Annotated in this window: 93 protein-coding genes and 2 tRNA genes (1 of these 95 only partly in view); 43 read left to right on the forward strand and 52 right to left on the reverse strand. The window is 67.4% G+C overall.

Annotated features, from left to right (window positions below; genetic code table 11):
- Nucleotides 1-119, forward strand: the end of a protein-coding gene (locus tag A5756_RS09250; protein ID WP_066951015.1) for a PH domain-containing protein. Its footprint begins 307 nt before the window's first position; the window shows 119 of its 426 coding nt (coding positions 308-426); its start codon lies beyond the left edge, outside the window; it ends in the stop codon at nt 117-119.
- A gap of 23 nt (nt 120-142) precedes the next feature.
- Here A5756_RS09250 and A5756_RS09255 read toward each other — a convergent pair whose 3' ends face one another.
- Nucleotides 143-691, reverse strand: a complete 549-nt coding sequence (locus tag A5756_RS09255) for a peptidylprolyl isomerase (protein WP_066951018.1) — start codon at nt 689-691, stop codon at nt 143-145.
- 129 nt (nt 692-820) lie between these two features.
- Here A5756_RS09255 and cwsA point away from each other — a divergent pair, with 129 nt between their 5' ends.
- A complete protein-coding gene (cwsA, locus tag A5756_RS09260) occupies nt 821-1,255 on the forward strand; it encodes a cell wall synthesis protein CwsA (protein WP_066951022.1) in 435 nt (144 codons plus the stop codon).
- Nucleotides 1,256-1,267: 12 nt separating this feature from the next.
- Here the strand turns inward: cwsA and A5756_RS09265 are convergent, their stop codons facing one another.
- Together A5756_RS09265 and A5756_RS09270 are read right to left on the reverse strand one after the other, a co-directional pair.
- Nucleotides 1,268-4,441, reverse strand: coding sequence for an adenylate/guanylate cyclase domain-containing protein (locus A5756_RS09265; RefSeq protein ID WP_066951025.1), 3,174 nt, complete (start codon nt 4,439-4,441; stop codon nt 1,268-1,270).
- 122 nt (nt 4,442-4,563) lie between these two features.
- On the reverse strand, nt 4,564-5,364 hold the full coding sequence (locus A5756_RS09270; RefSeq protein WP_231989299.1) for a phthiotriol/phenolphthiotriol dimycocerosates methyltransferase: 801 nt from the start codon (nt 5,362-5,364) through the stop codon (nt 4,564-4,566).
- A gap of 85 nt (nt 5,365-5,449) precedes the next feature.
- Between A5756_RS09270 and A5756_RS09275 the strand changes: the two genes are divergently transcribed.
- Together A5756_RS09275 and A5756_RS09280 are read left to right on the forward strand one after the other, a co-directional pair.
- Complete coding sequence (locus tag A5756_RS09275; RefSeq protein ID WP_066951028.1) at nt 5,450-7,168, forward strand: AMP-binding protein; 1,719 nt, start codon at nt 5,450-5,452, stop codon at nt 7,166-7,168.
- Nucleotides 7,169-7,226: 58 nt separating this feature from the next.
- Complete coding sequence (locus A5756_RS09280) at nt 7,227-8,276, forward strand: rhamnan synthesis F family protein (protein WP_066951032.1); 1,050 nt, start codon at nt 7,227-7,229, stop codon at nt 8,274-8,276.
- 14 nt (nt 8,277-8,290) lie between these two features.
- On the opposite strand, the gene A5756_RS09285 is transcribed toward A5756_RS09280, so the two are convergent.
- The 13 genes from A5756_RS09285 to dnaA form a co-directional block, all read right to left on the reverse strand.
- Nucleotides 8,291-8,992 carry a GAP family protein gene (locus tag A5756_RS09285; protein ID WP_082948197.1) on the reverse strand — a complete coding sequence of 234 codons (702 nt, stop codon included), beginning with the start codon at nt 8,990-8,992 and terminating at the stop codon, nt 8,291-8,293.
- Complete coding sequence (locus A5756_RS09290; RefSeq protein WP_066951040.1) at nt 8,989-10,245, reverse strand: glycosyltransferase; 1,257 nt, start codon at nt 10,243-10,245, stop codon at nt 8,989-8,991. The genes A5756_RS09285 and A5756_RS09290 overlap by 4 nt, the downstream gene beginning before the upstream one ends.
- Before the next feature lie 17 nt (nt 10,246-10,262).
- Nucleotides 10,263-11,729, reverse strand: a complete 1,467-nt coding sequence (locus tag A5756_RS09295; RefSeq protein ID WP_066951044.1) for an acyltransferase — start codon at nt 11,727-11,729, stop codon at nt 10,263-10,265.
- Entirely contained in the window at nt 11,720-18,094 is a 6,375-nt protein-coding gene (gene pks2, locus A5756_RS09300) for a sulfolipid-1 biosynthesis phthioceranic/hydroxyphthioceranic acid synthase (protein ID WP_304441117.1), read from the reverse strand. Before pks2 ends, A5756_RS09295 begins: the two co-directional genes overlap by 10 nt.
- 359 nt (nt 18,095-18,453) lie before the next feature.
- Nucleotides 18,454-18,526 (reverse strand) — tRNA-Ala (locus A5756_RS09305).
- 154 nt (nt 18,527-18,680) lie between these two features.
- A tRNA-Ile gene (locus A5756_RS09310) sits at nt 18,681-18,754 on the reverse strand.
- A 58-nt stretch (nt 18,755-18,812) separates the two neighbouring features.
- Nucleotides 18,813-19,718 carry a DUF3566 domain-containing protein gene (locus tag A5756_RS09315; protein WP_066951053.1) on the reverse strand — a complete coding sequence of 302 codons (906 nt, stop codon included), beginning with the start codon at nt 19,716-19,718 and terminating at the stop codon, nt 18,813-18,815.
- A 114-nt stretch (nt 19,719-19,832) separates the two neighbouring features.
- Complete coding sequence (gene gyrA / locus A5756_RS09320) at nt 19,833-22,352, reverse strand: DNA gyrase subunit A (RefSeq protein WP_066951057.1); 2,520 nt, start codon at nt 22,350-22,352, stop codon at nt 19,833-19,835.
- 47 nt (nt 22,353-22,399) lie between these two features.
- Nucleotides 22,400-24,433: a DNA topoisomerase (ATP-hydrolyzing) subunit B gene (gene gyrB, locus A5756_RS09325; RefSeq protein ID WP_066951060.1), complete on the reverse strand. Its 2,034-nt coding sequence runs from the start codon at nt 24,431-24,433 to the stop codon at nt 22,400-22,402.
- Nucleotides 24,434-24,688: 255 nt separating this feature from the next.
- On the reverse strand, nt 24,689-25,246 hold the full coding sequence (locus A5756_RS09330) for a DUF721 family protein (protein ID WP_066951065.1): 558 nt from the start codon (nt 25,244-25,246) through the stop codon (nt 24,689-24,691).
- Complete coding sequence (recF, locus tag A5756_RS09335; RefSeq protein ID WP_066951069.1) at nt 25,243-26,400, reverse strand: DNA replication/repair protein RecF; 1,158 nt, start codon at nt 26,398-26,400, stop codon at nt 25,243-25,245. The genes A5756_RS09330 and recF overlap by 4 nt, the downstream gene beginning before the upstream one ends.
- A complete protein-coding gene (gene dnaN / locus A5756_RS09340; RefSeq protein WP_066951072.1) occupies nt 26,401-27,600 on the reverse strand; it encodes a DNA polymerase III subunit beta in 1,200 nt (399 codons plus the stop codon). It lies immediately after the preceding gene.
- A 539-nt stretch (nt 27,601-28,139) separates the two neighbouring features.
- Nucleotides 28,140-29,672 carry a chromosomal replication initiator protein DnaA gene (gene dnaA, locus A5756_RS09345; protein ID WP_066951372.1) on the reverse strand — a complete coding sequence of 511 codons (1,533 nt, stop codon included), beginning with the start codon at nt 29,670-29,672 and terminating at the stop codon, nt 28,140-28,142.
- 551 nt (nt 29,673-30,223) lie between these two features.
- Between dnaA and rpmH the strand changes: the two genes are divergently transcribed.
- From rpmH to A5756_RS09380, 9 genes are all read left to right on the forward strand, one after another.
- A complete protein-coding gene (gene rpmH, locus A5756_RS25395; protein ID WP_073880743.1) occupies nt 30,224-30,367 on the forward strand; it encodes a 50S ribosomal protein L34 in 144 nt (47 codons plus the stop codon).
- A gap of 23 nt (nt 30,368-30,390) precedes the next feature.
- Complete coding sequence (gene rnpA, locus A5756_RS09350; RefSeq protein WP_066951077.1) at nt 30,391-30,753, forward strand: ribonuclease P protein component; 363 nt, start codon at nt 30,391-30,393, stop codon at nt 30,751-30,753.
- Nucleotides 30,750-31,091 carry a membrane protein insertion efficiency factor YidD gene (gene yidD / locus A5756_RS25400; RefSeq protein WP_082948194.1) on the forward strand — a complete coding sequence of 114 codons (342 nt, stop codon included), beginning with the start codon at nt 30,750-30,752 and terminating at the stop codon, nt 31,089-31,091. Before rnpA ends, yidD begins: the two co-directional genes overlap by 4 nt.
- Nucleotides 31,075-32,184 carry a membrane protein insertase YidC gene (gene yidC, locus A5756_RS09355; protein WP_156659367.1) on the forward strand — a complete coding sequence of 370 codons (1,110 nt, stop codon included), beginning with the start codon at nt 31,075-31,077 and terminating at the stop codon, nt 32,182-32,184. Before yidD ends, yidC begins: the two co-directional genes overlap by 17 nt.
- Before the next feature lie 79 nt (nt 32,185-32,263).
- Entirely contained in the window at nt 32,264-32,824 is a 561-nt protein-coding gene (locus A5756_RS09360; protein WP_066951085.1) for a R3H domain-containing nucleic acid-binding protein, read from the forward strand.
- Nucleotides 32,825-32,885: 61 nt separating this feature from the next.
- The gene (gene rsmG, locus A5756_RS09365) at nt 32,886-33,611 is read left to right on the forward strand and encodes a 16S rRNA (guanine(527)-N(7))-methyltransferase RsmG (protein WP_066951092.1); all 726 of its coding nucleotides are present in this window, start codon (nt 32,886-32,888) and stop codon (nt 33,609-33,611) included.
- A complete protein-coding gene (locus tag A5756_RS09370) occupies nt 33,608-34,576 on the forward strand; it encodes a ParA family protein (RefSeq protein WP_082948193.1) in 969 nt (322 codons plus the stop codon). The genes rsmG and A5756_RS09370 overlap by 4 nt, the downstream gene beginning before the upstream one ends.
- Before the next feature lie 23 nt (nt 34,577-34,599).
- On the forward strand, nt 34,600-35,583 hold the full coding sequence (locus A5756_RS09375; protein ID WP_066951100.1) for a ParB/RepB/Spo0J family partition protein: 984 nt from the start codon (nt 34,600-34,602) through the stop codon (nt 35,581-35,583).
- Nucleotides 35,584-35,838: 255 nt separating this feature from the next.
- Nucleotides 35,839-36,591, forward strand: a complete 753-nt coding sequence (locus tag A5756_RS09380) for an acetyltransferase (RefSeq protein WP_066951104.1) — start codon at nt 35,839-35,841, stop codon at nt 36,589-36,591.
- Here A5756_RS09380 and A5756_RS09385 read toward each other — a convergent pair.
- From A5756_RS09385 to A5756_RS09430, 10 genes are all read right to left on the reverse strand, one after another.
- Entirely contained in the window at nt 36,588-37,808 is a 1,221-nt protein-coding gene (locus tag A5756_RS09385) for an N-acetylmuramoyl-L-alanine amidase (protein WP_066951108.1), read from the reverse strand. The genes A5756_RS09380 and A5756_RS09385 overlap by 4 nt on opposite strands.
- Before the next feature lie 135 nt (nt 37,809-37,943).
- On the reverse strand, nt 37,944-38,294 hold the full coding sequence (gene trxA / locus A5756_RS09390) for a thioredoxin (protein WP_066951113.1): 351 nt from the start codon (nt 38,292-38,294) through the stop codon (nt 37,944-37,946).
- Entirely contained in the window at nt 38,291-39,298 is a 1,008-nt protein-coding gene (gene trxB, locus A5756_RS09395) for a thioredoxin-disulfide reductase (RefSeq protein WP_066951117.1), read from the reverse strand. Before trxB ends, trxA begins: the two co-directional genes overlap by 4 nt.
- Nucleotides 39,299-39,388: 90 nt before the next feature.
- A complete protein-coding gene (locus A5756_RS09400; RefSeq protein WP_066951123.1) occupies nt 39,389-40,117 on the reverse strand; it encodes a hypothetical protein in 729 nt (242 codons plus the stop codon).
- Nucleotides 40,110-40,721 (reverse strand): RNA polymerase sigma factor SigM, encoded by a 612-nt coding sequence (gene sigM / locus A5756_RS09405; RefSeq protein ID WP_066951126.1) that lies wholly within the window; start codon nt 40,719-40,721, stop codon nt 40,110-40,112. The genes A5756_RS09400 and sigM overlap by 8 nt, the downstream gene beginning before the upstream one ends.
- A 65-nt stretch (nt 40,722-40,786) precedes the next feature.
- Nucleotides 40,787-44,416: a murein biosynthesis integral membrane protein MurJ gene (locus A5756_RS09410; protein WP_066951129.1), complete on the reverse strand. Its 3,630-nt coding sequence runs from the start codon at nt 44,414-44,416 to the stop codon at nt 40,787-40,789.
- Nucleotides 44,413-46,806, reverse strand: a complete 2,394-nt coding sequence (locus tag A5756_RS09415) for a hypothetical protein (RefSeq protein ID WP_066951133.1) — start codon at nt 46,804-46,806, stop codon at nt 44,413-44,415. The genes A5756_RS09410 and A5756_RS09415 overlap by 4 nt, the downstream gene beginning before the upstream one ends.
- Complete coding sequence (locus tag A5756_RS09420; RefSeq protein ID WP_066951137.1) at nt 46,803-47,537, reverse strand: NUDIX hydrolase; 735 nt, start codon at nt 47,535-47,537, stop codon at nt 46,803-46,805. Before A5756_RS09420 ends, A5756_RS09415 begins: the two co-directional genes overlap by 4 nt.
- A gap of 89 nt (nt 47,538-47,626) precedes the next feature.
- Nucleotides 47,627-47,818, reverse strand: a complete 192-nt coding sequence (locus A5756_RS25405; RefSeq protein ID WP_082960014.1) for a hypothetical protein — start codon at nt 47,816-47,818, stop codon at nt 47,627-47,629.
- 115 nt (nt 47,819-47,933) lie between these two features.
- Nucleotides 47,934-48,176, reverse strand: a complete 243-nt coding sequence (locus A5756_RS09430) for a hypothetical protein (protein ID WP_066951375.1) — start codon at nt 48,174-48,176, stop codon at nt 47,934-47,936.
- Nucleotides 48,177-48,421: 245 nt separating this feature from the next.
- On the opposite strand from A5756_RS09430, the gene A5756_RS09435 reads away from it, so the two are divergent.
- From A5756_RS09435 to eccCa, 10 genes are all read left to right on the forward strand, one after another.
- Nucleotides 48,422-49,858 (forward strand): CCA tRNA nucleotidyltransferase, encoded by a 1,437-nt coding sequence (locus A5756_RS09435; RefSeq protein WP_066951146.1) that lies wholly within the window; start codon nt 48,422-48,424, stop codon nt 49,856-49,858.
- Between the two features lie 24 nt (nt 49,859-49,882).
- Nucleotides 49,883-50,392 (forward strand): pullulanase, encoded by a 510-nt coding sequence (locus tag A5756_RS09440; protein ID WP_066951150.1) that lies wholly within the window; start codon nt 49,883-49,885, stop codon nt 50,390-50,392.
- 100 nt (nt 50,393-50,492) lie between these two features.
- Nucleotides 50,493-50,822 (forward strand): DUF2563 family protein, encoded by a 330-nt coding sequence (locus A5756_RS09445; RefSeq protein WP_066951153.1) that lies wholly within the window; start codon nt 50,493-50,495, stop codon nt 50,820-50,822.
- A 151-nt stretch (nt 50,823-50,973) separates the two neighbouring features.
- On the forward strand, nt 50,974-51,534 hold the full coding sequence (locus tag A5756_RS25410; protein WP_082959199.1) for a hypothetical protein: 561 nt from the start codon (nt 50,974-50,976) through the stop codon (nt 51,532-51,534).
- A gap of 645 nt (nt 51,535-52,179) precedes the next feature.
- Nucleotides 52,180-52,374, forward strand: a complete 195-nt coding sequence (locus A5756_RS26440) for a hypothetical protein (RefSeq protein WP_231989297.1) — start codon at nt 52,180-52,182, stop codon at nt 52,372-52,374.
- 2,259 nt (nt 52,375-54,633) lie between these two features.
- Entirely contained in the window at nt 54,634-55,392 is a 759-nt protein-coding gene (locus A5756_RS26700) for a DUF5631 domain-containing protein (protein WP_369828603.1), read from the forward strand.
- 261 nt (nt 55,393-55,653) lie between these two features.
- Nucleotides 55,654-56,460 carry a hypothetical protein gene (locus tag A5756_RS09460; protein WP_066951381.1) on the forward strand — a complete coding sequence of 269 codons (807 nt, stop codon included), beginning with the start codon at nt 55,654-55,656 and terminating at the stop codon, nt 56,458-56,460.
- Between the two features lie 185 nt (nt 56,461-56,645).
- Nucleotides 56,646-57,473, forward strand: a complete 828-nt coding sequence (locus tag A5756_RS09465; RefSeq protein WP_066951160.1) for a transglycosylase — start codon at nt 56,646-56,648, stop codon at nt 57,471-57,473.
- A gap of 2 nt (nt 57,474-57,475) precedes the next feature.
- Nucleotides 57,476-58,963 carry a type VII secretion protein EccB gene (eccB, locus tag A5756_RS09470; RefSeq protein WP_066951165.1) on the forward strand — a complete coding sequence of 496 codons (1,488 nt, stop codon included), beginning with the start codon at nt 57,476-57,478 and terminating at the stop codon, nt 58,961-58,963.
- Nucleotides 58,964-58,966: 3 nt separating this feature from the next.
- A complete protein-coding gene (gene eccCa, locus A5756_RS09475; RefSeq protein ID WP_066951169.1) occupies nt 58,967-63,169 on the forward strand; it encodes a type VII secretion protein EccCa in 4,203 nt (1,400 codons plus the stop codon).
- Here the strand turns inward: eccCa and A5756_RS09480 are convergent.
- Together A5756_RS09480 and A5756_RS09485 are read right to left on the reverse strand one after the other, a co-directional pair.
- Nucleotides 63,153-66,008, reverse strand: coding sequence for an RND family transporter (locus tag A5756_RS09480; protein ID WP_066951173.1), 2,856 nt, complete (start codon nt 66,006-66,008; stop codon nt 63,153-63,155). The two genes, eccCa and A5756_RS09480, sit on opposite strands and share 17 nt — an antisense overlap.
- Nucleotides 66,001-66,381 (reverse strand): hypothetical protein, encoded by a 381-nt coding sequence (locus A5756_RS09485; RefSeq protein WP_066951178.1) that lies wholly within the window; start codon nt 66,379-66,381, stop codon nt 66,001-66,003. The genes A5756_RS09480 and A5756_RS09485 overlap by 8 nt, the downstream gene beginning before the upstream one ends.
- 134 nt (nt 66,382-66,515) lie before the next feature.
- Between A5756_RS09485 and A5756_RS09490 the strand changes: the two genes are divergently transcribed.
- Nucleotides 66,516-67,733, forward strand: coding sequence for a sensor histidine kinase (locus A5756_RS09490; RefSeq protein WP_066951183.1), 1,218 nt, complete (start codon nt 66,516-66,518; stop codon nt 67,731-67,733).
- A complete protein-coding gene (locus A5756_RS09495; RefSeq protein WP_197505755.1) occupies nt 67,715-68,395 on the forward strand; it encodes a response regulator transcription factor in 681 nt (226 codons plus the stop codon). The genes A5756_RS09490 and A5756_RS09495 overlap by 19 nt, the downstream gene beginning before the upstream one ends.
- A 5-nt stretch (nt 68,396-68,400) precedes the next feature.
- On the opposite strand, the gene A5756_RS09500 is transcribed toward A5756_RS09495, so the two are convergent.
- From A5756_RS09500 to A5756_RS09530, 7 genes are all read right to left on the reverse strand, one after another.
- On the reverse strand, nt 68,401-68,682 hold the full coding sequence (locus A5756_RS09500) for a hypothetical protein (protein WP_156659372.1): 282 nt from the start codon (nt 68,680-68,682) through the stop codon (nt 68,401-68,403).
- A 149-nt stretch (nt 68,683-68,831) separates the two neighbouring features.
- Nucleotides 68,832-70,175, reverse strand: a complete 1,344-nt coding sequence (locus A5756_RS09505; RefSeq protein ID WP_066951188.1) for an SRPBCC family protein — start codon at nt 70,173-70,175, stop codon at nt 68,832-68,834.
- A gap of 10 nt (nt 70,176-70,185) precedes the next feature.
- Nucleotides 70,186-71,946 carry an amidohydrolase family protein gene (locus A5756_RS09510; protein ID WP_066951191.1) on the reverse strand — a complete coding sequence of 587 codons (1,761 nt, stop codon included), beginning with the start codon at nt 71,944-71,946 and terminating at the stop codon, nt 70,186-70,188.
- A gap of 116 nt (nt 71,947-72,062) precedes the next feature.
- Complete coding sequence (locus A5756_RS09515; RefSeq protein WP_066951196.1) at nt 72,063-73,199, reverse strand: phosphotransferase; 1,137 nt, start codon at nt 73,197-73,199, stop codon at nt 72,063-72,065.
- 110 nt (nt 73,200-73,309) lie between these two features.
- A complete protein-coding gene (locus A5756_RS09520) occupies nt 73,310-73,930 on the reverse strand; it encodes a TetR/AcrR family transcriptional regulator (protein ID WP_066951199.1) in 621 nt (206 codons plus the stop codon).
- Between the two features lie 86 nt (nt 73,931-74,016).
- Nucleotides 74,017-74,457, reverse strand: a complete 441-nt coding sequence (locus A5756_RS09525; protein WP_082948202.1) for an ATP-binding protein — start codon at nt 74,455-74,457, stop codon at nt 74,017-74,019.
- 59 nt (nt 74,458-74,516) lie between these two features.
- Nucleotides 74,517-74,894: an STAS domain-containing protein gene (locus A5756_RS09530; RefSeq protein ID WP_066951202.1), complete on the reverse strand. Its 378-nt coding sequence runs from the start codon at nt 74,892-74,894 to the stop codon at nt 74,517-74,519.
- A 356-nt stretch (nt 74,895-75,250) separates the two neighbouring features.
- Here A5756_RS09530 and A5756_RS09535 point away from each other — a divergent pair, with 356 nt between their 5' ends.
- The 3 genes from A5756_RS09535 to A5756_RS09545 all read left to right on the forward strand — a co-directional run bounded on the left by A5756_RS09535 (nt 75,251) and on the right by A5756_RS09545 (nt 77,962).
- The gene (locus tag A5756_RS09535; RefSeq protein ID WP_369828604.1) at nt 75,251-76,378 is read left to right on the forward strand and encodes a catalase family peroxidase; all 1,128 of its coding nucleotides are present in this window, start codon (nt 75,251-75,253) and stop codon (nt 76,376-76,378) included.
- Nucleotides 76,375-76,953, forward strand: a complete 579-nt coding sequence (locus A5756_RS09540; RefSeq protein ID WP_082948190.1) for a cytochrome b — start codon at nt 76,375-76,377, stop codon at nt 76,951-76,953. Before A5756_RS09535 ends, A5756_RS09540 begins: the two co-directional genes overlap by 4 nt.
- Nucleotides 76,954-77,068: 115 nt before the next feature.
- Nucleotides 77,069-77,962, forward strand: a complete 894-nt coding sequence (locus A5756_RS09545; protein WP_066951205.1) for a fructose bisphosphate aldolase — start codon at nt 77,069-77,071, stop codon at nt 77,960-77,962.
- Nucleotides 77,963-78,043: 81 nt separating this feature from the next.
- On the opposite strand, the gene A5756_RS09550 is transcribed toward A5756_RS09545, so the two are convergent.
- The 3 genes from A5756_RS09550 to A5756_RS09560 all read right to left on the reverse strand — a co-directional run bounded on the left by A5756_RS09550 (nt 78,044) and on the right by A5756_RS09560 (nt 81,477).
- Entirely contained in the window at nt 78,044-79,132 is a 1,089-nt protein-coding gene (locus tag A5756_RS09550; protein ID WP_066951208.1) for a DUF190 domain-containing protein, read from the reverse strand.
- Nucleotides 79,133-79,210: 78 nt separating this feature from the next.
- Complete coding sequence (locus tag A5756_RS09555; RefSeq protein WP_066951213.1) at nt 79,211-80,383, reverse strand: sulfotransferase; 1,173 nt, start codon at nt 80,381-80,383, stop codon at nt 79,211-79,213.
- Complete coding sequence (locus tag A5756_RS09560) at nt 80,380-81,477, reverse strand: DUF1214 domain-containing protein (protein ID WP_066951217.1); 1,098 nt, start codon at nt 81,475-81,477, stop codon at nt 80,380-80,382. The genes A5756_RS09555 and A5756_RS09560 overlap by 4 nt, the downstream gene beginning before the upstream one ends.
- 60 nt (nt 81,478-81,537) lie before the next feature.
- Here A5756_RS09560 and A5756_RS09565 point away from each other — a divergent pair, with 60 nt between their 5' ends.
- Nucleotides 81,538-82,122, forward strand: coding sequence for a TetR family transcriptional regulator (locus A5756_RS09565; protein WP_066951222.1), 585 nt, complete (start codon nt 81,538-81,540; stop codon nt 82,120-82,122).
- On the opposite strand, the gene A5756_RS09570 is transcribed toward A5756_RS09565, so the two are convergent.
- Nucleotides 82,123-82,704, reverse strand: a complete 582-nt coding sequence (locus A5756_RS09570; protein ID WP_066951225.1) for a TetR/AcrR family transcriptional regulator — start codon at nt 82,702-82,704, stop codon at nt 82,123-82,125.
- Nucleotides 82,705-82,849: 145 nt separating this feature from the next.
- Here A5756_RS09570 and A5756_RS09575 point away from each other — a divergent pair, with 145 nt between their 5' ends.
- From A5756_RS09575 to A5756_RS09615, 9 genes are all read left to right on the forward strand, one after another.
- Complete coding sequence (locus tag A5756_RS09575) at nt 82,850-85,075, forward strand: acyl-CoA dehydrogenase (RefSeq protein ID WP_066951229.1); 2,226 nt, start codon at nt 82,850-82,852, stop codon at nt 85,073-85,075.
- Nucleotides 85,076-85,083: 8 nt separating this feature from the next.
- On the forward strand, nt 85,084-86,292 hold the full coding sequence (locus A5756_RS09580) for a thiolase family protein (RefSeq protein WP_066951233.1): 1,209 nt from the start codon (nt 85,084-85,086) through the stop codon (nt 86,290-86,292).
- 6 nt (nt 86,293-86,298) lie between these two features.
- The gene (locus A5756_RS09585; RefSeq protein ID WP_066951239.1) at nt 86,299-86,712 is read left to right on the forward strand and encodes a Zn-ribbon domain-containing OB-fold protein; all 414 of its coding nucleotides are present in this window, start codon (nt 86,299-86,301) and stop codon (nt 86,710-86,712) included.
- 241 nt (nt 86,713-86,953) lie between these two features.
- Entirely contained in the window at nt 86,954-88,291 is a 1,338-nt protein-coding gene (locus A5756_RS09590) for an amidohydrolase family protein (protein ID WP_066951242.1), read from the forward strand.
- Between the two features lie 2 nt (nt 88,292-88,293).
- Entirely contained in the window at nt 88,294-90,627 is a 2,334-nt protein-coding gene (locus tag A5756_RS09595; RefSeq protein ID WP_066951247.1) for a CoA transferase, read from the forward strand.
- A gap of 1 nt (nt 90,628) precedes the next feature.
- Nucleotides 90,629-90,958: a hypothetical protein gene (locus tag A5756_RS09600; protein ID WP_066951250.1), complete on the forward strand. Its 330-nt coding sequence runs from the start codon at nt 90,629-90,631 to the stop codon at nt 90,956-90,958.
- An 18-nt stretch (nt 90,959-90,976) separates the two neighbouring features.
- Nucleotides 90,977-92,137 (forward strand): thiolase family protein, encoded by a 1,161-nt coding sequence (locus A5756_RS09605; RefSeq protein WP_066951255.1) that lies wholly within the window; start codon nt 90,977-90,979, stop codon nt 92,135-92,137.
- The gene (locus A5756_RS09610; RefSeq protein ID WP_066951259.1) at nt 92,134-92,556 is read left to right on the forward strand and encodes a Zn-ribbon domain-containing OB-fold protein; all 423 of its coding nucleotides are present in this window, start codon (nt 92,134-92,136) and stop codon (nt 92,554-92,556) included. Before A5756_RS09605 ends, A5756_RS09610 begins: the two co-directional genes overlap by 4 nt.
- 7 nt (nt 92,557-92,563) lie before the next feature.
- On the forward strand, nt 92,564-93,217 hold the full coding sequence (locus tag A5756_RS09615) for a PadR family transcriptional regulator (RefSeq protein WP_066951263.1): 654 nt from the start codon (nt 92,564-92,566) through the stop codon (nt 93,215-93,217).
- Here the strand turns inward: A5756_RS09615 and fadD1 are convergent.
- From fadD1 to A5756_RS09630, 3 genes are all read right to left on the reverse strand, one after another.
- Complete coding sequence (gene fadD1 / locus A5756_RS09620; protein ID WP_066951268.1) at nt 93,156-94,799, reverse strand: fatty-acid--CoA ligase FadD1; 1,644 nt, start codon at nt 94,797-94,799, stop codon at nt 93,156-93,158. The genes A5756_RS09615 and fadD1 overlap by 62 nt on opposite strands.
- An 84-nt stretch (nt 94,800-94,883) precedes the next feature.
- Entirely contained in the window at nt 94,884-95,654 is a 771-nt protein-coding gene (locus A5756_RS09625) for an SDR family NAD(P)-dependent oxidoreductase (RefSeq protein ID WP_066951272.1), read from the reverse strand.
- Nucleotides 95,655-95,686: 32 nt separating this feature from the next.
- The gene (locus A5756_RS09630; protein ID WP_066951275.1) at nt 95,687-96,517 is read right to left on the reverse strand and encodes an alpha/beta fold hydrolase; all 831 of its coding nucleotides are present in this window, start codon (nt 96,515-96,517) and stop codon (nt 95,687-95,689) included.
- Between the two features lie 66 nt (nt 96,518-96,583).
- Between A5756_RS09630 and A5756_RS09635 the strand changes: the two genes are divergently transcribed.
- A complete protein-coding gene (locus A5756_RS09635) occupies nt 96,584-97,192 on the forward strand; it encodes a TetR/AcrR family transcriptional regulator (protein WP_066951279.1) in 609 nt (202 codons plus the stop codon).
- On the opposite strand, the gene A5756_RS09640 is transcribed toward A5756_RS09635, so the two are convergent.
- Nucleotides 97,187-100,201 carry an RND family transporter gene (locus A5756_RS09640; RefSeq protein ID WP_082960015.1) on the reverse strand — a complete coding sequence of 1,005 codons (3,015 nt, stop codon included), beginning with the start codon at nt 100,199-100,201 and terminating at the stop codon, nt 97,187-97,189. The two genes, A5756_RS09635 and A5756_RS09640, sit on opposite strands and share 6 nt — an antisense overlap.
- Before the next feature lie 148 nt (nt 100,202-100,349).
- Here A5756_RS09640 and A5756_RS09645 point away from each other — a divergent pair, with 148 nt between their 5' ends.
- On the forward strand, nt 100,350-100,991 hold the full coding sequence (locus A5756_RS09645) for a TetR/AcrR family transcriptional regulator (RefSeq protein WP_066951283.1): 642 nt from the start codon (nt 100,350-100,352) through the stop codon (nt 100,989-100,991).
- On the opposite strand, the gene A5756_RS09650 is transcribed toward A5756_RS09645, so the two are convergent.
- From A5756_RS09650 to A5756_RS09660, 3 genes are all read right to left on the reverse strand, one after another.
- Nucleotides 100,988-101,548, reverse strand: a complete 561-nt coding sequence (locus A5756_RS09650; protein WP_066951286.1) for a TetR/AcrR family transcriptional regulator — start codon at nt 101,546-101,548, stop codon at nt 100,988-100,990. The two genes, A5756_RS09645 and A5756_RS09650, sit on opposite strands and share 4 nt — an antisense overlap.
- Nucleotides 101,549-101,623: 75 nt before the next feature.
- Nucleotides 101,624-102,922, reverse strand: a complete 1,299-nt coding sequence (locus A5756_RS09655; RefSeq protein WP_066951405.1) for a lipase family protein — start codon at nt 102,920-102,922, stop codon at nt 101,624-101,626.
- 70 nt (nt 102,923-102,992) lie between these two features.
- A complete protein-coding gene (locus A5756_RS09660; protein ID WP_066951290.1) occupies nt 102,993-103,937 on the reverse strand; it encodes a PHB depolymerase family esterase in 945 nt (314 codons plus the stop codon).
- Nucleotides 103,938-104,011: 74 nt separating this feature from the next.
- Here A5756_RS09660 and A5756_RS09665 point away from each other — a divergent pair, with 74 nt between their 5' ends.
- Both A5756_RS09665 and A5756_RS09670 read left to right on the forward strand, forming a co-directional pair.
- Nucleotides 104,012-104,470 carry a MarR family winged helix-turn-helix transcriptional regulator gene (locus A5756_RS09665; protein ID WP_066951294.1) on the forward strand — a complete coding sequence of 153 codons (459 nt, stop codon included), beginning with the start codon at nt 104,012-104,014 and terminating at the stop codon, nt 104,468-104,470.
- A gap of 75 nt (nt 104,471-104,545) precedes the next feature.
- Nucleotides 104,546-104,815 carry a DUF4242 domain-containing protein gene (locus A5756_RS09670; protein ID WP_066951298.1) on the forward strand — a complete coding sequence of 90 codons (270 nt, stop codon included), beginning with the start codon at nt 104,546-104,548 and terminating at the stop codon, nt 104,813-104,815.
- Between the two features lie 5 nt (nt 104,816-104,820).
- Here the strand turns inward: A5756_RS09670 and A5756_RS26635 are convergent, their stop codons facing one another.
- Nucleotides 104,821-107,730, reverse strand: a complete 2,910-nt coding sequence (locus A5756_RS26635) for a helix-turn-helix transcriptional regulator (RefSeq protein ID WP_066951301.1) — start codon at nt 107,728-107,730, stop codon at nt 104,821-104,823.
- Nucleotides 107,731-107,886: 156 nt separating this feature from the next.
- On the opposite strand from A5756_RS26635, the gene A5756_RS09680 reads away from it, so the two are divergent.
- Nucleotides 107,887-109,263 carry an FAD-binding oxidoreductase gene (locus tag A5756_RS09680; RefSeq protein ID WP_066951304.1) on the forward strand — a complete coding sequence of 459 codons (1,377 nt, stop codon included), beginning with the start codon at nt 107,887-107,889 and terminating at the stop codon, nt 109,261-109,263.
- A 5-nt stretch (nt 109,264-109,268) separates the two neighbouring features.
- Here the strand turns inward: A5756_RS09680 and A5756_RS09685 are convergent, their stop codons facing one another.
- The 5 genes from A5756_RS09685 to A5756_RS09705 all read right to left on the reverse strand — a co-directional run bounded on the left by A5756_RS09685 (nt 109,269) and on the right by A5756_RS09705 (nt 115,270).
- A complete protein-coding gene (locus tag A5756_RS09685; RefSeq protein WP_066951307.1) occupies nt 109,269-110,081 on the reverse strand; it encodes a polysaccharide deacetylase family protein in 813 nt (270 codons plus the stop codon).
- 206 nt (nt 110,082-110,287) lie between these two features.
- A complete protein-coding gene (locus A5756_RS09690) occupies nt 110,288-111,679 on the reverse strand; it encodes an alpha/beta hydrolase family protein (RefSeq protein WP_066951311.1) in 1,392 nt (463 codons plus the stop codon).
- Between the two features lie 134 nt (nt 111,680-111,813).
- A complete protein-coding gene (locus A5756_RS09695; RefSeq protein WP_066951315.1) occupies nt 111,814-114,051 on the reverse strand; it encodes a cation-translocating P-type ATPase in 2,238 nt (745 codons plus the stop codon).
- On the reverse strand, nt 114,048-114,260 hold the full coding sequence (locus tag A5756_RS09700; RefSeq protein WP_066951320.1) for a heavy-metal-associated domain-containing protein: 213 nt from the start codon (nt 114,258-114,260) through the stop codon (nt 114,048-114,050). Before A5756_RS09700 ends, A5756_RS09695 begins: the two co-directional genes overlap by 4 nt.
- 188 nt (nt 114,261-114,448) lie before the next feature.
- Nucleotides 114,449-115,270 (reverse strand): mycofactocin-coupled SDR family oxidoreductase, encoded by an 822-nt coding sequence (locus A5756_RS09705; protein WP_066951326.1) that lies wholly within the window; start codon nt 115,268-115,270, stop codon nt 114,449-114,451.
- Nucleotides 115,271-115,343 lie beyond the last annotated feature (73 nt).

Here is a 115,343-nt window from a genome sequence, read left to right on the forward strand (position 1 = left end):
AGGTCGAGACCGCCGACGGCGGGCTGGTTCTGTTCTCTCGCTGGGACCTCGGGACGGACCCGCTCGAGGTGCTCGACGCGCTGACCGCCGCCGGTTACGCGGGCCGTCACCCGCACTGATCGAAAGCGGCCGGTGGCCCGGCTTACGTGATGGTGATCGACTCGATGACCACCGGCTCGGTCGGGCGGTCGTTGGCGTCGGTGGACGTCGTCGCGATCGCCTCGACCACTCGCTGCGATTCCGGGTCCGTCACTTCGCCGAAGATGGTGTGCCGCCGGTTCAGGTGGGGTGTCTTGCCGACCGTGATGAAGAATTGCGAGCCGTTGGTGCCCGGGCCCGCATTCGCCATCGCCAGCAGGTACGGCTTGTCGAATTGAAGTTCGGGGTGGAACTCGTCGGCGAACTTGTAGCCGGGGCCGCCGCGACCGGTGCCGGTCGGGTCGCCGCCCTGGATCATGAAGCCCTGGATCACCCGGTGGAAGACCGCGCCATCGTAGAACGGACCGGAGGACCCGCCCGATGCGTTCTGGGTCGAGTACTCCTTGGTGCCCTGCGCCAGGCCAACGAAGTTGGCGACGGTCTTGGGCGCGTGGTTGCCGAACAGGGCGACTTTGATGTCGCCGCGGTTGGTGTGGAGCGTGGCGGTAGCGGTCTGATGGGGGCTGTTGGTCACGGCATGAGAGTCTGCCATTACGCGCGGGGCATGCCCACACCCGGTGTCGCTCAAGCCGAGCCGCCGCCGAAACTGCGTCGCGCGCACAACGGTTCCGCCGACGTCCCTATGCTGGCAGTCTGTTCAGCACGCACAGAAAGGCGGCAGATGAGCGCAAAGGCGGAATCCCGGCTGAGCCCGCGTGAGCGACTGGCTCGCGGGCTGACTTACTCGACAGTGGGACCAGTGGACGTCACCAGGGGAGTCGTCGGCCTGAGCGTCCAGTCTGCTCAGTCGACCGCAGCGCAGCTCCGTCGCAAATACCAAGAGGGGCGCCTGGCCAAGGAACTCGCCGCGGCCCAAGAGACGCTCGCCCAAGAGTTGGCCGCCGCGCAGGAGGTGGTTTCGAACCTGCCTCAGGCGCTGCAGGACGCGCGGCGGGCGCAGCGCCGGAGCAGGCGTCCGTTGGTGTTCGCGGGCGCGGCCGTCGTGATCCTCGCCGGCGGCGCGGTCGCGTTCAGCCTGGTGCGGCGATCGGTTCGTGCGAAACCCCAGGAGCCGCAGTCACGGCCGCCGAGTGTCGAGGTGCAGCCGCGCCCCTGACGACGGCCGGCCCTATGGCATCGCCTCGGCCCAGTCGGTGTGTCCTTCGAAGCCAAGCGTTCTCGCCATGTCGCGGTAGCGATCTCTGAGCCGCGAGTAGGCCTCCATATCGCCCCGCGCCCGCGCCAGAAGGGCGCGCAGCCGCTGCAGCCAAATTTCACGTATCGCCAGGCCCTCATCGGCCGGTGCGTCCGCCAACCGCTCGATTGCGGCCCCGGCTTCGGCAACGTCACATTCGGTCCCGCGGTCTAGCAAGGTCTCCACCAGAACCGACGTCGCCGGAATTCCCCAAGACAGGAGTTGGCCGCCACGGGCGAGATGGTCGACCGCGGCGCGCATCTGCGGTATCGCTTGATCGCGATCCCCTCGGCGGGCCGTCTCACGGGCCACATACGCGTCGAGCAGCTGTAGATCGCACAGGAAGTGGCCCCCGCGCAGGAAAACCTCGTGGACCTCCGCCAGCAACTTCTGCCCGCGATCACGCTCGGCATCCGTGTGGCGGTGCACCAGCGCAAGGCCCAGGGTCAACCAGGCGAAACCCAACTGGAGGTTGTCGCCGGATCGTTCGGCGATGGTTAACGCATCCTCGATCTCCCGCACCGTGGATTCGTCGGGCCGCAGCGCGCCGGCCGGTATCCCCGCGGAGTACACATAGCTCACGAGGGTGACGTAGGACAGGGAGTCGGCGCCCTGCGCCACGGTCAGCCCGCGCCGCAGGTCCTCTCGCCATCCCGGGCGACCCAGTGCGTAACGGGCGATGGCCCGTTGCGCGTAGGCGAGGGCCAGGGGAGACCCGAAAAGCAGGTTGCCCTTGGCGGGGTCACCGGCGGCCAGGTCGATGACCCGCTGGGACAGCCGGAGCATCTCCGACCACTCGCCGCTTGCCATCTTGGCGCGGATCGGCGTGAAGGACAGCGCTACCGTCAGCGTGGGATCGCCGATGGACTCGACCAGGGTCACGGCCTCCGAAGCTAGCTGCGAAGCCTCGACAACGCGGTCCTGGTGCGTGTGATCAGCCACCAGCGCTGCCATAGCGATCGCCAGTGACGCCTTGTCCCCAGCGGCGGTGCACAACCTCCGCAGTTCATCAAAACGCTCACCGGCCACGCTCATCCGGACGCGCCAGGCGGTCGCGCACAGCATGGTGCGCGGGGCGATCCGCATGGCTGCTCGGTGCGGGTCCTCGGCGGGCAATGCGTCGGCGATCCTTCTTGCAGATTCCCAACCCAGACGTGCCGCGGCGATATCGCGGTAAGTCGCCCACGTTGCGGCGCGCATATGCCACCCGTAAGCATCCTGAAGGTCACCTGCGGCTTCGAGATGTTCGGCGATCAGCGCCGCGTTCTGGTCGGCGGATTCCGGCCCGCGGGCCTCGATAGCAGCTGCCAGGCGCCGGTGCATCTGGGCGCGGTCGGATTTCAGTTGCGATTCATAGGCGACCGCCCGGATCAGCGGGTGGCGGAACGCGAACTCGGCCCCCGGTGTGAAACGGACCTGATCGATCAGCGCGGCGCTGAGAAGCCCGTCCAGGGCAGGGGCGTTGCCCACCGCGGCGAGCAACTCGGGCGTGAAGCGCGAGCCAATTACCGCGGCGGCGTTCAACGTCTGCTTGGCATCGGGATCCAGGCGGTCGATGCGCGCGGAGATGGTGGCCTGCAGGCTCGCCGGAACGGTGACGTCGGCCAGGTCTGTCGTGCAGGTGAAACCGCCACGGTCGCCCTCGAGCACACCGCGCTCGGCGAGCTCACGCGCCATCTCCTGTGCGAAAAACGGGTTACCGCCCGCCCGTTCGGCAACAAGCGACTTGATCCCGGCGACCGACGGATCGGTGCCCAACAACTCGTCAAGCAGCGTCGCGGTTTCCGACTCACTCAGCGGCGTCAACGAGATCGCCTGTGCACCAAGGACATTAGACAGTACGCCGCGGTATTCGGGCCGGTATGTGATCAGCACCATCGACGGCGTTCGGGGGATGATGGTGAGTAATTCGGCCAGCAGCGACTCACTGACCTCGTCGATCCAATGCACGTCCTCGACGACGTAGAGAACCGGTTGGGTGCGCGTCAACGAGATTGAGTTGATCAGTGCGGTCAACCGCCGGCGCCGCGCATCGGGACGGATCGTGGGGGGTAGGGTCTCGGGTTCTCTAATGCCCATCAAGTCATACAGCAGCAGCAAATCCTCATCGGACGCATCGGGGACGCTGGCGCGCACCTGTGTGCGCGCCGCCTCGTCGTCGAGCTCGGTTATTCGGGCGGCTTCGCGAAGTAGCCGTGCCGCCACGACAAAGGGGACGTCGCTGGTGTGCGACTCACAGAAGACTGCTGACACCTCGAAACCGCGCCCCCGCGCCATCGCGATGGCCTCATCAGCGAGGCGCGTCTTGCCGATGCCCGGTGGTCCAGCAACGCAGATAACGCAACCCCGCCCGCTCAAGGACCGATCCAGGAGGCCCGCGACCGTCGCAACTTCGAGTTCTCGTCCTACCAGGGCGCCCTGCAGGGACCGGCTTCGTTGCCAACCACCGGTCATGCCGAGCAGGCGACGGGACAGCACCGGGGCATCGCTGCCCTTGATGTGCACCTCCTCGGCGGCGCCCAACACGGCGGCTTCCTGAACGAGACGTGCGGTGGATTCGCTCAACATCACCTCACCCGGGGGCGCCACAGATTCCATCCGTTGGGCCATCCCGACTTGCTCACCGATCGCGGTGTAGCGGAACGGCCCGGAACCGATTTCGCCCGCTATTACCTGGCCGGAGTTCAGGCCTACCCGCAACTGCAGGTCCACACGGTCGCGCTGTCGGACGTCGCTCGCGAGCCGCTTGATCTCCTCCTGAACTCCCAAGGCCGTCAGGCAGGCGCGAACCGCGTGGTCCTCCATTGCTACGGGCGCGCCGAACACCGCCATGATCCCGTCGCCGGTGAACTTGTCCACCGTGCCCCCGTAGCGGTGCACCACGTCGGTGCAGCGGTCGACCAGTTCGGCCATGATTTCGCGCAGCCGCTCCGCGCCGACGGCCGCGGCTATGTCCATGGAATGCACAACGTCGGCGAACAGCACCGACACCTGCTTGTACTCCGCGTGGGCCGTGGGTTGGGCAACTGGTGAGCCGCATCCGTGACAGAACCGCGCATTCTCGAAAAGCTCGGTGCCGCATGCCTGGCACGTTGCTACGGCCGCCATCCGACCTCCGCCAATCCCGGCCCCCGCGTTTGCTGTTCAAAGAATAGGCCGTTGTGCACCGGGCGAGGGAGTATTGGCTTCACACGGCGTGACGCCGGCATGAAGTCTCGAGACGAGGCGGATCAATTCTTGGCGAAGCTGAACAACCGGTAGGAAGCCTCGCCGTTTTCCAGGCGCCGGTAGATCAACGAACCGCGCCCCCCTGCATAGTCCTCGGCGATGCCACGTAGGAATCCGATGTTGGGCAGACGCCGAGTGATTTGGTCGAACAGGCGATTTTGCTCCAACCCGCGCATGACCTGTGCGTTGATCGCCGTCTCTGAGATCCGGCGCAGGGAGATGCCGGCCAGGTCCGCTTCCCAGGTGGCGATTTCGTCGGCATAGCGGATATCCGCGTACAGGAAATGCCCGCCCGGCCGCAGCACGCGTTCCACTTCAGCGAAGAACCGGCGGACGTTGCGGTAATTAATCGCGGCTTCGACGTTGATCACCGCGTCGAAGGACGCGTCGGGGAAGGGCAGGCTTTCCGCGTTACCCTGCACGAACTGCAGGCCGGGCAGATCGTGCCTCTTTCGGCAGAAGTCTATTCCGACCGTATTGAGATCCAACCCCGTGTAAGAGGCGGGGTGCAGCGTTCGCACCAGATACGAGGCACCACCGCCGTGGCCGCAACTGACTTCCAGCACATCCTTGCCGGCGAGATCCACCTGGGTCGCCGTGCGGTGATAGAGCTGGATGGGAAACCGATCGCGCTCGTCGTCCGCCGCCAGCGACAGGGCCAGCGGCGGATCCTCCTCATATCCGTAATTGAGGAATAAGACGTCGTCCCTCGTGAGGAGGCGGCTGAGAAACCGATAGCCGTATTTGAAGCGCAAATCCAATAGCGCCACCAAGATTGGCGCGGAGTTCAGCCGGCTGATCACGTTCTCTATCGGCGTACGTTGCAGCCGCCCATCGTGTCCGGCGCAAAACCGACGCGGTGATAATGGCCGGGGTAGCCTGACGCCCATGCTTAAGTGTCCCATTCCGACACTGCTGCGCGAACGCGCCAGCCTGCAGCCCAACCGGACGGCGTTCACGTTCATGGATTACGAGCTGGATCGCAACGGAATCGCCGAAAGCGTGACATGGTCGCAGCTGTACCGGCGAGTGCTTAACCTCGCACCGCAGTTGGGGATTCACGGGCGGCCGGGGGAGCGCGCAGTGATACTGGCGCCGCACGGGCTGGACTACATCGCCGCCTTCCTTGCCGCATTACAGGCTGGGCTGATTGCGGTTCCACTCGGTGGGGCCAGCGACGAACGTGTCGGTGCGGTACTGAAAGACACCTCGCCCTCCGTCCTCCTCACGACATCGTCGATCGCGGACGACGTCGCCCGGTATGTCGAGGCGGGGGCCGGGGACTCCGTTCCGTCGATCGTCGCGGTTGATTCGCCGGCCCCGGGCTCGACGAACGCGCCGCGCGCGCGGGTCGACAGCTCAATCGACACCATCTATTTGCAATACACGTCCGGGTCGACGCGCACCCCCGCCGGAGTGATGGTCTCCGACAGGAACATCATGGCCAATTTCGGGCAGATCAATGCCGCCTTCTTCGGCGACCACGGCGGCGTGGCCCCACCGGACACCACTGTGGTGTCGTGGCTGCCCTTCTACCACGACATGGGGTTGCATCTCGGAATCATCTTTCCGGTGCTGACGGGGTTCCACACCGTGCTCACGACTCCGGTGGCGTTCCTGCAGCGGCCGGCCCGGTGGATGCAGTTGCTGGCCTGCAACAGTCACGCACTATCGGCGGGGCCTAATTTCGCCTTCGAATTGGCCGCAAGAAAGACCTCGGACGACGACCTGGCCGGCCTCGATCTGGGAAACGTGCTCAGCATCCTCAACGGCAGCGAGCGAGTCCAGCCCGCGACGCTGCGACGCTTCACCGAGCGCTTCGCCTCCTTCAACCTCCCGGAGCGGGTGTTGCGGCCCTCGTATGGAATGGCGGAGGCAACGCTGTACGTCGCGACCCGCGAAGCGGGTCAACCACCACAAGTCGTGCACTTCGACTCCGAAGAATTGACCGCTGGCCTCGCGAAGCGGTGTGCGAGCGGGGGCGGTACCGCACTGGTCAGTTACGGCGCGCCACGCTCACCGATGGTGCGCATCGTCAATCCGGAGACACGTATCGAATGTCCGGCGGGAACGACCGGTGAAATCTGGGTGCATGGGCACAACGTCGCGTCCGGCTACTGGCAGAAACGACCAGAGTCTGAAGAGAAATTCGGCGCAACGCTTGTCGATGCGACGGCCGGCACTCCCGAGGGGCCCTGGCTGCGGACCGGAGATATGGGGTTCATCGCCGACGGCGAACTGTTCATCATCGGCCGTATCAAGGATCTATTGATCGTCTACGGCCGCAACCACTCTCCCGACGACCTCGAGGCAACGATCCAGAGCATCGCGCCGGGGCGGTGCGCAGCAATCTCGGTTCCGGCCGAGGGCACCGAAAAAGTCGTCGCGATCATCGAGTTCAAGAATCGCGCCGACGCCAGCGAAGCGGGTTTCGATGCCGTCAAGCGCAAAGTCACTTCCGCGATATCCACCGTGCACGGACTGAGCATTGCCGATCTCGTTGTGGTAGCGCCCGGTTCGATCCCCATCACCACCAGCGGCAAGGTCCGAAGAGCGGCCTGCGTCGAGCGCTATCAACAGAATCAGTTCGCGCGGTTGGATGCCTAGCGCTGGCGGCTGGCCGCTTCACGTCGACTGAGCACTCACCGGAGGCCACGGGGTCGCGATGAAGATTTCGGATTCGCTTCGCACCGAAGCAGAGCGCGCGTCAGCCGCGGCGCGTTATCGGCTGGGCGGCAACGCCTTCCGATTCCTGTGCGAAACCCACCTAGAGCTTCCGCCGCATCCGCCGCCCGGCCGCCGTACGCTTGCGTTGTTTGCCCACTTCGATCCCCAGGGCGTCGTCGACCCGTACGTCGCCTATTACCTGAAGGCGTTGCGGGAGCAGGGCGCGACCATTGTCTTCGTCTCCGGCTCGCCCACTCTCACACCGGAGTCCGTGGCTTCCATCCGCTCTCTGTGTGCCGGCATCTACACCCGCCGCACACTCTCTTACGATTTCGGATCGTGGCACCTCGCGTGGTGCGTTCTCACGCACCGCGGGTGGTCGCTCGATCAGTTCGACCGGTTTCTGGTCGCCAATGACAGCGTGTTCGGTCCGCTCTTTTCCCTCGAAAACATGTTGAGCTCGTTTCACGGTGCCGACATGTACGGCGCGGTCGAGAACACCCAGTTGGTTCCCCATCTCCAATCTTTCTTTCTGGCTTGGGATCTCAATCCGCGCACACGTCCGTTTCTCGAGGATTTCTGGAACGGCTTCCAGTACGTGGTCCACAAACAGACGGTCATCTGGCGCTACGAGATCGGCATATCTGCGCGGGCTCGCAAGGCGGGCCTCAGCCTCAACCCGTTCGTCTCCGCCGCCGCCATCGAACTCGCCTATGGCCGCTCATCAGCCCATCCGTGGGCGAATAAACGCTCCGGCCGCAATAACGGGACCCTGCACTTTTGGGACGGACTCATCAAGGACTTCCGGTTCCCTTTCCTCAAGACCAACCTGGCGCGATACGACATGCCGTGGCACGCGTCCATGGCGAACGTGCGCGATGTCATCGAGCGACACACCGACTACCCGTTCGAGCTCATCCAGGCGCACGTGGACCGGCTGGGCCGGAGAGCGCCCTCCTTGGTTAGCGGCTACGCCCGGCCGACGGCTGGGTGGACCTACGCTGGGCGCACCGAAGCTCCCCGCCGGAGGCTGCCCCGTTCGAAATGAACGACGCTGGCGGTTCAGAGGCTGCTGACACCCGCGGCCAACAGCATGATCCCAGCGAGAGCGGGTGCCGCGATCAGAAGCCGTCGACGGTGAGTGGCGAACCACCTTTGCAGCTGGACCATCGCCTGCTGCGTCTGCGCCGGTGCGACAAGATAACTGACGAGGGGGACCTCGACGAGAGCGAGCACCACGACGATGAATATCACGACTGCGCCGAGTTGAGCGCCGATGGCTGCTCTCGAGGAGGCGATGATGATGAGGACCACGAGATAATCGGCGAGTGGCACGGTCGTCATCAGTCCGATCCCGAACGCCACCCACGGATTTCCGCCCTGCAACGCGCGCCGGATGCGCGCCGTGAGCCGGGCGGCCGCGGTCGGTCGGGGCAATTGCTGGCCTGAGGACGACGGGGCGCCGCGGTACGCCCACACTCCTGTCGCGATCGCCAGCGCAAGCACGCCGACCGCGATCTGGAAGTAGGCGCCCGTGAAGCGCATGACCGTAGTCTTCGCATCTTCCATAACCGTCGGTGGGGAATTCCGCAGAAGTACGAAGGCGCCGACGGCCGGGCCCAGGCCCGCTGTCATGCCGCCCCACCAGTAGGCAAGGAGGTTGTGTCGGGGCCGGGGGCGTGACATCAAGATTCCGCCGACGACCAGACGCGTCGGGTCGAGCGACAGCCAAAGAGCGATCGGCAGCACCGTTCCCCACATCATCGAACACGCTCCCCGCGGGCGACCGCCTCCACGAGATCGGCTGCCGCGCTGATGCTTTCGGCAGGCTTGGTCATGCGACCGGCGAAATCGCGAGCCCGGGCCGTGTATTGCGGCGCAAGGATTTCACGGAGGTGTCTCACGAGCGATTCCACGGTGGTGCTCACCAGGCGCTGGGATCGGCCAACTCGCATCCGGGTGACCTGCGCGGCCCACAGCGGCTGCTCGGCCACGTCCCAGAGGATCAGCATGGGAATTCCGGCTCGCAGACCGGCGGCCGTGGTGCCCCCGCCACCGTGGTGAACAATCGCGCGGCAGAGCGGAAGGGTGACGGTGTAATTCAGCGGGCCCACCAGTCGTATTCGGTCGGAATGCGGCGTGCAGTGTGGGCTGGTCGCGCCCGAATACACCAAGGCCCGTTCGCCGAGGTCCGCGCAGGCCGCGGCGATCATGGCGATCGCGTCGGCGGGCGACCGGACCGGTGTGCTGCCAAACCCGAAGTAGATGGGGGGCGTTCCCGCGGTAGCCCACGAAGCCACCTCACCGTCGTCATGCGTCGGTAATTCCATCGTGAGCGCGCCGACGAACGGCCGGCGGCCGTTCCATTCCTTCGACAGGCCCGGAAAACACGCTCCGTCGTAGGCCTGGATTTCGAGCGATCCGCGTTGCGCCATCCGTTTCGCCGCGGGGGCCGTTGCCCGCGGTAGGCCCAGTTGACGGCGTTGCGCGTCATCGACCTCCTGGGTGATAAGCCAGTACAGCCACCACGCCGTCCTCAACGTAGCGCGGACCAGGGGAGCCGGCGATGGTATCGACGGAAGAGCCAGCTGGCCATTGACGCAGATCGGCATGTGGTGAAGCGCAGCCACTGGAATGTCGTAGTACTCCGCCACATTGGCGACGACCCCGTGGTACGTCTGGCCGGTTACCAGTACGTCGGCCCCGTCCGCCACCGAAGTCAGCGTCGAACTCATCTGCGCCCAACCCTCGATGAAAAGCTCCTTGCCCGCGCGGACCAAGTTGATCGGGTTTTGCGGCTTGAAGGCGTGGTGGTGGAAATCCGCGAGCGCCTTGACCTGCTCCTGCGAATCCGGCCCGTACCCGACCGCAACAAGCCCGGCCGACTCCACAAAGCCAATCAGGTCGGGCGGCGCCGCCACGCGTACTTCGTGCCCTCGCCGCATCAGCTCAAGGCCGACAGCGGCGCAGGGCTCGACATCGCCGCGCGTTCCGTGGGCCGCCAAGACAACTTTCATCGACGCAACCGGCCCCGTCAATCGTCGTCCGCGTAGGCAAGATCCGTGACCTCGGTCCTTGCCGCACTCGAACCGTCGTCCGCCAAGACGCGCTTGAATACCGCTGTCAGCGCGTTCAGAAATCGGGTCACGGAGTCCCTCGCCACCGGATTGTTCGGGAAATTCACCCAAATCGACACCTCGTCGAAGAGCCGGATCACCGAAATATACAAGTGAGCCGGATCCCTTGGGTCGCAATAGATTTTGACGTTCGCGTTCTTCATCTGGGAAGCGACGGTGGCGGAAAAGGGCGGCAGGCCGGCATCCATGTAATTGACCATGGTGCAATTCGGTCCCCACTCCCTGAGCCAGGGCGCCAACTTCAGCACGTCGTTGAACGACACATTCGCGAGATCCAGATTCGAGTCGAAGGACGCCTGCGCGGCGCGCGCGGTCTCTGCAAAAGATGCCGGGTCGACGGGGACGGTGAACGGAACCACGCCGGTGAACCATCCCATGGTCGAGAATTCCGCGAGGGTCCTGCGTTTGTCGATCGGCGCGAGCCCGTAATACGTCGTCGCGCCGGTCAACTCGTACTGCGCGAGAGCCACACAGGCGAACAGGCCCCCGCTGATGCGCGCGGCCGCTCGGATGCAGAGTGATTCGAATGCGGCGGTCTGTTCCTGACCCATCAGGCGCTGGACGACGAGGTCGCCACCGGAAGGCACGGACAAGTCGCCGAGCGGCAGGGGGAAGTCCGGTAGCGTTCCGCCGTTCCGTTCGGCGAATTCGATCCACCTCCGCACCTCGGGGGAAGACGCCGCCAGGCTGGCCAGGTGTTGCTTCTCTCGCATGCAGAAATCGTCGTGACTGGCGGGCGATGGTGACGAACCGAGCGCGCCCCCGGTGATCAGGCTGCGGTAGTTCATCAAGATTTCCGTGTACAACCCCGAGATGATCGTCGGGTCACAGTGCACGTGATCGACGATCGCGAAGAAGGTGAAGTGGTCCGCGCGCTGGATGATGCCGAACCTGAAGCAGTCCCATTGCACCGGGTCGGGGGTGGACAGCACGAACTGACGCCACTCGGTCGGTGTCATCGTGTCACGCCGGGTCGGAACGAACTCGATATCGGCGGGATCATCGATGGTATGCCGCACAATGCATTCCGCGTCTTGGTATGCGAACCAACTGTGATACGTCTTGTGTCGGCGCAGGTGTGCATTGATGACGTAGCTCATGGCACGGACGTCGCACCGGCCGGGTTCGTCGCCGCACCCGATGACCAGCCGGGCATAGTCGAGCCCGCGGGCCGCGTAGCGGGAAAAGCCGCGCAGGTGGGCTTCCTGCATGGCGCTCAGCGGCACATCGCTTATCGGCGCCTGCCGGGCCTTCTCGAGGGAGGACGGTGAGGCTTCCCAGGACACGATCCTGCCCGACTCGGGCACCCAGTCATGAACCGTTCCCACGAACAACCCGCGCGCCGGCCCCGCACCTACGAACACTCTTCCTCCTTCTGTCCGCTTGCGCCGGAACCGCGGTCGGCAGTTGCAGAAAGGGTTTCACACAGTAGCCCGGCCAGACCCCGAATGGTGGTGATGTCGTTGGTGGTGACGCGCACCCCTGTTTCCGCCTCGATACGGGTGCGCAGCTCAAGGTTGCCCATCGAGTCGAGGCCATACTCGGAGAGCGGGTGATCCGGGTCGATGGTGCGCCGCAGAATCAGGCTCACGGCGTCGGAGACCATGCGGCGGAGCCGAACGGGCCGGTCTTCCGGCGACAGGGCCTTCAACTCGCCCAGCAATTCGCTTGCGTCCGTCGAGCTTTGGCCCCTGGAGCGGAACAATTCAGCGAACCTGCTGCGTTGCGCGTAGGCGGCGAACCACGGGGTGCCCGTCAGCTTTGCATACCCGGCGTACGCGCGGTCGTGGCGCAGGAGTGCTTGAAACGCGTAGGCGCCCTCGTCGGCGGTGAAAGCCGTGTCGCGCCAGTGCGCGATCGCGGTGCCTTCGCCGTCCTGCCCGGGGGCCACGTCTTCGCCGGTCGCGGACCTGAGCTCGGCGGCGCGGCCGACCTCGGCCCATAGCGCCCACCCGATCGCGGTGGCGGGAAGGCCGCGGGCTCGGCGCCACCGCGCGAACGCGTCCAGCCAGCTGTTCGCGGCGGCGTACGCCGATTGTCCGGGCGAGCCCACCAGACCTACCGCCGAGGAGAACAAGCAGAACCAGTCCAGGGCGAGAGCGGCCGTCGCCCGGTGTAAGTTCCACGCCCCGAATACCTTCGGAGCCCAGTTGCGGTCGATCAGCTCGTCGCTCGTGGTGGCGAGCATCGCGTTCTCGAATACCGCGGCGGCGTGCAACACCCCCCGCAACGGCAGGCCGGTGGCAGTCGCCGTCGCCACCAAGCGCGTCGCCGTGCCGGCTTCGGCGATGTCGCCGCAGTCCACCTCGATGTCGGTGCCCATCGCGCGGATGAGTTCGATCGTCTCCAACGCCCTGGCATTCGGTTGCGATCGCGAGCTCAACACGATGCGGCCACAGCCGGCCGCGGCCATCTTTTCGGCAAGGAAGAGCCCGATCCCGCCCAGGCCGCCGGTGATGATGTATGAGCCGTCGTTGCGGAAAGTCGGGCTCTGACCGGGCGGTACCACGACGTTGGTGTGACCGGTCTTGGGCATATCGAGTAGAACCCTGCCCGTGTGCTCCGCCTCGCTTTTCACGCGTAGAGCCGCGGTGGCATCTCCGAGCGCGTAGTGAGTGATGTCCGGCAACGGCAGCTCATGCTCTGCGACAAGGCGATACACCGTGCTAAGCAATCCGCCCACCCGCTCCGGGTGGCTCTGCGACATCAACGTCAGATCGACGTAGTGGAAGGTGAGGTTGCGATGGAATGGGAAAAGCTCCAGTCGGGTGTTCGCACAAACGTCCTGCTTGCCGATTTCCACAAATCGGCCACCGGCGGCCAACGCCTCGAGGCCCGCGCGTTGCGCGGCCCCCGACAGCGAGTTGAGCACGATGTCGACACCATATCCGCCGGTGTCGCGGCGGATCTGCTCCGTGAACTCGATGCGACGGGAGTCATAGACATGCTGGATCCCCATGTTGCGCAACAGCTCACGCCGCTGCTCACTGCCGGCCGTGGCGAAGACTTCGGCTCCCGCGGCGTGGGCGATCGCGATCGCCGCGCGTCCCACGCTGCCGGCTGCGGAATGGATCAACACCCGGTCACCGGTGGCGATCCTGGCCTGATCGTGTAACGCGTGCCAGGCCACGGCGTGCGGAGTGGTCACCGCAGCCGCCTGGTCAGCGGTGAGACCCGGTGGCAGCGTCGCGGCCAGCCGGGCGTCACAGGTGACAAACGTTGCCCAGCAACCGGTTGCAGAGAAACCGCCGACAAGATCACCCACCCGATGGGTGGAGACTTCGGGACCAACCGCGGTGACGACTCCGGCGAAGTCCCTGCCCAACTGTCGTGCATCCCCATCGTCACCAGGGTGCTGGCCGGCGGCGATCAGGATGTCGGAGAAGTTGACGCTCGATGCGGTGACCGCAACCTCGATCTCCCCCCGACCCGGCGGAACTCGTTGAAAAGCGGCCAGTTCCAGCGTTTCCAGATCGCCAGGCGTCCGGATCTGCATGCGCATCCCGTCGTGGGGGTGATCCGCCACGGCGGTTCTCCGGTCCTCAGGCCGCAGCGGCCCAGGAGTCACGCGCGCGGTGTGCCACTGGCCGTTCCGCCAAGCCGTCTCGTCCTCGTCCGAAGGCCCCAACAGTTGTCTGGCCAGTTGCTCGGCGTCCGTGTCTTCGTCCATGTCGATCTGGCTCGCGCGCAGGTGTGGATATTCAGTGTTGATGGCTCGCACCAGGCCACGGAGCCCGGCCTGCTCCAGGTTGTTCACGTCCCCAGGCACGACGGCCTGGGCGTTGCGCGTTACGACGTACAGACGCGGCGGCTCGCGGTCGATCTCCGTGATCTGCCGGGCAATTCGCACCAGATGCCGCACATAGTCCCCGCCACGGCCAGCGCACTCCTCCTCGGGGTTGCCGTTTTTCGGGCCGGTGAGGATGACCACCCCGCCGACCCCGCGGGCACCAAGATGCGCACCCAGCGATTCCGAGTTGGCCCGGTGATCGCAGTGCTGCGGCCAGGTCATGGTGATGCAGTCGGTTCCCCCGGATTTCAACGCATCGGCCAGGCTGGTCGCCGTCACGTCCGCGGTGGCGGAAGTGCTGATCAGCAAGCATGATTCCCGGCTGACGTGCTCCACGTCGGGCAGCGCTCGCGGTGTCCACTCGATGGTCAGGAGTCGCTCGTTCAGCACGCGATCGCGATGGGCGCCCTCGGCGGCCCCTGTGCTGACTTGCAGTCCGCTCACGGCCAGCAGCACTGTCCCGTGTTCGTCAAGCACGTCGAGGTCGGCCTCGAGGCCGGCCCCGTCGGCCGTGGAGACCTTCGTGTAGCAGTAGCGCGCGCCGCGGGTAGGGGCGTAGAGCCGAACACCGCGTACGCCAAGCGGCAGCAGCAGACCGGCGCTACCCGCAACCCGGGCCGCGGGGTGCGCCGCAACCGATTGAAAGCAGGCATCAAGTAAGGCGGGGTGGATGCCGTAGGCGCTGTGTTGCGAGCGGATGGCGCCGGGCAGCGCGACCTCCGCCAGCACCGTCCCGCCGCCCTCGCCCGCGGTGTAGGCCGTGGCCAGTCCGGCGAAGGCCGCGCCATACTGCAAACCATGGTCGTCGAACTGCTGCCGTAATACGGCGCCATCCAGCCGGCACGAGTGGGTCGCGAGCAGGGCCGCAATGTCGTAGGCGGCTGGACGGTCCTCCCGTCCTCGCGCCCGCAGCACCCCCGTCGCCCGCCGGACCGGCTTGCGCTCCTGAAAGCTCTGCACCACGAAATCGGCGATGCCGGGCGCGTTCACCGACGCGTCCGCGGAGACCGGAGTCTCGGCGTCCAAGAGCAGCGTCGCCTCGAAAGTGATATCGCGGACCTCCGACTTTTCGCCGAAGATCGTGCGCGCCGCGGCCAATGCCATCTCGCAGTACGCCGCCCCCGGGAGAACCGCGACGTTGTGTATGCGGTGGTCGCCCAGCCACGGCTGCGTCGCGGTTCCGACCTCGCCTTGCCAGACGTGGCGCTCGGGTTCCTCGGGTAATCGCACGTGCGGCCCCATTAGTGGATGCACCGGAACGGTCCAGGCGCCTCGTGCCCGCGAATCCTGACCGCCGCGATTCAGCAGCAGTGGGCGGCGGCTCCAGGACGGGAGCGGAACGTCCACCAGCCGCCCCTCGGGGTAGAGGACCGAGAAGTCGACGGCCGCGCCCGCACTGTGCAGATCCGCCAGCAAGCCGCGCAGCCCGTGCCGAGGCTCCTGCTCGCGGCGCATGGCAGCGAGGGCGGCCAGCGGCATACCGAGGCTGCCCGCAGTCTGTTCGACCGCATGGGTGAGTAGCGGATGTGGGGCCAACTCCGCGAATACCCGGTAGCCGTCCTCCAACGCCGCCTGCACAGCGGCGGCGAAACGCACCATGTGGCGCAGATTGTCCGACCAGTACCAGGCGTCACACACTGGCTGCTCGCGCGGGTCGAAGGCGGTCGAGGAGTAGAAGGGCACGTCGGGTGTCCTGGGGTCGAGCCCTGCCAGGACGTCGGACAGTTCGTCGAGGATCGGATCAACCTGGGGGGAGTGCGAGGCCACGTCGACGGCGATTTCGCGCGCCGCCACGTCGCGCTGCTCCCACCCGGCGACCAGATCTCGCACGGCCTGCGCGGCGCCGCCGACCACCGTGGACTGCGGCGAGGCCACCACTGCCAGCACGACGTCGTCGACGCCGCGAGCCATGAGTTCCAGGAGCACCTGCTCGGCCGGCAGTTCCACCGACGCCATCGCACCGGAGCCGGCGATCGTCGCCATCAGCCGCGAGCGGCGGCAGATCACGCGTACGCCGTCCTCCAGCACCAACGCCCCCGCCACAACCGCGGCCGCGACCTCACCCATCGAGTGGCCGATCACGGCCCCCGGCCGCACGCCGTAGGCCCTCATCGTGGCCGCCAGCGCGACCTGCATCGTGAACAGCGCGGGCTGGATGCGATCGATCCCGGTAACCGTTGCGGGCACCGAAATCGCTTGGGTGACGGAGAATCCCGATTCCCGGGCGATCAGCGGCTCCACCGTGGCGACCGTCGCCGCGAACACCGGCTCGGTCGCGAGCAGCTCGGCGCCCATCGACGCCCACTGCGAGCCCTGGCCGGAGAACAGCCAGACCGGACCCCGGTCGTCCTGCCCGACCGCCGGCTGATACGGGAACTCGCCGGCGGCGACCCCGCGCAGACCTTCGGTCAGCTCGCCGAGGGTGCCGGCGATGACCGCCGTGCGCACCGTCCGATGCGCCCTCCGCCGCGCGAGCGTGTACGCCACGTCCGATGCCGCAAGCTCCGGCGCGTGTTTGTCGACCCAGTCCGCGAGCCTCCTCGCGGTTTGCCGCAGCCCGTCGGGCGATGTGGCGGACAGCGGGAAAAGCAGCGCGCCGTCGATCACGGGGATGGGCGGGGCATCGCCCGGTGCGGGCGTCAGGGGCGCCTGCTCGACGATGGCGTGCACATTGGTTCCCGAGAACCCGTACGACGAGACCGCCGCTCGACGTGGTCCGCGCTGACCGTTGCTGGGCCACGGTGTATTAGCCTGCGGCACAAAAAGGTTGGTCTTGATCTCGGCCATCTGGTCGGGCAGGCGCGTGAAGTGCAGGTTGCGCGGGATCACGCCGTGCTGCAGCGCCAGCACGGCCTTCATCAGCCCGAGCGCTCCGGCCGCCGATTGGGTGTGCCCGAAGTTCGTCTTGACCGACGCGAGGGCGCACGGCCCGTCGACGCCGTACACCTCCGCCAAGCTGGCGTATTCGACGGGATCCCCCACGGGGGTGCCGGGACCGTGTGCTTCCACCAGTCCGACGGTGCGGGCGTCCACATCCGCCGCCGACAACGCCGCCCGATAGGCCTCGACCTGCGCGGCCCGTGACGGCGTCACGATGTTCACCGTGTGGCCGTCCTGGTTGGCGGCGGTGCCGCGGAGTACCGCCAAGATTCGGTCACCGGCGCGCAAGGCGTCCGGCAGCCGCTTGAGCAACAGCACGACGCAGCCCTCGCCGGCCACGAACCCGTCGGCGGCGATATCGAACGCCCGGCAGTGCCCCGTCGCAGAAAGCATTCCGATGGCAGAACCCGAGCATGATTTGCGCGGCTCGAACGACACCGAGGCGCCGCCCGCGAGTGCCATGTCGCTTTCGCCGTCGTGCAAGCTGCGACACGCGATATGCACCGCTGCAAGGCCGGACGAGCAGGCGGTATCCACTGTCATCGCGGGACCGCGCAGCCCCATCGTGTACGCAACGCGCCCGGAACCCATGGCGAAGCTATTGCCCATGTAGCCGTACGGGCCCTCCAGGGCGTCGGCCTCGGCGTGCACGAATTGGTAGTCGTCGTGCATCAGTCCCATGAAGACGCCGGTGCGCGAGCCGGCCAGCGTCTTGCGGGTCAGACCGCCGTGCTCCATGGCCTCCCACGAGGTTTCCAGCAGCAGTCGGTGCTGCGGGTCCATCGCGGTCGCCTCGTTGTCGGTGATGCCGAAGAACTCCGGGTCGAAGCCGGCCACGTCATCGAGGAACGCGCCCCATTTGCAGACGGACCGACCGGGCACACCGGGTTGGGGATCGTAGAACTCGTCGGCGTCCCACCGGTCCGGTGGGATTTCGGTGACAAGGTCGTCGCCGCGCAGCAACGCCTCCCAAAACTGTTCTGGAGATTCGATGCCTCCGGGCAGGCGGCACGCCATCCCGATGACCGCGACAGGCGTGGCTATCGGGTGGGAAGACACAGCCCGCCCCGCGCACGCACCCTTGATATTGACCCGAACAAAGCCGTTTCCTCCTCACAGCAAAGGCGGAGTCGCGCTGTCGGCTGCCTTATCGCTGGATAGCGACCTGTTGGGTTGTCGGGCTGCCTACTGCGGCGTCGATATTCAGGGTGTGGGGTTTGACGGGGTTTCCTCGCAGGTCAACCGCCTTTCGGCGGATGCGACTTTATTAGGCACACGATCAGTGCTTACACATTAGCGGGATCGCTATCGATCCGGGACGCAAAACCCCGCCTGAATTGAACTGGCCCGCGAGTTACGTCAACGGTTTCCGTTGGCCTTTCCTGGCGGCGGACGCATGTCGGTCCGCCCACGATCTGTGGAGCCTAGGGGAATCGAACCCCTGACACCCGCCTTGCAAAGGCGGTGCTCTACCAACTGAGCTAAGGCCCCTCGACGGGATCGGGTGGCTGACCTGTTGCGTCGTCCACCGCCACGTGCCAGACCTCGACCCCGCGTCGGGAGCGCACCACCACCGCCGCCACCACAGCGATCAGTGTGATTGGCAGGGCGAGTCTTACGCAACGTCTTGACGGGCACATGGTTGTGGGCCTAGGAGGACTCGAACCTCCGACCTCTTCGTTATCAGCGAAGCGCTCTAACCGCCTGAGCTATAGGCCCGTACACGGGTACGGCCGAGCGACGAGATTACCGCAATCGTCGCCCCACCCCCAAAACGCTAGTCGCGGTCCGCCAGCGTCACTTCGATACCGCCGATCAGATCGGTGGTCAGGTTGTAGACGAAGGCGGCGATGGTGGCCATCGCGGTCAACAACACGATGTTCACCAAGCCGATCAACACGGCGCCGCCGAAGATGGTGCCGCTGGAGACGAGCTCGCCGGTGCTGCCGCTGGTGTTGTTCAGCAGGTCGCCGACGTTGCTGTTCAGCTTCGACCACACCCCCATGCCGCCGAGCACCAGGTAGAGGAACGCGACGGCGATCATCCAGACGAAGAAGAGTGCAACCGAGAGCAGCAGGGAGACCTTGAGCGTGCTCCACGGATCGATCCGGCGGATCTGCATGCTGGCCCGTACCGGGCCGCGCGGTCGCCGGGTCACCTGGGTGTGGCTTTCACGGCCTTCGCGGCCCTCCCGGCTTTCGGCGGCCGACGAACGGCCCGACCCGGAGGGGCTCGCCGCCTCCGGCGTGCGGTCGGGCGGCGTCTTGCGCTGCGGGCCGCGCGGCGTCGGGCCGGACAGGTCCGGCAATTCGCTGGCGTATGCCTCCGCCGGCGGCCCGTCGCCGCGGCCCGACGGGGCGTCGGCCTCGTGCGGCGGGTTCTTCGGCGGCGGGGGCGCGCCGGCGCCCGGCGCCGCGGTGCCGGAGATGAACCGGTTCAGTCGGGCCTCGACGCCGGTGGGCGGGCCCGACGGCCGCGCCTCGGTCGGGGGCTCACCTTGGCGCTGCGGCGCTTGCGGGGGCCTGGGCCCACCACGCTGCCACGGTGGCGACTCCCCGGCGTCCGGAGCGCGGCCGGGCTGGGCGGGCGGCGTCGCGCGGTGTACGCCGGCGCGCTCGGCCGAGCCGTCCCCATTGAGGCCATCGCCCTTTTTGGGGGCGCCCGGCTCGTTCGGTGAGCTCACCCCGACTCCTTTGATCTCCTGCCACGCCCCCGGGGGCGATGGCAGTCACATTTTGTCTGGTCGGGCCGAGTCTAATTGCCCGGCCGTTCCTCGGACCCCCGGGATTGGCACCGACTAGCCGTCGGACTCCGCGGCGCCTTCCGCTTCCTCGACGACTTCGTCCGCGTTTTCCTCGGCGTTGCGCGCGATCGCCAGCAGCGTGTTGTCCTCGCCCAGGTTCATCAGGCGCACGCCCTTGGTCTGTCGTCCCGCCTTGCGGACCTGGCGTGCGTCGGTGCGGATCACGCCGCCCCCGGAGGTGATCGCGTACAGCTCGCTGTCGTCGTCGACGATCAGCGCACCCACCAGCTTGCCGCGCCGCCGGTCGAACATCACCGTAAGCACGCCCTTGCCGCCGCGGCCCTGCACCGGATACTCCTCGATCGCGGTGCGCTTGGCGTAGCCGCCGGACGTCGCCACCAGCAGGTAAGTGCCCTCGCGAACCACGTTGAGCGACAACAGGTAATCGTCCGTATTGAACCGCATGCCCTGCACGCCGGAGGTGGCGCGTCCCATCGGCCGCAGCGCCTCGTCGGTCGCCGAGAACCGGATGGACTGGCCGTTGGCCGAAACCAGCAGCAGGTCGTCCTCCGACGAGCACAGCACCGCGCCGACCAACTCGTCGTTGTCGCGCAGGTTGATCGCCACGATTCCACCGGACCGGTTGGAGTCGAAGTCGGTCAGCTTGGTCTTCTTCACCAGGCCGTTGCGGGTGGCCAGCACCAGGTATGGGGCGTCCTCGTAGCCACGGATCTGAATGACCTGGGCGATGCGCTCCTCGGGCTGGAAGGCCAGCAGGTTGGCGACGTGCTGGCCGCGGGCAATTCGGGACGCCTCGGGCAGTTCGTAGGCCTTGGCGCGATAGACCCGGCCCTGCGTGGTGAAGAACAGGATCCAGTCGTGCGTCGAGCTGACGAAGAAGTGCTTGACGATGTCGTCTTGCTTGAGGCCGGCGCCCTGGACGCCCTTGCCGCCGCGTTTCTGGCTGCGGTACAGGTCGGTCTTGGTGCGTTTGGCGTAACCGGTCTCGGTGATGGTGACGACGACGTCCTCGCGGGCGATCAGGTCCTCGTCGCTGACCTCGCCGTCGGCCGCGACGATCCGGGTGCGGCGGTCGTCGCCGTGCTTCTCGACGATCTCGGCGAGCTCGTCGCGCACGATGCCGCGCTGGCGCTCCGGCTTGGCCAAAATGTCTTCCAGGTCGGCGATCTCGGCCTCGATCTTGGCCAGGTCGTCGACGATGCGCTGGCGCTCCAGGGCGGCCAGGCGACGCAGCTGCATGTCCAGGATCGCCTGGGCCTGGATCTCGTCGATGTCCAGCAACTCGATCAGCCCGGCCCGGGCGATGTCGACCGTCTCCGACGCCCGGATTAGGGCGATGACCTCGTCCAGCGCGTCGAGTGCCTTGACCAGACCGCGCAGGATGTGGGCGCGTTCGTTGGCTTTGCGCAGCCGATAGGTGGTGCGGCGGACGATGACGTCGAGCTGGTGCGCGACGTAATGGCGGATCATCTGGTCGAGCCGCAGGGTGCGCGGAACCCCGTCGACGATGGACAACATGTTGGCGCCGAAGCTGGTCTGCAGCTGGGTGTGCTTGTAGAGGTTGTTCAGCACCACCTTGGCCACCGCGTCGCGCTTGATCTCGACGACGATGCGCAGCCCCACCCGATCGCTGCTCTGGTCTTCGATGTTGGCGATGCCCGCGAGTCGGCCGTCGCGCACCTGCTCGGCGATCGAGGTGATGAAGTTGTCGTGGTTGACCTGATACGGCAACTCGGTGATCACCAGCGAAGTTCGGCCGCGCGAATCTTCTTCCACTTCCACGACTCCGCGCATCCTGATGGAGCCGCGGCCGGTCTTGTAGGCGTCGGAGATCCCCTGGTTGCCCACGATCAATCCGTAGGTGGGGAAGTCGGGGCCCTTGACCCGCTCCATCACCGCGGCCAGCGTGGCTTCCTCGTCGGCCTCGTGATTCTCCAGGCACCAGAACACGGCCTCGGCGAGTTCGCGCAGGTTGTGCGGTGGGATGTTGGTCGCCATGCCGACCGCGATGCCGCCGGAGCCGTTGGCCAGCAGGTTGGGGAACCGGCTGGGCAGCACCGTCGGTTCCTGCACCCGGCCGTCATAGTTTGGGATGAAATCGACTGTCTCCTCGTCGATTTCGCGCAGCATCTCCATGGCCAGCGGGGTCAACCGCGCCTCGGTGTACCGCATCGCCGCCGGCGGGTCGTTGCCCGGTGAGCCGAAGTTGCCCTGGCCGTCGACGAGTGGGTACCGCAGCGACCATGGCTGCGCCATCCGGACCAGAGTGTCGTAGATCGACGCGTCGCCGTGGGGGTGGTAGTTCCCCATCGTCTCGGCGACCGACCGGGCCGACTTGGCGTGGCTGCGGTCCGGGCGGAATCCGGAGTCGTACATCGCGTACAGCACGCGGCGGTGAACCGGCTTGAGACCGTCGCGTACCTCCGGCAGGGCGCGCCCCACGATCACGCTCATCGCGTAATCGATGTAGCTGCGCTGCATCTCCTGCTGAATGTCGACCGGTTCGATGCGGTCGCCCGCCTCGTCGCCGGGTGGCAGCGTGGTGTCAGTCATCTATTCCCCTTTGTGGGTTGGCGTGCCTGACTCGGCAGCTAGGAAGGTCAGACATCCAGGAAGCGAACGTCTTTGGCGTTGCGGGTGATAAAGCTGCGGCGCGCGTCGACGTCTTCGCCCATCAGGATCGAGAACAGCTCGTCGGCCGCCGCGGCGTCGTCGAGGGTGACTTGGCGCAACACCCGCACCGACGGGTCCATTGTGGTTTCCCACAACTCCTTCGCGTCCATTTCACCGAGACCCTTGTACCGCTGGATGCCGTCCTCTTTGTTGATCTTCTTGCCGGACTTCAGTCCCGCCTCCAGCAGGCCATCGCGCTCACGGTCGGAGTAGGCGAACTCGGGATCGGTGCGCTGCCACTTCAACTTGTAGAGCGGCGGCTGCGCCAGGAACACGTGCCCGTTCTCGATGAGCGGCCGCATGAACCGGAACAGCAGCGTCAGCAGCAGGGTCGAGATGTGCTGGCCGTCCACGTCGGCGTCGGCCATCAGCACGATCTTGTGGTAGCGCAGCTTGGTGAGGTCGAACTCGTCGTGAATCCCGGTACCCAGCGCGGTGATGATCGCCTGGACTTCGGTGTTCTTCAGCACCCGGTCGATGCGTGCCTTTTCGACGTTGATGATCTTGCCGCGCAACGGAAGGATCGCCTGGAACATCGAGTCGCGACCGCTCTTCGCCGAGCCGCCGGCCGAATCACCCTCCACCACATAAAGTTCCGACTTGCGCGGATCGGTGGAGCGGCAGTCGGCGAGCTTGCCGGGCAGTCCGCCGAGGTCGGTGGCGCTCTTGCGGCGCACCAGCTCTCGTGCCTTACGTGCCGCGATACGCGCCTGCGCCGACGACACCGCCTTGTTCACAACGGTTTTGGCCTCCGAGGGGTTGGCCTCGAACCAGTGCGTCAGCTGCTCGTTGCACACCCTCTGCACGAACGACTTGACCTCGGTGTTGCCCAGTTTCGTCTTGGTCTGGCCCTCGAACTGGGGCTCGGCCACCTTGACCGAGATGACCGCCGCTAAGCCTTCCCGGATGTCGTCGCCGGTGAGGTTGGGGTCCTTTTCCTTGAGCAGCTTCTTGTCTTTCGCGTATTTGTTCACCACCGAGGTCAAGGCGCTCCGGAATCCTTCTTCGTGGGTTCCGCCCTCGTGGGTGTTGATGGTGTTGGCGAAGGTGTGCACCGACTCCGAGTAGCCGCCGTTCCACTGCATGGCGATTTCGACTTCGTGGCCGGGGCCTTTTCCGTCGAAGTCGATCACGCTCTGCTGGATCGGGCTTTTGGTGCGGTTGATGTGCTTGACGAAGTCGACCAGCCCACCCGGGTAGTGGAACGTGCGGTGCTTGACCTTGTGCGGCGCAGTCGATTCCGCCGCCTTCTCCTCCGCGGACTTGGGCGCCTCGGCGGTGTCGCTGACCACTTCGTCGACGACCTCGTCCTGCTCTACTCGTTCGTCGGTGAGATTGATCGTGAGACCCTTGTTGAGGAAGGCCATCTCCTGGAGGCGCCGCGCCACGGTCTCGAAGTCGTACTGCGTGGTCTCGAAGATCTCGGGATCGGCCCAGAACCTGATGGTGGTGCCGGTCTTCTTGGTGGCCTCGCCTTGCTTGAGGGTGCCTGGCACGGCCCGGTCGTAGTACTGGAACCACTCGTGCCCGTCGCGTTTGATGCTGACTTCCAGGCGGGTGGACAGCGCGTTGACCACCGAGACGCCGACGCCGTGCAGCCCACCGCTGACGGTGTAGCCACTGTTCTCGCCACCGAACTTGCCGCCGGCGTGCAGCTGGGTCATCACCACGTCAACAGTGGGGGCCCCGGTGGCGTGCATGGCCACCGGAATGCCGCGCCCGTCGTCGACCACCTCCACGCTGCCGTCGTCGAGCAGCCGCACGTCGACCTTGCTCGCGTAACCGGCCATCGCCTCGTCGACCGAGTTGTCGACCACCTCCCAGATGAGGTGGTGCAGCCCGCGCTCACCGGTGGACCCGATGTACATGCCGGGGCGTTTGCGGACGGCCTCCAGCCCTTCGAGCACGGTGATCGCTGAAGCGCCGTATTCGTCTTGCGCCTTCTTCTTCTGGGCAGCCACGGTCGGAATGCTCTCCTTGGGGTTTCATGCGGGCGGTTCCAGTCACCGCATCAGTCGCATGCCGCCAGTCTACCGTGATGGGCCGTCCGCACCGATTCTCTGGGCGCGTTTCTACCCAGCTAACCGCGCCGTGCGGACGATTTCTCTATTCCCGCCGCGTCCCGACGTGCGTCAAGGCAGTTAACGTCGTCCTAGCGGCTTTGAGCGCCCTGTTGATAAAGCGGTGTGTGGGGATCGTCGGCGCCGGTCGAGGCGCTACCCGTAGGTGTCGCGCGGACCTCTCCCGGCGATGTGGCGGGGCCCCTTGCGCCACGACGGCGCGGCGGGGCCGGTGATCTTCAGTGACGTCACGACCCCGTTGCCGACCGCCGCGGCGATCTTGGCCAACAGCTGCGACTGAATCATCCGCAGCTGGGTGGCCCACGCCGTGGATTCGGCGGTCACGCTGAGCACGCCGTCATTCAACGCCGTCGGCGTGGCATGGTCGGCGATCTGGTGGCCCACCACCGACGACCAGTTGCCCAGCACAGTGCCCTCGGCGACCTGCGTCGACCAACCGCGCTTCTTAGCCAAGTCGCGCGCCACCCTGCCCAGCGGTTGGGGATCCCGAACATCGGGTCCGGGGCCAGACCAGCTTCGTCGCTGCCCCGCGACCCGTCGGTTCACCGGCGGTGTCGACCGTCCCCGCCCGGCGTCCTTGCCTTGCGCGCGCGCCGCGGCGCGGGCTTCTTCGAGGGTGCGCCTGACCAAGTCGATACCCCGCAGCGGGCCGGGTGGTGCGTCGCCGGAATTTGGTTCGTCGCTGTCGGTCATGACCGCACCGCCGAAACCCGACCGAGGTCGTCGTCGCGCAAGTCGATGTACACCTGCGTGGCGTCCCAGTCCGCCGGAATGTCTTCCAGCACCGCGGCGGTCACCAGTACCTGCTCCGCCGATTCCGCCACCGTCGCCAATGCTCGGCGGCGGGCCGCGTCGAGTTCGGCGAACACGTCGTCGAGCAGCAACACCGGTTCACTCCCGTCGGCTCGCAGCAATTCGTATGACGCCAACCGCAGCGCCACCGCGAAAGACCACGATTCCCCATGACTGGCAAAGCCTTTCGCCGGTTGATCACCCAGCCAGAGCTCCAGATCGTCGCGATGCGGCCCCACCAGACACATCCCGCGATCCAACTCCGCATCACGGCGTTCGGCCAACGCGGCCAACAGGGCCGCCTCCAGAAACTCGCGGTCGCTACCGCCGCCGCCCGCCGCCGCGTGTGCGCCGAGGCTGGTGCGATACGCGATCGCCGCCGGCCGCGACGCCGGGGCCAGCAACTGATAAGCCTTCTCCACCTCCGGCGCCAACTGGTTGACCAGGTCGATGCGCGCTGCCATCAACTCCGCGCCGTGCTCCGCCAACCGGCTGTCCCACACGTCGAGGGTGTCCAGGGCGCCGCGGTCACCCCGGTGCCGGATTCCGCCAGCGGACTTCAGCAATGCGGTGCGCTGGCGCAGCGCCTTCTCGTAATCCGCGCGCACCGCCGCCACCGCCGGCCGTCGCACCGTCGCCAGGTCATCCAGGTAGCGGCGCCGCTCCGCGGGATCCCCACGCACCAAAGCCAAGTCTTCGGGAGCAAAAAGCACAGCGCGCAAAACTCCGATCACCTCGCGCGTGCTGCGCACCGGTGACCGATTCAACCGCGCCTTGTTGGCCCGCCCTGCCGCGATCTCCAGGTCGATCGCGCATTCCCTGCCCTCGTTGACCACGATTGTCGACACCACCGCTCGGTCGGCACCCGCCCGGATCAGCGGTGTATCGGTGCCCACGCGATGTGAACCCAATGTTGTCGAAAACCAAAGTGCCTCAATGAGATTCGTCTTACCGAAGCCATTGGACCCGATGAACACCGTCCGGCCCGGCTCCAGTTCGAGGTCGGCGTGCGCCCAGGACCGGAAATCACGCAGTCCCAAATGCCGGACGTACACCTATCCGGGCAACCGAACTGGCATCAACAGGTAGACATAATCCGTCGGGAACGCCCCGAAGGGCCCGTTGCCGGCGGGCGGACTGTCGTCGGCCGAAGCCGGCCGCAGCAACGCCGGCTTACCCGGCGTCGTGAAACCGAACGAGACCCGCTCCGAATGAACGGCCGCGAGACCATCGGTGAGATACGTCGGGTTGAACGCAATCGTCAACGGCTCGCCGACGAAATCGACCGCAAGATCCTCCTCGGCCCGGCCGACATCGTCGGCGCCCGCGGACAGCCGCAGCGAGCCTTCCGAGAATTCCATCCGCACCTGGGCGCCCCGATCGGCCACCAACGCAACCAGCTTGATCGCCTCGGTCAACTCGGCCACGTTGATGGTGGCCACCGCCGTGTGCTCGGCCGGCAACAGCTGGCGGAACTTCGGGAACTCCGCATCGAGCAGCCGCGTAGTACTGCGCTTGCCGTTCCCGCTGATGCCCAGCAGACCGTCTTTGCCGACCCCGCTGCCTGCGCCCAGCGACAAACGCACCTCGGAACCGTCCGCGCCGGCCCTTGCCGCCTCGGCCAACGTTTTCGCCGGTACCAGGACGGCGGCTTCGATGTCGGGCGACGACGCGGACCAGGTCAGCTCGCGCACCGCCAGCCGGAACCGATCGGTGGCCGCCAAAACCACCGTGTTACCTGAAATCTCGACCCGGATCCCGGTCAGCATCGGCAGCGTGTCGTCGCGGCCGGCCGCAATGGCCACCTGACTGATCGCCTCCGCGAAGAGCTCAGCGGGCAGCGTCCCGGTCTCTTCCGGCAAGCCCGGCAGCGTCGGGTAATCCTCGACCGCCATGGTCGGCAGCGAGAATCGCGCGCTGCCGCAGTTCAGCGCGACGCGATTACCGTCGACGTAAAAGTCGACAGGCTTGTTCGGCAACGCCCGAGTGATGTCTGACAACAATCGGCCGGACACCAAAACGCTTCCGGGAGAAGCGATTTCCGCTGCAACCTGCGCTTCTGCGGAAACTTCGTAGTCGAATCCGGAGATGGTCAAGCCCTCATCGGAGCCCGATAACAACACTCCCGACAGCACCGGCACCGCCGGCCGGGTCGGCAGGTTCTTCGCCACCCACGACACCGCGTCGGCGAAGGACTCCCGCACCAAACGAAACTTCAAGTCGCTGAGGCCAGCTCTTGTCGTCGCCGCGTCCATAGCGTCCCTTCACCTGCCGAGCGTTTAAAAGTCAGTGGCTAGCCTCTCCCCGCTAGCTTGGGGCTCCGCGACGGACGCCACCGACATGTCATGCCACCGGCGACCGCAACGGCAGTCGAAGAACAACCGTAGATCGTCCGCGGCCATCTTGAAAGCTAATCGCGAAGCCCGACAAGCCGGGTTACCGACGGATCCTCGACAGGGATTCGATCGCTCGTCCCCAACGCTGTATTTCAAAGAAGAAACGACGAAGAGATCTCAGTACTAGTAATAAGGCCTGTGCAGATTGGGGACAGCGGCGGCTTGATGCAGCTAGGGCGGCGGATCGGGCTGTGGATCACCGCGTGGACGACTGTGTGTCGAGTGTTGGGCCGCTGGGGAGGAAGGACGCCTGTGCACGCGGCGCCTCTTAGTACACGGGTGTTTGATTGCGTTGTGCACAGTCCTGCGCACAACTTCCGCGTGTGGCGGGTGTGACAGACGTGCGAGAAGTTTTTTGGAATTAATTCCGCGGTCTCAGGGCGCAGAGCGGCCCGGCGTCAGCGCTTGGAGCGTTGCCGGATGCGAGTGGTGAGCTCTTTGACGTGATCGAAGACCTCACGCCGCTCGGCCATCTCGGACAAGATCTTGCGCTGCGCGTACATCACCGTGGTGTGGTCACGACCGAATGCCTGGCCGATCTTGGGCAGCGACAGGTCGGTCAGCTCGCGGCACAGGTACATCGCGATCTGGCGTGACTGCGCCAGCGCGCGGGTCTTGCCTGGGCCGCGTAGTTCTTCCACGGTGGTGTCGAAGTATTCGGCCGTGGCCGCCATGATCGTCGCCGCGCTGATCTGCATCGTGCTGGCATCGGCGATGAGGTCGCGCAGCACGATCTCGGCCAGTGCCTTATCGATCGGCGTCTTGTTCAACGACGCGAACGCGGTAACGCGGATGAGGGCGCCCTCGAGTTCGCGGATGTTGCGTTCGATGCTGCTGGCGATGAGCTCAAGGACGTCGTCGGGGACCGCGAGCCGCTCCATCTGTGCCTTCTTACGCAAGATCGCGATGCGGGTCTCGAGTTCGGGCGGCTGGACGTCGGTGATCAAGCCCCACTCGAACCGGGTGCGTAAGCGGTCTTCGAGGGTGGCGAGTTGTTTGGGTGGGCGGTCCGAGGAGATGACGATCTGCTTGTTGGCGTTGTGCAGGGTGTTGAAGGTATGGAAGAACTCTTCCTGGATACCTTCCTTGCCCTCGATGAACTGGATGTCATCGACGAGCAGCACGTCGACGTCGCGGTAGCTGCGCTTGAATGCCACCTTGCGGTCGTCGCGCAGCGAGTTGATGAAGTCGTTGGTGAATTCCTCGGTGGACACGTACTTGACCCGCATCCCGGGAAACAGCCGTTGGGCGTAGTTGCCGGCGGCGTGCAGCAGGTGCGTCTTACCCAGACCGGATTCGCCCCAAATGAAGAGCGGGTTGTAAGCGCGCGCCGGTGCCTCGGCGATCGCCAGAGCCGCGGCGTGCGCGAAGCGATTGGAGGCTCCGATGACGAAGGTGTCGAAGGTGTAGCGGCGGTTCAGGCTCGTACCGCCGGCTACCGCCGGATCGGCGTGGTGCGGACGCTCGGTGAAGTAGTTCGGCCAACTCTGCGGCGCACCCTCGGCCCCGTCGCCGTTCTCGTCTGCCTCGTCGGCGTCGATCGCGTCCTCTTCCGCGAACGGCGCTTCGGTTTGGGGAAATGATTCACCCTGCGGAATCACAACATCGTCGGCGTCGTCATCGGGCGGCGCGATGCGCACCCCGAGCTGGATCTGCTGTCCGAGCCGGCGGCTGAGGGCGTCGGTGATGGGGGCGCGCAGATGACGTTCGATCTCGTTCTGGACGAAACTGCTCGGCACCGACAGCAGCGCGAATCCCTCGACGATGGTCAACGGCTGCACCAGGTTCAGCCAGGCCCGTTGCTGTGGTGTCAGGGGAGTGATGAGCGTGGTGCGGTTAGCGACTACCCCGTCGGGGGTGGATTCGCCGTTGAGTTCGGAAACAACCGCGTTCCACACGGTCGTGAACCCTGAACCGGGGTCATCGGTCAACGACGCATCCCCCTGGTTCTCGAGCATCCCGGGTCAAGCTACAACCACGCTTGGTGAACAAAGCGACTGTCCACATAGTTATACACAGGTGTGGACAGGATGAGCGTATGCGAACCCGCACCTACCGGCGACGGCTCGCGATCTCCGTGCTGGAAGAAAACCGTTGACGGCTGTCTAGGCAGCTAGTCGACCCACCATCCTCGCTTCGTTGTGGAGCGCCGTTGCAGTCTAAAACGACACTGGCAGAAGCTAACAGTTTTCCGTGCGGCTGCCAACCGTTCTGCTGCATTCCAATCGGGTTGTTTAGGGTTCCTTGGGCCCGGTGCGACTCGCGACCGGGGGCTGCGTTGGGGCAGGCCAGGTTTGACCAGGCGAAGCGTGGTCAGTACCCTCAAACAGTCGCCCGAAAGTCGGCGATGCGGCTGCGACCCAGGTCTGCCTGGGGACCGCGCCGGCCAGCAGCAAGATTACCTCCGACCGACCCGCAGACGAACCTGAGCGAGACGTCTGGCCGGCCGGCTGGAAATGCGAGACACAACGAGGAGAACGTCGTGGCCAAGGGCAAGCGGACCTTCCAGCCGAACAACCGGCGCCGAGCCCGCGTGCATGGCTTCCGGTTGCGCATGCGAACCCGCGCCGGACGCTCGATTGTGTCGAGCCGGCGCCGTAAGGGGCGCCGCGCGCTATCTGCCTGATCGCAACGTCGGGTTTTTCGGCGGTGCTTTCCGCACGCAACCGCATGAGGCGGTCAACGGAGTTTGACGCGACGGTGAAGCAGGGCGTCCGCGCCTGGCAACCCGACATCGTGGTCCACATCCGGCGGGCGAGCGATCACGATGTCGCGACGGCTCCGCGGGTCGGATTGATTGTCGGCAAGTCGGTGGGCTCGGCCGTGGAACGCCATCGGGTGTCGCGGCGGCTGCGACATGTGGCGCGATCCATCTTGGGGCAGCTCGAAGATTCCGATCAGTTGGTGATCCGGGCGTTGCCCGGCAGTCGGACCGCGTCGTCGGAGCGATTGGCACAGGAGTTGCGCCGAGGTTTGCGGCGGGCGCTCGAGTCGGCGGGACGGCAAGAGTGACCGCGCCGGCACGCGGCGCCATCCATCCGTTGGGCGCGGCGACCGTGCGGGGCCTGATTTCTCTGATCCAGCTGTACCGGCACATGGTTTCGCCGCTGCGGCCGGCGACATGTCGCTTCGTGCCGACGTGCAGCCAGTATGCGGTCGACGCGCTGACCGAGTACGGCTTGATGCGGGGGAGTTGGTTGGCTGTGGTCAGGCTTGCCAAGTGCGGACCATGGCATCGGGGCGGATGGGATCCGATCCCGGAGCGCTCGGGATGTCACGTGAACTTCGAAGATGCCAGCGACGCTTGGGCCCGCCCGGCGGCGCGAGGGGAGAGTGGAACTCTTGTTTGATTTCTTTAGCCTCGACTTCGTCTACTACCCGGTGTCGTGGATCATGTGGGCTTGGTACAAGCTGTTCGCCTCGATGCTGGGACCGTCGAACTTCTTCGCGTGGGCGCTGTCGGTGATGTTCCTGGTGTTCACCCTGAGAGCGCTGCTGTACAAGCCCTTCGTGCGGCAGATCCGCACCACCCGTCAGATGCAGGAACTGCAACCGCAGATCAAGGCGCTGCAGAAGAAGTACGGGAAAGACCGCCAGCGGATGGCGCTGGAGATGCAGAAGCTGCAACGCGAGCACGGGTTCAACCCCATCCTCGGGTGCTTGCCGATGCTCGCGCAGATCCCGGTGTTCATTGGCCTGTATCACGTGTTGCGGTCGTTCAACCGGACCACCGGGGGCTTCGGTCAGCCGCACCTGTCGGTGGTGCAGAACCGCCTCACCGGAAACTATGTCTTCACTCCGACGGATGTCGGGCACTTCCTGGATGCCAACTTGTTCGGCGCACCGATCGGCGCGTTCATGACGCAGCGGACGGGGCTGGACGCGTTCACCTTCTTCAGCCGGCCGGCGGTCATCGCGGTCGGCGCCCCGGTGATGATCCTGGCCGGCATCGCGACCTACTTCAACAGCCGGGCATCGGTGGCGCGGCAGAGCGCAGAAGCCGCAGCCAATCCGCAGACGGCGATGATGAACAAGCTTGCGCTGTATGTGTTTCCGCTCGGCGTGGTCGTCGGCGGTCCGTTCCTGCCGCTCGCGATCATCCTGTACTGGTTCGCGAACAACATCTGGACATTCGGTCAGCAGCACTACGTGTTCAGCATGATCGAAAAAGAGGACGAGGCCAAGAAGCAAGAAGCGCTGGAGCGCCGGGCGGCCAACGCGCCGGCGCCCGGGGTGAAACCGAAGCGCAACCCGAAGCCGGGACAGCCGGTGGGCAACGGGTCGTCGACGGCCGCCGAGGGGGAGGCGGACTCCGAGGCCGCCGCCGGCGAAGTCCCATCGGCGAAGCCCGAGGCGGACAATCCGAATCCGAGTGGACAAAACGGTGGCACGCCCAACCGCACTCCGCGACCGGGCGCACGACCCAAGAAACGCAAACGCTGACAAGGGAGACATCGCCATACCGGGCTGCCCTGGCAGGGCGACCCATTGGCAGGGACCCGTGGATGAGGGAGAGAAAGACATGACCGACGCAGACACCACCACCGACGAACGGGACGTGGATACCGAACTCGAAGCCGAGCGGCCGGCCGAGGAGGGCGCCGAGGACTTCGACGACCAGGAGGAGCGATTGGTCGCCGAGGGCGAGATAGCCGGCGACTACTTGGAAGAGTTGTTGGACCTGTTGGACTTCGACGGGGACATCGATCTGGACGTCGAAGGCAACCGGGCGATCGTGAGCATCGACGGTAGTGACGACTTGAACAAGTTGGTGGGCCGCGGCGGCGAGGTGCTCGACGCGCTGCAGGAGCTCACCCGGCTGGCCGTGCACCAGAAGACGGGCGTCCGTAGCCGGTTGATGCTCGACATCGCCAGTTGGCGCCGGCGGCGCCGCGAGGAGTTGGCGGCCCTGGGCGACAAGGTGGCGCGGCGCGTGCTGGAATCCGGCGAACGTGAAGAGCTCGCGCCCATGACGCCGTTCGAGCGCAAGATCGTCCACGATGCCGTCGCGGCGGTGCCGGGCGTGCACAGCGAGAGCGAGGGCGTGGAGCCCGCACGGAGAGTTGTCGTCCTGCACGACTAGCCGAGTTACAGCCGTGTAGTTCCGGCGGTGCGCCCCGATTCCGCGCCAGGCAAAGCAGAGGATGTTTCACGTGAAACATGTCGGCCCGGTCGAACCCGACGGGGACCAACTCGCCCCGCCGGAGCCGGACGTCGCGGCGTCGATCTTCGGTGCGCGGCTCGATTTGGCGCGGCGGTACGCGGAGGTGCTGGCCGGCGCCGGAGTGGAACGGGGGCTGCTCGGCCCGCGCGAAGTGGAGCGCATCTGGGAACGCCATGTCCTCAACAGCGCCGCGGTCGCGGAGTTGCTCGAGCCGGGGGAGCGGGTCATCGACATCGGCAGCGGCGCGGGATTGCCCGGAATCCCGCTGGCGCTCGCACGTCCGGATCTGGACGTGGTGCTGCTCGAGCCGCTGTTGCGCCGTAGCGAATTTCTCAGCGAGGTCGTCGACCAACTAGGGTTAGCCGTCGAAGTGGTCCGCGGCCGTGCCGAGGAACTGTGGGTACGCCACCAGTTCGGGGAAAGGGATGCGGCGGTGTCACGAGCGGTTGCGTCGTTGGACAAGCTGGCGAAGTGGAGCATGCCGTTGCTGCGGCCGGGCGGTCGGATGCTCGCGATCAAGGGCGAGCGCGGACGCGACGAAGTTGAACAGTACCGGCGTGTGATGGCAGCATCGGGCGCTCTTGATGCCAGGGTGGTGACATGTGGCGCGACCTATTTGCGTCCCCCCGCAACCGTAGTGATAGCCCGACGCGGAACGCAGCCGCGCCATCAGCCGGCACGGACGGGGGAGGCCGGAAACCGATGAATAATCCGGGAGAATCGCCAAGCGCCGCGCACGTCCAGGCACCCGAGGCGGCCGTAGCGCCGGAGGCTGTCGGGGATCCCGCGGCGAATGTTTCACGTGAAACAGCGGACGAATTCGATACGCCGATAGGCGCCGCCGCCGAGCGGGCGATGCGGGTCCTGCACACAACGTATCCGCCGCTGCGCCGGCCGGGTCACCGCCGCGTCCTGACCGTTGCCAACCAGAAAGGTGGTGTCGGCAAGACCACCACGGCGGTGAACCTCGCTGCGGCGCTCGCGCTGCAGGGGCTCAAGACGTTGGTCATCGACCTCGACCCACAGGGCAACGCAAGCACCGCGCTCGGTATCACCGACCGGCAATCGGGCACGCCCTCGTCGTACGAGGTGCTCATCGGTGAGGTCGACGTCAAGGACGCGCTGCGACGCAGCCCGCATAACGATCGACTCTTCTGCGTCCCCGCCACCATCGACTTGGCGGGCGCCGAGATCGAATTGGTCAGCATGGTGGCGCGCGAGAACCGGCTGCGGACTGCCCTGGCGCAACTGGACGACCTCGACTTCGACTACGTCTTCATCGACTGCCCGCCATCATTGGGACTGCTGACCATCAACGCGCTCGTCGCAGCGCCGGAGGTGATGATCCCGATCCAGTGCGAGTACTACGCGCTCGAGGGTGTGTCGCAGCTGATGCGCAACATCGAGATGGTGAAGGCCCACCTCAACCCGCGGCTCGACGTGAGCACCGTGGTGCTCACCATGTACGACGGGCGCACCAAGCTCGCCGACCAGGTCGCCGAAGAGGTGCGCCGGTACTTCGGCACCAAGGTGCTGCGCACGGTGATCCCGCGCAGCGTCAAAGTCTCGGAGGCGCCCGGTTACAGCATGACCATCATCGACTACGACCCCGGTTCGCGCGGGGCGATGAGCTATCTCGACGCGAGCCGTGAACTCGCCGAACGCGATTGACCACCATCCGTGAAGGGACGACCATGACGCAGCCGTTACGCAAGAAGGGCGGCCTCGGCCGCGGCCTGGCTTCGCTGATCCCGACCGGTCCCGCCGAAGGTGACTCCGGCCCCGCGACCCTCGGTCCGCGGATGGGGGACGCGGCGGCGGACGTGCTGATCGGCGGTCCGGGCCCGGAGCTGGCGCCAGCGGGCGCGGTGTATCGCGAAATCGCACCCGCCGACATCGAACCCAATCCACGTCAGCCGCGGCAGGTGTTCGACGACGAGGCGCTCTCCGAGCTGGTGCACTCCATCCGCGAGTTCGGTCTGCTGCAGCCCATCGTGGTGCGGGCGGTGCCCGGAGCCAAGACGGGCCCGCGGTATCAGATCGTGATGGGGGAGCGGCGCTGGCGGGCCGCGCAAGAGGCCGGGCTCGCCACCATCCCCACCATCGTGCGCGAGACGGGCGATGACAATCTGCTCCGCGACGCCCTTCTGGAGAACATCCACCGGGTGCAGCTAAACCCCTTGGAAGAGGCGGCGGCATACCAGCAGCTGCTCGACGAATTCGGCGTCACCCACGATGAACTCGCCTCGCGCATCGGCCGTTCGCGGCCACTGATCACCAACATGATCCGGTTGCTCAAGCTGCCGATTCCGGTGCAACGGCGGGTGGCCGCGGGCGTGCTGTCGGCCGGCCACGCCCGCGCTCTGCTATCGCTGGAGGCCGGGCCCGAGGCGCAGGAGGAACTGGCCAGCCGGATCGTCGCGGAGGGGTTGTCGGTGCGGGCGACCGAGGAGGCGGTGACGCTCGCAAATCGGAGCGGCGCGAGCGCGCCGTCTCCCCAGCGGCGGAAGCCGATCCAGATGCCGGGCCTCCAGGAAGTCGCCGATCGGCTGTCGAACGCCTTCGATACCCGGGTGACGGTCAGCCTGGGCAAACGCAAAGGGAAGATCGTCGTGGAATTCGGCTCCGTGGACGATCTGCAACGAATCATCGACATGATGACCACCGCCAAGGCCTGACCCGCCATACCCTGTAATTACGTCACTGTGACACCGGAGCGGTTACGGATAGGCAACAGCCCCCGCCGTGTTACGAAACCGCATGGGTTTCAACGATTTTCGATAACGAACCGGTCTGGACGGTAACGCATCGAGCGTTCCGGCGCCGTGATCGGCGCCTCGACGACAAAGCTGGCCGGATTGCGACCTCCTCTCTTATCCTGGAGGGGTTGCCGGTGCCATTGGCTGCAGTACCGCACAGGAGCCAGGAGGCTAGTGTCCGCTCGAATCACCCCGCTGCGCCTCGAGGCCTTCGAACAGCTTCCCAAGCATGCGCGTCGCTGCGTGTATTGGGAGGTCGACCCGGCGACCCTCGGTAATCAGGACCACCTCGCCGATCCGGAATTCGAGAAGGAAGCCTGGCTGTCGATGGTCATGCTGGAGTGGGGGTCGTGCGGTCAGGTCGCGACGGCCGCCGTCGACGACCGGAGCCAAAGCGAACCGCCGTGCCTGGGCTACGTGTTCTACGCGCCGCCGCGGGCGGTGCCGCGGGCACAGCGGTTTCCCACCGCGCCGGTCTCAGCGGACGCGGTGCTGCTGACTTCGATGGGTACCGAGCCCGGGCAGGCCGCCGACGATGTGCTGCACGGGCTGCTTGCCCGGGTGATCGACGAACTGGTTCGACGCGGAGTGCGGGCGCTGGAAGCCTTCGGCCGCACGCCGGCGGCGTCGGAGCTGCAGGACCCGCTGGCGGTGGGGCCTGATGTGCGGCCGGTGCTGGAGGCCGTCGGTGACTGCTCGGTGGACCACTGCGTCATCGATGCGGAGTTTCTGCAGGACGCGGGTTTCGTCGTGGTGGCGCCACACCCGTACTTTCCGCGGCTGCGCCTCGAGCTGGACAAGGGTCTCGGGTGGAAGGCCGAAGTCGAGGCGGCACTGGAGCGCCTGCTGGAAGCCGCACAACTGCAAGAGCCGGTGGGGGCCGGGTCTGCGTCAGGAAATGCGTTGCAGGGCGCCGAAATCGGCTAGGAGCCGCCGAGCCGGCTGGTGCGTTCCACGGACAGTTCGTGGGCCAGCAGTTCGGCGAAGGTGAATGTGCCGGTGGGCCGGTCATTCTTGCCCAGGAGGTAGAGCCGCTTGACCGCGGCGAGGATACCTTCGGCGATGGCGTCGCGGGTCTGCGTCGAGATCAGCATTGCGCGATCCTGTGGATTGGTGATGTAGCCGACGTCCACCTGCACCGTGGGCATCCGGGTCAGGCGCAGCAGATCCCATGTGCGGCCATGGGTTCGGCAATCCCGTAACCCGGTGCGGGCCACAACTTCTCGTTGAATGAAGTCGGCGAGATTGCGCCCGATCGTGGACACCGAGCCGTGCGAGTTTCCGAAATGAAAGGAAGCCACACCGTTGGCCGCGGGGCTGGGCTGGCTTTCACAGCGCAGGCTGATCATCAGGTCCGCCCCGACGTTGTTGGCCGTGGCAGCGCGTTCGGCGTCGGACGGACTGCGGTTGACCGGCCGTGACAAGAAGGTTTCCATGCCGATGGCGGTCATCCGCCCCTCGAGGCGGCTTGCCAAGTCCCACAACACATCCGCTTCGCTGACCGGTCCCGACGGACCCTGCATGAGCTCGCCGTGATCCGTGCCGCCGCGGCCCGGATCGATGATGATCCGCTTGCCCGACAGCTTGGGTCCGGATCGGCGGACCAGCTCCTCCTCGCGAATTGCGTGCGGTGAGCCGCCCGTGACGCGGGAGCTCAGAAAGTACAAGGAGCGCAATGTCTCTGGACCACAGATGCCGTCGGCGGCGAGCCCGTACTCACGCTGGTAAGACATCAACGCGTTGTGCGTCTGCAACCCGAAGTGGCCATCGACCAGGCCGGTGTAGAAACCGAGGTCCTGGAGGCGAGCCTGCAGGGTGGCGACGTCGTCACCGTAGAGCGGGGCACCGAATTGGTGGTACAGCGTGCGCGCGCCGAGCCGGTAGGACGCCTCTTTCAGCGCCCTATAGGTGGCCTCGCCGACGATGCCGTCCACCAGCAGGCCGCGGTGCTGCTGGAAAGCGCGTACCGCCTGGTCGAGTTCGATATCGAACAGCTCGGGGGGCACATGCCGGCCGGTGGTGAGATCATCTTCGGCGCCGTCCAGCAGCCCTAGCGCTGCCAACGTAGCCCGGATCTCGGTCACAGCTGCGCTGCGGTCACCACAGCGCAGCGCATCGCCGTATTCACGGCGCGGACTCGACATACCAAAGGCCCTCCGGGACACACTGACAGGCTCGCATCTGAGCAACAGCTAACAGCAATTGTCGCAGATGCTTCGCATATTCGGGAAAACCCCAGGCTGAACGCCGGGGCGTGGTGCGGCGAACTTAAATCGCGATCAGCTGAGGTTGGGAACCGCGTCCGAGAGCTCCCGCAGCAGCGCTGCCTTGCCTTTGGCGCCCACGATCCGCTTCACCGGCTGGCCGTCTTTGAACAGAATCATGGTGGGGATGGAGACGACTTGGAAGTCGCGCGCGGTCTCCGGATTGGCATCCACATCGAGCTTGGCGATGGTGAGCTGCTCGGCGCGCTCGCTCGCGATTTCCTCGAGCACCGGCGCGACCATCTTGCACGGCCCGCACCACGTCGCCCAAAAATCAACCAGCACAGGCTTATTGCTGGACAACACCTCCGTGGAGAACGATGCGTCAGAGACTTCGATTGTGGCCCCGGCTTTTTCGGCGGTCATTGAGGTGCTCCAATCATCTCGGTACTGCCCGGAAATTCGGTGGCGTCGCTTTGAGCGGCAGAGCTTGATTCGACATGGTCGGCCAGCCAGCGCTCGGCGGCGATGGCCGCTGAGCAGCCGCTGCCGGCGGCGGTAATCGCCTGGCGGTACGTGCGATCCACCAGGTCCCCGGCGGCGAACACCCCCTCGATCGAGGTGGCCGTGGTGCGGCCCTGAACCAGCACGTAGCCCTCGGGGTCGGTGTCGAGAACATCGCGCACCAACTCCGAGCGCGGGTCGTGACCGATCGCCACGAACACACCCGTCACGGGCAGAGTGGATTCCTCCCCGGTGAGGGTGTCGCGCACCCGCAAACCCGTGACCGTCTGATCGCCTTCGACGCCCAGCACGGCCTTGTTGGTCGCGAAGGTGATCTTGTCGTTGGCCCGGGCGCGTTCGAGCATGATGCGCGAGGCGCGGAATTCGTCGCGGCGGTGCACCAGGGTGACGCTGCGCGCGAACCGGGTCAAGAACGTGGCCTCCTCCATCGCCGAGTCCCCGCCACCGATGACCGCGATGTCTTGGTCTCTGAAGAAGAACCCGTCACAGGTCGCGCACGAACTCACCCCGCGGCCCAGCAGCTCCTGCTCACCGGGCACCCCCAGATACCGCGCCGCCGCGCCCATGGCCAAGATGACCGCCCGGGCGCGGACGGTCTCGCCCTCGGCGGTCGTCACCGACTTGACCGGGCCGTCCAGCGAAACCGATTCGACGTCTTCCATCCGCAGGTCGGCTCCGAAACGCAGGGCCTGTTCACGCATCTGGTCCATCAACTCGGGACCTGTGATGCCGTCACGAAAACCCGGGAAATTCTCCACCTCGGTGGTGGTCATCAACGCGCCACCAAACGACGTCCCTTCGAACACCACCGGCGCCAGCTGCGCCCGCGCCGTGTACAACGCCGCGGTGTACCCAGCAGGACCCGAACCAACGATGATGACGTCGTGCACAGTGTCGGCGGTCATAGAACCCTTTCAAACGATCGTCCCTGGATTCGTACAAACGCCAGCGTAGGCACGGCTGTTCCCGGGTGTCGGACCACCCATGTCACCACACTAGGGGCGGGGGATTTCGGTGTTGGCCAACAAGCCGGTGTCGGCGGCGCTGCAGTTCAGCGCGACGGCGTAGACCGCCAGGCTGTGGGGAGTGTCGCCCGCCACCACCAGGACGACCCCGGGGCGGGCGTTGATCTCGACGCGGCGCGCCCCCAGCACCTGCGTGGACGCCGGATAGCCGAGGCCGGTGAGGCAGGAAGCGCGCCGCGCCGGGTCACCGAGGGGGCCGTAATCCGGGCTCTGGTTGAGCAGGCCGAGTAGTTCGTCCTGCGACAGCGGCACCACCATCGGCGGGGTCGACACGGTGATGTGCTCGGCGGTGACCGGGGTGCTGGGGGCAGGCTCCGGAGCGGTGACCAGAGCCGCGGTGCCCACGCCGACCGCCGCGAGCAGCGCGCCCACCCCCACTACTACGGCGACCACCCGCGCGGGCCGGATCCGGGGCCGGGCCGAGTGCGCGACCGGCTGGTCTGTCTCAGCCGAGGCCAGCGCCGCCGAGATCCGGGTGGTGACCTCGGGCGGGACGTCGGGTGCCGGGCCGGCTCCCAGCGTGGCGACGTCACAGCGTGCCCGGTTGAGGGCGCGCAGAACCTGCTCGGCCTGCGGGTCATCCCGGACCCGTCGCCGCACGCGGGCCGCGGCTTCGTCGTCCAGCAGGCCGGCTTGCAGGTCGGCGAGAAGCTCGACCGTCAGGGGCGGCTCGTCGGCTTCGTCGTCGGCTTCACTCATCCGCCCCAGTGTCCGTCATGCGCCGCCTGACGGCCATGGGTGGGCCCAGGTCGGGCGCGGCTTTGAGATAGCCGAGAAGCTCGGCGAGGCGCATCCGCGCCCGGGCGCACCGGCTCTTGACGGTGCCCTCGGCGATGCCCAGTAACGCCGCGGTGTCGGCCACCGAGTACCCCTGCATGTCGACGGCGACCACCGCGGCCCGTTGCTCGACGGGAAGCCGCATCAGCGCGCGCTGCACCAGCATCGCGGTCTCGACCTGGGCCGTGCGATCGGGCACCGGGTAGACGTCTTCGAGCGGGATCGTCGGGTGGGACTTGGTGCGCCGCAGCCGGTCCAGGCAGGCGTTGACGACGATGCGGTGCAGCCAACTGCCGACCGCGGCGTCATGCCGAAACGCGCCGGCGCCGCGGTGCGCCGAGAGCATGGCGTCCTGCAACGCGTCCTCGGCGTCCTCGGCTGTGCGCGTGGTGAGGCGGGCCAGCCGATGCAGCTGTCGCTGGTGGCGCAGGAACAACTCGCCGAAGGCGTGCCGGTCGCCGGCGACGTGGGCTGCCAGCAGCTCGGCATCACTGCGTTCGCGCTGGATGTCTCCCCGGGAACCCACGGCCGGACACTAACCAATCGGCTGCGGGGCGGCACTTCACCACGGCGGGGGCGCTGTGAGCGCGGTCAGGAAGCGGCCTGGACCGTGATCTCGAAGAAGCCGGCCTGGCTCTTGCCGTTGGTGGTTCCCAGCGTCGAGATCCACACCAGCAGATTCGACGTCGCCGAACCCGCCCGGACCGGGATGACGTTGTGACCCGGCTTGAGCGTGAAGGCGGGCGCCAGCACGGTGGTGTCGTTCAGCGACGCTGGGGAGGCCGTGGCCGACGACCGAATCTCGACCTTGGTCCCGCTGCTCGGCGTGTCGATGGTGACCTGCCCGATGACGGTGGCGCTGGGCAGCTGCAGCATCAGGCCTTCACCCTGCTTGAAGCTGGGGAACGGAACCGCGTCGGTGTAGACCTCGGTCGCCCAGGCGGTCGAGGGATCACCGTCGATCGCCTGCCCGGCCGTGCCCGCGTTGTCGGCATCGCCGTCGGGGGAGTAGACCGTCGCTTTGGTCGGCTTGACGACGCTGCCGGCGGCCGCGGAGCTGGGGGCCGACGACGAGGTGGAGGAGGAGGGGCCGTTCAGCCCGAGTTCGTCCTTGTTGAGGCCGCCGCCGACGTTGCCGAAGATCTTGCTCACCACCGACGCCAGGACCAACAGCGCCACCACGATGACGACAAGGCCCGCGCCCACGCCGATCAAGACGTTGCGGCGGCGGCGCGCCAGCGCCGCGTCGTCCTGCCCCGCGGCCGCACGCGCGGTGGCGGGCGCCGGCGAATCGTCGATCGGACCCAGCACCTCGGTCCGGTCGGCCACCGCAGTCGCTTGTTGCAGCAGGTTCAAAAGCGTTGACGCGCTGCGTATCCCGCCATCTTCCTGAACCGCGCGGACCGCGACGGCCGAAATCTGGAAGGGGATGCCACGGTCGACAACCATCGGCTCCACCGGCTGGCCCGTCGAATCGCGTTCGGCCGGGGCGAGCCCACTGCGCACGGTGGACTCCGCGAGTGGCCACCGATTGACCAGCAGGGCATACAGCGCTGCGCCGATGCCGCGGATGTCGCCCTGCGGGTTGGCCTCGGGCATGGTCGCCGGGTACGCCAGCACGACGTCGCCCTCGATGCTGACGCGCACCCGGCTCGGGTGGTCGATCGATAACGCGACACCGGCGCGGTGGGCCGCGTCCGCGGCCGCCGCCAACGATTGCATGGCTCGGACGGCACCGACGGGCGACGGCGCGGTGTCGGCCACCTCCTGCAGCGAACCGCCCCGCACCCACTCCGAGACGACCAGGCCGCCGTGGCCGGTATGGACCACATCGAGCACCCGGGCGATGCCGGGCTTGTCGATGCGGCTGAGCCGCAGGGTGCGGGACAGGATTTCCTGCAGCACCTCGTCGGGCAACGCCCCGTCAGGGTCGACGAAGGTCAGCGCCACCTGGCGGTCCAGCGCGGTGTCGAGCGCCTGCCAGAACTGCAGGGGTGGCGCGCCGCCGTGGAAGACCAGCAGGCGATACCGGCCGCCGGCGATGCGCGCGCCGGGAACCAAATGGACGTCGTCACCTGCCGGGTCCCCGCCGCGGTCGCGGGGCGCATCAAACGGGGCCGGACCGCCGCGCGACTCGGGCGCAACGTCGCCGTTGCGCTGGTCGGACGGGCGCGGCGCCGCCGGCTCGGACGGGCGGTCGGCGGGGTCGGCGGGGATGTCGGGTTGGAAGTCGTCGGCAACCGGTCGTGGCAGCTCGGCACCCGACGCGGCACTCTCGACAGGGCGGTCGGTCACCTCCGGTCCTTTCGCTAGCCGGGCTGGGATTGCCCGCTCCGGAGGTCTGCGCCGGATCGGCTCCTGGACCACATTTACCCCAGGCGGGGACGAATTCCTCTGCTCAGGGTACGTGACCGGGGACCGGCCGGACGATCCATCCGGGGTCATCGATTTGCGGGACAGCACAGCATGGCCCCCGAAGCGGCGTCTGACGGCGTCCAGTGCGGCCTGCGCCTCCGGGACACGCGCGCGGAGCATCACCGTCGCCATGATCGGCAGCATGATGACGGCCAGGATGAGCAGGCGCAGCAAGGAACCCGCGCCGCCGCCGTGCGCGGTCAGCCGGTCCAGTCCCGCCAACCGGTCGGCCACATGGGCCACCAGACCGGCCAGCATCGAGGCGGTGAGCGTGACCAGGATGGTGCGCAGCTCACCTCTGCCGATCAGGTGGCCGCCCGCCGGCAGCAGGGTGCGCCGCAGCAGGAGGTAACCGATGACCGCGCCGGCAAGAAAACCGATCCCGTTCGCCAGCCCCAGATAACCGGCTACTAGCTTGGGGTCGCCGGTGAGGTGGGGCGCCAGCACGGATCCGACGATCTTGACCGCCGTGATGACAAGAATGATGACGATCGGCGTCCAGGGCTGTTCGCGCGCGTAGAAGACGCGCAGCTGCAGCAGCACCAGCCCGTAGGGGATCAGCGTGAACGCCGACAGGGCGATCGCGGCGCCCAGGTATCCGGCGTCGACTCCGCCGAAGTGGCCGTAGGCGAACAGCGCGCTGCCGATCGCTGGACCGCCGACCGTCATGAACGCGACGATCGGGATCAGCGTGATCAACGTCAGGCGGGTGGCCAGCGACAGGTCGGCGAGCACGGCCTTGGTGTCGTCGGCGGCGGCGTTGCGGCTCAGCCGCGGCATCACCACGGTCAGCACGGTCACGCCGATCATGCCGAACGGCAGCATCAGGACCAGCCAGGTGTAGTTGTAAATCGCGGGCCCCGAGGCGGCCGCCGTGCTGGCGATCTGGTTGCCGACCACCAGGCCGAGCTGGCTGATCAGCACGTAGAGCACCATCGCGGCGGCCATCGTGCCGAATCGCTTGAGGCGCTCGTCGACTCCCCATAAGGGGCGCAGGTCGACCCGCTGGCGCCGCAGCGCCGCCAGCAGCACCGCGGTCTGCGCGAAGACGCCCAGCGTGGTACCGATGCCGAGGACCAACAGCTTGGTGTTGCCCATCCGCACGGGGTCGACCGACAGTTCGCCCGGCACCGCCGCGTACACCGCCAAGGTCGCGAGCGCGACGACGTTGTTGACCACCGGCGCCCACGCCGTCGGCCCGAACACGTTGCGGGTGTTGAGGATCGCCATGAACACCGACGTCAGGCCGTAGGCGAGCACCTGGGGGAGCAAGAGGTAGGCGAACGCGGTGGTCAGCGGCTCGTTGACCTGCGGGGTGCGGCCGAGCATCAGCCGCACCAGCAGCGGAGCGGCAAGCACCGACAGCACGGTCGCCAGGACCAGCAGCGCGGTTGTCAATGTGACCAGGCGCCGCACGAACGCGGCTCCGCCGTCGGGGTCGCTCTGCTCGGCGCGAGCCAGCACCGGCACGAAAATGGCGGTGAAGGTCGCCTCGAGCACCAGCGCCGCCACCAGGTTCGGCAGCTGATTGGCCACCGAGAACGCGCTGGATAGCGCGGCGCCCAAGATGGCCGCCAGGAGCACGACCCGGGCGAAGCCGGTCAGCCGGCTGACCAGCGTGGCGAACGCCATCGCCCATGACCGCGATACCAGCGCGGCGTCGGAAAGTTCGGGTCGCCGGCGATCGATCCCCGCTGGGACGGGCGGCAGCGGACCCGTCGGTGGCGAGCCCGTGCTTCGGGGGCGCCGCGGCGGCTGTGCCGGGCGGGGATGTTGCGGTGCGGCCTGCCGGTGGGCGGGTTTCATACTCGATGCTCTTGCTCGACCCGATCGTCGGTGTGGTCGTCCGCGTGCGCGGATCTGGCTCCGGGCGGGTCCGGCCGGTCCAGGTCGGCGCGGTCGGGTTGGCCGCGGAAGCGGTGCCACAGGCGCCGGCCGGCCAGCAACATCAGCACGGCGGCAGCGGTCATGGTGATGGCGAACAGCACCTTGCCGTAGGCGTTGGAATGCACCGACAGGCGAACCGGCTCACCCAGCCGCAAGCCCTCCGGGGTTCGCAGCGTCACGTCGATGGCGACCCGCTGGGTGAAGTTCACTTCGATCGGCACCCGCAGCGGCAGGTATCCGGGCGGCAATTCGATCTGGCCAACGTCGGTGACTGTCATCCCCGGTGGGGCGTCGACCTGCAGCCGCACCCGGATGGGGACGGCCAGGCCGTTGTGCAGCGCGAGCGGTAGGGGGCTGTGCTCGGTGGCCAGGGTGTAGGAACCGCCAGGGTTGACGATCGTGACCGCGCCGAACAGGTCGTTGATCGTCTTGCCGACGACGGCCAAACGCTGCTGGGCCATTCCGTTGCGGGTGTCGGGCGGTTCGGACTGGCTGAGCGCGCGCAGCATGTCTTCGCGCAGCGGCGCGGTGTACTGGATGCCGGTCAGCCCGGTGCGCTCGTCGGTGCTCAGCGCCGACGTCAGACCCCACAGCCGGCCGACCTGGCCGGCCACGGCGGCGGTCACGTCGTCGCCGAATCGGCCGCGCACGGAGGTGTATGCCCCGGCCGGCTCGGACTGCTCCGTACCGGCTTGTCCAGCCTGGTTGGCCTCGGCAACCACCGCCGGCAGCGGCCGCGGTACCGCGAGACCGGACCGGATGGTGGTGGTGAGCGCGGTCAAGATCACGTGGGCGTCGTCGGCCTGCAAATTCCACGTCGCCGGCGGGACCAGGATCTGGGTGCGGGGCGCGTCATCGTGGCGCAAGGCGTGCCAGAACATGGAGCCCAATGCGTCCTGGCGGCGTGCGGTCGCCGAGTCATGCGCGAGCCGGACCGTCAGCGACGAGTCCAGGTAGGTTGGGGCGGCGGGAGAGTTTCCCGCCCCGGCCAGCGCGGCCCCAACCGCCGGGTCGAACGGCGCGACCACCACTTGCGGGGACAGCCGCCGCGGTGCGGTGTCGACGGTGGCATCGGAGGATCCCTGCGCATCGGAGGCGGACAGGTCGGCGGCGGCAACGGCGACGGTGGCTTCGTTGGCGCCGAGCAGGTTGACCGCGCGGTTGGTCAGCGGGCCATCGGGCAGCAGAGTGGCGCCGCGCACGGACGGCACGTCCAGGATGCGGTCGACGATGCTGTTGACGTCAGTGGTCGCCGCGGCGCTCAGCCCGCGGTCGTTGACGCGTTGCAGGGCGTCCAGGTCGGCCTGCGCGTAGGGGAACGGCGCGACACAGGTGCGGCGGGCGAGGGCACGCAGCCGGTTGAGCCATTCGGTCGCTGCGGCCTGTCCGGCACCCGGGTGGGTCAGAGTGCCCGGAAGCTGACCGGGGCCCTCGGGCGGATCGGTCACCACATAGCCGGCGGTCATCGCGTTGACGGTGACGAGCAGGTCGGGGTCGACGGCCAAACACAACGCCCGGCCGACCGCGCCGTCCGGGTCGACGTCGTGGCTGGTGGCTACTTCGGCCGCGGACAGCAAGATGTCGAGCCGGCCGCCGCTGGCCAGAGAGGTGGCCAGGTCGTCGTCGACCAGGCGCACGGGAATGGTGCCGCCGGGCACGCCGGGGGCCAGCCGGGGCCGGTCGGCCAATGGCCACAACATGGTGATCCACACGGGTTTGGAGGTGTCGGGCGCGACGGCGGAGCCCAGATCACTGCCCTGGTCAGGGGGTACACCGACCACCGGCAACAGGAAGCGCGCGTTGTCGAGCCTGGCGGGGGCGCCGTAATCGGGTGTGCCATTGACGTTGACCAGGACCGGGTAGATGCCGGGCTTCTCGACACCCAGGGACTGTTTAGTCAACGAGCGCAGCGGCGCCGACAGCGTGAAGCCGGCTTCTTGGCCGCGTTGCAGTTCTGGAGCGACCGTCAGGAAATCGGCGGCCGGCTGATACCCGTCGGTCTCGCCGTCCAAGGTGGTCCGCAATCCCGTGGACGCGGTGACCGCCCCGGCGTGTTCGAGGCGGACCATGACGTCGCGGACGGGGCGGTCGCCGATGTTGGTCACCATGCCGCTGACGGTGACGATGGGTTGGCTGGACGTGGTGACCACATCCGGGGTGACCTGGTCGATGCGGACGCGGACGAACGGTGTCACGCCCGGCTCGCCTGCGCCCGCGCGCGGCATGACGGGCGCGGTGAGCATCGCGAACCCGGCCACGATGCCGATCACCGCCGCGAGGCGTAACAAGCAGAGTCGGGGCGCCGTCACGGCCCTGGCCCGTGGCCGTTCTTCCGGCTGGTCGCCGGCTTGTCGGCATGCCGGGTGCGCGAGTGCGTCTGCGGGCGGCGTCGGGGAGAGGTCGGTGGGAGCGGCGGCAGGGCGGCGGGGCCGTGGTTTTGGAGCTTGTCGATCAGCTCGTGGGCCACTCGGGCCAGTCGACGTTCGTCGGCGTAGGCCAGCTTCGACGGCAGCTCGTGCATCGGCACCCAGGCCACCTCGGCCACCTCGAGGTCCTCGTCGGACAGCTCGCCGCCGGAGAAGCGCATCAAATAGTGGTGCACGGTCTTGTGGACCCGGCGGCCGTCGGTGACGAACCAGTAGTCGATGCGTCCGAGCGCGGCCAGCACGCTGCCGCGGATGCCGGTCTCTTCGGCGACTTCCCTTATAGCGGTCTGCTCTGCGGTCTCACCGAGTTCGATGTGCCCCTTGGGCAACGACCAAAGCATTCGTCCCCGGCGATCGATGCGGCCGATGAGTGCCGCGACCTGAGAGTCCCGGGGCCCGTCGAGCCCGTCGATGACCAGTCCTCCGGCGGAGGTTTCGTGCACGGTCCGCAGCCGGTCCGGTCCGCGGCGAGGCGAACGGGATCGGCGCGATTTCGTCGGCGTCGAGTCGGCGGGGGCTTGGCCGTTCGTCTGGTTCTCGGTAGAACTCGCAGCGCCACGACCGCGCCGCCGCCCCCGGCGCCTGCGTGGCTTGCCTTGTTCGCCGTCCGACACCCAAGCGATAGTAGCTGGCACGCCATCTGCTCCCAGGACATACTCGCCGCTAGCGAGGCGCGCGATGGCTCAGGTCCGAGTGTGTCTGGTCAGATCGGGCCGATTGCTGCGGCGATAACGAAAGCGGGAATGAAGATCACCAGCGAGAGTGGCCCCGACAGGCTGCCGACCATCATTCCGCGGCCGATCTGACCGCATCTGCCCGATGTCCGCGCGATGAGGGCGCTGACGCCGATGTATGCCAGCGTCACCGGCAGAACGACAATCACCAAGGGCCACATGGGCAAAACAAAGAGCCAGGTGACGAAATCCACCGCGAAGACGTGGGCTATCGCTACTGCGAAAGTCAGGGCCCCATAGCGATTGACTAGAGGTTGGTCTGTCATCGGTGGCCTTTCAGCGCAGGACAAGATAAGCGAAAGCCGTTCCGCCCGCGAGCACGACGGCCGAACAGCTCAAGATGCTGATGCCAAGACCGCGATTACGTGGTGACGTCGACCTCAGGAACGCGGCGCCGATAAGAAGCGACACCAATGTCGTCAGAACGGTGGAAGTCAGCATCCATGCGCGCTCACCGGCATACGGACCACGCGTGTCGAACGGCCACTTACCCAGCAGCCACATCGCGACGAGCAACATTGCCAGTATCAGTTGAACGACAAAGGGTGCCGACCATGTCGCCGTGCGCCAAGCGCGGGCGTCGAAGAAATTCATTGGCTCAGAACTCGGCATATTTGCTGCTTTAGGATCCTTCCCGTGGCGCGTGACGCTACTACCGCACGTCGGCCGGTCAATTCACCTTGGGCGCGTGCCGGTGATGGCGCGAGCCCGTGCGAGCCTCCTCACACGGGCTTTTCGGCCCCGGCCGACTACGCTGATCGAACGTGTCCGAAGCCGATGTCGAGCTGCTTGCCGCCGCCGCGGTCGCCCTGAATCAACAGGCGCCCATGTTGCGCGAGCTGGGCTCGGCGTTCGACGCGGCGGGGCACGAGTTGTACCTCGTCGGCGGCTCGGTGCGAGATGCCGTGCTGGGCAGGCTCAGTCCCGACTTGGACTTCACCACCGACGCCCGCCCGGAGCAGATCCAAGAGATCTTGCGGCGGTGGGCCGATAACTTGTGGGACACCGGCATCGATTTCGGCACCGTGGGTGTGGGCAAGGGCGAGCATCGCTTGGAAATCACCACGTTCCGCGCCGACGCCTACGACCAGGTCTCGCGGAAACCTGCGGTGCAGTATGGCGAACGCCTCGAAGACGATTTGGTGCGCCGCGATTTCACGGCAAACGCGATGGCCGTGCGCATCACGCCCGACGGGCCGGGTGAATTCCTCGATCCCCTCGGCGGTTTGGCGGCGCTGCGCGAGCGGGTGCTGGACACCCCGGCGGCTCCGTCGGTGTCGTTCGGCGACGATCCGCTGCGGATGCTGCGCGCGGCGCGGTTCGTCTCGCAGCTCGGCTTCGCCGTCGCCCCGCGGGTGCGCGAGGCGATCGAGGAGATGGCTCCCGAGCTGGCCCGGATCAGCGCCGAGCGGGTGGCCGCCGAGCTGGACAAGTTGCTTCTCGGCGACGACCCCGTCTCCGGCATCGACCTGCTGGTGCAGTCCGGCATGGGTGGGGTGGTGCTGCCCGAGGTCGGCGGGATGCAGATGGCCATCGACGAACACCATCAGCACAAGGACGTCTACCAGCATTCGCTGACGGTGCTGCGGCAGGCGATCGCCCTCGAGGATGACGGGCCGGATCTGGTGCTGCGCTGGGCCGCGCTGCTCCACGACATCGGCAAGCCGGCCACCAGGCGGCACGAAGCCAACGGCGGCGTGAGTTTCCACCACCACGAAGTCGTCGGCGCCAAGATGGCCCGAAAGCGATTGCGGGCGTTGAAGTATTCCAAACAGATGGTCGACGACGTCTCCCAGCTGGTGTATCTGCACCTGCGGTTCCACGGCTACGGCGAGGGGAAGTGGACCGATTCCGCGGTGCGCCGCTACGTCACCGATGCCGGGCCGCTGCTGCCGCGACTGCACAAGCTGGTGCGCGCCGACTGCACGACGCGTAACAAGCGCCGGGCCGCGCGGCTGCAGGCCAGCTATGACCGGCTGGAGGCGCGGATCGCCGAGCTGGCCGCCCAAGAGGATCTGGCCCGCGTCCGCCCGGACCTGGACGGCAACCAGATCATGAAGCTGCTCGACATTCCCGCCGGCCCGCAGGTCGGCGAGGCATGGCGCTTCCTCAAAGAGCTGCGCCTGGAGCGCGGGCCGTTGACGACCGAAGAGGCGACCGCGGAACTGCTGAGCTGGTGGCAATCGCGCGGGAACCCGTAACGGTGATCTCGCGTCCCATGTTTCGTGGACTACTGCTTAAGTGGCGACGACGGCACGGCGGATATCTGGCACCGCGACCTCGACCTTGACCTCGACGGCGACGGCCGGCTCGACGCTTTCGGGCTGGACTTCGACGGCGATGGATTGCACGACGACGCGCTCGCGGACCTCGATGGCGATGGCATCGCCGATCACGCGGCGCTCGACCTCGACAACGACGGCACTCCCGAGGCGTACTTCACCGACGACGGGTCCGGGACGTGGGGGATACCCACGGACCACGGACGCCAGCTTCGGTGGTTCGGGCTTGACGGCGTCGAGCACACCGGCGGACCGCTAGTGGACTTCGACGGCCAGGGCCGCGCCGACGATCAGCTCTTCGATATCGACGGCGACGGACTGGCCGACCGGGTGCTGTGCGCCGATGCGGACGGTGTCACCGGCTACGTCGATACCGATGGCGATGGTAAGTGGAATGTGCGGCTGAGCGATTCGGACGGTGACGGCCTCGCCGACGGCGCTAGCACGCTGTGAGGGCGGCAGCGGCAAGGGTGAATTGACCACTGCCGCTGGGCTATTTAGCCTGGTCAATAGCGGCGCGGGTATCCGCGGCGATCGATTGAAAGGGGTGGCAATGTTCGTCGACCCAGCGCTATTGCACTCCGGAGGCAACGATTCGCATCGTGCGGGCGGGCACGCGCAAGAGGGAGCGGATCAGCTCGCGCGGGGACCGCTGGGGTCGGGGATGTTCGGCGACTTCGCCGCGGCCGATTCGTTCCATTCGGCGATCACCGCCGCGCATACGCAGCACGTGCAGACCCTGCAGGGCCACCAGCGGACGCTGACCGATGTGGGTTCGAAGGCTCATCACGCGGCCAAGGGGTTCACCAGCATGGACGAGAACAACGCCAGCGAAATGCAGGCATTGCGGCCGGGGGCCAACGGCTCATCGTCGCGGGTCTGATCACCAGACTGGATCGGCTCCCGGTGCGGAAGAGCAGTGTTCCAACACCGGGATCGTTTTGAAGCGGTCCTTCCGGTGTGGTGTCGATCAATGCCCGTGGATGATTCAACAGAATGGTGCTACGGGCTGAGGCGATTTTGAGGAGGGCTGCATGGGGGATCTGCCTCCAAACTTTGGTGGGGAACCGCCAAATGCCCCGCCGCCGAGTCAGTGGCAGCCGCCCTATCCACCTGCGCCCTCGAAGCGTCCACGGACATGGCCGGCGATTGCACTGGCATCGATCGCCGTTCTGCTGGGCGCTGTTGCCCTAGTTGTGGCGGCTACACGGTCTACCAATGACTCGGCCCCTGGCTCACCGACCACGTCTGCGGCACCGACGTATACAGCGGCGGAGTCGGCTGCCGCGCACCGGAAGCTATGCGACATCTACAACGTGGCCGCGCGTGCCGTCCAAATCGATACCAATGGCGACAACCCGGCTTATGCCGGCATTGCCACGGTTAATGGTGCAGTGACCCTTGAACATGCGGTGAACTCTGCTCCGGCGCTCCCGCCCGGCGACCGAGCTGCCGCACTTGCCCTGGCTGAGGCGTATAGCAACGCGCAGGTCTTAGCAAGTTTGGTACAGCGCGACGACCCTGCCTGGCGATCGGCGGCCGACGATGTCAACGCTAAGGACACTGCGATGAAGAGCGTTTGCGGTGGCGGGTGATCTGCCGGTGGGCGCGCTACTCAGACTTCGAGCACGTTCAATTGCAGACGTTCTGCGGCACAGCCAAAACCGAGCACCATATGCACAGGAATGCGTCAACCAGCTTCCGAGACCCGGTTGGACCATGCGCTTGAAGATGCAGGAGCTCGGGGGCCAACGATGCAGTTGACGCTTACGCGGCTCTGGCGAGTGTGAGCGAAGCCGTGCGACTGTTCAAGATCGAGGTGGAGACGCACTAGCAGCGCGAAACTTAGTCGCGAGCGTGCCGACGGGCTGTTGGGAGGGCATATGGCAGAGGACCTCACTCCTAACTTTGGGAGGGGATTACCTGGGGGGCAACCCGTTCAGTGGCCACCGCCGTATTCGACTCAGCCTCCACAACGCTCACGCTCATGGCCAGGGATTGCCCTGGCTGCGATCGCCCTTATCGCAGCCATAGCTGCGCTTGTTGTGGCCCTCACAAGGCCAACGGCCTCGGGACCGTCGTCAACGGCTTCGGCGGCGCCTACCTACTCCGCTGCTGACACCGCTGCCGCTCAGCGACAACTGTGCGACGCGTATTCGCGCGCCGCGCGGGCGGTGCAGATTGAATCTAACGGCGGGGGGACAGCGCTTGCCCGCATTGCCACGGCGAACGGAGCAATAATGCTCGAAGCGGCAGCGGCAGTTCCCGCTCTCAAGCCGGATGACCGCTCCGCCGCCTTAACCCTCGCTCGTACGTACCGTGATCTGACTGCTGTTGGCAGCGTGGTGAACGGCAGCAACGATCCGGCATGGCAGTCGGCGGTGTCCCAAGTCGATGCCGCCGATGGCGCGATGAAAAAAGTCTGCGGCGGCTGACCTTCTGAGGTTCGACGTCCGACTGTCTCATTGAGCGACGAGGTTGGCTTCATCGAGCACTGTATAACCCCGTTACGGCTTGGCGATGACTACGCTTGTCGGCACACCGAGCCATTGACGAATGCAGTAACGCCCGAGGCTGATGGGACGCTGTGGGTTTGTGTCGCACCCGGCATGTGTCATACAAGCCTTGAAAGGCAACGGAACGGGCGCGTTGCGGTGAATTGCACACTCCGCGGTTCCTTTGCTCCACTATGGGCGGGGCGGAAGACGGATAATGGGGGACCGCAAACCAGGGTCCGTGGACTTCCAGGAGGGTGATCGTGGGGAACCAGACTTGGGGGCCCGGTGAGGGTCCGGCCGCCCAGCCGCCCATTGCGAATTGGCCGCCGAACTATTTGGGCAGACCGGCGTCCCAGCCGCGCCCCTGGCTGGCGATCGCCGTGGCGTTGACAGCTGCTATAGCTATCGCAGCCCTAACAGTGGCCCTTGCGCGACCGACCGCTACGAGTCCGTCGGCAGCCGCGACAGCACCGACACCTGGCCCTACGGAAGTTGCCACCGCTCAACAGCAACTATGTAACGTTTACAAACTGGCGGCTCAGGCGGCCCAGGTCGACACGGCGGGAACAGATAAAGCGCTAGCACGCCTCGCAACAACCAATGGCGCCCTGCTGCTTGAGATGGCGGCGGCTAATCCTGTTCTAGACACCAAGCACCGGGATGCGGCGCATGCTCTTGCGATGGCGTACGGAACCCTAACAGCGAAGGGCAGCGCCGGAGTTGCGACTGAAGCTGATTATCAGGCGGCACTTAACGATGCAATTGCGAAAGATGCCGCTATGAACAAGGTATGCAGTGGCGGTTGACCTTCCGCCTGGTAAGTGGACACCGGCGTTGATTGGACCGTGGTGGCCGATGCCGTCAGCGACTCTGCGCGGTGCCGCTCAGCATTGGAGCCAAGCATGCGCGGAGCAGCAGTTGTTTTCGCAAGACCTGCGCGGTCAATGGATGACAATAGCGGCACATAACCAGGGCCACACGGCGGACGACCTCATATCTAGATACCAAGATGGTGAAAAGTTTCATTTGGATCTTGCCGAGAAGTACCAGGCGAAGGCGGGAGCCTTCAATTTGGGGGCTGACGCGATTGACTATCTACGAAGTCGACTGTCAGACATAGCGAATACAGGCAATAGCGAGATAGATCAAATTCTGGCGTCAAACAAGCCGCTGCCAGAGCAAGTCGCGGAGGTGCAGGCCGTTCAGTTGCGCTGCAACGGCGATGCCGCGAACGCGAGCATGATGGCGGGCGACAAACTTATGACTGCAACCCAGAAGATTCTCGATGCTGAGGGCTTTGGTGGTGACGCCCGAACGTGGGCGCGTCAAAATGGCTTCGATACGGGTAATGCCTTACCACCGCGGCCGATCAGCCAGGGCGACTTGACAGGCGGACGACTCAGTTCCGGCGGTCGTGGCATGGGTCCATCGAACGTATCCGCCGCAAGCAGCCATGAGCCGCAACCGGCCCCGCTCGCCGCTGGAGGGTTCAGCGGTACGGGGAGTACCCCGGGGGGAGGACCGGGTGCGATCGCCCACGGACCACCACCACTTGGATCTGGCGGATTCGCCGGCGGGCCGTCGTCGATTGGACCGCCGGCTGCTTCGACTGGTGTTTCGTTGCCGGGTGGCGGTGGATCAATGGCTTCTGGGATGTCGGGCGTATCCGCAGGCGGTTCCGTTCCAGCAGCGGGCTTTGGGCAAGGAGCGCCGCCAAACCTGGCGCAATCGTTCGCTTCCGGCATGGCGACGGGGCAGCCGGCCGGGGCAGGTGCGCAAGGGATTTCGTCGGGTGCAATCAACGCGATGGAATCTGGAGCGGGTAACCCACAGGCGGGGCCACCGGCAGGGACGCCGCCGCCGGTGGCCCCGACCGCACCCAGCGCCGGGGCTTTCATTCCGGCGGGCACTCCTGTCGACGCGCCCCCGCCAGCCGCTCCCGCACCGCCGACCACCGGGGGAGCCACCCCGGTAGCTCCAGTAATGACGGGCGGATCTTGGTCGGGATCGGCAGCGCCGGTAGCTGGCGGCCCCAGTGTCCCGGCTGGACCATTGCCCGCTTATGGCTCCGACCTGCGCCCATCAGTCGCGGCCCCCACTGCAACGCCGACAACCCCGACGGGACCCGTCTCGGGCGCGCCGGTCGCACCGTCCCCGGCCTCATCCCCGTCCGCGGGCGGACCGGTGGTTTCACCGGTGGAACGCTCCGCTTCGGGAGCCGCCGCCGGGCAGGCGGGCGCGAGCTCGTCGGGCATGGTCGGCGCGTCAGCAATGTCCGCGGCAACCGGCGCGACCGCCGGCGCGGTATCCAGCCGAGCGGCCGAGCAGCAGCGGCTGCAGCGGATCGTCGATGCGGTGGCCCGCCAGGAGCCGCGACTTTCGTGGGCGGCCGGACTGCGTGACGACGGCACCACCAGCCTGTTGGTGACCGACCTCGCCGGCGGGTGGATCCCGCCTCACGTCCGGCTGCCCGCCCACGTCACCCTGCTCGAGCCGGCCGCGCGCCGCCGCGATGCGACCGTGGTGGACTTGTTGGGGGCCGTCGTTGTCGCCGCCGCTCACGAGCACAACACCTACGTGGCTGAATCGGACCCGGAGGCTCCCACGCTGAGCGGTGATCGACTGGCCCGATCAGCCGCCCCGCGGGTAGACGAACTCGGACCGGCCCTGGTGGAAGCCGTGCGTCGTCGTGATGGCCTGCCGCGAATTGCGCAGGCTATTGCCGCGCCGGCCGTACGGAAGACCGGCGTACTTGAAAAGGAAACCGAACTCCTGCGCAACTGCTTGGTCGAGATTCAGAATTCGGTGCTTACGGCGTACCCGGATTATGCCGCGGCCGCCGTCGGGGATTGGATGCTGCTTGCGGCAATTGAGGCTCTGATCGACGGGCACGAATACCTCGCGAATTACCACATGGCGTGGTTCGAGGTAATCAGCCATCAGGCTGGCGCATAGGGCGTGAGGGGCATGCGGCCCGCGACGTGAATACCGATCCGAGCGCAATGTGCCAAAATGGTGCGATAGCCAATCAGGTGCGGCAGTTGGCACCAGGCGGTTCTAAACGGGGCGGAGGTGAGAGGCATGACCGGGGGCGATGGCACCGTCAAAAATGCTCCAGCCGTAGTGGGAGGGTTAGTCGGCATGCCTGAAGCGCCAACGCCGATGCCGTTTCCCCTGTCATCCGGTGGAACCAGCCCGACCGACGGGTGGCGGGGAATCGTTGAAACCGCCGGCAACGCCGGGGTGCCGAAAGACGCAGCTGACGCCGCGGCCGCGGACGCGGACCGCCGAGCCCACGCCGCCGACGCGGCGGCGAAATTCCCTGCGAACGAAGCTGAATCACAGCAGCAGATGCAGAACATCGGTCAGCAAGCCCCGCAGATGATGCAGCAGATGCTGCAAAGCATCACGGGTGCGCTCGGCGGCGCGGTCGGCGGCATCATGCAGCCGCTCACGCAGCTACCGCAGCAAGCGATGCAGGCCGGCCAGAGCGCCATCCAGCCGCTGATGAGCGCGGTTCAAGGTGCCCACGGAGCCGGGCTCGCGAGCGACGCTCATCTTGTCGACAGCGTCGGCCCAGGCGCGGGAGCCGGAGCCGGCGGCGGCTTGGGCGGCGGCGGCGGGGGCCTCGGCGGCGGCGGTGGCACCACCCCGGCCAGCTCGCTGGGTCCGCCACCCGTGCCGACATCGTCCCCGCCGACGACTCCCGCCGGGGCGGCCAAGGCCGCCATGGCCCCGCCGGTTAGCGGCGCGCCGACCGTGGGGGGCCAGACCGGTATGGGCGGTATGGGAATGATGCCGCCTGGCGCGATGGGCGCCCACGGTGAGGGCAGCAAAGAGAAGCCGCCGGAGAAGCGCATCTCGGCGCCGGGCGTCCCCAACGGCCAGCCCGTCAAGGGCCGCCTCACGATGCCGCCGAGCCCGCCCGGGCCCAAACCCGGCGAGGACAAACCCACGGTCGTGACCAACCGGCCGAACCGACGGATCGTGATCATGCCGACCGAGGACGAGGCAAAGGAATAAGGGCACCGCAAGCCATCCCCGCTCCAGCTCAAGGTGAGTGGTCCGGCCATACGCACGGCAGTAGGGTCACTCGATATTGACAGCGGATCTGCTTATTCGTGCATGCTATTGAGTACGGATTTTTCGCGGCCAGAGGGTGTGGGAAAAAGGGGATCAGGGTGGGGCAGTCGTTGACTGATCCGCTGATGCAGGCGGTGACGGCATTGTCTCGCGGGCATGCGCTGTTCGACGCCCACACCATCGCCGCCCCCAGCGTCAGCACCCCCGAACAGCCCGAGGTCATAACCGCTGGCCTGCCCAGCGCGGCGGCCACACGCTCGAGGCGCTCGCTGGACGAAGCCCGCCGCTCCGCGGACACCGACCGTGAGCTGGCACAGATCCTCGCGACCGCGCGGGACGACCACACGCAGGCAAGGACGGCGACCCGGGCGGTCTTGGAAGACGCGAAGGCCGACGCCACGCCGGCCGACACCCCGATGGCGCGTCGCGAGGCGATGGCCCGGATGGCGGCGAGGCTGCGCACCCAGCACCGGCACATCCTGAACTCGCGCCGGCGCGCACGGCTCCTGGCGCATCGAATAAGGCGGTTGCGCTACCGGCAAAGGCGGGCGGCGATGCGAGGCGACCAGGGCAGCGGGCGGGCGGCGGTCCTGGCGGCGATTCGCAAAGCCCTGGATATCAAGGGCATTCACGACCCGGCCGCGCGTGCCCGCTGGGAGCGCGGCATGGATCTGGTGGCACGCCGCGAATCCAACTACAACGCCAACGCCGTCAACGACTGGGACTCCAACGCGGCGCGCGGCACCCCGAGCAAAGGCGCCTGGCAATTCATCGGGCCCACCTTCGCGGCCTACCACCAGCCGGGCACGTCACGCGACATCCACAATCTGGTGGCGCAGGCGTGCGCGTTCATCAACTACGCGATGGGCCGCTATCACGTCGCCGCGGACGCGTCGAATTTGGCCGATCGGATTCAGCAGGCCGATCCGCGCCGATCACCTAAGGGGTATTGACCATGCCGCTGAGTTTGTCGAACCGCGACCAGAATTCGGGTCACCTGTTCTACAACCGACGGCTGCGCGCGGCGACCACCCGGTTCTCGGTGCGGATGAAGCATGACGACCGCAAGCAGACCGCCGCGCTGGTGTTGTCGATCTTGTTGGTGGCGATCGGCGCCGGTTGGATGATGCTGCTGAACGTCCTGAAACCGACTGGCGCAGTGGGTGAATCGGCAATCATCGGCGACCGCGACTCCGGTGCGCTCTACGCTCGCATCGACGGCCGGCTTTATCCCGCCCTGAACCTGACGTCCGCCCGCCTGGCCACCGGAACGGCGAACCCACCGACATGGGTGAAGCGCAGCGAGATCGCGAAGTATCCGACCGGGCCGCTCATCGGTATCCCGGGCGCGCCGGCGGCGATGCCGGTGAATCGTGGCGCGATTTCGGCCTGGGCCGTGTGCGATACGGCCGGGCGCCCGCGCAGCGGGGAGAAGCCGGTCGTCACGTCAATCGCGGGCACGCTCGACGGCGGCGGCCGCGCGACCCCGCTGGCCGACGATGCGGGAGTCCTCGTGACGTTCGAGGGCAATACGTATGTGATCTGGGGCGGCAAACGCTCGCAGGTCGATCCGGCCAGTAGGGCAATCACCCTCAGCCTGGGCCTGGACCCCGGAGTGACGTCGCCGGTAGAGATTTCGCGCGCACTCTACGACGGACTCCCCGCAACCGAGCCGCTGCGCGTCCCGGACGTGCCGCAGGCAGGCGCGCCGTCGACATGGGTCTCGGGCTCGCAGGTGGGCGCGGTGTTACAGGCCCAAACCGCCGGTGGTGGCAAGCAGTTCTACGTGCTCCTGCCCGACGGGGTGCAAAAGATCACGAGCTTCGTCGCCGATCTGCTCCGCAGCGCGAACTCGTACGGGTCGACGGCACCCCGCGTGGTGACCCCCGACGTGTTGGTGAACATCCCCCAGGTGAACTCGCTGGCCGTGGACTACTACCCGACGAAGCGGCTGAATTTCGTTGACACGGCGGCGAATCCGACCACCTGCGTCGGCTGGGAGAAGGGCTCCACGGATCCGCAGGCCCGCGTCGTCATCTATAACGGGCGGGGCCTTCCGGTGTACTCGTACCTGGACGATCGGATCGTGCATCTGGTGCGCGACGACCGCGACCCTGCATCGGTGGTCGCCAACCAGGTGCTGGTGCTGCCGGGCGCGGCCAACTTCGTCACCTCGACCAGCGGGGTCATCACGTCGGATTCCCGCGAGTCGTTGTTCTGGGTGTCGGACAACGGCGTGCGGTTCGGCATCGCCGCCAACGACGACACGATGCGCGCGCTCGGGCTCGATCCGGCCTCGGCGGTGCAGGCGCCGTGGCCGTTGCTGCGCACTTTCGCTGCGGGCCCGGCGTTGTCGCGGGAAGCGGCGCTCGTGGCGCGTGACACGGTGCCGGCGCTGGGCAAGGCGGCCGTGGTGACGACATCAGCGAAGGCGGGAGGCTAGGGGATGTCCAAGAAAGCGTTTCCCATCAACCGGGAAAAGATCGAGCCGCCGAAACCCGTTCGGGTAGCACCGAATGCGCCGATCGCCTTGCCGGAGCGCGAGCCACGCAACATCTGGGTGATGATCGGGGTGCCGGCGCTGATCGTGGCGCTCATCGGCACCATTGTCATGCTCTATGTGTCGGGCGTCCGCAGTCTCTCCACCGGGTTCTTCCCTCTAATGGGTATCGGCGCGTTCAGCATGCTGGCGTTTTCCGGCCGCTTCGGACGCGCGCGCAAGATCACCTGGGGCGAAATGGAAAAGGGCCGCCGCCGCTACTTGCGCGACCTCGACACGAACCGCGACGAGATCCAGACCGCGGTGTGCGCGCAGCGGGAATGGCAGAACGCGTTGCACTCCGATCCGCGCGGGCTCGGGGCCATCATCGGCGGGCCGCGGATGTGGGAACGCGGCCGCGGCGACGTGGATTTCCTGGAGGTGCGGTTGGGCACCGGGGTGCAGCACGCGCCCGACTCGGTGTTGTCGGTGACGTGGCCCGACATCGCCTCCGATGAGGAGCTCGAACCCGTCACCGGACAGGCACTGCGCGATTTCATCTTGGAGCAGCGCAAGATTCGCGACATCGCCAAGGTGGTCAACCTGAGGTCGGCGCCGGGCTTCAGCTTTGTCGGCGACGACCTGGACCGGCTGCGCTCGCTGATGCGTTCGGTGTTGTGCTCGCTGGCGGTGTTCCACAACCCGCGCGACCTGAAATTGATGGTGGTCACCCGCAGTCCCGAGGTGTGGTCGTGGATGGTGTGGCTTCCGCACAATCTGCACGACGAGCTGTTCGATGCGTGCGGCTGGCGGCGCCTGGTGTTCACCACGCCCGAGGAGCTGGAGGAGACCCTCGGCGCCGAACTCCATATGAAGGGAAAGCGTGGCGCCTGGACGCCCCCCGCGGCGGCCAGCCCGAGCGCGATGGGATCGGCGCTTGAAACCGGCGGCGACACGGTGGATCTGGGACCACACCTGGTGATCGTCGACGACAACACCGGTAGCCCCGACGCGTGGGAGAGCGTGGTCGGGCAGGTCGGCAAGGCCGGAATCACCCTGCTGCGCATCGCATCCCGAGTCGGCACCGGCGTGGGCTTCGCGCAGGACCAGGTCTTCGAGATGGGCGAGCGGCACGCCGCACCCGTCAACGGCGAAGTCAAATTCGGCCGGAACGGCTACGACGCGGACGGCGAAGACGGCCGCCCGGCACCCCTGCTTCGGGTGCGCGACAAGTTCTTCGCCCACGCCGACCAGTTGTCGATCCACCGCGCCTACCGGTATGCGCGGGCGATGGCGCGCTGGTCGCCGACCACGCGTAGCGAGATCGCCGATTCGACCGGCGGTGCCACCGAGTTGCTGCGGGCGCTGGGCATCGTCGATCCCCGCCAATTGGACGTCGACCGGTTGTGGGCCGAGCGGCGTGGCCGCGGTGACGAGAGGTGGTGTGAGATCCCCGTCGGTGCGAAACCCACCGGCGAGCTGCAGAACATCATCATCCGCGCGAAAGACTTCGGCGGCTTCGGATTTCACTCGGTCGTCATCGGCACCAGCGGGTCGGGAAAGTCGGAGTTCTTCCTGTCGTTGGTCTACGGCATCGCGCTGACGCACTCGCCGGAGACGTTCAACGTCATCTTCGTCGACATGAAGTTCGAGTCGGCGGCCCAGGACATCCTGGGCCTCCCGCATGTGGTGGCCGCCCTGTCGAACCTCGGCAAGGACGAGCGGCACCTGGCCGAACGGATGCGCCGGGTCATCGACGGCGAGATCAAGCAACGCTACGAACTGTTCACCTCGGTGGGCGCCCGCGACGCCAACGACTACGAAGAGATCCGGCTGGCCGGACGGGACTTGCCGCCGGTGCCGGTCCTGCTCGTCATCGTCGACGAATACCTGGAACTCTTTGCCAATCACGAGAAGTGGATCAACCTGATCATCCACATCGGCCAGGAAGGCCGTGGCGCCAACGTCTTCTTCATGTTGGGCGGGCAGCGGCTGGACCTGTCGTCGCTGCAGAAGGTCAAGTCCAACATCGCGTTCCGGATCGCGTTGCGCGCTGAGTCCGGCGACGACAGCCGCGAGGTGATCGGATCGGACGCCGCCTACCACCTGCCGTCGAAAGAGAACGGCTTCGCCCTGCTGAAGGTGGGGCCGCGAGATCTCGAACCGTTCCGCTGCTTTTATCTGTCGGCTCCCTTCGTAGTGCCCAAGGGCAAGGAGGTCGCGACCACCGTCGACATGACCCTGACGAAGCCGCGGCTGTACAACTGGCAGTTCCAACCGCTCGAGGAATCCGACGCCGCGGCCCTGGAAGCGGCTGCCGCCGCAGACACCGAACCCGACGAATTCCTCTACCACGATGACGGATTCAAGCGGAAGAAGATCGTCGACGTCCTGCGCGAGTCGATGCACGACGTCCCGCACCGGTCGCCGCGCCGGCCGTGGCTGGAGCCGCTGGAGGACCCCGAGCCCGTCGACATTCTGGTGTCGGCCTACCGCGGCAAGCCGTGGCATGTCGACTACGGCCAGAACGCGGGCCTGATGTTCCCCGTGGGCGTCATGGACATCCCCGAGGAGTCCAAGCAGATCGTGCACGCCGTCGATGCGCTGCGCAGCAATGTCATCGTGGTGGGCGCCAAGCAACGCGGCAAGACGACCACCCTGATGACGTTGATGTGCTCTGCCGCAACGATGTACAACCCGGCGCGCGTGACGTTCTTCTGCATCGGCGGTGCGACCCTGGCCCAGGTGGCGTCACTGCCGCACGTCACCGACATCGTGTCGCCGAAGGACGCCGAGGGCATCGAGCGGATCTTGAGCAGCATGGACGCGTTGATCGACGCGCGCGAGGACTCGTTCCGGCGGCTGAAGATCGACCTCGACGGCTTCCGCGAGCGCCGGTTCGCGCCGGGCAGTGACGGGCTGGGCGGTACCGACCCCAACGATCCCTTCGGCGATGTGTTCGTGGTGGTGGACGACTACGACGACGTGTATTCGAAGGACACTGTCCTGGGTGATCGCATCATCTCGTTGAGCAGCCGCGGTCCCGAGTACGGGGTGCACGTGATGTGCAGCGCCGGCGGCTGGATCCACGGGCAGCGGCAGAGTCTGTTGCAAAACGCCACGGCGCGAATCCAATTGCGCCTGGCCGACCCGAGCGAAAGCCAGATGGGGCACTCGTCGCTCGAGTCGCGCGACGCCGCCCGGCGGACGCTGAACCGTCCGGGCTTCGGTCTGACCGACAGCCTGCACGAGCTGCGAGTCGGGATCCCGGCGCTTGCCGATCCAGCCACCGGCGCGCTGGTGAGCATCGTGGATGTCGGCGCGCGGATCGCCGATGTCGCGGGTGTGACCAAACATGCTACCTTGCAACGGCTTCCGCAGCGCGTGGAGTTGCGGGCGATCCTGGAGTACGACGCCGCGCACCGCAGCGGTGACGACTTGTCGATCGCGTTCGCCATCGGTGAGCGCCACGAACTCCGCCCGGTCCCGCTCAAGCTCCAGGAGAGCCCAGGCTTGATGATTCTGGGCCGCCAGGGCTGCGGCAAGACGCTGTCCCTCGTGTCCATCGGTGAGGCGATCATGAACCGATTCGGCCCCGAGGAAGCGCAGCTGACGCTCATCGACCCCAAAACGGCCCCGCACGGTCTGCGGGATCTGAGCGGGCCCGGCTATGTGCGCGCGTACGCCTATGACCAAGACGAGATCGACGAGGTGATCACCCAACTCGCACAACAGATCCTGCTGCCGCGGCTGCCCCCGAAGGGCTTGAGCCAGGAGGAGCTGCGAGCGCTCAAGCCGTGGGAGGGCGCCCGGCATTTCGTGCTCATCGACGATGTCCAGGACCTGCGCCCGGACCAGAGCTACCCGCCCAAACCCCCGGTGGGGGCGGCGTTGTGGAAGCTGATGGAACGGGCCCGCCAGATCGGGCTGCATGTGTTCACCACCCGCAACAGCGCGAATTTTGCCACGCTGCAGATGGATCCGTGGATGCGGTTCCAGAACTCGGCGAAGGTCGCGCAGCTCTACATGGACAACGACCCGCAAAACCGGATCAACCGCTTGGTCCGCGCCCAGGCGCTCCCGCCCGGACGAGGCCTGCTGGTGAGCGCCGACGGCGACGTCGAAGGCGTGCTGGTCGGGCTTCCGTCGACGGTCATCCAACAGCCGTAGCCACCGGAACCGGCGCCGGCTCAAGCCTTTCCACGGCGCCGGGCCGACGGGGGAGCGTGCGTGGCCACCAGAACCAGCGGCCCAGCAGCGCCACGATGGACGGCACGATGAAAGCCCGCACGACCAGGGTGTCGAGCAACAGCCCGACGGCGATCGTCGTGCCGATCTGAGCGATGCTGAGTACGCTGCTGCTCAGCAACGCCAGCATGGTGAGTCCGAAGACGATGCCGGCAACGGTGACCACACCGCCGGTGCCTCCGAAGGCGCGAACGATGCCGGTCTTCAGGCCCGCTGCCGCTTCCTGTTTGATGCGCAACGCCAGCAACAGGTTGTAGTCCGCGCCGACGGCGATCAGGGCGATGAACGCGATCGGGGCGACGGCCCAGTGCAGATCCTGGTGCAGCAGGTGTTGCCAAATCAGCACGCTAGCACCGATAGCCGACGCGTACGAGGTGACGACGGTCCCTACCACGACCAGGCCCGCGACGGGGCTGCGCAGCATCGCCGTGACGATCAGAAAGATGAGCACCAACGCGGCGCCCACGAGCAGCTTGGTGTCACCGGCGACGAAGCGCTGCAGATCGGCGGTCACCGGGCCGACGCCGGCAAGGTCGACCTCCACCGGCGTCAGGGTGCCTTCCTTGGTGGCCTCCTTGATGGCGGCGCGCACCTGGTCCGCGCGCTTGGCTCCGTCGCCGCCCCACTCCGAGCCGTCCCCGTAGACCAGCAGGTAAGCGGCGCGGCCATTCTCGGAGATCAGGTGACTCAACGCGGTGGTGTACCGCGGATCGGTCAACGCCCGCTGCGGCATATAGAAGTCCGCCGCGCCACTGCCCTGAAATTGCGTCGCTATCTCGTTCAGGTAGTCGGTCAGCTGACGCATCTGGGGTCCGAGCGTGTCGGTGAGGCCCAGTAGGTCATGGGTAGCCGAGCGGGCTTGCCCCAAGGCGTCTTTCATCGAGCTGACGCTCTGCGGCAGACTCGCCATCGCGGTGGCGGCCGTGTTCGAGCCGCTGGTCAGTTTCGCGGCGCCGTCGTCGAGGCGCGACGACGTCTGGACCAGGCTGTCGACCGGCGCGAGCACTCGGTCCACCGTGGAGCAGATCGGATTGGCGGCGCAGTCGGCCGTCCGCCCGACGAAGTCCCGCAGCGGGTCGAGGTAACCCGACACGGTCGTGACGTTGCGTTGCAACCCGTCCATGCCGGCCCGCATGTCGTCGGCGGCACCGGACACCTCCGCCAATCCCGCACCGCCACCGCGCAATCCGTTGCCTAGGCCATCCACCGCAACCTGGGTCTGCGCCAGCGCGCTGTCCAGCTCGGAGACCCGCTTGAGGCGCTGGGTCAGCGCACCCATGGAGTCGCCGAACTGGCGGCCGAGCACGCCGGCCTGATAGCTCAACGTCGCCTGTTCGGGCACCCTGCCGTCGGGGCGGCTGGCGGACTGCACCGCGCGCACCCCCGGTACGGCCATGATGTGTCGGGTGATTCGCTCGATGGCGATCACGCCGGCCGGGTTACGCAGGTCGTGGTCGGCCTGGATCGCGACGACGTCGGGCAACAGGGAGTTGGCCGCGAAATGCCGGTCTGCGCTCAGATAGCCGCGGTTGGAGTCGGTGGCAGACGGCGTGGCGGCGGGTTCGTTGAAGCCGACCCGCATGCCGGTCAGCGGTAACGCGATCAGCAGGGTCATCCCGCCGGCGGCGACCAGGATCGGTCCGGGCCAGCGCGCCACCGCCGTCCCCACGCGGCGCCAGCGCCGCGCCGTCGTCGACGGACGCGGTTCGAGATACCCCCGGCGGATGGCCAGGCTCATGAGCGCGGGCGTCAAGGTAAGCGCCGCGACCATGGTGGCCAGAATGCCCATGGCACAAGGCAACCCGGCGCTCCGGAACGAGCCCACCTGGGCGAACACCAGGCAGGCCAGTGCCACCGACACGGTCAATGCCGACCCGATCACCACGGGCGCGATGGAGCGGTAGGCCTCGGTCAACGCCCGGGCCGGCGCGACGCCGCGGCGGCGGCCTTCGTGGTAGCGGCCGACCAGGAAGATCGCGTAGTCGGTGCCCGCACCCAGGGTCATGGCCGCCATCAGCGCCACCGAAAACAGCGACACCTCGACCACATTGGACTGCCCGAGCGCGGCGACGACGGCGCGGGCCAGCGCCAAGGCGAGCCCGACCGAGACCAGCGGAATCGCGGCCGCGATCGGCGATCGGTACACCGCGAGTAGCAACAGCAAAATGAGACCGATGGTCGCGGCGGTTATTCCGAGCATCTGTCGATCGATCGCGGAGAACTCGTCGACGATCGTGGCGCCCGGCCCGGTGACATGGACTTCCAGGCCGGCCGGCGGTGAGAGCTTCTGGACGGTGGCGCGGACAGCGTTCACCGAATCGCGCGCCTGGGCGGTGCCGAGCATCCCGGCCAGCCGCACCATGACGCTGACGGCCCGCCCGTCCGAACTCTGCGCACCGGCGGCCGTGGCGGGCTGCGACCATAGGTCGGTCACCGCGTACACGTGACGGTGATCGGAGCCCAGCGTCGTGGTCACCGCGTCGTAGAACTGACGGTCATCTGGCGTCAGCTTCTGATTGCGTTCCAGCACAACGTAAACGAAGTTGTTGCTGGGTGTCTGATCGAACAGCTGGGCGGCCCGCGAGGCGGCGACCGCGCTCGGTGCGTCCGTCGGCATGAATGACCTGGCGTGCGAGTCGACGACTCGCTCCAGTTGCGGGAACGCCAGGTTGGCGGCGCCGGCCGCCAGGACCCACAGGCCGACGACGAGAACGGCGTAGCGGCCGGTGAGCCGGCTCAGTAATCCCCGTCCGTCATGCAACGGTCTGCCGATCGCCCGTCGGTCCGCCGAAGAGGCCCACGGCGACGTGCTCGCCGCGGCACTGGGAGCGCATTCGCAGCGATCGCCGGGAGCCGATCCTGACCAAGGCGTGCAGGCCGGGCTCGGCGATCTCGAGATCAGCCCGCACCTGTTCGGCCGACAAGCCCTCGTGCGCCGCCTGATCCAGCTTGGCCACCAGCATGGTGATCCAGCGCTGTCCCAACGAAAGCAGTAGCCCCTCCTCGTCGCCGAACAGCCGAGGCACCTCGGATGAGTTGGCGACCAACGCAAGTGCCGCCTCGGGATCGGTGTCGGCGGCTTTGATCACTTCGGCCATGAAGGCCATCCGGTCGTGCAGCAGTGTCCATGTCATGACTGAAACGCTAGGAAATCGGCCGCCCGCCGCGCGTCGTGCCGGGGTGCAGTCTTTACCTCCTACCACGGGCGGAGGCACGTCCCGCCCACGGCATGATGTGAGCAGGTGGCGAGCTCTTTTAGGATTGGACGATGTTGCGTGCCGCAGCGACTTACTTGCGCGAACAGCTTCGCCGCCGAGGCGAGTTGATTCCCGTAGGTCTGACCTGGGCGTCGTTCATCGCCGTCGATGTGAGCCATGTCGGTGGCGCGGTGATCGCGGTCCTGCAGCGTCCCACCGCGGACCTGCCCGTCGGACTGGCCGCGTTCGCGGTGTCCATCGCACCGACACTGGTGTTCTTCTTTCTGAACACAAAGCTCAGCCCGGGGCTGATGTGGGCGACATGGATGACAGCCACCGCCATGATGCTGTTCGGTACGTCGACACCGATTCATGCCGATTTCGCCCCGGCTCTGCTGGTGCTGTTGGTGTTGTCTATCGCCACATTGAGCTCTATCGCGGTCGGCTTGTTGTCCGCCGCGTCGGCGGCCGCGTTGTTGCTCGCCGCCTCTGGACTGCACCGCCTGGACACGGTGGGGCTGTACCTCGCTTTCGTCGGGGCGGGTTGGCTCCTCGGTTACGTGATGCGCACTCAACGGCTACTGCTGGCCGAACAGATCGAGGCGCAGAAGATGCTGGCCGAGCACGCCGCCGCCGACGAGCGGCGGCGCATCGCCCGCGAAGTGCACGACGTCATCGCCCACTCGCTCAGCATCACCTTGCTGCACGTGACGGGCGCCCGCCGCGGACTGCAGCAGGACCGCGACGTCGACGACGCGGTCGAGGCGCTCGAACAGGCCGAACGCCTGGGCCGGCAGGCGATGGCCGACATCCGGCGCACCGTCGGGCTGCTGGACAGCTCGCCGACGAAATCGGCGCAGACCACTCCCGAACCCGGCATCGACGACGTCGGCGTCCTCGTCGCGGATTTTCAGCGCGCCGGCCTGGACGTCGTGCTGCGCATCGACGGTGCCACCGAACGCGTCTCGGCGGCGGTCGGCCTCGCGCTGTACCGCATCACCCAGGAATCCCTGACCAACATCGCCAAGCACGCCCCGGATTCAAAATCCACAGTGGCGCTGACTGTCTCGGTAACGTCGGCGAGTCTCACAGTCGACAACCGGTTGCCCGTGGCGATCGCCGCCCCGCATTCCGCCGAGGGGCGCGGGTTGCGCGGCATGCGCCAGCGTGTCGAGCTGCTGGGCGGGGCCATCGACGCCGGCCCGACCCACGACGGATGGTCGGTGCGCGCCGACATACCGCTGCACGAAGGCGACACCGGCTGGCGCCCGTGGTGGTGCAAGGCGTGATCCCACATGCCCCGGAGACCCCCGAGATCACCGTCCTGCTCGTCGACGATCAGGAACTGGTGCGGTCGGGGCTGCGCCGGATCCTGCGGCGCAAGGACGGTTTCATCATCGTCGCGGAATGCTCCGACGGTGACGAGGTGCCTGCGGCGGTGGCCGAGCACCGGCCCGACGTGGTGGTGATGGATCTGCGCATGCGCCGGGTCGACGGCATCGAGGCGACTCGCAGGCTCGGGGGAGCGCCGCCGGTGCTGGCGCTGACCACCTTCAACGAAGACGAGCTGCTGTCCGAGGCGCTGCGCTCGGGGGCGGCCGGCTTTGTGCTCAAGGACTCGTCCGCCGAGGAGTTGATCCGCGCCGTGCGCGCGGTCGCCAGGGGCGACAGCTACCTGGATCCCGCGGTCACCGCTCGCGTGCTCACCACGTACCGCAAAGCCGCGCCGGGGCCGCGTGGCATCGGGATCGGGGAGCTGACCACTCGCGAGCTCGACGTACTGACCTTGATAGGCCGGGGCCTTTCCAACGCCGAGATCGCCGACCAACTCTGCATCTCCGGCGTCACGGTCAAAAGCCATATCGGCCGGATCTTCGGAAAACTCGACCTGCGCGACCGCGCCGCGGCGATCGTCTACGCGTACGACAACGGCATCGTCGTCCCGCGCTGAGGGGCCTAGAGAGCCGCGCCCTGATCGGCGAGGTTCAGCAGGCCGTAGGCCATGCACATCAGGAAGTTCAACACCACCAGGACCAAGCCGGCGAACATCAGCGAGCGGGTGCCCTGCCGCTTCAGCCGCTTGTACCGCGCGGCGCGTGTTTCCCGCTCGAACCGCAGGGCGATCAGCGCGAAATGGATGTCCATCGCTTCGTGAGCCGCAAGGGGCGCACCCGCCAGCATCTCCCGCACGCGGTCAGGCGCGGCTCGGACGCCGACCCGCTCGAAGTTCTGGCACATGCGCCGCGCGCGTCTTCGCGCGAGTGGTTGATATCGCATCTGTAGCTGATGCGCGAGTTGCCCTCGGTCGTCCCCCCACGGGTTTGACGGGGTCATCACGAAACGGATTCTAAATCGCATCGGACCGATTACGGCGTGTCTACACGAATTTATGTTGGCGACGGTTGATTCGGCGGGCCGTCGATCATTCGCTCAGATTGGGGTAGGTCCAGATAACGCTCCAGGTTGCGATGCATGTTGATCACGCGCCGTTCCTCGCTGGACAGCACGAGATGGGTGAAACCCGGCTGATGCATGCCGCGCTGCAGGCCCGCGAGCACCCGGATGTCCTGGGTGAGCACTACGCCGGGCTCGGCCTCACCGGCGGTCACCCGGACATCGGTCGGCTTGGCGCGTGCGGCGCCCGGCGGCATCCGCGTCATCAGGAACATGACCAGCTCGCCCCGGTCGGGATCCGGGCCGGGGCGCGAGCACATGACCGTCAGGTGATCGGCGTTGGCCAGCAGCGTCATGTTGGGGAAGACGTTGTACTGATGCAGGCGGGTGATCCGGTCCGTGTCGGCCCAGTCGAGGTCCACGCCGCGCGTCGCGGCGAACGCCCGGGTGTGTGCGGCGATCAGGTCCCGCGCCGTCTCACCCGGTTGGTGTTCGGGGAACGGTGTGCCTTCGGCGGCTCCCATGAGTGCGCCCTGCGTGTAAACGTAAGCGTCCCAAACCTCTTCGTCGCTCAGCGCGCCCTCGAAGCGTGGGCTCTGCACCCCGTAGGGCTGGTCGGATTTTCCCGTGTGACCCCAGATCTGTTGCGGTGCATGGATGTCGTCGACGCAGCGCAGCAATTCCGGGTGCAGCGTCTGTATGTGGTAGGTCTCGCTGTAGCCGTCGGCGATCGTCTTCCAGTTCGCGTCGACCTCCACGGTCAGCGTGGCATAGCAGCGGAAGTCGCTCAACCGGCACCACGCGATGTCCTCGGGCACTGCCTCCAGGTACTCGAGCAGCGGCATCGCGTCGAGGTCGAAATTGACGAAGACGAGTCCCTCCCAAATGTCCACCCGCACCGGCACCAGCGGGAAGTCAGACATCTTCAGCGACCCGAAGCCCTTGCGGTTGGGCACCCGCTTGAGCGTGCCGGCCAGGTCCCAGGTCCAGCCGTGATAGCCGCACTTGAGCTCTCGCAGCCCCGAGCCCGAACCCACGCACACGGAGTTGCCGCGGTGGCGGCAGGCGTTCTGGAAGGCGCGCAGCACCCCGTCGTCACCGCGCACGATCAGCACACCGTATGGGCCGCAGCGGTATTCGAAATAATCGCCCGGTTCGGCGACGTGGTCGACCATGCATGCCAGCTGCCAGACCTCCGGCCACATCCGCTCGACCTCGAGGGCGGCGAACGCGGGGGAGTAATACCGCTGTGCCGGTACCAGGGTCGGGCTTTCCGGCGGGGTGCCGATCGCGTCCTCGTCGCGGGTGCGGGTCGGGTTGCCGGCGGGCGCGTTCATGCGGGGAGCCTTAACGCGCTCCGCGTACCAAGCGTCCGGGACGGGCCCCGGTGTCGACATCGTCGCGCCGGGTGACGGTCCCGCTGACGATGGTGGCCGCGTATCCGCTGGCTCCCTGCAGGATCCGGTTTCCGCCGGCGGGCAGATCGAAGGCCATCGCGGCGGGATGCAGCGTCAGGGCGTCCATGTCGATGACGTTGATGTCGGCCTTCTTGCCCGGCTCGATGGTGCCACGATCGGTGAGGCCGAAGAGGTGGGCGGTGTCGCGGGCCTGCTTGCGGATCACGTACTCCAGCGACAGCTTCTCGCCGCGGCGCCGGTCCCGCGCCCAGTGCGTGAGCAGGAACGTGGGATACGAAGCGTCGCAGATCATCCCGCAGTGGGCGCCGCCGTCGGAGAGCCCGAGCACGCCGGCCGGGTGCAGCAGCATCTCCCGGATCGCGTCGCAGTTGCCGTCGGCGTAGTTGAACAAGGGGAGCATCAACATGGCGGTCGCGTCCGACTCGAGCATGAGGTCGTAGAGGGTGGACAGCGGATCCTCGCCGCGGGCCTTCGCAATGGCCGCGACGGTGCGGTCCGGGGTGGGCTCGTAGTCCGGCGGGTTACCGAGTGAGTAAAGGCGATGCAGGGAGTGCTGCACCAAAGCGAACATCCCGTCGAACAACATGGTCGGGTCGGCGGGCAGGTCTTCCTCGGACAGGATCGCGGCCTTCACCGCGGGATCGGCGAGGCGCCGCGCGAGTTCCTCGCGGCCGCATTCGGCCTGCAGTCGGCGGTACGTGGGCCGGTGGCTGAAGCCGTGGTGGCCCTGGAATCCGATCATCATGCCGAACGGGCGCGCCGCGACTTGCGGGTACAACCTGCTGCCCGCGGTGTGCGCTTCGGCGGAGAGGTCGAGCATCTCGCGCCACAGGTTCGGGTCGGCGTCCACCTGGATGAGGGCGAACGACACCGACCGGTCGATCTCGCCGCTCAACCGCCGCATCCAGTCCAGTTCCTTCTTGGGAGCGACGATGTCCTCGCCCGCCGATCCCTGCGGGGCCAGCTCGAACACCGCCTGGCCGCCGGCGGCCATGGCCCGCCCGAGGCCGAACAGTTCATCCTCGGCGGCGTAGGTGCCAGGGACCGGTTCGCCGTCCATCGCACGGTGCCCCATCGTGCGGGAGGTGGAAAATCCGAGCGCGCCGGCCTCGATCGCTTCCCTAACCAGCCGGCCCATGGCCTCGATGTCCTCGGGGGTGGCCGGCTCGTTGCGCGCACCCCGCTCGCCCATCGCGTAGGCGCGCACGGCGCCATGGGCGACCTGGCTGCCGACGTCGACCGCGAACTTGTGCTTGCCGATCGCGTCCAGATACTCGGGATAGGTTTCCCATCCCCAGGTGATGCCCTCGGTGAGCGCGGTGCCGGGGATGTCCTCGACGCCTTCCATCAGCTCGATGAGCCACTTCTCGGTGCCGGGCCGCACCGGCGCGAAGCCGACGCCGCAGTTTCCGGTCACGATCGTGGTGACGCCATGGCCGCTCGACGGCTCGAGCAAGCTGTCCCAACTCACCTGTCCGTCGTAGTGGGTGTGGATGTCGACGAAGCCCGGGGCCACCACCCGGCCGGTGGCATCGATGGTTTCGGCGGCCTCACCGCCCATCTCAGGGGAATCGGCCCCGCGGCGGACGACGTCGACGATCTTGCCGTCCTTGATCCCGACGTCGGCGCGATAGCGTTCCGCGCCGGTGCCGTCGACGACGGTGCCACCAACGATTTTCAGGTCGAACATGAGACTCTCCTTGCCGCCATGGGCTGAAGGCGCAAAAGACCCGCAGCATTACGCTACGGGAAGTAGCGTAACTCTTGCGGCGGCCATCGCAATAGGTTCGGCGAAAGTTGCTTGCCTCAAAGCGAACTCTTCAGCGCCGCGACCGTTTCCAGATCGTCGAGCGCCTCGACACCGCGCCGCAGCCCTTCTATGGCGATGTCCTCGACCTGCATGCCGCCCATGCCCGCGGTGATCAGCGGCGCCACGTACGCGTACAGCGCAGCCTGGCGGAAGCGCAGCCAGAGTTCGTCGCGGTCCAGTTCGGGCCCACCGGCCGCGGCGAGCGAGCGCCGGTAGTCGTCGAGCAGTTCGCGCTGCGTCGTCCGGCGGTCTTCGGGCATCAGGCTGGTGATCAGCGTGTAGGCCAGTTCCCGCGACGGGTGCCCGCGCCGCACCGCCTGCCAGTCCAGCAGGCCGGCCTTGCCGCCGTGGAAGTACATGTTGCCCGGGTGCGCGTCGCCGTGCATGACGGTGTGTGGGGGAGTGTCGATGAGGGCGGCGACGGCCCGGTAGTTGTCGGCGATGAAGCGGCCGCTTTCGACGGGGATCTCGGTGCGCTCGGCGAGGCGCTTGATCGAGGCGTGCATGAGCGTGCCCGTCAGCAGGGAAGTGACGTCGCCGGACGCCGTGTAGAGCCAGCCCAGCGGGCCGCGCCCGTCGCGGGGGAGTCGGTTCCAGAAGGTGGCGTGCAGGTCGGCGAGCAGCTCGACGATCAGGCTGGCCTGCTCGGGCGAAAGCGGGTGCAGGGTGTCGGGGAACTCGCACGACTCGGCGGGAAGGTCCTCCAGCACCAGCAGGTAGCGCCCCGTCCACGGGTCGAACGCCGCGCCGTACGCGTACGGGGCGCCGACGATCTGCGGTGCGAGCTGGCGGTAGAACCGCACCTCGGTGGGCCCGAGCCGGCCCAACTCGCCCATCAACCGGGTGGCCGCCGTCTTCGCCGCGAGCTTGACGAACACCGAGTCGGGGACATTCTTTCCGGTCAGCACCAGCCGGGCCCGCGACGACGTCCCCGCGTCGGCGCTCAGGACGCGGACCGTTCGGACGGCGGTGCCCATCACCTTGGAGAGCACGGCCGCGTCGATGTCCTGCACCCGCCGGGGCAACCCCAATCGGCCGCCGACCACCGCGTCGGTGGCTACCCGGCCCACGCCGCGGCCCAGGTGAGCGGCCAAGCCGGCGGCCGAAATCGCCCGCGTCACAGGGTTATTCATACTTTTCGTTTCTTGGTGCGGACGTGTCACCCGCACCGCGAGCCGTTCGGACGTCGCGGCACGGGGTCAATCAAAAATACTTCAAAGACCGGATATCAGACAATACGTCGTTATTGTCTGATCTCGGGTACCAGGGCCCGCACCACGAATTGGTCGACGAACTCGCGTTTGTCGGCGGCAGGGCGGTACCGCCAGGAGGGCGCCAGGAGAAACAACGTCGTCGCGTGCAGCCATTGGACGACCGACCGCGGGTCGAGATCGGCGTGCAGACGACCGGCCGACTTCCACCGATCCAGCAGCGGTTGGTAGTGCCGCAACAGCGTCTCCACGATGGGCTCCGAACCCTTCTCGAGGGCCGTCGCGACGGCGGTGCTCTCGGCGGCGAACAGTGCCTCGTTCAGTGGATCGCCGTCCACCGACTCGACGCGGGCCAGCACCATCTCGGGCACCGACCGCACCGGATCGTCGGGGGCGGCCAGCGACCGGACCAATTCGCCGAGCGCGTGGTCGACCCGCTTCAGGATCAGGCCCAGCAGAACGTCGTCGCGGCCGGGGAAGTACCGGTAGACCGTGGACCGTGACACCCCCGCCTCGTCGGCAACCTCACCCATCCGGAACTGAGTGTTGCCGCGCTGCGCGATGCAGCGGCCCGCGGCGTCCAAAATGCGCCTGCGGGCCTCCTCGTCGTCGAGGATCGCGCGGTCGTCGCCCCATCGGCGGCTCGGTTCCATGGCGCAGATGTTACGGGGTCAGTTCCCCACAACAATGAATTCCGTTGCGGACCAAGCACATCGGACGCACGCCGGATAGCGCGGGTTCAAGCGCCCGGGCGTTGGGTCAGATCGGTCCAGGTCAAGGTGACGCGGGTGCCGCGCGGGGTGCGGTCGATGGTCACCTCGTCGGCCAGTGTCTCCATCAACGGGATGCCGCGTCCGCGGAGTTGCTGCCGGTAGCGGGCCGGAACTTGCTGACGCCAACGGCCGCGATCGTCGACGGTGACGGACAAGGTGTCGGCCGGCCGGTCATAGGCCGCGCTCACGTCCAGCGTCCCGCGCTGGGAGGTCTGGCAATAGGCGAATTCGGCGGCGTTGGCGATGGCTTCGTTTACCGCCAGCAGGACGTCGCTGAACCGGTCGGAACTGAGACTGAAATGCGTTTCGAGCCAGACCCGGAATTCGGCTCGGGCCCGAGCAGCGCTGCGCCGGTCGGCGGCGACCCGATTCCGCGCGAAGCGGAAGCGGTCATCGATGTTCGACACGTCATGCGGTTGAGGATCAGAGCGGCCCATCGTTCCCAGTTGTGCCCCCATCTCGAGGTTCACCCACCAGCAATGCCGCTCAGTGCGTCGTCTAGCGAGCTGTAGAGCGCGAGCACGCTGTCGATTCCCATCAGTTTGATCGGTCTGCTCGTCGCCGAGCCGTTGGCGACGACAGCGAATTTTGTCGGCGGCTCGGTGTCCGCCTGCGCCGTCACCAGGACGGTCATCCCGGCTGAGGCCAAGAAATCCACTTTCGACAGGTCCACGATCAGCGCGGCGGGTTTGGTCGCCATCGCGGTCTGGATGGCCTCGGCCAGATGCGGCGAGCTGAGCATGTCCACTTCACCCGAGACGGTCAGCACGACCGCATCATCTACCTGCTGTTTTCCTACTGAGAAAGCGGTCGGATCGATTGGATCGCCAGTTAATTCGCCCATGGTCTATCACTCACATTCGGTCCCTGGGGACACCGTTAGCTCTTAGAACAGCCACTGCCAACACCGGGGGCTGCTTGTTCAACCCCACGGAAAGCGCTTGCCTTCGGAGGAGAGACACTCCGTCGATCTGCGCTCTAGCTACAGATGCAGCCGCAAGTTGTTTATTCGATGGTATGACACGCGGCGAACCACACCCAAAACGAGTGAACGAATCGCCCCGGCGCGCCGTCCTGTGAATGTGTGCGACGCCCCCCGCAGAAGTTGCGCATGGCATTGGCTCATGCGTGAATTGCCTGTACCGGACTCGTGTCCAGCCCGGCCCCCGTGGCCTGCACAAATGTGGAAGGACGGTCGGCGTGGAGCCCGGTGAGCGCGGTAGCGAGCAAGACGACCCGCGGGCCGATGTCGAGCCCACCGGCGCCCGTCCCGACGCGGTGACACGACGGCGCGCATTGCTGGGCATGGGAGCCGTGGCCGGCATCGCCGCGGTCGACGTCGGTGGCTTCGCCTACGCGGGCGGCTGGCTGCGACCCGGTGCGTTGACACCACCCCGGTTCGCCGACCGCTTCGAAAACGTCTACGGACGCCACGACGGCTTTCGCCGGAATCACGCCAAGGGGCTCAGCGCGGTCGGAACATTTACGAGCACCGGGGCGGGGGCGGCGATCTGCCGGGCCGCAGTCTTCCGGGCGGGGAACGTGCCGGTGATCGGCCGGTTCTCGCTGTCGGGAGGCCTGCCGGATCAGGCGGACGCGCCGACCACGGTGCGCGGACTGGGCTTGCTCTTCCAGGGCCCCGACGGCCAGCAATGGCGCACCGCGATGGTCAACATCCCCGTCTTTCCGGACAGCACGCCGCAGGGCTTCTACGACCGGTTGCTCGCGTCCAAACCGGTGGCCGGGACGGGCAAGGCCGACCCGGAGAAGATGGCCGCGTTCCTCGACCGTCACCCCGAGACGGTCGCGGCGATGAAGGTCATCAAGCAGACCCCGCCCAGCGTGGGGTTCGCCGACAGCGCGTTCTACGGCCTGAACGCGTTTCGGTTCACCAACGGCGCGGGGGCAACCGTTCCGGTGCGCTGGGCCGCCGTTCCGCAGGAAGTGGCGGGCGCGCCGGCGTCACCGGCCGGCAAGGACTACCTTTTCGACGACCTCATCCGGGCGCTCGCGCAGCGACCGCTCACTTGGCGGCTGGTGCTCACGGTGGGGGAGCCGGATGATCCGACCCACGACGCGACGAAACCCTGGCCGCGATCGCGCCGAACCATTGACGCCGGCACCATCACCGTCACGGCGGTGCAGACCGAGGCGCCCGGCAACGCTCGCGATATCAACTTCGACCCGCTGGTGCTGCCGGACGGCATCACCGCCTCCGACGACCCGCTACTCGCAGCGAGATCGGCCGTCTACGCCCGCTCGTTCACCCGCCGCGCGGAGGAACCCAAGACACCCAGCGCAGTCGACGTTTCCCGGGTGCTCCGGTGAGCGACGCCAACGCCACGGCCCGGTTCGCGCTCCCGTCCCGCGTGCTGCACTGGCTGATGGCGCCGATGGTGATAGCCCAACTGCTCATCGGCGTCACCATGGTCGCGGCGCTGAGCTACTACCCGCTGCTGCTGGCCATCCATCGCCCGCTCGGTGTGCTGATCCTGGTGTTCGCGGTGGTGCGGCTGGCGAATCGGCTCAGACATCGGCCCCCGCCGTTTCTGTCCACGATGAGTCGCGCCGAACGGCGCATCGCGACGTGGTCGGAATATCTGCTCTACGCCCTGCTGCTGGTGCAGCCCCTCACCGGGTGGGCCATGCTCTCGGCGGCGCGGTTTCCGGTCACGCTGGTGGGGCCGCTGCGACTGCCCGGCATCGCGCCGCACAGCATCGACGTGTTCGCGGTGCTGCGCGAGTGCCACGGCGCCTTCGCGTTGCTGCTGTTTCTGACGTTCACCGCCCACATGTGCGCGGTGCTCTTTCACACGCTCGTGCTGCGCGACGGGCTTCTCGATCGGATGGCGCTGTGGCGGGTCAGGCCCGCCTCCGCGCGGGCAGACCAAGCCGAGCTGTAACGACCTGCCTCCCCGGGCGCTGATCGGCCGAATATGATCGGCACGATTAGCGCAGGGTGCTTGGCACCGCAGGCGCGGTGACCATACGCCGACCACGAAGGAGTGGAGAACTTCCATGCCGAACGAGAAGCAAGCGGAGCGGATGACGTCGGGGAAGGGGTTCATCGCGGCGCTCGACCAGAGCGGCGGCTCGACGCCCAAGGCGCTGCGCCTCTACGGCATCCAGGACGACGCGTATTCCTCCGAAGAGGAGATGTTCGACCTCATCCACCAGATGCGTTCGCGAATCATCACCTCCCCGGCGTTCACCGGTGACCGCGTCCTGGCCGCGATCCTGTTCGAGCAGACCATGGACCGCGAGATCGAGGGCACCCCGTCCACCACCTATCTGTGGGAGACCAAGGGCGTGGTACCCATCCTCAAGATCGACAAGGGCCTGGCCGAGGCGTCCGACGACGTGCAGCTGATGAAGCCGATCCCGGGACTGGACGAGCTCCTGGAGCGCGCCGTGAGCAAGGGCGTCTTCGGTACCAAGGAACGGTCGGTGATCGGCGGCGCCAACGCCAAGGGCATCGCCGCCGTGGTCGCCCAGCAGTTCGAGCTCGGCCACCAGGTGCTCTCGCACGGCCTGGTGCCCATCATCGAGCCCGAGGTCACCATCTCGATCGCGGACAAGGCCGAGGCCGAGGGCATCCTGCGCGACGAGATCACCAAGCAACTCGAGAACGTGCCCGACGGGCAGCGCGTCATGCTCAAGCTGAGCTTGCCCACCGAGGCCAACTTCTACCTCCCCCTGATCGAGCACCCGAAGGTGATGCGAGTGGTCGCCCTCTCCGGCGGTTACTCGCGCGAGGAGGCCAACGAGCTGCTGGCGAAGAACCACGGGCTGATCGCCAGCTTCAGCCGCGCGCTGACCGAGGGGCTCACCGCCGACCAAACCGACGAGCAGTTCAACGCCACGCTGGACAAGGCGATCCAGTCGATCTACGACGCGTCGGTCGCCGGCTGACCTAGTAGCGTGGCGGCGACCCGCATTCGCCCGGTCCCCCGCAAGCGGGAGGTGCCCCCACCGCCGCGCTCGCGATCGCCGCTAGTAGCGGTGGTCGGCCATCCGGGGCGGGCCGTCCCCGGCGTCACGTTCGTCCGACACCACTGCGGGCACCATCTCGCTCGTCACCAGCCCGTCGTCGCGGGTCAATTCGTCGATCACGTCGAAGGATTCGGCGATGTTGGCCGGAGTGTCGACGACGATGGTCACCACGGGGACGCGCCGGCGCAGCGACAGGAACTTGTCACCGTGCGGTTGATGGTCGCCGTGGTAGCCCCAGATGCCCCGCACCACCGTCGCGCCGTCGGGCGCTTCGCGTTGACGAAGCCGCTGCACGATCGCGCGGTGAATCGGCACCCCGCCGCGTAAAGCCGACTCGGACGTGTAGATCGTCAGCTTCTGGAACAGTGGCAGACCCCGCTCGTCGACCCCGGGGAGGGCGTGCGGCCGTTCCAGGAGTTCGCCGTCGCGTTTGCACACGCGGACCCGCTCCAGCGTGACCATGGGTTGCCGGAGCAGCCCCATCAGCTCCGGCAGCACCGCTGCGATGCGCTCGCCGGATCCGACGGCGACGATCATCATCGGGACGTTGGCGTTACGGCCGAAGAAGCGCGCACGGTGCCGCTGTCCGTGGGTGACGCCGTCGACGCCCAGCAGCACCGATGCGCCCGCTATCCGTCGCCGATGCAGCACATCGCAGACGGCGACGTAGGCGGGGGCGCCGTTGACACGTTCCTTGCGGCCGACGTAGACGGTCAGCTTGACGGCTTCCCGCAATTCGTCGGGAAGTTGCAGCGGCTCTAGGAGTTCCCCGCCGTCGCGTAGCAGCCGCGCCCGCTCCAAAGTGACCAGGCCCCGCTGCTTGATGGCGAGCACCGGGTCGAGCAGGGCCTCGATCCTCGCCCTGGTGTCGACGGCGATGATGGCGACGGGCGGGTCCTCGGACAACGTCAGCGACTCGTCTGTCCTCAGGTGGCGCCCGGAACCGAAGCCGCCGATGCCACGGAGCACCACGCCACAGGCGATGCGATGCCGGGCATAGAGGTCGAGCAGCACATCGGACACGAAGCCTTGGTCGGTCCGGCGACGCTCGGCCAGGTAGGTGGTGAGCTTCAGACAGTCTTCGTCCATGGCCGCTCCCGTCGCTTTGCGGCGATCCTACTCGGTTGGAGACCTCAAGCGTCGCAACGGTGTTCGACGCTGTGCGGCTCACCGTAGGTTTTCGGTCGGCACCGCGTAGCGGTCCTGGTAGGCGCGCACCCGCTGGCGGACCTCGCCGGCGTCGAGACCGGTATCCGACCAGGTGTAGCGGCCGCGCCCACCGTCACCGGGGTGGGCGGCGAGGAAGTCACGCATCTTCTGCTCGGCGTCGGGTCGCAGCTCGCGGTCGAGCCGCTCGTAGATGTCCTTGATCGTGGTCCACGGGTCATTGATGAAGTCGGTGTACTGCACGTCGATCACGCGGTCCGCCGGCACCGCCCCGCTGTCGCGCAGGGTCATCTCGCGTTCCAGCCCGACGACGATCTCCTCGTAGGACTGCGCCGCGCACTCGGCGATGCTGGACTCGTCGCTGCACATCCGGCGCAGGTGATGGGTCAGCGCGGCGATCGACGAGATGACGTTGAGCGGGTCGCGATGGGTCTGCACGATCAACGCGTCGGGGTACTCGGCCAGCAGCGTGTCGAGTTGCCACAAATGCGCCGGCGACTTCAGCAACCACTGCCCGGGAACGCCGGACTGCAAGTGCTGCAGGAAGATTCGGTGAAAGCGGTAGGCACCCGCGTGGTCCGCCTCGTAGAGCAGCCAGCGGTAGTAACTCGGCAGGCGGTACTGCACCGAAAAGATCATGCTGACGAACTCTGCGGCCGTGATGCGCACGCACTCCTGGCCGACGAGGGCGCCCATCGGATGAAACGCCAGAAATCCCGGCATGATCTGCTCGGACATCTCGATGGTGGCCTGCGCCTGCGCGATGCGCGGATCGTCGTGATAGGTCTCCGGCTGCGGAACCGGGCAAGGCTCGTCGACCTCCCAGGTCAATGGGGCGCGCAGCGCAGGGTCCTGGGCGAGCAGGTCGTAAAGGATCGTGGTCCCCGTACGGGGCTGACCGACGATGAAGATCGGCGCCGCAACCGGTTTCGTCGCGATCTCGGGATGCTGCTTGCGCCAGGCGATCACGCCCAGGCGATTCTTCAGGGCCCGCATGATGTCGAGGTGGGCGATCTCCACGCCGATGTCCGACAGGCGCGCGTCGTTGATCAGCCCGTCGGTGAGGCGGTGCAAGCCCGGCCGCCACCCCTCGGCGCCGAAGTCGTCGCTGCCGACTTCCTCGCAGGCGGTGGCTATCAGCCGTTCGGGGGCGAATCGGTCCTTCAGTGTCATACCGGCTCCTCACATCGGCGCACCGCCACTGCTACGTCGGGAGGGCTGGGGTTGTCCAGCCAGCGCAGGACGACGAAGCCGCGATGCCGGCCACCGGTGTCGAGCCAATGGCCGACTCCGAAGTCCTTCGCGGAGATCGCAATTCGCACCCGGCCGTCCGAGTCGGGCAAGACGCCGCGGTTGGTCACCGAGCTGTGCCGGGCGCGCGGTTCCAGGCACTCGTGCCAGATGCTCTCCAGCGTGACGTTCCAGTACCGGGTATCGGGGGGAGCGATGTCGAGAACCAGGGCCTCGTTCGGTTCGAGCCGGTAGGTCCCGATCATGTACAGGTTGTCCGGGGTGGTATCGGCGGCGCCGAGGTTGGCGGCCTCGGCGGTCAGCAAGATGTTGGGCATGTCGAGCAGTTCCGGCTTGATGGTGCGGTGCAACGTCGCGAGCTTCATCAGTGACCACGCCATCGCGGTGAACTGGTCGGCGAGTTCGCCGTCCTTCAGCGGCGCCAGCGGGCCGGGGTCCAAGGCCTCGATCCGCAGCGTGGCCAACTCTTCGAGCGCCCGGTCACCGATGTACTCCCGGACCACCACCGACGAGGCGTCCTCGGGAATCTTCACCCATTGCGCACCGGCGAGATCGGCCGGTTGGTCCGTCGACAGCACGAGCGCGAATTCGCCTGAGTCCAAGGCCAAGTCACTGTCGCTGACGTATGCCGCCATGCGGCGCGGCGTGAGTCCCGTCCCGGCCAGGATCTGCAGCCCGAGGTAGGCGCTGGTGCCCCGGGATCCGGTGATCCGGTAGCTCCGGTCCCCACGAATCATCGCCAGGTAGTAGTTGCCGTCGGGATTGGGTCCACCGACCATGCGGTTGTCCGAACACATATCGAAGAAGGAGGGCCGCCCGGGGTCCGCCTCGACGGACATCTGTGCGCACAGGGACGAGACGCGGGCGATCAGCCGCAGGCCTTCGAGCAGTTCCCGCTCGGATTCGGCGTCTTCGCTCACGACCTTGGTGATGTCCGCAAGCATCTGCTGGACGAACTGCCACGCGGCGCGCGCCTTCGGGGCCGTTTGATCGGACGAATCGGTATCGTGAGACATCGTCTCATGCTAAGACTATGTCTTACGACTTAGGCGTCGATTCGCGGAAAAGGCGGGGGAATGGCTGCCACGACATCGTTGGCCGAACGCAAGCGAACGGCCATGCGTCAGCGCATCGCCGCCGCCGCCGCTCAGCTGGTCGCCGATCGCGGCCTGGCCGGCGCGACGGTGGACCGCATCGCTGACGAGGCCGACATCGGACGGGCGACCTTCTTCCGCTACTTCAACTCCAAGGAGGACGCCGTCGCCGAGGGCATGACGGTCCATTGGCTCAACCGGATCACCGCCGCCCTGGCCGCCCAGCCCGAAGGCCTGAGCGCCACCGCCGCCGTTATCGGCGCCTTCTCCGAGCTCGCCGCCGGGTTCGGCGACATCGAGGACCAGGTTCGCGATTTGGCGGTTCTGACAAGGTCTTCCGAGACGTTGGACGCGTGGACATTGCACATCTATGTGCGTTACGAGCTGGCGATCGCCGAGCTGATCGCGCCGCGGCTGCCGCGATTGGCGGACCACGATCCCCGGCCCCGCCTGATCGGCGCCCTGGCGATGGCGACCGTGCGGATCGCCCTCGACGACTGGCTCAGCCACGGGGGCTCCCTACCGGACCGCGTGAGTCGGGGCCTGGCAGCGATCACGATCGGGTGATCAGCCTTTGAGCGCCTCGACGATGAGCCGCGTCGTGCGCTCGGCCCGTCGTCGTGAGTAGGGCTGTGCGCCGGAGAGGATCGGATACACCACACCGCCGACGATCGCGTCCGCGGCCGATTCGGCCGTGGCGGCGGCGATGCCGTCGGCGAGCAGCCGGGCCCGCACGCTTTCGTGCAGCGGCGCGCTGAATCCGGCGCGCAGTCTGACGGCGGTGTCCTCGTGTTCCATGCAGGCGACGGTCAGGGTTCGCAACATCGCGGCGCCGCGGGCGGTCGTCAGGCTGGTCGCCAGCTTGCCCACCCAGCGAACCAGGTCCGCCGTCAGGTCGCCGGTATGGGATACCGACGCCAGCAGCCGATCGGCGTCCTCGAGCATGACGTCGGCGACCAGCGCCGGGCGACTCGGCCACCACCGGTAGATGGTCTGCTTGCCCACGCCGGCCCGGGCGGCGACCGCCTCGATGGTCAGGCCGTCGAAGCCGCGCTCGAGAAGCAGCTCGCGCGTGGCGGTGACGATCGCCGTGCGCGACTTCTCGCTGCGCCGCCTCGGCGTGCTCACCTGAGTGAGATCGCTTGGCATATGGTGATCCTCACTGCCGCGGCGGCCCGCTTTACATAGCCTGACTACCCCCGGTAGTCTGCCACAAGACGAGACGGTCCGTCTTGTAAGTCTCGGAAGGATATCAGTCCGTGCGGCCAACCATAGTCACCTCCCGGCCGTCATCGTGACCCTGGGACTGAGCCCGGAGCAGCAGGAGCTCAGCGACGCCGTTGGGCAGTTCGCCGGCCGGCACGCCCCCGTCGCCGCCACCCGTGACAGCTTCGAGGACCTCGCGGCGGGGCGGCGCCCCGGATGGTGGGATGCCCTCGTCGGCAACGGCTTTCACGCCGTGCATTTGCCGGAGAGCCTTGGCGGCCAGGGCGGCCGGCTGATCGACGCGGCCTGCGTTCTGGAGGCGGCGGGCAAGGCGTTGTTGCCCGGCCCGCTGCTGCCGACGGTCGCCGCGGGGGCCGTCGCCTTGCTCGCCGATCCGACACCGGCCGCCGAAGCGCTGCTGCGCGACCTGTCGGCCGGCGTCACCGCGGCCATCGTGCTCCCCGACGACGGCGACTTCAGGGCGCACGCCGACGGCGGGGGATGGCGGATCACCGGGGCGTCGGAGGTCACCGCGGGCGTGTGCGCGGCGCGAACGGTCCTCGTCGGCGCCCGCGCGGAAGGCGACGGCGTGGTCTGGGTGGCCGTCGACTGCGAAAACCACACGGCGACAGCGGAGTCCGTCAACGGTACGGACCTGGTCGCGGACGCCGGCATTTTGCGGCTCGACGACTATCGCGCTGCCGGCGCGCAGGTTCTCACCGGGATCGATCCCGAGCGTGCGCGGTGCGTCACGCTGGGCCTGCTGGCCAGCGCGATGGCCGGCATCGTGCAGTGGTGCGTCGAAGCGGTGACCGCGCACCTGCGCATCCGCGAACAGTTCGGCAAGGTGATCGGTACCTTCCAGGCGTTGCAGCACAACGCCGCGATGCTGTTGGTCAGCAGCGAGCTGACCACCGCGGCGGCCTGGGACGCGGTGCGCGCCGCCGACGAAGCGATCGACCAGCACCGCATGGCCGCCGCCGGTGCGGCGGTGATCGCGATCTCACCGGTACCCGACCTCGTCCTCGACGCGTTGACCATGTTCGGGGCCATCGGGTTCACCTGGGAGCACGATCTGCACCTGTACTGGCGGCGGGCGATCAGCCTCGCGGCCTCGATCGGCCCGGCGAATCGCTGGGCCCGCCGCCTGGGCCAGCTGACCTGCACCCAGCAACGCGACATGTCGGTCGACCTCGGCGACGCGGAATCGCAGTTCCGGGCGTGGGTGGCCGAGACCCTCGATGCCGCAATGCAATTGCGCAATGACCAGCCGGCACCGCACGGCGACTACCCGGACCAGGCCTCCGGGCCCCAGCGCACTTTGATGGCCGACGCCGGCCTGATGGCTCCGCACTGGCCGGCGCCGTGGGGCGTCGACGCGGGTCCCCTCAAACAGCTCATCATCGACGAAGAGTTCGCCAAGCGACCCGGGCTGGTCCGGCCGTCGCTGAACATCGCCGAGTGGATCCTGCCCTCGGTGCTGGCCGCTGCACCAAAAGATCTGCAAGAAAAGCTGATTCCGCCGACCCAACGCGGCGAGATTCATTGGTGCCAGCTGTTCAGTGAGCCGGGTGCCGGCTCCGACCTTGCGTCGCTGGCCACTCGGGCGACCAAGGTCGACGGCGGTTGGCGGATCAACGGCCACAAGATCTGGACGTCGTTGGCGCAGTACGCCGACCTTGGCGCCCTGCTGGCGCGCACCGACCCCGAAGCCAGCAAGCATCGCGGCATCGGCTACTTCATCCTCGATATGCGGTCGCCCGGCATCGAAATCCAGCCGATCAAAACGGCCACCGGGCAGGCGCACTTCAACGAGGTGTTCCTCAACGACGTCTTCGTCCCCGACGAGATGTTGCTGGGTGCTCCCACCGACGGATGGAACCTCGCGATCGCCACCATGGCCGAAGAGCGTCCGGCCATCAGCGGTTACGTGAAGTTCGACAGGGCTGCAGCGCTGCGCCGGCTCGCGGCCGAGCCGGGGCCCGACCGCGATGACGCGCTGCGCGCGCTCGGCGAACTCGACGCGTACACCAATGCCATCAAGGCACTGGGGGTGCGGGAGACCATCCGGCTGCTCGACGGTCAGGCGTCGGGGCCGGCGTCCAGCATCGCGAAGGTGGCGATGAACGTGCTGCTGCGCAGGACGTTCGAGGCCACGCTGCGGTTGACCGGACGCACGGCGATGGTTGCCGACGCCGACCCCGACATCGTGGAGGGCTACCTGCACCTGCCCGCCGAGCTGATCGGCGGCGGAACCCGGGAGATCCAGCTGAACATCATCGCGCAGATGATCCTCGGACTTCCCAGAAAGTAGGATGGCCCATGGGATTACGCGGAGAAGCGGCAATCGTCGGCTACGTCGAGTTGCCGCCCGAGCGGCTCAACAAGGCCTCGCTCGCGCCGTTCGCGATCGAACAATGGGCGGAACTCTCCGCGGCCGCACTCGAGGACGCCGGACTCCCCGGTGATGTCGTCGACGGGATCGTGGCATCGCACCTGGCGGAGTCGGAGATCTTCGTACCCTCCACCATCGCCGAATACCTCGGCGTCGGAGCGCGATTCGCCGAGCACGTCGACCTCGGCGGAGCCAGCGCAGCGGCCATGGTCTGGCGTGCGGCAGCGGCGATCGAACTGGGCATCTGCGACGCGGTCCTGTGTGCGCTGCCCGCGCGGTACATCACCCCCTCGTCAAAGAAAAAGCCCAGGCCGCTGGTGGACGCGATGTTCTTCGGCTCGTCGAGCAACCAATACGGCTCTCCCCAGGCCGAATTCGAGATCCCCTACGGCAATCTCGGCCAGAACGGGCCCTACGGGCAGGTGGCCCAGCGCTATGCGGCCGTCTACGGGTATGACGAGCGGGCGATGGCCAAGATCGTCGTCGACCAGCGGTTCAATGCCAACCACACCGAGGGCGCGATCTGGAAGGACAAGCCGCTCACGGTCGACGACGTCCTGGCCAGCCCGGTGATCGCCGACCCGCTGCACATGCTGGAGATCGTCATGCCCTGCGTCGGGGGCGCCGCGGTGGTCGTCGCCAACGCGGATCTCGCCAAACGCGCGCGCCATCGGCCGGTGTGGATCAAGGGATTCGGCGAACACGTGCCGTTCAAGACCCCGACCTACGCCAAGGACCTGCTGCACACCCCGATCGCGGAGGCCGCCGACACCGCGTTCGCCATGACCGACCTGAGCCGCGAGCAGATGGACGTGGTGTCGATCTACGACTGCTACACCATCACCGTGCTGCTGTCGCTGGAAGACGCGGGCTTCTGCGAGAAGGGCAAGGGCATGGAGTTCGTCGCCAACCATGACCTCACCTTCCGCGGCGATTTCCCGCTCAACACCGCGGGCGGGCAACTGGGCTTCGGTCAGGCCGGTCTCGCCGGCGGCATGCACCACGTCTGCGACGCCACGCGCCAGATCATGGGCCGCGCCGGCGCGGCGCAGGTGGCCGACTGCAACCGCGCCTTCGTGTCCGGCAACGGCGGAATCCTGTCGGAACAGACCACGCTGATTCTCGAGGGGGACTGATCGCAGATGGCCACCTTCGAGCGCCCGATGCCCGTCAAAACCCCCACCAGCACGCCGTTTTGGGACGCGCTGGCGCAGCACCGGATCGTCATCCAGTACTCGCCCTCGCTGGGAAGCTACGTGTTCTACCCGCGGGTGCGGGCGCCGCGCACACTCGCCGACGATCTGGAGTGGCGAGAGATCTCCGGCATGGGAACGTTGTATTCCTTCACCGTGGCGCGCCGGCCGGTCAGCCCGCACTTCGCCGACGCCGTGCCGCAGCTGCTGGCCATCGTCGAATGGGACGAGGGGCCAAGGTTTTCCACCGAGATGGTCAACGTCGACCCCGCCGACCTGCGGGTGGGGATGCGGGTGAAGCCGGTGTTCTTCGACTACCCCGAACACGACGTCACGATGCTGCGGTACGCGCCCGCCGACTGACCTTGCCGAGTGTGCGGCGAGCCGCACAGTCGAGCCCGAACGTGCGGCCAGCCGCACAATCGGGCGGGAGGGACTAATAGTCACCATGTCGTCCGCGGCCCAGACCCGAGGCTGGCGGGACGCCGGCCGCAATTCGTCATTGTGATGCAACCGTTTAACCGCGGCCGCGATCTGGCGGGCACGGTTGACACTGTGATCGGCGCCATTATCTACTAGTCACTACGGCGGCGAGGAGTGCGGCATGAACAAGGACGACTTGATCCTGATCAGCGTGGACGATCACATCGCCGAGCCGGCTGACATGTTCGACGCGCACGTCCCCGCGAAATACAAGGACCGCGCCCCGCGCGTGGTCGTCGAACCCGACGGCATCCAGCAGTGGTACTACGGCGAGGTCCGCGGGCGGAACATGGGCCTGAACGCCGTGGCGGGAAAGCCGCGGGAGATGTACAACATCGACGCCTCGCGCTACGACGAGATGCGGCCCGGGTGCTTCAACGTCGACGAGCGGGTCCGCGACATGAACGCCGGAGGCCAGCTGGCCGGCCTGAACTTCCCCAACTTCACCGGCTTCTCCGGCCAGGTCCTCAACCAGGGCCCCGACCGTGACGTCAACCTGGTGATGATCAAGGCCTACAACGATTGGCACATCGACGAGTGGTGCGCGGCCTATCCGGGCCGCTTCATTCCCTGCGGCATCCTGCCGCTGTTCGACGTGGCCGAGGCGGCGAAGGAAGTCGACCGCCTCGCCAAGGAGGGCTGCCACGCGGTGACGTTCTCGGAGAATCCAGAGGCGTTGGAAATGCCCAGCATTCACACCAAATACTGGTATCCGCTGTTCGAGGCGGTCTGTGAGAACAAGACGGTGCTGTGCACGCATGTCGGCTCCGCGTCGCGGTCTCCGCAGGTGTCGACGGATGCCCCGCCCAGTGTGCAGATGACGGCGTCGTCCATGATGAGCATGTTCACGTTCACCGAGCTGATCTGGGCCGAGTTCTGGGCCGACTTCCCGCAGCTGAAGTTCTCCCTCACCGAGGGTGACGTCGGCTGGATACCGTACTTCCTGTGGCGGGCCGAGCACGTCTACAACCGCCACTCGGGGTGGACGCTGGCCAAGTTCCCGCCTGGCTACAGCGGCCCGGCCGACGTCTTCAAGCGGCACTTCTACACGTGCTTCATCAGCGACAAGGTCGGCGTGCGCAACATGGACTGGTTCAACGAGGACATGCTGTGCTGGGAGTCCGACTTTCCCCATTCCGACAGCAACTGGCCGTTCGCGCCCGAGGATGTCATCGCGACCATGGGGCATCTCGACGACTCGGTGATCGACAAGATCACCCACGAAAACGCCATGGCCGCCTACTCGTTCGACCCGTTCCGGCACATCCCCAAGGAACACGCCCGCGCCGGGTATCTGCGCTCCCAGGCCACCGACGTCGATGTCGTGACGCATGTGGGGCGCCAGGCGAGCCAGCGTGACCGCGACGCGTGGACCCGGATGACCCAGTTCGCGCTGCAGGCGCAGGTGACGGCGGAAGCCGGCGGCATTGCGGGCCGGGCCACCACCCTGGGCAACTGAACGTGTCGCCCCAAGCGCCGTTCGCGGGCTGGCGCGTCCTGGAGTTGTCCAACGGAATCGCGGTGTCCTATTGCGGAAAGATGTTCGCTGACGCCGGCGCCGAGGTGGTGAAAATCGAATCGCCGGACGGCGATTCCCTGCGCGCGCGGTCGGCCGGCGGCCCACCCGGCGCGCTGTTCGGCTATCTGGCCGCGGGCAAGAAGTCGGTGACCAACAGGGGCCAGGCAGAGATCTCCGCGCTGCTGGCCGGCGCTGACATCGTCCTCACCGACCTGACCGACGGGTGGGCCCTCGACAAGATCGGTTCCCATACCGGCCCTTCGGCCGTGGTGGTCGCCGTGACGCCGTTCGGCACGGCCGGCCCGTACGTCGACGATCGGTTGGCCGCCAACGAGTTCATCCTGCAGGCCCTGTGCGGCTCGACCGCCGGTCGCGGCTGGCCAGAGGACGAGCCGGTGCAGGCCGGCGGCCAACTCGGTGAGTGGTTGGCGGGCACATTCGCCGCCGCCGTCGGCGCGGCGACCGCCCGGCATGCGGCGCATAGCGGCCGCGGGGAAATCATCGACGTCTCGACGTACGAGGCGATGGTGATCGCGATGGGTGGCCTGTCCGCCATGTCCGCCAGCGTGCTGGGCGCGGATTCCCTGCTGGGACAGCGCAGTTTGGAACTGCCGTCGATCGTCCCCACGGCCGACGGCATGGTCGGCTTCTGCACCATCACCGCGCAGCAGTTCCAGGACTTCCTGGTGCTGATCGATCGCGCCGATCTGCTCGACGACGCCGAGCTGGCGTCTTTCGACGGCCGCGTCGCCCGCCGCGACGAATTCGTCGGCATGGTCACGCAGTGGACGCAATCCCGGACCACGCAGGAGATCGTCGACCTCGCGGTCGCTTTCCGAATCCCGGTCGCCCCCATCGCCACACCCGAGATGTTGCCCACCATCGACCATTTCGTGCAGCGCGGCGTTTTCGTCGCGTCCGATGCGGGCGTGTTGCAGCCCAGGGTGCCGTATCGCAGCGACGCGATGGAAGCCGGACCGCCCGGGCGGGCGCCGCTGCTCGGTGCGGACAACGGCCGCGTTCACTGGCCGCCACGGCCGGCCCCGCCGCCGGGTGCCGACAACGACGCACTCCCGCTGGCCGACACGCGGATCGCCGATTTCACCGCCTTTTGGGCGGGGCCGGTCGCCACCCAACTGCTGGGCGCCCTGGGCGCCGACGTGATCAAAGTCGAGGGCGTCCGCCGGCCCGACGGGATGCGGTTCTCCGCCGGCCGCCCACCCACCTGGGACCAATGGTGGGAGTGGGGCCCGGTCTTTCTGTGCAGCAACAGCAACAAGCGCGGCGTCAGCGTCGAGCTCAACACCGACGCGGGACGGGCCGTCGCGCTGGAGCTCATCGCCGCAAGCGATCTCGTCATCGAGAACTTCTCGCCCCGGGTGATGACGAACTTCGGTCTGGACTGGGATGCCGTGCGCGCGGCCAACCCCCGCGCCATCATGGTGCGGATGCCCGCGTTCGGTCTCGACGGGCCGTGGCGCGACCGGGTGGGCTTCGCCCAGACGATGGAGCAGGCCACCGGCATGGCGTGGATGACCGGACACGCCGACGGCCCTCCGGTGATTCCCCGCGGTGTGTGCGACCCGATCGCAGGCCTGCACGCGGCCTTCGCCGCCGTGGCGGGGCTGGTGGTGCGTGACCGCGACGGGACCGGGATGCTCGTCGAATCGACGATGGTGGAGGCGGCTCTGAACGTGGCCGCCGAAATGCTGGTGGAGTACTCCCGTAACGGAATCGAGATGCGCCGCAACGGGAATCGTGGCCCCGGCGCAAGCCCGCAGGGGGTTTACCGCTGTCTGGGTGAGGACGACTGGGTGGCGCTCGCCGCGACGGACGACGCCGCCCGCACCTCCCTGGCCAGGCTGCTGGTCCAACCGGATCTTCGCGCCGGTGACTGGCTGGAGCACCCGGACGAAATCGACAAGCTCATCTCGGACTGGACGGGGCGCCGGTCGGTGGCCGATGCGGTCGAAGCGCTGCGCGGCGCCGGCGTGGCCGCGGCGCGCGTCACGCCGGCCCCGGAACTCCTGCGCGACCCACACCTGCACGCGCGGGGCTTCTGGGAAACCGTCGACCACCCGGTCGCCGGTTCCTTCCTGTGCACGGGAATGCCGTTCGCGTTCCTCGGCCGACCGCGGCGCTGGATCCGCCGGGCGCCGCCCCTGTACAGCCAGCACACCGACGAGGTCCTGACGGACGTGCTGGGGCGCAGCGCAGCGCAGTTGTCCGCGCTGCGGCAGTCGGGGACCACCAGCGCCCGGCCGGCGGGCCTGTGACGTGGCGGTCACCCTGTGCGTGCCACCCCGGGCCGGCGAATTGTGCGCACCGGTGCGCTTTTTGGTGCGCGAGGACTCGGTGGTGATGGAGTTGACCGCCCGGCACCGCATCACCAGCGTCGAATGGGACGAGCGCGAGCGCGCGGTGGCGATGGTCGTCGAGATCACCGACCCGCAGACGGCCCGGCCCGTGGACGTGCGGATCGATGTGGTCGACGCCGGCGCGGCGCCCGCCGACGCCCGAACCACGACGATCGGGACCATCACCCGCGACGGGCGACCGTACGACGTCGTCGGCACCTACCTCGGTGTCGTGGCGGACGAAAACTAAACGCGAAGGATCACAGAAGTGGCAGGCACACAACGCACCGCGGCGATTGTCGGCGTGCACAACACCCGCCAGGGCCGCCGCCTGGACGGCGAGACCTCGCGCAGCCTGGCGCTGGCGGCCATCCGGGGCGCACTCGACGACGCGGGCCTGCGCCTCGAAGACGTCGACGGTATCAGCGCGGGGCCGCTGTCCACGGCGCTCATCTACGACCTGCGCCTCGGCCCGGCCTGGCAGGGCCTCGCCTTCGGCGTCGGCATGATCACCGAGGCGGTCACCGCCATCGAACACGGCATGGCGGACGTGGTGGTGCTGGTGGCCGCCCAGGCCGGCGAGTACCGCGACCACGAGGCCACCGCGCCGTGGACCCGGCCCGAGAACGAATTCGTCGCGCCGTGGGGCATGTTCACCACCGCCGAGTTCGCGCTCATCGCGCGCCGGCACATGCACACCTACGGCACGACGCGCGAACAACTTTCGATCGTGGCCGCGACCATCCGCAACAACGGATCGCGCAACCCCGAAGCCGTCTACTACCAACGCGGACCCTTCGCGCCCCACGACATCACCGCATCCCGGCCCATCGCCGACCCCTTTCACCTCCTCGACTGCGCCACCACCTCCGAAGGCGGATGCGCACTGGTCGTGGCCAACGTCGAAAAGACCGACCGCGCAAGCGAACCGATCTACGTGCTGGGCAGCGGCGCCGACTTCCACGGCCCGTCCTACCAGCACCCCCCGGCGTGGGACCTCAGCGGGCGGCGGGACCGACATGTCAATGGCGTGGTCGGCAGGCGCGCGGCCGAGCGCGCGTTCGACCACGCCGGGCTGCGACCCGCCGATGTCGACGTGTTGGAACTGTACGACCCCTTCTCCTTCGAAATCATCCGCCAGCTCGAGGCTTTCGGGTTCTGCGGCGAAGGCGAGGGCGGACCGTTCGTCGCCGACGGCCACATCGCCATCGACGGCAGCCACCCCATCACGACCGACGGAGGAACCATGTCGTTCAGCCACGCGGGCTCCAATCCGCAGATGATGCAGCGGGCCGTCCGCGCCGTCCAGCAGCTACGCGGCCAGGCGGGCGAGCTTCAGGTTCCCGACGCGCACATCGCGTTGTGCAGCAACGGGGGAGCGGGGGCCTTGTTCACCACACTGCTGATTCTGGGAGACGAACCGCTGTGACTTCCGATGCCCTGCGCCCGCAAGCCGGCCCCGTGCCCCACGCGAGTAGCCACCTCAGCGTTCCGTTCTGGGAGGGCTGCCGGTCCGGCGAATTGCGGTACCAGCGCTGCGAGGCCTGCGGCCTGGCGAACTTCCCGCCGACCGAGCATTGCCGCCAATGCCTTTCGGCGCGGGTGCCTTGGGAGCGCAGCGCCGGACTGGGCGACATCTACAGCTGGACGGTGGTGCACCGTCCGGTGACCGCGGAATTCGAACCGCCCTACGCGCCCGCGATCGTCACGCTGGACGAGGGGTACCAGATGTTGACCAACGTCGTCGGCGTGGCGCCGGAGGAGTTGCGGATCGGCATGCGCGTGCGGGTGCAGTTCCACGCCGTCGGCCCCGATGTCACGCTGCCGTACTTCACCGGCCAGAAGTAGACCAATCGTGAGCCCCCGGCGCACCAGCAACGGCCTCCCGGTAACCGCCTACCTCGTGCTGGGTGTGCTGGCCGCCAACGACGAGCAGCTCACCGCCGGCGAGATCAAAATGCGCGCCGAGTTGTCGGTGGGCCACTTCTACTGGTCGCCGTCGGTCAGTCACGTGCGGCGCGAGCTGAACCGCTTGTTGGCGCGCGGCATGGTGAGCGAAATCGGCGCCCAATCCGGCAAGCGGGCGATCACGCTCTACGAGACCACCGATGCCGGGCTCGACGCCCTGCGCCGGTGGGTGCAGCACTTCCCGGGCGAGGACCAGGTCGTCATCAAGCACCCCGTCATCCTCAGGACCTGGCTCGCCCGTGGCGAGGACCCCGAACACATCGTCGACACGTTGGACCGGCACCTCGAGGCGACCCGGGCGCGGCTGGACGAGGCGTTGTGGTCGCGGCAGCGGTCGCGCGAACTCGGCATCAGCGACGACCCGGACCAGCGCTTCTCGTTGGCGGTGCTGGACTACGCGATCCGCGGCTTGTATGCGGAGATCTCCAACATCGCGCAGTTGCGTGACGAGATCGCCGCCGGCACAACGCGGGATCCGGTCAGGCGGGTGCGACGGTCGAAGGGCCAGATTCGCCGGCGGGTGTCCGGGAGTCAGAGCTAGGCGTCGCGACGGCATAGGCGGTCCCGCGTGGTTGGCGTTCCCACAGCACTTCCCCCGCGGCGATATCCGTTCCTTCGGCGATCAGTTGACGCTTGAGCACTTTGTGGGTGGCGGTGCTGGGCAGGTCGGCGGCGATGCGGACATAGCGCGGGCGGGCCTTGGGGGACAGGTCCGGCTGCGCGTCGAGGAACGCTTCAAAGGAATCGGCGTCGAGGGCGTGCCCTTCGTTGAGTACGACCGCGGCCATCACCTGGTCGCCGACGCGCTCGTCGGGAACGGCGTACACCGCGACGCGGTTGATTGAACTGTGCCGCAACAGGATCCGCTCGATCGGCGCGGCCGCGAGGTTCTCCCCGTCCACCCGCATCCAGTCGGCGGTGCGGCCGGCCAGGTATATCCAGCCCTCGGAGTCGCGGTAAGCGAGGTCGCCGGACCAGTACATGCCGTGGCGCATGCGCTCGGCGTTGGCGTCCGGGTCGTTGTAGTAGCCGGTGAAGAAACCCGAGCCGGCCGTGTTGACCAACTCACCCACGGCGTCGTCGGCGTTGGCCAGGGCGCCGTCGGCGTCGAAGCGGGCGACCGCACACTCGGTGACGGTGTCGCTGTTGTAGATCGCCACCCCGTCGATCCCCTTGCCGATCGAGCCTTTCGGCGTGCCGGGTTCGCGGATCACGATGACCGCGTTCTCGGTGGAGCCGAAGCCATCCTCGACTTGGACGCCGAAGCGCCGCGCGAACTCCTCGATGTCCTTGTCGTTGGCCTCGTTGCCGAACGCGACCCGCAGGGGATTGTCGGCGTCGTCGTCGCGCTCGGGCGTGGCCAGGATGTAGGCGAGCGGCTTGCCCACGTAGTTCATATACGTCGCGCCGTAGTGGCGGACGTCGTCGAGGAAGCTGCTCGCCGAGAACTTCGCCGGCACGATCGCGGCGCCGGAGACCACCGCGGGTGCCCACCCCGCGACGACGGCGTTGGAGTGGAACAGTGGCATCGACACGTAGCAGGTGTCCTGCTCGGAGAGTGCGAAGCGCTGGACCAGGTTGACGCCGGCGAACGTCGCCATTAGGTGTGATACCTGCACCGCCTTGGGGTTTCCGCTCGTTCCCGACGTGAAGATCATCATGAACGGGTCCATCGCGGTCACCTGTCGGTGCGGCACGAGTTCGCCGGCGTCCTTGACGAATTCGGTCCACTGCGGCGTCGAGGTGTCGAGGATCTGCGTTCCCTCGAGGTCCAGGCCGTCGAGCAGCGGGCGGTGTTCGGCGTCGGTGATGAGGAACTGGCAGTGGGCGCGCCGCACGTCGGCCGCGAGCGCCTCGCCGCGCCGGGTGGTGTTCAGCCCGCAGAGGACGTAGCCGCCGAGGCCGGCCGCCGCCATCTGGCTCAGCATCTCCGGGTTGTTTCCCAGCAGGGCGCCAACGTGCATCGGGCGGTCTCGGTCGGCGGCCGATATCAGGGCTGCTGCGCGCGACGCCGATGCCGCCAGGTACTGACTCCAACTCCACTGCAGGGCGCGGTGTTTGACCGCGACCCCCGGATCGGACAAGCGCTTCTGCAGCAGCGCCTGAATCGTGTCCTCAGTCATCGGTCGGAATCACCTCTACTATGCCTGGTCTTCTGCGAGACGAGACGGTCCGTCTTATGGTAGCGACGGCCGGGCGCCGGCTCGTTATCCGCCCACCATCATCAGGCCGCCGTCGACCGCCAGCAGCTGCCCGGTGATGAATCCCGAACCGGGCCCGGCCAGAAAGACCAGCATCGGGCCGAGATCCCGCGCGGGGTCCCCCAGCGTCCCGCCCAGGGGAATCATCATCTGCATCTGCTGATCGATGAACGCGCTCGCGTCGGGGCCGAGGAACTCGCGTAACCGGTCGGCGCCGGCCGTCTGCACCGCCGGCGCCAGCGCGTTGACGGTGACCTTGTCCACCGCCCACGCTTTGGCGGCCGACCGCGTCCATGCCTGGACCGCACCCTTGGTGGCGGCGTAGACGGCCGAGATCGGGCTGCCCATCACGGCTTCCGACGAGCCGAAGTTGATGATCCTGCCGCCCTTGGGGTCCTGGTCCTTCATGACGGCGTAGGCGGCCTGATTGGTGAGGATGGTCGCCTTGACGTTGGTGTCCAACAGAAACGCGATCTCGTCGACGCCGATGTAACCGGGAATCCCGGCCTGCCACAGCCCCGCGGCGTTCACCAAAACGTCGAGTCCGCCCATGCCCTCGGCGGCTTGTCGCACCATAGCCGAGACGGCGTCGGCGTCGCGCACGTCGCACTGCAGCCAGCTGGCAGCGAGGCCGTCCGGCGGCGGCGTCTGGTGATAGGTCGCAGTGACCTCGGCCCCGGCGTCGCCGAGGGCCCCCACGGCGGCCGCACCGATGCCGGTCGCTCCGCCGGTGACCAGGATCCGCCGGCCCCGCAGCGGTGGCGTCGTGTCTGACATGCGCAAGACGCTACCGCCGGCGGGGCGGGCGGCTACGCGCGCACCGCGATCGTCGACAAGAGGTCGGCGAGCCGGTCCGGCTGGTCGATCATCGAGAAGGTTCTGGCGCCGCCGATGACCTCGAGGCGGGCGTTCGGGATGGTGGCGGCCAGGCGGGCCCCGTCCTCCTGCTCGAAGAACACGTCGTCGGCCGACCAGGCGATGAGGGTGGGCTTGTCGAACTCGGGCAGGCGGGCGGCCACGGCCGTCGTCACTTCCGTGCGCATCGACAGCGTGAACTGGCGCAAGTCTTCGGCGATGCGGGGGTCGGACAGCCCCGGTCGCACCCACGCCTCGGTGAGGTCGTCGATGTTGCGGTGCGCCAATCCGTCGAACGCGCGCTTGCGCGCCACCGGCACTCGCATGGCCTGGGAAACCGCCCGGAACGTCGTCTTCGACTTGGCCGCCAGGATCACCGGCTTGAGGATGGGTGGCGGAAAGTGTTCGAACGCATCGCAACTCGTGAGCACCAGGGCGCCGAGCCGCTCGGGGTGGTGCACGGCCACGAGTTGCGTGACGACCCCGCCCGTGTCGTTGCCCACCAACACCACGTCCTCGAGGTCGAGCGCGGTCAGCACCTCGGCGACCATCCCCGCGACACCGGTGATGGTCCGATCGGCGCCGCGGCGCAACGGCTCGGGATGCGCGCCCAGCGGCCACGTCGGGGCGATGCACCGCAGCCCGCGGTCGGCCAGGCGTTCGCTGACCTGGCGCCACAGCTGGCCGCCCATCATGTACCCGTGCACGAAAACGACCGGCCGGCCGCTTTCGGGTCTGATTGCTTCGTAATGGATGGTTCCGGCACTAATGTCGATCGTCGACATAGAGAACTCCTACCTCGGGATACATTTACAAACAGGCTGTCTGTTCGTAAGTTACCAACAGGTTGTATGGAAAGCAAGAGACGGACTCAGGAAGAGCGCTCCGCGGCGACCCGCGACGCGCTGATCGCCGCCGCCCGCAAGTTGTGGGGGCTACGGGGTTACGCGGAGGTCGGAACGCCCGAGATCGCGGGCGTCGCGGGGGTTACGCGCGGCGCGATGTACCACCAATTCGCCGACAAAGCAGCGCTTTTCCGCGAGGTCGTCGAGGCGGTCGAGCAGGACGTGATGGCGCGGATGGGCACCCTGGTGGCCGAGTCGGGTGCGACGACACCGGCGGACGCGATCCGTGCGGCGGTCGACGCGTGGCTGGAGGTTGCCGGGGATCCGGAGGTGCGTCAGCTGATGTTGCTGGATGCCCCGAGTGTGTTGGGGTGGGCCGGTTTTCGCGACGTCGCGCAGCGTTACAGCCTGGGCATGACCGAACAGTTGATCACCGAGGCGATCCGGGCCGGCCAGTTGGCCAAGCAACCGGTGCGGCCGCTGGCGCACGTGCTGATCGGTGCGCTCGACGAGGCGGCCATGCTGATCGCGACCGCCGAGGATCCGAAACGCACGCGCCGCGAGACGCGGCAGGTGCTGCACCGACTGATCGACGGCATGCTTACGGGGTCATGAGGCACTGAACCGATGGGGCCACCAGCTCCGCTCCCGTAAGAGGGTCGCGAGAGCGGGAACGGTGAGTGTGCGGACGACGAACGTGTCCAGCAGCAGCCCGCAGCCGATCACGAATCCGGCCTGGACCATCATGTCGAGCGATCCGATCATGAGTCCAAACATGCTGGCGGCGAAGATCAGGCCCGCCGACGTGATCACGGAGCCGGTACTGGTGACGGTGCGGAGCACGCCGACACGCAAGTTGCCGGTGGACTCCTCGCGTAAGCGGGAGATCACCAGCATGTTGTAGTCGGCGCCGACCGCGATCAACAGGATGAAGGCCAGGAGCGGGACCGGCCAGGCGATGGCGTGGCCGAAACCGTACTGGAACAACAGCACTCCCAGGCCCAAAGCGGCGAAATAGTTCAGCACGACGGTGCCCAGCAGGTAGAGCGGGGCGACCACGGAACGCAGCAGCAGGATCAGGACGACGCCGACGATCAGCAGGGTGGCGGTGGCCAGCCGGGTGAAGTCCGCGGACAGCATGTGTTGGAGGTCGGAATTGACGGCGGTGAAGCCGGCCATGGAGATGGAGGTGCCTTCCAGCGAGGTGTTGGGCCGGGCGGCGTTCGCCACTTCGGTGATCTTGCGGTCCAGGGCCATCGCGTCAGCGGAGTAAGGGTCGTACGAGGATGCGACGGCGAATCGGGCGGTGCGCCCGTCGGAGGAAATGAAATGCCTTGCCAGGTCGCTGAATTGCCGATTCTCAAATGTCGACGGAGGTAGGTAGAACCCGGAGGCGGCGTCCGATCCCGAGGTGGCGCGAGCGGCGTTCTGCAGCTGGGCGGCGACCTGGCCCATGCCCCCGAGTAGCCGAATGTTGCTGTCGGCGAGGGTATGTACCCCGTCGGCCAGCGCCTGCGCGCCCGCGGCGAGTCGGCTGACGCCGCCTTGCAGACGGTGGATGTTGCCGATCAGGTCCGCGGGGTCGCCGGTCGCGCCGACCGTCCGCTGCATGGTGGTGGCGGCGTTTTGGATATCGGTGAGTGTGCCGGCAAGGGTGGCCGTTTGGCTGAACTGATCGCTGAGTCCGGCCACCTGGTCGAAGAATCCACCGTTGCGCAGCGTGACGAGTACGCGGGTTTCGTCGCGCAGTTGCGCGCACTGTGGCGTGGTGGCGCACCAGGGTGAGGCATTGAGGCCTTCGACGAGTGGTTCGATCGCCGCAATGGCGGCGGCGGCTTGTTGGGCCAGGGGCCGCAATCCCGCGCCGGTGTGCACGGCTTGATCGACGGCGGGTGCGGTTGCTTTGAGTTGTTGCAGCAGGGGCCGCGCGCCCTGCAGCTGTTGACCTCTGCTTCCGGCTTGGTCCAAGAGATCGGTCAGGGGTGTGAGCGCGCGCCGCAGCGTGGTGTCGAGTTGGCCCAAGCCGGCCGCGAGTTGGTCGGCACCGTTGGTGAGCTTGGCAAGGTCGTCCTTGTGGGCTTCGCCATCGGCGACGGTATCGGCCATCTTTTCGCCGATTTGCCCGTTCTGCCATGACAATTGCGCTTGATCGAGCCGGTTCCCGGTGGGGCGGGTGACACCCGAGACGCGAGTGACCCCGGGTAGCTGGGCGACCCGCGAGGCCAGCGCATCGAGGTCGGCGAGGCCTTTGGCGGTCCGCATGTCGGTGCGGGATTGCACGAGCAGAAATTCGTTGATGGCGGTGTCTTTGGGGAAATGCCGATCCAACAGCTGATAGCCCTGATTGCTGGGGGTGCTCGCGGGTTGTCCCTTGCGGTCGTCGTAGCTGATCGTCATGGTGGCCACGACGCCGGCCAGGGCCAGCAAGACCACCAGGCTCGCGGCCAGCACCGGCGTTGGTCGTCGTACCACCACGACGGCGATCCGGTTCCAGTACTGGCGAGATAAGTCGGCGCGCGGCTCGGCGATGCCGCGTTTTGCCGCCAGCGCCAATAACGGCGGGAGCAGCGTAACGGTGGCCAGGAATCCGATCAGCACGGCAATGGCACATGCGGGGCCAACACCCTGGAAGACGCTCAGGCGAGCGAACACCATGGAGGCCAGCGCCAAAGCGACCGTCGCCGCTGAAGCCAGGATGACGCGCCCGATGCTGCCGCAGGCATGAATGATGGCCTGTTCGGGGGCATTTCCACGCCGTCGTTGTTCGTGATAGCGACTGATCAGGAACACGCTGTAGTCGGTGCCGGCGCCCAGCAGAACCGCGGTCATGAACGCGATGGTGAATTGCGAGACCGGAACGCCGAATTCACCGAGTGCCGACAAAACGCCTCGGCCGACGGCCACGCTCGCGCCGATCACCAATAGCGGCAACAGGGCGGTGGCGACCGATCGGTATACCAGCAGCAGGATGAGTCCGATCAGGGCGGCGGTCGCGATCGAGATGAGCAGCAGCTCGTGTTCGCCTGAGCCGATCTGATCACGGAACGTCGCGGCCGGGCCGGTGACGCGGGCGGTGGTCGATGACCCGGTGACGACGGAGGACACGTGCGCGCGCACGGCGTCGACCGACTCGGCTGCCTTTGGGTCACCCAGTGTGCCGGCGATCCCGATCGGCAGGAACCACGCCTTTCCGTCTTTGCTCACCGCGCGGCTTCTGGTGGTGGGCTCGGCAAGTAGATCCTGCACCAGCAGAACGTGAGTTTTGTCGGCGCGCAGCGCGACCACGAGGGCGTCGTAGCGTTGCCGCGCGGGTGGGGTCAGCCCGGCGGGGTCTTCCATCGCGATGACGATCGAGGTCTTCGCACCCCGCTCGTCGAACGCCGCCGCCATACGATCGAGCGCTTGAAACGACGGCACGTCACCGGGCAAGAGCTGGACCGACTGCTGGCGCACGACCGTCTCCAGCTGGGGGAAGGCGATCGCGAGGATCGCAGCCACGCCGATCCATGTGCCGATCACCCATGCCTTGCGCCGGACGGCAAGTCCGCCCAACGCGGCAAGACGCGCACTGTATTCACCGGTTCGCTCAAGCTGGGGCTCGGCCCGGCGGGGCGCGCCAACCAAACCCGTTCCCGAAAAGATCCCCCGTTGCACCGCTCCCCCTATGATTGGTTGGTGAAACAGTTCACCAAACCATGTTGGTGAGATCCTTCACCAAAGTGGGGTGCGGGCGCAAGTCCGTGAGCCAAACGAAAAAGGAGCCGGTTCTCGAATGGCAGTGCATCGTGGCCTAACCGCTGATCAGCGACGTGAACAGCGCCGCGGGCAGCTCATCGAGGCTGCCTTCGACACGATTGCCGAGCAGGGGGTGAACAATCTCCGGGTGCGGGCCGTCAGCGCGAGCGCGGGGCTCAACGACCGTTACTTCTACGAGAGCTTCCGCGACTGCCACGAATTGCTGATCGCGACTTTCGAAGACCAATTCAGCCGCGCGTTGACGGGGATCATGGCGACGGTCGCGGAGTCACCGCACGAACTCGAGGCCCGCGCCCGCGCCGTCATCGAGTTCGCGTTCGGCTTCATCGACGAAGATCCGCGGCGCCCGCGGCTGCTGATCGAGCTGCAAACGGCCGAAGCGCTCGCCGGGCGTCGGGACGAGGTGATCGACGTCCTCACTCAAGTGATGGTCGGGCAGGTACGGGCACTGCTCGGTGCGGCCGCCGGTACCGACGACAACGTCATGCTGACCGCGCTGACGGTGGTCGGCGGCCTTCTCGAGTTGATCACCCAGTGGTACCGGCGCGAAATCAAGGTCAGTCGACCTCAGCTCATCGAGTTCATGACGGCGCTGGTCGTGACAACGACGGATATCGCCGGCGCGCTCGAACGCCGACTCACCGCGGAGGATCTTTAGGCACCGCGAACGGCGGCGACACCCGCGATGACGCCCTGAATGAGCCGGTCGAGATGCTCGGCGCTGTCGACGGCCGGTTGCCCCGCGACGAACGTCATCATGATCCCGTTGATGAAAGCCAGCGTGGCGATCGCCTGGTCCTCGATCAACGCGGGCGCGGGCGCGCTCTCCGCGGGATGCCATTGGGTGACGACGTCGCGGGCCAGGGTGTAGAGCAGTTTCGCGGATTCGCCGAGGGCAGTGGCCAGTTCCCCGTCCCGGCCGGCGAGCAACGCGAGCTCGTATCGGGCCTTGGCGCGGGTCAGCCAGGGCTCGCTGTTGACGTACATGACGATGCGGGCCAGCCCCGCGGTGCCGGTGAATTGCGCCGCCGGATCGTCGGCGAGTTCGGCCATTCGGGAGAAGTCGGCCACATCGAGTTCGGCCAGCCGGGCCGCGATCGCGTGCAGCAGCGCCTTGCGGGTCCTGAAGTAGAACGACGCGGTGCCGGCGGGTACGCCGGCGTGATCGTCGACCCTGGGATGGCTGACCCCGTGGACGCCGTTAGTCCCCAGCAGTTCGATCGCGGCGTCGGCGAGTTGGCGGCGCCGTTCGGGCGCGTTGTGCTTTCGACGTGCAGCGATGCGTCCAGTCTAAAACTGACCGCAGTTGGGCGCGGGCGGTTCTCCGTTGAATCGGGCGGCGATCCACTGCATGGCCGGCTCGCCGTCGACGAGCATGGGCAACGCGTGGTTGATGACGAGCTTGTCGAGGAACGGTGGCTCCTCGTTGGTCCGGAACTCGACGTCGGCGTCCTGGGCGCACCAGTCGCGACCGAGTTGGTTGGCCGCGGTCCACGGCACCAGCGGGTCGTAGCGGTTGCTGTCGATCAGCACCGGCGCGTTGGGCTTGTAGCGCCCGATCCGCTGGTCCTCGAAGAGGGTGTTGAACGGCTCCTCGTTGACCAGTTGTTTGATGTCTTCGGTGAAATAGGGCTGGATATGGCGAAACATGAAGTCCAGCAGGGTTTGTCCGACGCACTGGCGCGAGACCGACTCGAGCATCGCGAGTCCGCGGGGAGTCATCTTGGAACGGATGACGTCGGCGAACTCGGGATAGGCGGCCATGACGCTGTTGAGCGCGTACCCGACGACACCGACCAGCGCGCTGCCATCCGCGTACGGCAACAGCTCCTTCAGGTTGGCCGGCGGGGCCCCGGCGTAGGTGCCGACGATGTGGAGTTCGGGGGCATAGCTCGACGCCAGCTCGGCCGCCGACGCGGTGGCACCGCCGCCCTGCGAGTAGCCCCAAAAGGCCACGGGACCACGGGGATCCAGCGAAGTGTCGGGGAGCTTCATGGCCGCACGGGCGGCGTCGAGCACCGCCTGCCCCTCGGCGACGCGGCCCACATAGGTGTGCATGGAGTTGGTGCCGAGGCCTTCATAGTCGGTCATCACGATGGCGAAACCGCGCGCCACCATCGTGGCGACGAACAGCTCCTCGTAGTTGAACATGATGTCCCAGCCGCCCGAATAATGGATGCCCTGGTTGAACATTCGCGACGGCGCGCACTGGTTGCCTTGGCCCTGGGTGCCGGGTGCGTAGCTGATCAACGGCCGTGGTCCGCTGCCCGGCCACGCGTTGTAAGGCTCGAAGTATGTTCCGGTGACCGCGATCGGGTTGCCACGAGTATCGGTGCTGCGGTACATGATTCGGGTGCCGGTGGCCATGATCGCGCCCAGCTGGCCGGACGGCTCGAGGACCAGTCGCGACGGTTCGGTGCGTATCAGGTCGCCCGGCCGGCCGGGCGGTAACGGGTCGGGTGGGGTGTAGAACTCCGCGTACCGCGGTTCGTCCCCGCCGTCGGCGTGCGCGGTGCCGGCACGACCGAGACCGACCAACGCTGAGGCGAATATCAGCAGGACGGCGAAAGTTCCCCCAACCCGGCGCATCACGGAACGGTAACAACCGGGCGGCGGCCAGGGAAGGCAAATCTCTAAATTTTTAGAGATTCGGCGACGCCTAGCGGTGGTTCTGGGCGAAGAACTGCCAAATGGTATCGGTGGCGTCCAGCGCCGTCGAGGGTGGCGGGATGCCCGCGAGCTTCGCGGCGAGGGGGCTGGGTTCACTGCCCGGCCATTGATGGCCTGCGCCGGCCACCGAGATCAACTCCACGGTGCGTCCGTCCGCGCAGGCGGCGATTTGCGTCGTCACGTCACCAGTGGTGCTCGAGTTCGGCGCTCCGCAGGCGTCAATCGCGCGCCAGGTGGCATTCACGGACTGCGCCGACGGCCCGTCGACGCGAGCAGTTCCGTTGAGCGCGAACGCCTTTCCAGGCCCGCCGTCGTAGGGCACTCTGTCGTCGGCGGTGCCGTGGATTTGCAGCACCGACGCGCGCCGCGCCCGGGAGCAGTCGGTCAGCATCGTGCCCGCCACCGGGGCGATCGCGGCGAACACGTCCGACTGGCAGCCGAGCCGGAGCGCCATCATGGCTCCGTTCGACATGCCGGTGACATACACGCGCGCCCGGTCGATGGGCATCCCTTGCTCGATGGCGCCAACCATGGTCGTGATGAAGCCGACGTCGTCCGCGCCGACGCGCTGCGGTTCGCCGCAGCACGTTCCGGCGTTCCAGGCGCGGTTGATGCCGTCGGGGTAGGCGACCAGGAAATGCCCGGCGTCGGCCTCGGTGTCCCAGTGGTAGGCGCGCTCGGCCTGCTGGCCCGTGCCGAAGCCTCCGTGCAGCATCACCACCAGAGGGGCCGCATCGGTCAGTCCCTGCGGCCGGTACAGGTGATAGGTGCGGCTCACGCCGCCCGACTCGACGCTCTGGGTGGATTGCCCGACCGGGATCGATTGCGAGCCGGGCGTTCCCAGCGCATGGCCGCCGCCCAGGCAGCCGCCGGGCACGACGGCCAGGACGGCGACGAGGCAAACGCTGAGAGCCCCGGCGCGGCGCGATCGCATGACGCCATCGTGGCAGCCGCTGGGGATTTTGACAAGTCACTTGTCAATTGTGCTGCGGGTGGCACACTCTTCCCATGCGACGCCCTCTGCATCCGGACTGGCAGCCCACCGTTCCCGCGCTGGTGAACCTGGTGGCGGCGTCCGGTGCGCCACGGTTGCGGGCGGCGTTTGCCGCGGCGGGACTCGACGGGATCCGACCGGCCCAGGCGGTCGCGCTCGTACCGTTGGCGGCCGGTGGCCTGCACGCGTCGGATCTGGCCGATCGGCTCCAAGTGAGCCGGCAGGCGGTCGCCCAGGCGATCACCGGACTGGAGCGACACGGCTACGTCACCCGAGTCCCCAACCCGCTGGACGCGCGAGCCCGAATCATCGAGGTGACGCCACGCGGCCGGCAAGCGTTGCGGGTAATGCGCTCTAGCGCAGTCGAATTGGAGCGGCAGTGGGAGCAGGTCCTAGGGCATCAGCGATTGACCACGCTGCGTGAGTCCTTGCAGATGTTGCTCGCGGCTCAGACCGAATCGGCGGAAGAATAGCCGCCGCCGAAATTCCCATGTCTTGATCGTCGCCGACGGCCTAGGCTCGACCCAAGACAGTGAACAGGAGTCGCCGTGCCCATCTTCATGGTCGAGCGCAACTTTGCCGAGGAACTGGAGCCCGGTCTCGAGGTTGCCGACGGTATCAATCGGATCAACGACCTCGAGGGCGTTCGCTGGATGTACTCGTTCCTGTCGGCGGACAAGCGGAAGACCTACTGCCTGTATGAGGCGCCGTCGCCGGAGGCCATCAGGTCCGCGGCGGCGCGCGCCGGCCTGCCCGCCGACTCCGTCGTCGAAGTGAAAGAGCGCATGATGCCGGACGGGGCGCTGTCCGACATCTGAGGGCGCTAGCCGAGAAGCTCGTGGTCGGCCGCATACATCGCCGCCTGCGTGCGGTTGGCGGCGCCGGTTTTGATCAGGATGTTGCGCACGTGGTTCGCGGCGGTGTTGGTGCTGATGAAGAGGCGCTCGCCGATCGCGCGATTGCTCAACCCCTCGGCGAGCAGCCGCAGCACCTCCACCTCCCGTTCGGTCAGGCCGTCGGGACCCACCGAACCCGCGGCCAGCACCGAATCCGCCAGGTCGACGACGCGGGTCTGCCCGATCGCAGCGGCGATGGCGCGCGCCTCGTCGGCCAGACGCCGGGCATCCTCGGTGCGACCACATGACGAGGCGAACAACGCGTGCCGGGCCAGTGTCTCGCTGACATGCACCACCGAGCCCATCCGGCGGTCCATCTCGATCGCGGCGACGAAGTGCCGCTCGGCAGAGGCACCGTCTCCGCAGAGCGCCGCCATCCGGGCCAGATATCGGTCGGCGCTGCCGAACAGCGCGACGAACTGGCCGGCCACCAAATTCTTTCCGGCATAACGCGAGACGAATGGGCGCAGCGCGTGGACCGCTTCGCGGTGGGAAAGCCCTAACGCCGCCTCGACCATGAACACCAGTTCCATCGGCCACTGCGCATCCTCGAGGCGGTCGCCGAGGTTGCGGTTGAGCAACTGATTGAGCGCACGGTTCATGCCGCGTTCGCACCGCAATTCGGTGTAGAGGGCAAGCAGCCCGGGCACCCAGCGGCCGGTGAACGTCTCACTGCCGTCGATGAAGCCCCCGAATCTTTTCAGGTCGCCGGTTTCGCGGCGGATCATGAACATTTGGACCCCGTTCGAGCCCTCGGTGTCGTCGGCGCCGAACAGATCGCCTGTGCGCAAGGCGATGTCGGCCCATCGTTCGGCACCGGCGAAGTCACCGCGCAGGTAGGCCAACGCTTGTTCGATGCACGCGCCGACAAAGCCGAAGGCGGCTTGACCGCAGCTTTGGGCCGCGCGCCGCATGTCGGCGGTCGCGACGGCCAGGCCGTCGGGCCGGCCGGCCAGGTAGCTGACCATGGCGTGGAAGTGTGACGCCGCACCCAACGACTCGTAGTCGCGGCGTGCTAGCGCCATGTGCGATACCTCGGCGGCACGCTCCGCCTGGATTTCGCTCATCTCCGGGGTGAGGCCTTGCCACAGGCTCGTCTTCAACGTGTGCAGCAGCACCCCCTCGTCGCCGACGGCCCGCGCGCGCTCGATCGCGTCGGCGCCGACCTCGCGGGCCCGCTCCGCCTCGCCGGCGAAGGCCAGCGCGCGCCCGAAGCTGCCGAGCGCCTGCACGTAGCGGGGGTCATCGGCTTGCAGCCCGCACGATTCCAGCGCCGACGCCAGCAGGTCGGCCGCCTTCGAAGTCGACTGTCCGGGGCGCCAATTCGCCTCCTCGTAGCCGACGGCAGCCTCCAGCCGCATCAGCGGGTCGTCCATCGCGCCGATGCGTTCGTAGATGCCCCGCGCCCGCACGAAGAAGCCGGCGCGCACATGGTTGGCCGCCGCGTCGAGGTGCAGCCTGGCCCGCTCCGCGAGGCTGAGCTCGGGAAGCGAGGCGGCCCGTTCGAACCACTTGGCCGCATCCTCATAAGCCAGGCTGTGCTCGGCCATCCGGGCCGCCCGGCGCGCATACCGCAACGCCTGCTCGTGGTAGCCGAGCACGTGCGCCATCAGGAAGTGGTTGGCCAAACGCGGAACGAGCGATGGGTCGGCACGTCCCTCCAGCGCCTCGGCGGCGCGCGCGTGCATGATCCGCAGCCGCGATGCCGCCATCCCGCCGAGCACCGATTCCCGGGTCAGCGCGTGCACGAACGCGAATTCGCCGTCGGAGTCGTGCACCGCGCGGACCAGCCCGACCGCCTCGGCCGAATCGATCGCCGCCAGCGTCGCGCCGACCTCCGTCTCGCAGGTCGAGATGAGCGCCGGCAGGTCGAACGTCTGGCCCAGCACCGCCGCCTGCTCGATGACCGCGCGCACGCCGGTCCCCAGCCCGGCGAGGCGGCGGGCGATCGCGTCTCCGATGGACCCGGGGACCGTGTGCTGCGTGCCCAAAGTGGCCAGCCCGCCGCGGATTTCGAGGTCGTTGACCAGTTCGGTCAGGAAGAACGGGTTGCCGCCGGTCCGCTCGCGCAGCAGCGCGGCGGCCGTGCGCACCGAGGCCGGGGCCAGCTGCTGGGTTCGTGCGACGAACTCGGCGATCGCCTCGGTGTCCAGGCCCGCCAGGTCCAGGCGCCGCACCCCGTCGAATCGGTGCAGCTCGGCCAGCCGGGTGGCCAGGTCGTCGGACCGGTCGGGCTCGGTCGTGCGGAACGTGACCACCACCAGAACGCGCACATCGGCGCAGCCGATCAGCACGTGCTCGAGCAGCGCGAGGGTGGGGAGCTGCGCCCAGTGCAGGTCGTCGAGGATCAGGGCGATCGGGCGATCGACGGCCAGACGGCGCAGGAAGCCGGTCAACGCGTCGAAGAGGGCCTGCCGCGCCGACCCGACGTCCGGGGCCGGGCCGTCGTCGGGCAAATGCCGAATCACTTCCGGCGAGAGCCGTCGCAGCTGCGGCCCCGCGTCGCTCAACGGTTCCGCCATCGAACCCGGCGGACCGGCGATCAGCAGCCGGTCGAGCGCTTCGGCGAACGGCGCGTAGGGCACGTCTTCGTCGGCGGTCGAACTTCCCACCAGCACCGCGACGCCGTGGTCGAATAGCTTGCCGGCCACCTCCGCGGCCAGCCGCGTCTTGCCGGCCCCGGGCTCGCCGCCGATGAAAACCGCCTGGCGATTGCCCCGCTCGACCCGCCCCCAGGCCTGCTCGAACACCGCCAGTTCCGCATCGCGACCCACGAGCGGGCCCCGGCGGCGAGCGATCAGTTCGGCCGGGAGCGGGGGCGGCACCCACTGCGCCATGCAAACAAGGTAGCCGCGTCGGTATTGGTCGGTCGATAGTCAGATGTGACTATCGTGGAATGCCTCGGAAATGCTCGGTTGTGGTCATGACGCGCGGTTCGCCGGCCTCGTAACGTCGCCGCATCAAGACCGGCGAGCAAACAAGGAGGTGTGGCCATGAGCCTCACAACCGCAACCGATGAATTACGCGCCAGGCTCGGCTCGCAGGTGATCCTGCCCGACGACCCGCGGTACGAGGAGGCGCGGGCGGTCCACAACGGCATGATCGACAAGCGGCCGGCGGTGATCGCGCGCTGCGGCTCGCCCGCGGATATCGCGACCGCGCTGGAATTCGCGCGCGACCGCAACCTCGTTGTCGCCGTGCGCGGGGGCGGTCACAACGGCCCCGGCTTCGGCACCGTGGACGGCGGACTGGTCATCGACCTGTCGCCGATGAACCGGATCGACGTGGACGCCGACAGCCGCACCGCCCGGGTCGAAGGCGGGGCGACGTGGGCGCAAGTGGACGGCGCGACGCACGCATACGGGTTGGCGGCGCCGTCGGGCATCATCTCTTCCACCGGGGTCGGGGGCCTGACCGTGGGCGGCGGCCACGGCTACCTGTCCCGCAAGTACGGCCTGACCATCGACAACCTGGTCGAGGCGGAGCTGGTGCTGGCCGACGGCCGCGTGGTGCGGGCGTCCGAATCCGAGCATCCCGACCTGTTCTGGGCGCTGCGCGGCGGCGGCGGAAACTTCGGCGTGGTCACGTCATTCACGTTCCGGCTGCACCTCGTGCACACCGTGATCTGCGGTCCCACGGCATGGCCCGCGTCGGCCACCGCCGACATCCTCTCGTGGTACCGGGACTTCATGCCTGCGCAGGACGGGGATCTCTACGGATTCTTCGCGGCCATGACGGTCCCGCCGGCGGCACCGTTCCCCGAGGCGTTCCACCTGCAGAAGGCGTGCGCCGTGGTCTGGTGCTACACGGGCGACCCCGCCGGCGCCGAGGAAGCGTTCGCGCCGGTCCGGCAGATGGAACCGGCCTTCGACGGGCTGGGCGCCGCTCCCTTCCCAGCGCTGCAGTCCACCTTCGACGGCCTGTATCCCAAAGGGCTGCAATGGTATTGGCGCGGAGACTTCTTCCGCACGGTGCCCGACGGCGCCGTTGCGGCCCACGCCCGCTTCGCCCAGGAGCTGCCGACCAGGCATTCCACGATGCACCTGTACCCGATCGACGGTGCGGTCCATCAGGTCGGCCAATCCGACACGGCGTGGGCTTACCGGGACGTCAACTTCTCCCAAGTGATCGCGGGGGTGGACCCGGACCCGGCGAACGCGGAGTTGTTGAAACGCTGGGCTATTGACTACTGGGACGCCACCCATCCGTACTCGGCCGGCGGTGCCTACGTGAACTTCATGATGGACGAGGGGCAGGAGCGGGTCCGGGCGACCTACGGCCCGAACTACCAGCGGCTCACCGAGGTCAAGGCTCAATTCGATCCCGGCAACGTGTTCCGGATCAACCAGAACATCCGGCCCGCGGGCTGAAGGGGCTAAGGCGTTTTGAGGAACACGTCGTTGAGTGTGACGGTGCGCAGGTTGCGCTCGCGGATGGTGTCGACGAGCTGCGGGTAGACGTGCGTCACGGGCAGGTGATTGAGGTGCCCGATGACGATGGCCTGCGGCGTGAAGTACTGATCGGCCATCTGCACGATGTACTCCTCGGTGATCAACGTCGAATCCGACAGCGACCCCGACCACAACGTCGGCACGGTATAGCCCAGGTCGGCGGCCACGGCGTCGACCACGGCGTTGCGCTTCGCGTACGGCGGCCGCCAGTACGGCTTCGCACCGATGCCGTACGTCTTCTTCAGGAATTCGTCGTTGCGGCTGAGCTGTTGCGCGACTTGATCTTTGGGCAGCGTCGTGAGGTCCGGGTGTGACCAGGTGTGGTTGCCGAGTTGGATCTGTCCGCTGTCGACCAGGGGCCGCAGCATCTCCTTGTTCTCGGTCCAGGAGTCGTAGGTGCCGTTCACGAAGTAGGTCAGACGCACGCCGGTGTCTTTGGCGAACTGGGTGTACGCGCGCACCACCTCGCTGTTGACGCCGTCGTCGACGGTCAGCGCGAGCAGGTCACCCTCGCCGGGGATCTTCATCAGCGCGCCCCCACCGGGCAGCGGGATGCGGGCGCTCAGCGGTGGCGGCGGCAACAGAGCCGACGGGGCGGTCGGACCCGAGGTCGCCGCGCCGGAAGCGGCCGGCGCCTGGGCGAACGTTCGCGGCTGCGGGTCGACGACGAGCCGGGCCGCGCCCACTCCGGCGACGACTGAGGCGGCGAGCGAACCGAGGAACTGACGGCGATTCATCGCGGGCAGGCGAAGGCCGGGCGCAAATGTCGGACGGGGTGATCCGGACTGGGCCCGGTGTTGGCTGCGCCGCTGCGCGCTTCGAGCCGACCCCCGGAGGGGTCGCTCGCCGTACACGAAATCGCCAGCCATCAGCAGCGAACCGTACCACTACCAGGAACAATATGTCGGATGCGTTACGGGAGGGTCAGCTGTGAATTTCGCGATCAGTGTGATTCCGTGCCGCCGCGCTGGGGCAGCTGCACCGGCTCGGCGGCGGGTGTGCCCAGCGTCGAGGCCAGCCAGGGCAGCGCCGCCTCAAACGCCCCGGCGGCAAACGGCCAGTCATGCTTGCCCGGCTGGCTGACCACGGCGCAGGTGATGCCGTTGGCGCTGGCCGCCGCGCACAACGCGTTGGCGGCGGCGTCCTGGCCCTCCGGATTGGCCGCCGGGTCCGTGCTGGGCGCGCTCCCGGTGGGGTTGGCCTCTGCCGCCACGTCGCGCGGCTCCGAGGATCCCGGGACGTCGAACCAGCCCGACAAACCGGTGTAGCGACCATGCCGCGCGATCACGGTCAGGGGGTCGAACGCGGCCCAGGCGGTGCGGTCGCCGCCGAACAGCTTGGCGATCGTCTGATCCCTGGGGCCGACGTTCGGGCTGCGGTCGCCGGCGATGTCCACGAACGCGCTGAACAGTTCCGGATGCATGACGGCCAGGTCAACCGCGCAGGTGCCGCCCATCGACCATCCCGCGACGCCCCAGTTCGCCCGGTCGGCGCTGACGCCGAAGTTCGACACCATGAACGGCACGATGTCCTTGGATAGGTGATCGGCGGCGTTGCCCCGGCTGCCGTTGACGCACTCGGTGTCGTTGTCGAACGACCCGGTGGGATCGACGAACACCAGCACCGGGGAGAAGCCGTGATGCGCGGCAGCGAAGTTGTCGATGGCGGTGAAGGCGCCGCCCGGGCCCAGCCAGTCGGCCGGGGTGTTGAACGCGGAGCTGATCATCATGACCGCCGGCAGTCGGGGTGGCGGATTGCTGTTGAACCATGCGGGCGGCAGATAGACCAGTTCTCGGCGGTGCCGGAAGTGGGAGGCGTTGTCGTCGATGTCCACCGGCACCACCACGCCCTTGGTCGGCCTGGTCCCGGCGACCTGCATCTCGGTGACCCGGAGCCGGTCGATCTGGTCGGGCAACGGCACCGAGGTCAGTTGGTTCCACGCGGCAAGCGCCGTCGGGAAGTAACCCACCCAGCCGTTCAATGCCAGTCCCGCGCACAAGGCGCTCAGCGGTATGGACAGCACGGCGACCCCGCGACGCCACCAGCGGGCGCCCCGCCAGCCCACCAGGAAGACCGCGGCGGCCAGGCCGCTCATCGCGATCCACAGCCACAGCGTCGTCGGCGCCGGGTCCCCGGCCACGCCGAGCGACGTGATGTACCAGTACGCGAGCGCGGTCACCGCGGCGGCCGCGACCAGGGCCGCGGGCAGCACCCGCTTGAGCCAGCGCGGCGCACGCCACTGGATCGCGATGATCAACAGCAGCAGCGTCAACGCCTGCACGGTCGGCGGAAACCAGCCGTGCAGCAGGGACAGTCGTCCGAAGAATTGGTCCAACGGTCGTTGCCTTTGCTGGGTCGATCGCTGCGCGGGGCGGACCCGTGGTCTTTTCGAACGCGGGGGGTCGGGAACAACTATCCCACACCAGCCCCACCCGTCCGCCTGCCAGCGTGGCGTGTGGGCGCGGTGGTCTAGGTGGCCGCGACGCTGCTGAACGAGCGCAGCCGCAGGCTGTTGGCGACCACGAAAACGCTGGAAAAGGCCATCGCGGCGCCCGCCAGCATCGGGTTGAGCATGCCGAGCGCGGCGAGCGGTATTGCGGCGATGTTGTAGCCGAACGCCCAGAACAGGTTGGTTTTGATGGTGCTCAGCGTGCGCCGGGACAGCCGAATCGCATCGACCGCGGCGCGTAGGTCACCGCGCGTGACGGTGAGGTCGGCGGCTTCGATCGCGACGTCGGTGCCGGTGCCCATCGCCACCCCGAGATCGGCGGTCGCCAGAGCGGCGGCGTCGTTGACGCCGTCACCGACCATCGCGACGACCTTCCCTTCGGACTGCAGCCGCCGGATGGCGGCGAGCTTGTCGGCCGGCATCGTCTCGGAGATGACCTGCGTGATGCCGACCTCGCCGGCGATCCGGTCCGCGACGCTCCCGTTGTCGCCGGTCAGCAGGATCGGCGTCAGGCCCAGCCGCTTGAACTGCCGGACCGCTTCGGCGCTGGTCGGTTTGACGGTGTCGGCGACCACCAGGATCCCGCGGGCGCGGCCGTCCCAGCCGACGGCGACCGCGGTCTTGCCTTCGCCCTCGGCGCGGGCCTTGCCCGCCGACAGCGCGGCGTCCAGCGGCTGGCCGCTGTCGGCCAGCAGGTTCGCCCGCCCGATGACGACGGTGCGGCCGTCGACGTCTCCTCGCACACCGTTCCCTTCGAGGCTGGCGAAGCGCTCGGCGGCGGGCAGCAGTGCACCGAGCTCGGCTTTCGCGGCCTGCGCGATGGCCCGCGCGATGGGATGTTCGGACGCATCCTCGAGCGCGCCGGCGTAGCGCAGCAGCGTTTGGCGGTCGGTCCCGGGCCCGCTGATCACGTCGACGAGGGTCATCTTTCCGGTGGTGACGGTGCCGGTTTTGTCGAGCACGATCGTGTCCACGTTGCGCGTCGACTCCAGGACTTCGGGCCCCTTGATCAGCACGCCGAGCTGAGCCGCGCGGCCGGTGCCGACCAGGAGGGCGGTCGGGGTTGCCAGCCCCAGCGCGCACGGGCAGGCGATGATCAGCACCGCGACGGCCGCGGTCAGGGCCGCGGTGAGCGGGAAGCCCAGCGCGACCCACGCGCCGAGCGTCGCCAGGGCGATGCCGATCACCACGGGGACGAACACGCCGGAGATGCGGTCGGCGAGCCGCTGCACCTCGGCCTTGCCCGATTGGGCCTCCTCGACCAGCTTGGCCATGTGCGCGAGCTGGGTGTCGTCACCGACCCGGGTGGCGCGCACGACGAGGCGCCCGCCGACGTTGACGGTGGCGCCGGTGACGGTGTCGCCCTCGCCGACCTCGACGGGGACGGATTCGCCGGTGAGCATCGAGGCGTCCACGGCCGAAGAACCCGAGACCACGATGCCGTCGGTGGCGACCTTCTCCCCGGGCCGGACCACGAAGTCGTCCCCGACCGCGAGGCGGTCCACGGGGATGCGGGTTTCGCCGGTGTCCCGCAGCACCGCGACCTCCTTGGCGCCGAGCTCCAGCAGGGCGCGCAGCGCGGCGCCCGCCGTCCGCTTCGAACGCTTCTCGAAGTACCGCCCGGCCAGCACGAACAGGGTCACACCCGCGGCGACTTCCAGGTAGATGTTGCCGGCGCCGTCGGAGGGGTGGACGGTCAGCTCGAAAGCGTCGCGCATGCCCGGTTCGCCGGCCGTACCGAAGAACAGCGCATACAACGACCACAGGAACGCCGCCAGCGTGCCGATCGAGACGAGCGTGTCCATGGTGGCGGCGCCGCGTTTGAGGTTGGCCCAGGCGGCGGTGTGGAAGGGACGGCCTCCCCATACGACGACCGGTGCGGCCAGGACCAGCGATGCCCACTGCCAATAGCGGAACTGCAAGGCCGGAACCATCGCCATGGCGATCACCGGGCCGGCGAGCACGGCCGCGGTGATCAGCCGGGTGCGCAGCGCGCTCAGCTCGGGGTCGTCGGCCGTAACGGAGGTTTCCCGCCGGGGCGGCAGCGCGGCGGTGTAACCGGCCTGTTCGACGGCCGCGATCAGCAATCGCGGGTCGTATCCCGAGGGGATCGTGAGCGCGGCCTTTTCCGTGGCGTAGTTGACGGTGGCTACCACGCCGTCGAGCCGGTTGAGCTTCTTCTCGATCCGGGCGGCGCAGGACGCGCACGTCATCCCCGCGATCTTCAGCTCGATCTGGCTCATCGGCGCCGCGCTCATGCCACCAGGACGGCCCGGTAGCCGGCCTCGTCCACCGCGCCGAGGACCGCGGCCGCGTCGATGGGAACAGAACTCGTGACCACCAGCCTGCCCGTGTCGGCGCTGACGTCCACGCGCTCCACGCCCGGGAGGCGGCCGACCTCATCCTTGACGGCCGCCTCGCAGTGGCCACAGCTCATCCCGTCGACCCGGTATTCGCTCGTGGTCATGACATTCCTTTCCTGATACCCCGCCGGGGTATCTCCACGCGCAACGTCCGCGTGCCGCCGAGGTATTCCCACGCCGAGCCGTTGGCGCAAGGGGGCGCCGGCGGAGCAACCCGGGAGGCAACGAGGACTCTTCCATTCTGCCTAGTGGAAGCCCCAAGCCAGCGTTCGGGATCGGCCCACGCCGGGCATCAGACGTAGCCGACGCCGATATCGACCGAAAGCTGGGTCGCCGTGACCAACCGGGACTGGTCGGAAACAAGCCAGGCGACGGCGTCGGCGATGTCCTCCGGCTGGGCGATCCCCTCGGCCAGCAGCGGCTTGTGCAGGCCCCGCAAGTGCGGGTAGGTGTCGGCGGCGGCCTGCAGCGCTTCACGCATGCGGCCGGTACCCATCGGTGTCGAGACCGCTCCGGGGTTGAGGCTGTTGACGCGGATGTTGTGCCGGCCGAGCTCGGCGGCGAACGCGCGAGCCATCCCGACGACCGCGTGCTTGCTCGCCGTGTAGTGGATCATGAACGACTGCATGTTGATGCCGGCGGCCGACCCGATGAGGATGATCGACCCACCGCGCTCGCCGTCGATGATGTGCTGAGCGCCGGCCATCACCGTGTTCCAGGTGCCGGTCACGTTCGTGTCGATGGTGTCGCGGAACGCTTCCGCGGTGATCTGATCCCACGGAGCGGGACTGCAGATCCCGGCGTTGGCGACGATGATGTCGAGGCGGCCGAGTTCGGCCACCGCCGCGTCGACTGCACCCTTGAGCGCCTCGAGGTCCCGGATGTCGACGGCCGCGGTGACGACCCGTTTGTCGTTGGCGCTCACCAGTCGTGCCGTCTCGGCCAGATCCACGGGTGTCGGCGAGTCATACGGAACGCTTGGCGGCAGCGGCCCGGCGATGTCAACCGCGATGATGTCGGCACCCTCGGCGGCCAGGCGCACGGCGTGCGCCCGGCCCTGCCCCCGCGCGGCGCCGGTGATCAGGGCTACCTTTCCCGAAGTGGATTGACTCATTGCTACTTTCGGCTCCTCCCGACGCTGGCTTCCTGTCGCGGCCACCCGCGGCGGGATGTCTGCTGTTCTGAGT

Source organism: Mycobacterium sp. 852002-53434_SCH5985345 (assembly GCF_001667155.1).
In the GTDB taxonomy this organism is placed as follows: domain Bacteria; phylum Actinomycetota; class Actinomycetes; order Mycobacteriales; family Mycobacteriaceae; genus Mycobacterium.

Bases quoted from the DNA above. Each gene is read 5' to 3' on its own strand.
- A5756_RS09255 (WP_066951018.1), bottom strand. From the start codon at position 691: ATGGCAGACTCTCATGCCGTGACCAACAGCCCCCATCAGACCGCTACC.
- cwsA (WP_066951022.1), top strand. From the start codon at position 821: ATGAGCGCAAAGGCGGAATCCCGGCTGAGCCCGCGTGAGCGACTGGCT.
- A5756_RS09265 (WP_066951025.1), bottom strand. From the start codon at position 4,441: ATGGCGGCCGTAGCAACGTGCCAGGCATGCGGCACCGAGCTTTTCGAG.
- A5756_RS09275 (WP_066951028.1), top strand. From the start codon at position 5,450: ATGCTTAAGTGTCCCATTCCGACACTGCTGCGCGAACGCGCCAGCCTG.
- A5756_RS09280 (WP_066951032.1), top strand. From the start codon at position 7,227: ATGAAGATTTCGGATTCGCTTCGCACCGAAGCAGAGCGCGCGTCAGCC.
- A5756_RS09285 (WP_082948197.1), bottom strand. From the start codon at position 8,992: ATGATGTGGGGAACGGTGCTGCCGATCGCTCTTTGGCTGTCGCTCGAC.
- A5756_RS09290 (WP_066951040.1), bottom strand. From the start codon at position 10,245: ATGAAAGTTGTCTTGGCGGCCCACGGAACGCGCGGCGATGTCGAGCCC.
- gyrA (WP_066951057.1), bottom strand. From the start codon at position 22,352: ATGACTGACACCACGCTGCCACCCGGCGACGAGGCGGGCGACCGCATC.
- A5756_RS09330 (WP_066951065.1), bottom strand. From the start codon at position 25,246: ATGACCGACAGCGACGAACCAAATTCCGGCGACGCACCACCCGGCCCG.
- dnaN (WP_066951072.1), bottom strand. From the start codon at position 27,600: ATGGACGCGGCGACGACAAGAGCTGGCCTCAGCGACTTGAAGTTTCGT.
- A5756_RS09360 (WP_066951085.1), top strand. From the start codon at position 32,264: ATGACCGACGCAGACACCACCACCGACGAACGGGACGTGGATACCGAA.
- rsmG (WP_066951092.1), top strand. From the start codon at position 32,886: ATGTTTCACGTGAAACATGTCGGCCCGGTCGAACCCGACGGGGACCAA.
- A5756_RS09370 (WP_082948193.1), top strand. From the start codon at position 33,608: ATGAATAATCCGGGAGAATCGCCAAGCGCCGCGCACGTCCAGGCACCC.
- A5756_RS09375 (WP_066951100.1), top strand. From the start codon at position 34,600: ATGACGCAGCCGTTACGCAAGAAGGGCGGCCTCGGCCGCGGCCTGGCT.
- A5756_RS09385 (WP_066951108.1), bottom strand. From the start codon at position 37,808: ATGTCGAGTCCGCGCCGTGAATACGGCGATGCGCTGCGCTGTGGTGAC.
- trxA (WP_066951113.1), bottom strand. From the start codon at position 38,294: ATGACCGCCGAAAAAGCCGGGGCCACAATCGAAGTCTCTGACGCATCG.
- trxB (WP_066951117.1), bottom strand. From the start codon at position 39,298: ATGACCGCCGACACTGTGCACGACGTCATCATCGTTGGTTCGGGTCCT.
- A5756_RS09400 (WP_066951123.1), bottom strand. From the start codon at position 40,117: ATGAGTGAAGCCGACGACGAAGCCGACGAGCCGCCCCTGACGGTCGAG.
- A5756_RS09410 (WP_066951129.1), bottom strand. From the start codon at position 44,416: ATGAAACCCGCCCACCGGCAGGCCGCACCGCAACATCCCCGCCCGGCA.
- A5756_RS25405 (WP_082960014.1), bottom strand. From the start codon at position 47,818: ATGTGGCCCTTGGTGATTGTCGTTCTGCCGGTGACGCTGGCATACATC.
- A5756_RS09430 (WP_066951375.1), bottom strand. From the start codon at position 48,176: ATGTTGCTCGTCGCGATGTGGCTGCTGGGTAAGTGGCCGTTCGACACG.
- A5756_RS09445 (WP_066951153.1), top strand. From the start codon at position 50,493: ATGTTCGTCGACCCAGCGCTATTGCACTCCGGAGGCAACGATTCGCAT.
- A5756_RS25410 (WP_082959199.1), top strand. From the start codon at position 50,974: ATGGGGGATCTGCCTCCAAACTTTGGTGGGGAACCGCCAAATGCCCCG.
- A5756_RS26440 (WP_231989297.1), top strand. From the start codon at position 52,180: ATGCTCGAAGCGGCAGCGGCAGTTCCCGCTCTCAAGCCGGATGACCGC.
- A5756_RS09465 (WP_066951160.1), top strand. From the start codon at position 56,646: ATGCAGGCGGTGACGGCATTGTCTCGCGGGCATGCGCTGTTCGACGCC.
- eccB (WP_066951165.1), top strand. From the start codon at position 57,476: ATGCCGCTGAGTTTGTCGAACCGCGACCAGAATTCGGGTCACCTGTTC.
- eccCa (WP_066951169.1), top strand. From the start codon at position 58,967: ATGTCCAAGAAAGCGTTTCCCATCAACCGGGAAAAGATCGAGCCGCCG.
- A5756_RS09485 (WP_066951178.1), bottom strand. From the start codon at position 66,381: ATGACATGGACACTGCTGCACGACCGGATGGCCTTCATGGCCGAAGTG.
- A5756_RS09490 (WP_066951183.1), top strand. From the start codon at position 66,516: ATGTTGCGTGCCGCAGCGACTTACTTGCGCGAACAGCTTCGCCGCCGA.
- A5756_RS09500 (WP_156659372.1), bottom strand. From the start codon at position 68,682: ATGTGCCAGAACTTCGAGCGGGTCGGCGTCCGAGCCGCGCCTGACCGC.
- A5756_RS09505 (WP_066951188.1), bottom strand. From the start codon at position 70,175: ATGAACGCGCCCGCCGGCAACCCGACCCGCACCCGCGACGAGGACGCG.
- A5756_RS09510 (WP_066951191.1), bottom strand. From the start codon at position 71,946: ATGTTCGACCTGAAAATCGTTGGTGGCACCGTCGTCGACGGCACCGGC.
- A5756_RS09515 (WP_066951196.1), bottom strand. From the start codon at position 73,199: ATGAATAACCCTGTGACGCGGGCGATTTCGGCCGCCGGCTTGGCCGCT.
- A5756_RS09520 (WP_066951199.1), bottom strand. From the start codon at position 73,930: ATGGAACCGAGCCGCCGATGGGGCGACGACCGCGCGATCCTCGACGAC.
- A5756_RS09530 (WP_066951202.1), bottom strand. From the start codon at position 74,894: ATGGGCGAATTAACTGGCGATCCAATCGATCCGACCGCTTTCTCAGTA.
- A5756_RS09545 (WP_066951205.1), top strand. From the start codon at position 77,069: ATGCCGAACGAGAAGCAAGCGGAGCGGATGACGTCGGGGAAGGGGTTC.
- A5756_RS09550 (WP_066951208.1), bottom strand. From the start codon at position 79,132: ATGGACGAAGACTGTCTGAAGCTCACCACCTACCTGGCCGAGCGTCGC.
- A5756_RS09555 (WP_066951213.1), bottom strand. From the start codon at position 80,383: ATGACACTGAAGGACCGATTCGCCCCCGAACGGCTGATAGCCACCGCC.
- A5756_RS09560 (WP_066951217.1), bottom strand. From the start codon at position 81,477: ATGTCTCACGATACCGATTCGTCCGATCAAACGGCCCCGAAGGCGCGC.
- A5756_RS09565 (WP_066951222.1), top strand. From the start codon at position 81,538: ATGGCTGCCACGACATCGTTGGCCGAACGCAAGCGAACGGCCATGCGT.
- A5756_RS09570 (WP_066951225.1), bottom strand. From the start codon at position 82,704: ATGCCAAGCGATCTCACTCAGGTGAGCACGCCGAGGCGGCGCAGCGAG.
- A5756_RS09580 (WP_066951233.1), top strand. From the start codon at position 85,084: ATGGGATTACGCGGAGAAGCGGCAATCGTCGGCTACGTCGAGTTGCCG.
- A5756_RS09585 (WP_066951239.1), top strand. From the start codon at position 86,299: ATGGCCACCTTCGAGCGCCCGATGCCCGTCAAAACCCCCACCAGCACG.
- A5756_RS09590 (WP_066951242.1), top strand. From the start codon at position 86,954: ATGAACAAGGACGACTTGATCCTGATCAGCGTGGACGATCACATCGCC.
- fadD1 (WP_066951268.1), bottom strand. From the start codon at position 94,799: ATGACTGAGGACACGATTCAGGCGCTGCTGCAGAAGCGCTTGTCCGAT.
- A5756_RS09625 (WP_066951272.1), bottom strand. From the start codon at position 95,654: ATGTCAGACACGACGCCACCGCTGCGGGGCCGGCGGATCCTGGTCACC.
- A5756_RS09630 (WP_066951275.1), bottom strand. From the start codon at position 96,517: ATGTCGACGATCGACATTAGTGCCGGAACCATCCATTACGAAGCAATC.
- A5756_RS09635 (WP_066951279.1), top strand. From the start codon at position 96,584: ATGGAAAGCAAGAGACGGACTCAGGAAGAGCGCTCCGCGGCGACCCGC.
- A5756_RS09645 (WP_066951283.1), top strand. From the start codon at position 100,350: ATGGCAGTGCATCGTGGCCTAACCGCTGATCAGCGACGTGAACAGCGC.
- A5756_RS09655 (WP_066951405.1), bottom strand. From the start codon at position 102,922: ATGCGCCGGGTTGGGGGAACTTTCGCCGTCCTGCTGATATTCGCCTCA.
- A5756_RS09660 (WP_066951290.1), bottom strand. From the start codon at position 103,937: ATGCGATCGCGCCGCGCCGGGGCTCTCAGCGTTTGCCTCGTCGCCGTC.
- A5756_RS09665 (WP_066951294.1), top strand. From the start codon at position 104,012: ATGCGACGCCCTCTGCATCCGGACTGGCAGCCCACCGTTCCCGCGCTG.
- A5756_RS26635 (WP_066951301.1), bottom strand. From the start codon at position 107,730: ATGGCGCAGTGGGTGCCGCCCCCGCTCCCGGCCGAACTGATCGCTCGC.
- A5756_RS09680 (WP_066951304.1), top strand. From the start codon at position 107,887: ATGAGCCTCACAACCGCAACCGATGAATTACGCGCCAGGCTCGGCTCG.
- A5756_RS09685 (WP_066951307.1), bottom strand. From the start codon at position 110,081: ATGAATCGCCGTCAGTTCCTCGGTTCGCTCGCCGCCTCAGTCGTCGCC.
- A5756_RS09695 (WP_066951315.1), bottom strand. From the start codon at position 114,051: ATGAGCGCGGCGCCGATGAGCCAGATCGAGCTGAAGATCGCGGGGATG.
- A5756_RS09700 (WP_066951320.1), bottom strand. From the start codon at position 114,260: ATGACCACGAGCGAATACCGGGTCGACGGGATGAGCTGTGGCCACTGC.
- A5756_RS09705 (WP_066951326.1), bottom strand. From the start codon at position 115,270: ATGAGTCAATCCACTTCGGGAAAGGTAGCCCTGATCACCGGCGCCGCG.